General features: G+C 66.0%; 96 protein-coding genes and 1 tRNA gene (2 of these 97 cut by a window edge). 57 read left to right on the top strand and 40 right to left on the bottom strand.

Going from position 1 to position 114,240, the window contains the following annotated elements; translation table 11 throughout:
* The 8 genes from ACE191_RS08405 to ACE191_RS08370 all read left to right on the top strand — a co-directional run.
* Positions 1-825, top strand: the 3' portion of a protein-coding gene (locus ACE191_RS08405; protein WP_400191749.1) for a SusC/RagA family TonB-linked outer membrane protein. Its footprint begins 2,385 nt before the window's first position; the window shows 825 of its 3,210 coding nt (coding positions 2,386-3,210); the start codon falls outside the window, past its left edge; the stop codon is at positions 823-825.
* A gap of 119 nt (positions 826-944) precedes the next feature.
* The gene (locus tag ACE191_RS08400; protein ID WP_400191748.1) at positions 945-2,447 is read left to right on the top strand and encodes a RagB/SusD family nutrient uptake outer membrane protein; all 1,503 of its coding nucleotides are present in this window, start codon (positions 945-947) and stop codon (positions 2,445-2,447) included.
* 88 nt (positions 2,448-2,535) lie between these two features.
* On the top strand, positions 2,536-6,258 hold the full coding sequence (locus ACE191_RS08395) for a DUF4450 domain-containing protein (protein ID WP_400191747.1): 3,723 nt from the start codon (positions 2,536-2,538) through the stop codon (positions 6,256-6,258).
* 54 nt (positions 6,259-6,312) lie between these two features.
* Positions 6,313-8,463, top strand: coding sequence for a hypothetical protein (locus ACE191_RS08390; protein WP_400191746.1), 2,151 nt, complete (start codon positions 6,313-6,315; stop codon positions 8,461-8,463).
* 81 nt (positions 8,464-8,544) lie between these two features.
* The gene (locus tag ACE191_RS08385) at positions 8,545-10,203 is read left to right on the top strand and encodes a glycoside hydrolase family 28 protein (RefSeq protein WP_400191745.1); all 1,659 of its coding nucleotides are present in this window, start codon (positions 8,545-8,547) and stop codon (positions 10,201-10,203) included.
* 54 nt (positions 10,204-10,257) lie between these two features.
* Positions 10,258-11,475 (top strand): glycoside hydrolase family 105 protein, encoded by a 1,218-nt coding sequence (locus tag ACE191_RS08380; protein WP_400191744.1) that lies wholly within the window; start codon positions 10,258-10,260, stop codon positions 11,473-11,475.
* A gap of 160 nt (positions 11,476-11,635) precedes the next feature.
* Positions 11,636-12,142, top strand: a complete 507-nt coding sequence (locus ACE191_RS08375; protein WP_400191743.1) for a hypothetical protein — start codon at positions 11,636-11,638, stop codon at positions 12,140-12,142.
* Between the two features lie 196 nt (positions 12,143-12,338).
* A complete protein-coding gene (locus ACE191_RS08370) occupies positions 12,339-12,647 on the top strand; it encodes a hypothetical protein (RefSeq protein WP_400191742.1) in 309 nt (102 codons plus the stop codon).
* Positions 12,648-12,722: 75 nt separating this feature from the next.
* On the opposite strand, the gene lpdA is transcribed toward ACE191_RS08370, so the two are convergent.
* Positions 12,723-14,117: a dihydrolipoyl dehydrogenase gene (gene lpdA, locus ACE191_RS08365; protein WP_400191741.1), complete on the bottom strand. Its 1,395-nt coding sequence runs from the start codon at positions 14,115-14,117 to the stop codon at positions 12,723-12,725.
* Positions 14,118-14,307: 190 nt separating this feature from the next.
* Between lpdA and ACE191_RS08360 the strand changes: the two genes are divergently transcribed.
* Positions 14,308-15,102, top strand: coding sequence for a tetratricopeptide repeat protein (locus tag ACE191_RS08360; RefSeq protein ID WP_400191740.1), 795 nt, complete (start codon positions 14,308-14,310; stop codon positions 15,100-15,102).
* 220 nt (positions 15,103-15,322) lie between these two features.
* On the opposite strand, the gene trxA is transcribed toward ACE191_RS08360, so the two are convergent.
* The gene (gene trxA / locus ACE191_RS08355; protein ID WP_400191739.1) at positions 15,323-15,634 is read right to left on the bottom strand and encodes a thioredoxin; all 312 of its coding nucleotides are present in this window, start codon (positions 15,632-15,634) and stop codon (positions 15,323-15,325) included.
* Positions 15,635-15,774: 140 nt separating this feature from the next.
* Positions 15,775-16,215, bottom strand: a complete 441-nt coding sequence (locus ACE191_RS08350) for a hypothetical protein (protein WP_400191738.1) — start codon at positions 16,213-16,215, stop codon at positions 15,775-15,777.
* 266 nt (positions 16,216-16,481) lie between these two features.
* Here ACE191_RS08350 and ACE191_RS08345 point away from each other — a divergent pair, with 266 nt between their 5' ends.
* Both ACE191_RS08345 and ACE191_RS08340 read left to right on the top strand, forming a co-directional pair.
* On the top strand, positions 16,482-16,793 hold the full coding sequence (locus tag ACE191_RS08345; RefSeq protein WP_400191737.1) for an HNH endonuclease: 312 nt from the start codon (positions 16,482-16,484) through the stop codon (positions 16,791-16,793).
* A 31-nt stretch (positions 16,794-16,824) separates the two neighbouring features.
* Positions 16,825-17,913 (top strand): DUF6687 family protein, encoded by a 1,089-nt coding sequence (locus tag ACE191_RS08340; RefSeq protein ID WP_400191736.1) that lies wholly within the window; start codon positions 16,825-16,827, stop codon positions 17,911-17,913.
* A 46-nt stretch (positions 17,914-17,959) separates the two neighbouring features.
* On the opposite strand, the gene ACE191_RS08335 is transcribed toward ACE191_RS08340, so the two are convergent.
* Together ACE191_RS08335 and sbcD are read right to left on the bottom strand one after the other, a co-directional pair.
* The gene (locus tag ACE191_RS08335) at positions 17,960-21,382 is read right to left on the bottom strand and encodes an AAA family ATPase (protein ID WP_400191735.1); all 3,423 of its coding nucleotides are present in this window, start codon (positions 21,380-21,382) and stop codon (positions 17,960-17,962) included.
* A gap of 28 nt (positions 21,383-21,410) precedes the next feature.
* Positions 21,411-22,643 carry an exonuclease subunit SbcD gene (gene sbcD, locus ACE191_RS08330; protein ID WP_400191734.1) on the bottom strand — a complete coding sequence of 411 codons (1,233 nt, stop codon included), beginning with the start codon at positions 22,641-22,643 and terminating at the stop codon, positions 21,411-21,413.
* Between the two features lie 223 nt (positions 22,644-22,866).
* On the opposite strand from sbcD, the gene ACE191_RS08325 reads away from it, so the two are divergent.
* Positions 22,867-23,601 carry an MOSC domain-containing protein gene (locus tag ACE191_RS08325; protein ID WP_400191733.1) on the top strand — a complete coding sequence of 245 codons (735 nt, stop codon included), beginning with the start codon at positions 22,867-22,869 and terminating at the stop codon, positions 23,599-23,601.
* A 92-nt stretch (positions 23,602-23,693) separates the two neighbouring features.
* Here the strand turns inward: ACE191_RS08325 and ACE191_RS08320 are convergent, their stop codons facing one another.
* Both ACE191_RS08320 and ACE191_RS08315 read right to left on the bottom strand, forming a co-directional pair.
* Positions 23,694-25,070 carry a rhodanese-like domain-containing protein gene (locus tag ACE191_RS08320; protein WP_400191732.1) on the bottom strand — a complete coding sequence of 459 codons (1,377 nt, stop codon included), beginning with the start codon at positions 25,068-25,070 and terminating at the stop codon, positions 23,694-23,696.
* Positions 25,071-25,417: 347 nt separating this feature from the next.
* Positions 25,418-25,882 carry a hypothetical protein gene (locus tag ACE191_RS08315; RefSeq protein ID WP_400191731.1) on the bottom strand — a complete coding sequence of 155 codons (465 nt, stop codon included), beginning with the start codon at positions 25,880-25,882 and terminating at the stop codon, positions 25,418-25,420.
* A gap of 201 nt (positions 25,883-26,083) precedes the next feature.
* On the opposite strand from ACE191_RS08315, the gene ACE191_RS08310 reads away from it, so the two are divergent.
* Positions 26,084-27,631 carry an amino acid permease gene (locus ACE191_RS08310; RefSeq protein ID WP_400191730.1) on the top strand — a complete coding sequence of 516 codons (1,548 nt, stop codon included), beginning with the start codon at positions 26,084-26,086 and terminating at the stop codon, positions 27,629-27,631.
* A 328-nt stretch (positions 27,632-27,959) separates the two neighbouring features.
* Here ACE191_RS08310 and ACE191_RS08305 read toward each other — a convergent pair whose 3' ends face one another.
* Entirely contained in the window at positions 27,960-28,175 is a 216-nt protein-coding gene (locus ACE191_RS08305; RefSeq protein ID WP_400191729.1) for a DUF2945 domain-containing protein, read from the bottom strand.
* A gap of 159 nt (positions 28,176-28,334) precedes the next feature.
* Here ACE191_RS08305 and ACE191_RS08300 point away from each other — a divergent pair, with 159 nt between their 5' ends.
* The 6 genes from ACE191_RS08300 (at position 28,335) to ACE191_RS08275 (ending at position 37,390) form a co-directional block, all read left to right on the top strand.
* Positions 28,335-31,382, top strand: coding sequence for an amidohydrolase family protein (locus ACE191_RS08300; RefSeq protein WP_400191728.1), 3,048 nt, complete (start codon positions 28,335-28,337; stop codon positions 31,380-31,382).
* Between the two features lie 37 nt (positions 31,383-31,419).
* On the top strand, positions 31,420-32,727 hold the full coding sequence (locus ACE191_RS08295; RefSeq protein WP_400191727.1) for an amidohydrolase family protein: 1,308 nt from the start codon (positions 31,420-31,422) through the stop codon (positions 32,725-32,727).
* Positions 32,728-33,013: 286 nt separating this feature from the next.
* The gene (locus ACE191_RS08290; RefSeq protein ID WP_400191726.1) at positions 33,014-33,688 is read left to right on the top strand and encodes a response regulator; all 675 of its coding nucleotides are present in this window, start codon (positions 33,014-33,016) and stop codon (positions 33,686-33,688) included.
* 330 nt (positions 33,689-34,018) lie between these two features.
* On the top strand, positions 34,019-34,225 hold the full coding sequence (locus ACE191_RS08285) for a hypothetical protein (RefSeq protein WP_400191725.1): 207 nt from the start codon (positions 34,019-34,021) through the stop codon (positions 34,223-34,225).
* Positions 34,226-34,376: 151 nt separating this feature from the next.
* Positions 34,377-36,410: an RICIN domain-containing protein gene (locus ACE191_RS08280; RefSeq protein WP_400191724.1), complete on the top strand. Its 2,034-nt coding sequence runs from the start codon at positions 34,377-34,379 to the stop codon at positions 36,408-36,410.
* A 65-nt stretch (positions 36,411-36,475) separates the two neighbouring features.
* Entirely contained in the window at positions 36,476-37,390 is a 915-nt protein-coding gene (locus ACE191_RS08275) for a DUF6929 family protein (RefSeq protein WP_400191723.1), read from the top strand.
* A gap of 47 nt (positions 37,391-37,437) precedes the next feature.
* On the opposite strand, the gene ACE191_RS08270 is transcribed toward ACE191_RS08275, so the two are convergent.
* From ACE191_RS08270 to ACE191_RS08250, 5 genes are all read right to left on the bottom strand, one after another.
* Complete coding sequence (locus tag ACE191_RS08270; RefSeq protein WP_400191722.1) at positions 37,438-37,572, bottom strand: hypothetical protein; 135 nt, start codon at positions 37,570-37,572, stop codon at positions 37,438-37,440.
* Positions 37,573-37,775: 203 nt separating this feature from the next.
* A tRNA-Leu gene (locus ACE191_RS08265) sits at positions 37,776-37,857 on the bottom strand.
* Between the two features lie 24 nt (positions 37,858-37,881).
* On the bottom strand, positions 37,882-38,421 hold the full coding sequence (gene hscB / locus ACE191_RS08260; RefSeq protein WP_400191721.1) for a Fe-S protein assembly co-chaperone HscB: 540 nt from the start codon (positions 38,419-38,421) through the stop codon (positions 37,882-37,884).
* 104 nt (positions 38,422-38,525) lie between these two features.
* Positions 38,526-38,837, bottom strand: coding sequence for a putative quinol monooxygenase (locus tag ACE191_RS08255; protein ID WP_400191720.1), 312 nt, complete (start codon positions 38,835-38,837; stop codon positions 38,526-38,528).
* A 116-nt stretch (positions 38,838-38,953) separates the two neighbouring features.
* On the bottom strand, positions 38,954-39,730 hold the full coding sequence (locus tag ACE191_RS08250; RefSeq protein ID WP_400191719.1) for an S-adenosyl-l-methionine hydroxide adenosyltransferase family protein: 777 nt from the start codon (positions 39,728-39,730) through the stop codon (positions 38,954-38,956).
* A 146-nt stretch (positions 39,731-39,876) separates the two neighbouring features.
* Between ACE191_RS08250 and ACE191_RS08245 the strand changes: the two genes are divergently transcribed.
* The 13 genes from ACE191_RS08245 (at position 39,877) to ACE191_RS08185 (ending at position 54,731) form a co-directional block, all read left to right on the top strand.
* A complete protein-coding gene (locus tag ACE191_RS08245; protein ID WP_400191718.1) occupies positions 39,877-40,944 on the top strand; it encodes a PhoH family protein in 1,068 nt (355 codons plus the stop codon).
* 167 nt (positions 40,945-41,111) lie between these two features.
* A complete protein-coding gene (locus ACE191_RS08240) occupies positions 41,112-41,573 on the top strand; it encodes a GNAT family N-acetyltransferase (RefSeq protein WP_400191717.1) in 462 nt (153 codons plus the stop codon).
* 103 nt (positions 41,574-41,676) lie between these two features.
* Positions 41,677-43,953 (top strand): ComEC/Rec2 family competence protein, encoded by a 2,277-nt coding sequence (locus ACE191_RS08235; protein ID WP_400191716.1) that lies wholly within the window; start codon positions 41,677-41,679, stop codon positions 43,951-43,953.
* 210 nt (positions 43,954-44,163) lie between these two features.
* On the top strand, positions 44,164-44,973 hold the full coding sequence (locus tag ACE191_RS08230; protein WP_400191715.1) for an enoyl-CoA hydratase/isomerase family protein: 810 nt from the start codon (positions 44,164-44,166) through the stop codon (positions 44,971-44,973).
* A 182-nt stretch (positions 44,974-45,155) separates the two neighbouring features.
* Positions 45,156-45,641, top strand: a complete 486-nt coding sequence (locus ACE191_RS08225) for a fatty acid hydroxylase (RefSeq protein WP_400191714.1) — start codon at positions 45,156-45,158, stop codon at positions 45,639-45,641.
* Between the two features lie 81 nt (positions 45,642-45,722).
* Positions 45,723-46,634, top strand: a complete 912-nt coding sequence (locus ACE191_RS08220; protein ID WP_400191713.1) for a MerR family transcriptional regulator — start codon at positions 45,723-45,725, stop codon at positions 46,632-46,634.
* A gap of 242 nt (positions 46,635-46,876) precedes the next feature.
* Entirely contained in the window at positions 46,877-47,392 is a 516-nt protein-coding gene (locus tag ACE191_RS08215) for an RNA polymerase sigma factor (RefSeq protein WP_400191712.1), read from the top strand.
* A gap of 171 nt (positions 47,393-47,563) precedes the next feature.
* Entirely contained in the window at positions 47,564-49,072 is a 1,509-nt protein-coding gene (locus tag ACE191_RS08210; RefSeq protein ID WP_400191711.1) for a phytoene desaturase family protein, read from the top strand.
* A 54-nt stretch (positions 49,073-49,126) separates the two neighbouring features.
* Positions 49,127-50,011 carry a phytoene/squalene synthase family protein gene (locus tag ACE191_RS08205; protein WP_400191710.1) on the top strand — a complete coding sequence of 295 codons (885 nt, stop codon included), beginning with the start codon at positions 49,127-49,129 and terminating at the stop codon, positions 50,009-50,011.
* A 148-nt stretch (positions 50,012-50,159) separates the two neighbouring features.
* Entirely contained in the window at positions 50,160-50,648 is a 489-nt protein-coding gene (locus ACE191_RS08200; RefSeq protein ID WP_400191709.1) for a hypothetical protein, read from the top strand.
* 96 nt (positions 50,649-50,744) lie between these two features.
* The gene (locus tag ACE191_RS08195) at positions 50,745-51,593 is read left to right on the top strand and encodes a 4-hydroxy-3-methylbut-2-enyl diphosphate reductase (protein ID WP_400191708.1); all 849 of its coding nucleotides are present in this window, start codon (positions 50,745-50,747) and stop codon (positions 51,591-51,593) included.
* 23 nt (positions 51,594-51,616) lie between these two features.
* Positions 51,617-52,414 (top strand): fatty acid desaturase, encoded by a 798-nt coding sequence (locus tag ACE191_RS08190; RefSeq protein WP_400191707.1) that lies wholly within the window; start codon positions 51,617-51,619, stop codon positions 52,412-52,414.
* 262 nt (positions 52,415-52,676) lie between these two features.
* Positions 52,677-54,731: an ATP-binding protein gene (locus tag ACE191_RS08185; RefSeq protein WP_400191706.1), complete on the top strand. Its 2,055-nt coding sequence runs from the start codon at positions 52,677-52,679 to the stop codon at positions 54,729-54,731.
* On the opposite strand, the gene ACE191_RS08180 is transcribed toward ACE191_RS08185, so the two are convergent.
* Positions 54,700-55,422: a LytR/AlgR family response regulator transcription factor gene (locus ACE191_RS08180; RefSeq protein WP_400191705.1), complete on the bottom strand. Its 723-nt coding sequence runs from the start codon at positions 55,420-55,422 to the stop codon at positions 54,700-54,702. The two genes, ACE191_RS08185 and ACE191_RS08180, sit on opposite strands and share 32 nt — an antisense overlap.
* 227 nt (positions 55,423-55,649) lie before the next feature.
* Here ACE191_RS08180 and ACE191_RS08175 point away from each other — a divergent pair, with 227 nt between their 5' ends.
* Entirely contained in the window at positions 55,650-56,213 is a 564-nt protein-coding gene (locus ACE191_RS08175) for a hypothetical protein (protein WP_400191704.1), read from the top strand.
* 68 nt (positions 56,214-56,281) lie between these two features.
* Here ACE191_RS08175 and ACE191_RS08170 read toward each other — a convergent pair whose 3' ends face one another.
* From ACE191_RS08170 to ACE191_RS08160, 3 genes are all read right to left on the bottom strand, one after another.
* Positions 56,282-56,671 (bottom strand): heavy-metal-associated domain-containing protein, encoded by a 390-nt coding sequence (locus ACE191_RS08170; RefSeq protein ID WP_400191703.1) that lies wholly within the window; start codon positions 56,669-56,671, stop codon positions 56,282-56,284.
* A 54-nt stretch (positions 56,672-56,725) separates the two neighbouring features.
* Positions 56,726-59,020, bottom strand: coding sequence for a TonB-dependent receptor domain-containing protein (locus ACE191_RS08165; RefSeq protein WP_400191702.1), 2,295 nt, complete (start codon positions 59,018-59,020; stop codon positions 56,726-56,728).
* A gap of 93 nt (positions 59,021-59,113) precedes the next feature.
* Positions 59,114-59,578 (bottom strand): hypothetical protein, encoded by a 465-nt coding sequence (locus ACE191_RS08160; RefSeq protein WP_400191701.1) that lies wholly within the window; start codon positions 59,576-59,578, stop codon positions 59,114-59,116.
* A 286-nt stretch (positions 59,579-59,864) separates the two neighbouring features.
* Between ACE191_RS08160 and mraZ the strand changes: the two genes are divergently transcribed.
* The 13 genes from mraZ to ftsZ all read left to right on the top strand — a co-directional run bounded on the left by mraZ (position 59,865) and on the right by ftsZ (position 76,634).
* Positions 59,865-60,338 (top strand): division/cell wall cluster transcriptional repressor MraZ, encoded by a 474-nt coding sequence (mraZ, locus tag ACE191_RS08155; protein ID WP_400191700.1) that lies wholly within the window; start codon positions 59,865-59,867, stop codon positions 60,336-60,338.
* A complete protein-coding gene (gene rsmH / locus ACE191_RS08150) occupies positions 60,335-61,285 on the top strand; it encodes a 16S rRNA (cytosine(1402)-N(4))-methyltransferase RsmH (protein WP_400191699.1) in 951 nt (316 codons plus the stop codon). Before mraZ ends, rsmH begins: the two co-directional genes overlap by 4 nt.
* A 148-nt stretch (positions 61,286-61,433) precedes the next feature.
* Positions 61,434-62,204, top strand: a complete 771-nt coding sequence (locus ACE191_RS08145) for an FtsL-like putative cell division protein (protein ID WP_400191698.1) — start codon at positions 61,434-61,436, stop codon at positions 62,202-62,204.
* A gap of 9 nt (positions 62,205-62,213) precedes the next feature.
* Positions 62,214-64,544, top strand: coding sequence for a penicillin-binding transpeptidase domain-containing protein (locus ACE191_RS08140; protein WP_400191697.1), 2,331 nt, complete (start codon positions 62,214-62,216; stop codon positions 64,542-64,544).
* A gap of 37 nt (positions 64,545-64,581) precedes the next feature.
* Positions 64,582-66,072: a UDP-N-acetylmuramoyl-L-alanyl-D-glutamate--2,6-diaminopimelate ligase gene (locus tag ACE191_RS08135; protein ID WP_400191696.1), complete on the top strand. Its 1,491-nt coding sequence runs from the start codon at positions 64,582-64,584 to the stop codon at positions 66,070-66,072.
* 97 nt (positions 66,073-66,169) lie between these two features.
* A complete protein-coding gene (gene mraY / locus ACE191_RS08130) occupies positions 66,170-67,390 on the top strand; it encodes a phospho-N-acetylmuramoyl-pentapeptide-transferase (protein WP_400191695.1) in 1,221 nt (406 codons plus the stop codon).
* A gap of 5 nt (positions 67,391-67,395) precedes the next feature.
* Positions 67,396-68,775, top strand: coding sequence for a UDP-N-acetylmuramoyl-L-alanine--D-glutamate ligase (gene murD, locus ACE191_RS08125; RefSeq protein WP_400191694.1), 1,380 nt, complete (start codon positions 67,396-67,398; stop codon positions 68,773-68,775).
* 72 nt (positions 68,776-68,847) lie between these two features.
* Positions 68,848-70,029 carry an FtsW/RodA/SpoVE family cell cycle protein gene (locus ACE191_RS08120; protein ID WP_400191693.1) on the top strand — a complete coding sequence of 394 codons (1,182 nt, stop codon included), beginning with the start codon at positions 68,848-68,850 and terminating at the stop codon, positions 70,027-70,029.
* 129 nt (positions 70,030-70,158) lie between these two features.
* On the top strand, positions 70,159-71,313 hold the full coding sequence (gene murG, locus ACE191_RS08115) for an undecaprenyldiphospho-muramoylpentapeptide beta-N-acetylglucosaminyltransferase (protein ID WP_400191692.1): 1,155 nt from the start codon (positions 70,159-70,161) through the stop codon (positions 71,311-71,313).
* The gene (murC, locus tag ACE191_RS08110; protein WP_400191691.1) at positions 71,310-72,770 is read left to right on the top strand and encodes a UDP-N-acetylmuramate--L-alanine ligase; all 1,461 of its coding nucleotides are present in this window, start codon (positions 71,310-71,312) and stop codon (positions 72,768-72,770) included. Before murG ends, murC begins: the two co-directional genes overlap by 4 nt.
* 31 nt (positions 72,771-72,801) lie before the next feature.
* Complete coding sequence (locus tag ACE191_RS08105) at positions 72,802-73,518, top strand: cell division protein FtsQ/DivIB (protein ID WP_400191690.1); 717 nt, start codon at positions 72,802-72,804, stop codon at positions 73,516-73,518.
* Positions 73,519-73,602: 84 nt separating this feature from the next.
* Positions 73,603-74,961, top strand: a complete 1,359-nt coding sequence (gene ftsA, locus ACE191_RS08100; RefSeq protein WP_400191689.1) for a cell division protein FtsA — start codon at positions 73,603-73,605, stop codon at positions 74,959-74,961.
* 113 nt (positions 74,962-75,074) lie between these two features.
* The gene (ftsZ, locus tag ACE191_RS08095) at positions 75,075-76,634 is read left to right on the top strand and encodes a cell division protein FtsZ (protein ID WP_400191688.1); all 1,560 of its coding nucleotides are present in this window, start codon (positions 75,075-75,077) and stop codon (positions 76,632-76,634) included.
* Between the two features lie 72 nt (positions 76,635-76,706).
* On the opposite strand, the gene ACE191_RS08090 is transcribed toward ftsZ, so the two are convergent.
* The 9 genes from ACE191_RS08090 to ACE191_RS08050 form a co-directional block, all read right to left on the bottom strand.
* On the bottom strand, positions 76,707-77,843 hold the full coding sequence (locus ACE191_RS08090) for an acyltransferase family protein (RefSeq protein WP_400191687.1): 1,137 nt from the start codon (positions 77,841-77,843) through the stop codon (positions 76,707-76,709).
* Between the two features lie 22 nt (positions 77,844-77,865).
* Positions 77,866-78,966 carry a cytochrome-c peroxidase gene (locus tag ACE191_RS08085; RefSeq protein ID WP_400191686.1) on the bottom strand — a complete coding sequence of 367 codons (1,101 nt, stop codon included), beginning with the start codon at positions 78,964-78,966 and terminating at the stop codon, positions 77,866-77,868.
* 129 nt (positions 78,967-79,095) lie between these two features.
* A complete protein-coding gene (locus ACE191_RS08080) occupies positions 79,096-80,142 on the bottom strand; it encodes a cytochrome-c peroxidase (protein ID WP_400191685.1) in 1,047 nt (348 codons plus the stop codon).
* Between the two features lie 11 nt (positions 80,143-80,153).
* Positions 80,154-80,918: an MbnP family protein gene (locus ACE191_RS08075; RefSeq protein WP_400191684.1), complete on the bottom strand. Its 765-nt coding sequence runs from the start codon at positions 80,916-80,918 to the stop codon at positions 80,154-80,156.
* Positions 80,919-81,024: 106 nt separating this feature from the next.
* On the bottom strand, positions 81,025-81,402 hold the full coding sequence (locus ACE191_RS08070; protein ID WP_400191683.1) for a hypothetical protein: 378 nt from the start codon (positions 81,400-81,402) through the stop codon (positions 81,025-81,027).
* Between the two features lie 58 nt (positions 81,403-81,460).
* Positions 81,461-81,988, bottom strand: a complete 528-nt coding sequence (locus ACE191_RS08065) for an NADPH-dependent FMN reductase (RefSeq protein WP_400191682.1) — start codon at positions 81,986-81,988, stop codon at positions 81,461-81,463.
* Positions 81,989-82,134: 146 nt separating this feature from the next.
* Positions 82,135-82,890 carry a succinate dehydrogenase/fumarate reductase iron-sulfur subunit gene (locus tag ACE191_RS08060; RefSeq protein WP_400191681.1) on the bottom strand — a complete coding sequence of 252 codons (756 nt, stop codon included), beginning with the start codon at positions 82,888-82,890 and terminating at the stop codon, positions 82,135-82,137.
* Between the two features lie 134 nt (positions 82,891-83,024).
* Positions 83,025-84,959 (bottom strand): fumarate reductase/succinate dehydrogenase flavoprotein subunit, encoded by a 1,935-nt coding sequence (locus tag ACE191_RS08055; protein ID WP_400191680.1) that lies wholly within the window; start codon positions 84,957-84,959, stop codon positions 83,025-83,027.
* Between the two features lie 19 nt (positions 84,960-84,978).
* Positions 84,979-85,653 (bottom strand): succinate dehydrogenase cytochrome b subunit, encoded by a 675-nt coding sequence (locus tag ACE191_RS08050; RefSeq protein ID WP_400191679.1) that lies wholly within the window; start codon positions 85,651-85,653, stop codon positions 84,979-84,981.
* Between the two features lie 234 nt (positions 85,654-85,887).
* Between ACE191_RS08050 and ACE191_RS08045 the strand changes: the two genes are divergently transcribed.
* Positions 85,888-88,779 (top strand): gliding motility-associated C-terminal domain-containing protein, encoded by a 2,892-nt coding sequence (locus ACE191_RS08045; protein WP_400191678.1) that lies wholly within the window; start codon positions 85,888-85,890, stop codon positions 88,777-88,779.
* A 236-nt stretch (positions 88,780-89,015) separates the two neighbouring features.
* Entirely contained in the window at positions 89,016-89,900 is an 885-nt protein-coding gene (gene fabD / locus ACE191_RS08040) for an ACP S-malonyltransferase (protein WP_400191677.1), read from the top strand.
* Between the two features lie 342 nt (positions 89,901-90,242).
* On the opposite strand, the gene folK is transcribed toward fabD, so the two are convergent.
* The 3 genes from folK to ACE191_RS08025 are packed head-to-tail and all read right to left on the bottom strand — an operon-like array spanning position 90,243 to position 92,519.
* Positions 90,243-90,743: a 2-amino-4-hydroxy-6-hydroxymethyldihydropteridine diphosphokinase gene (folK, locus tag ACE191_RS08035; RefSeq protein ID WP_400191676.1), complete on the bottom strand. Its 501-nt coding sequence runs from the start codon at positions 90,741-90,743 to the stop codon at positions 90,243-90,245.
* A gap of 2 nt (positions 90,744-90,745) precedes the next feature.
* Positions 90,746-91,618 carry an alpha/beta hydrolase family protein gene (locus ACE191_RS08030; RefSeq protein WP_400191675.1) on the bottom strand — a complete coding sequence of 291 codons (873 nt, stop codon included), beginning with the start codon at positions 91,616-91,618 and terminating at the stop codon, positions 90,746-90,748.
* A 28-nt stretch (positions 91,619-91,646) separates the two neighbouring features.
* Entirely contained in the window at positions 91,647-92,519 is an 873-nt protein-coding gene (locus tag ACE191_RS08025) for a DUF3667 domain-containing protein (RefSeq protein WP_400191674.1), read from the bottom strand.
* A gap of 114 nt (positions 92,520-92,633) precedes the next feature.
* Here ACE191_RS08025 and ACE191_RS08020 point away from each other — a divergent pair, with 114 nt between their 5' ends.
* On the top strand, positions 92,634-93,623 hold the full coding sequence (locus ACE191_RS08020) for a polyprenyl synthetase family protein (RefSeq protein ID WP_400191673.1): 990 nt from the start codon (positions 92,634-92,636) through the stop codon (positions 93,621-93,623).
* 176 nt (positions 93,624-93,799) lie between these two features.
* Here the strand turns inward: ACE191_RS08020 and ACE191_RS08015 are convergent, their stop codons facing one another.
* Both ACE191_RS08015 and ACE191_RS08010 read right to left on the bottom strand, forming a co-directional pair.
* Positions 93,800-94,120 (bottom strand): hypothetical protein, encoded by a 321-nt coding sequence (locus ACE191_RS08015; RefSeq protein ID WP_400191672.1) that lies wholly within the window; start codon positions 94,118-94,120, stop codon positions 93,800-93,802.
* Positions 94,121-94,235: 115 nt separating this feature from the next.
* Complete coding sequence (locus ACE191_RS08010; RefSeq protein WP_400191671.1) at positions 94,236-95,516, bottom strand: T9SS type A sorting domain-containing protein; 1,281 nt, start codon at positions 95,514-95,516, stop codon at positions 94,236-94,238.
* Between the two features lie 177 nt (positions 95,517-95,693).
* Here ACE191_RS08010 and ACE191_RS08005 point away from each other — a divergent pair, with 177 nt between their 5' ends.
* Positions 95,694-97,094, top strand: coding sequence for a cytochrome P450 (locus ACE191_RS08005; RefSeq protein WP_400191670.1), 1,401 nt, complete (start codon positions 95,694-95,696; stop codon positions 97,092-97,094).
* Positions 97,095-97,111: 17 nt separating this feature from the next.
* Here the strand turns inward: ACE191_RS08005 and ACE191_RS08000 are convergent, their stop codons facing one another.
* Positions 97,112-98,236: an MBL fold metallo-hydrolase gene (locus ACE191_RS08000; RefSeq protein WP_400191669.1), complete on the bottom strand. Its 1,125-nt coding sequence runs from the start codon at positions 98,234-98,236 to the stop codon at positions 97,112-97,114.
* A 114-nt stretch (positions 98,237-98,350) separates the two neighbouring features.
* On the opposite strand from ACE191_RS08000, the gene ACE191_RS07995 reads away from it, so the two are divergent.
* Positions 98,351-98,917: a GNAT family N-acetyltransferase gene (locus ACE191_RS07995; RefSeq protein WP_400191668.1), complete on the top strand. Its 567-nt coding sequence runs from the start codon at positions 98,351-98,353 to the stop codon at positions 98,915-98,917.
* Positions 98,918-99,110: 193 nt separating this feature from the next.
* Here the strand turns inward: ACE191_RS07995 and ACE191_RS07990 are convergent, their stop codons facing one another.
* Positions 99,111-100,412 carry a peroxiredoxin family protein gene (locus tag ACE191_RS07990; RefSeq protein ID WP_400191667.1) on the bottom strand — a complete coding sequence of 434 codons (1,302 nt, stop codon included), beginning with the start codon at positions 100,410-100,412 and terminating at the stop codon, positions 99,111-99,113.
* A gap of 194 nt (positions 100,413-100,606) precedes the next feature.
* Here ACE191_RS07990 and ACE191_RS07985 point away from each other — a divergent pair, with 194 nt between their 5' ends.
* Positions 100,607-102,904 carry an aconitate hydratase gene (locus ACE191_RS07985; RefSeq protein ID WP_400191666.1) on the top strand — a complete coding sequence of 766 codons (2,298 nt, stop codon included), beginning with the start codon at positions 100,607-100,609 and terminating at the stop codon, positions 102,902-102,904.
* Between the two features lie 140 nt (positions 102,905-103,044).
* Here the strand turns inward: ACE191_RS07985 and ACE191_RS07980 are convergent, their stop codons facing one another.
* A complete protein-coding gene (locus tag ACE191_RS07980) occupies positions 103,045-103,683 on the bottom strand; it encodes a helix-turn-helix domain-containing protein (protein WP_400191665.1) in 639 nt (212 codons plus the stop codon).
* 431 nt (positions 103,684-104,114) lie between these two features.
* Here ACE191_RS07980 and ACE191_RS07975 point away from each other — a divergent pair, with 431 nt between their 5' ends.
* The gene (locus tag ACE191_RS07975) at positions 104,115-104,342 is read left to right on the top strand and encodes a hypothetical protein (protein ID WP_400191664.1); all 228 of its coding nucleotides are present in this window, start codon (positions 104,115-104,117) and stop codon (positions 104,340-104,342) included.
* 71 nt (positions 104,343-104,413) lie between these two features.
* Here ACE191_RS07975 and ACE191_RS07970 read toward each other — a convergent pair whose 3' ends face one another.
* Positions 104,414-104,827: a hypothetical protein gene (locus tag ACE191_RS07970; protein ID WP_400191663.1), complete on the bottom strand. Its 414-nt coding sequence runs from the start codon at positions 104,825-104,827 to the stop codon at positions 104,414-104,416.
* A 58-nt stretch (positions 104,828-104,885) separates the two neighbouring features.
* Between ACE191_RS07970 and ACE191_RS07965 the strand changes: the two genes are divergently transcribed.
* Complete coding sequence (locus ACE191_RS07965) at positions 104,886-105,422, top strand: metal-dependent hydrolase (protein WP_400191662.1); 537 nt, start codon at positions 104,886-104,888, stop codon at positions 105,420-105,422.
* Between the two features lie 132 nt (positions 105,423-105,554).
* Here the strand turns inward: ACE191_RS07965 and ACE191_RS07960 are convergent, their stop codons facing one another.
* Positions 105,555-105,782: a hypothetical protein gene (locus ACE191_RS07960; RefSeq protein ID WP_400191661.1), complete on the bottom strand. Its 228-nt coding sequence runs from the start codon at positions 105,780-105,782 to the stop codon at positions 105,555-105,557.
* A 259-nt stretch (positions 105,783-106,041) separates the two neighbouring features.
* On the opposite strand from ACE191_RS07960, the gene ACE191_RS07955 reads away from it, so the two are divergent.
* A complete protein-coding gene (locus ACE191_RS07955; RefSeq protein ID WP_400191660.1) occupies positions 106,042-106,524 on the top strand; it encodes a LexA family protein in 483 nt (160 codons plus the stop codon).
* The gene (locus ACE191_RS07950) at positions 106,521-107,819 is read left to right on the top strand and encodes a Y-family DNA polymerase (RefSeq protein WP_400191659.1); all 1,299 of its coding nucleotides are present in this window, start codon (positions 106,521-106,523) and stop codon (positions 107,817-107,819) included. Before ACE191_RS07955 ends, ACE191_RS07950 begins: the two co-directional genes overlap by 4 nt.
* Here ACE191_RS07950 and ACE191_RS07945 read toward each other — a convergent pair.
* Positions 107,816-110,620, bottom strand: a complete 2,805-nt coding sequence (locus ACE191_RS07945) for a S8 family peptidase (RefSeq protein WP_400191658.1) — start codon at positions 110,618-110,620, stop codon at positions 107,816-107,818. The genes ACE191_RS07950 and ACE191_RS07945 overlap by 4 nt on opposite strands.
* A 125-nt stretch (positions 110,621-110,745) precedes the next feature.
* Here ACE191_RS07945 and paaN point away from each other — a divergent pair, with 125 nt between their 5' ends.
* Entirely contained in the window at positions 110,746-112,416 is a 1,671-nt protein-coding gene (paaN, locus tag ACE191_RS07940) for a phenylacetic acid degradation protein PaaN (RefSeq protein WP_400191657.1), read from the top strand.
* A gap of 97 nt (positions 112,417-112,513) precedes the next feature.
* Here the strand turns inward: paaN and ACE191_RS07935 are convergent, their stop codons facing one another.
* The 3 genes from ACE191_RS07935 to ACE191_RS07925 all read right to left on the bottom strand — a co-directional run.
* Positions 112,514-112,777 (bottom strand): hypothetical protein, encoded by a 264-nt coding sequence (locus ACE191_RS07935; RefSeq protein ID WP_400191656.1) that lies wholly within the window; start codon positions 112,775-112,777, stop codon positions 112,514-112,516.
* Between the two features lie 155 nt (positions 112,778-112,932).
* Entirely contained in the window at positions 112,933-113,856 is a 924-nt protein-coding gene (locus ACE191_RS07930; RefSeq protein WP_400191655.1) for a hypothetical protein, read from the bottom strand.
* Positions 113,857-114,049: 193 nt separating this feature from the next.
* Positions 114,050-114,240, bottom strand: the final stretch of a protein-coding gene (locus tag ACE191_RS07925; RefSeq protein ID WP_400191654.1) for a LytR/AlgR family response regulator transcription factor. 541 nt of this gene lie beyond the right edge of the window; only the last 191 of its 732 coding nucleotides appear in the window; its start codon lies off the right edge, out of view; its stop codon occupies positions 114,050-114,052.

The following is a 114,240-nucleotide window of genomic DNA, read 5'->3' as shown; positions in this document are numbered from 1 at the left end:
CTCACCGGCGGCTTCCAGTGGAACACGGCCATCAACTTCAGCCACAACCGCAACGAGGTGAAGCACCTGGCCGACGGCGACGCCACCATTGAAATCGGCTCGTCGAGCTACGGCGCGCCCACGGCCCTGCTGATGGTGGGCCAGCCCATGTACTCGATCTACGTGGTGAAGCAAACCGGCATCCTCACCCAGGGCGACCTGGACAGCGGCGCGCCCATTATCCAGGGCCAGACCGCCGGCGACCCGAAGTACTACGACGCCAACGGCGACGGCCGCATCAGCGCCGAAGACCGCGTCATCGTGGGCCAGCCCAACCCCAAGTACACCTGGGGCGTGACCAACACCTTCAACTACAAGGGCTTCGATTTGAGCGTGCTGGTGCAGGGCCAGCTTGGCGGCAGCATCTACTCGCTTATCGGCCGCGCCATCGACAACACCAGCATGGGCTACAACTCCAACGTGCTGGGTTTGCAGCGTGACCGGTGGCGCTCGGCCGACAACCCCGGCGCCGGCGAGCGGGGCCAGGCCCGGGCCAACTTCACGCCCCTGCTGAGCTCGTCCTGGCTGTACTCGTCCGACTACTACCGCGTGCGCAACATCACCCTGGGCTACAACCTGGGCAACATCCTGAGCAAGCGCGTGGCCCAGGGCGCCCGCATCTACGTCTCGGCCGAAAACTTCTTTGGCCACGACACCTACCGCGGCGGCTACAACGTGGAGGCGGTGAACTCGGCCAACAGCAGCGACGGATTCTCGCAGGCCACCGACTACGGCGGACTGCCGCTGACCAAGTCGCTGATTGTAGGCCTCAACGTGACGTTCTAAATCAGGTAACAAGTGACCGGTAACCGGTAAAAAATAACGAGTGCTAGGTGACAGGCAGTCTGTCTTCCAACCTGTCACGTGTCACCTCATTACCTGTCACCCCTCCTCCCGACATTCCCATGAAAAAGATATCCTACCTGCTGCTCGCCGCCGCGCTGCTCACCTTCAGCAGCTGCGAAAAGGAGCTCGACCAGTCGCCCATTTCGGCCGGCTCGGTGCCCACCTTCTACCGCACCGCCGAGGACTTCACCCAGGCCCTAAACGCCACCTACGCCCAGCTGCGCAACTACCCCGACCGCGAGCTGACCCTGTCGGAAACGCGCTCCGACAACATCTACGGCGTGAGCACCCAGGGTTTGCGCCCCTGGGAGTCCATCAACAACTTCTCCACCAGCATCGTGGCCAACGACTACGTGGGCGAGGCCTGGAGCGCCAACTACACCGGTATCTTCCGCGCCAACGTTCTGCTCGAGCAGCTGGAGAAAAACGGCGCGGTGCTGCCCGAGGCCGAGCGCGCCCGCATCGGGGCCGAGGCCCGCTTCCTGCGCGCGTTCTACTACTTCAACTTGGTGCGCTACTTCGGCCGCGTGCCGCTGGTCGACAAACCCCTCAGCCCGCAGGACGTCAGCGCCATCGGCCGCAGCTCGGTGGATGAGGTGTACGGCCTGATCGTGGCCGACCTGCAGGCCGCCGGCCAGCAGCTGCCCGAGGTGTACACCGGCACCAACGTGGGCCGGGCCACCAAGTGGGCCGCCAAGGGCTTGCTGGCCCGCGTGTACGTGACCCGCTCGGGCCCCACCTACGGCATCGACGGCCCCGGCCGCGGCAGCAACGATTACGCCGCCGCCTTCGCCCTGTGCGAGGAAATCATCGGCAGCAACCGCTTCCAGTTTCTGCCCAACTACGCCGACATCTTCTCCTACACCAACGAGGGCAACAAGGAGGTGGTGTTCGACATTCAGTACATCAGCGGCGGCGTGGGCCTGGGCGCCAGCTACCCGTCCATCTTGGTCACCAACAACTACTTCAACTCGGTGGTGCCCAACACCTCGGGCTTCGGTACCGGCGACGAGCTGCGCGCGGCCTCCGACAACCTGCTGAACACCTACCCGGCCGGCGACCTGCGCAAAACCCAGGCTCTGCAGGTGGGCTTCACCACCGGCACGGCGGTGGAAACCCGCGCCGCGTTCAAGAAGTACCTCGACGTGGCCAAGCGCGGTACCACCCGCACCGACTGGTCCATCAACTTCATCGTGCTGCGCTACACCGACATCCTGCTGATGAAGGCCGAGTGCATCCTGAAGGGCGGCGGCTCGGGCGACGTGGACGCCATCGTGACCCAGGTGCGCCGGCGCGGCGTGCCCACGGCCCCGGCCGCGGCGGGTATCACCTACGAAGAGCTGATGGAGGAGCGCCGCCGCGAGTTCGTGGGTGAGGGCCTGCGCTGGCACGATCTGGTGCGCTCGGGCAACGCCGTGACCATCATGAACGCCTGGATCAACGCCGACGACACCCGCGGCCGCATCCGCAAGCCCATCACCGCCAACGACCTGCTGTACCCCGTGCCGCAGTCGGAGCTGAGCGCCTCGGCCTACAGCTACCCACAGAACCCGGGCTACTAACCCCCAGCTTTCCATTGCCTGCGCCCGGGGCCGGCTGCTTCCTGCTGAGCAGGAGGGCCGGTCGCCCGGGCGCAGTAGTTTCCCCCGCATGAGTAAACGCGCCGTCTGCCCTGCCCGTCCTGGTTTTTCCCCCGCTTTCGCCCCGCTGCGCCGGCTGAGCGTCGCCGCCACGCTGGCCATCGGTTTACTGGGGCTGCTGCCGCTGCGCGCCGCGGCGCAAGCTCCGGCTCAGGTGCCGGCGCTCTGGCACGAGCAGCCCCGCACCCTGCGCTACCGCCCCGAGGGCGAGGACTTCGTGATTCGCAACGGGCAGAAGCGCTTTACCAGGGCCCTGTACGGTACCAACACGGCGTTTCGGGTGGAAGCCGGCGACCTGCCCGAGTTTGCCCTCTACCTGCCCGGCATGGGCGGCAACCTCTCGTTTGGGCTGCTGGCCGGCGGGCAAAGCAAGTGGCTCGTCAAGGCCGAAAGCATCGTGGCGCGCTACCGGCCCGGGGCCATGCACTACGAAATTCAGGACCCGCTGCTGGGCGCCCAGGGCAAGCTGCTGCTCAGCGTACTGGCCCGCGCCGACGCCGAGGGCGTACTGGTGCAGGCCGAGTTTGAGCAGGTAGCGCCCGGACAGGTGAGCCTGGTGTGGGCGTTCGGCGGCGCTACGGGCAAGAAGTTCAGTCGCGACGGCGACATCGGCGCCGACCCCGAATCCAACTTCTACCTCAAGCCCGAGAACTGCCGGGGCAACGAGCTGCAGCTGCGCGGCAACACCTTTACCCTGACCTACGGCGCCCCGCCGAAAAACGAGCCGACGGCTCCGCGCCCGCGCCTGCTGGGCGTGCTGCCGACCACGGCCAAGCTGCAAATAGCCGACGCCGCGCAGCTGGCCGCGCCGCCCCAGCTGCTGGCTTCCGCGCCTGCGGCCGAGGCGCCGGTGCTGGCCGGTCAGGTTGGCGCCAAAGCGGGGGAGAAGCTTTACTTCAGCATTCAGAAAGAAGGTGCCCCGGCGCCGCGCTACGCAGACTTGCCCCGGCTTTTTGCGCAGGCCGAAGCCGCCCGGCAGCAGCTGGCCGGCCGGGTGCGGGTGCACACGCCCGACGCCTACCTGAACACCCTGGGCGGGGCGCTGAGCGTGGCCGCCGATGCCATCTGGGAAGCTCCTTCTTATATGCACGGCGCGGTGGCCTGGCGCATGCGCCTCAACGGCTGGCGCGGCCCCTACGCCGCCGACCCGCTGGGCTGGCACGAGCGCGCCCAGCAGCACTTCCGCGCCTACGCCCAGTCGCAGCTCACGCAGCCCGAAATCGGGGTGCTGGTGATGGATACGGCTCTGAACTTGGCCCGCTCGCAGGAGAAGCTGGGCACCAGCGTGTACTCCGCGGGCTACATCAGCCGCAACCCCGGCGGCGACTTCCGGCCCCACCACTACGACATGAACCTGGGCTTTATCGACCAGCTGCTGCGCCACCTGCGCTGGACCGGCGACCTGGCCTTTGCCCGCGAGATGTGGCCGGTGCTGCAGCGCCACCTGGCCTGGGAAAAGCGCAACTTCGACCGCGACAACGACGGCCTCTACGACGCCTACGCCGCCATCTGGGCCTCCGACGCGCTGCAGTACAGCGGCGGGGCCGTGACGCACTCCTCGGCCTATAACTACCTGGCGAACAAGCTGGCCGCCGAGCTGGCCGCCCAAATCGGGCAGAACCCCGCGCCTTACCAGCAGGAAGCCACCCGCATCAAAAAAGCCCTGCACGAGCGGCTGTGGCTGCCGGCCCAGGGCTGGTACGCCGAGTACCAGGATGCGCTGGGTCGCCAGAGCCGGCACGCCTCGGCCGGCCTCTGGACCGTGTACCACGCCCTCGACTCGGAAGTGCCCGACGCGTTTCAGGCCTACCAGGCCCTGCGCTACGTGGATGCCGAAATTCCGCGCATTCCGGTGCGAGCCGAGGGGCTGCCCGACGAGGGCTACTACCTGCACTCGACCACCAGCTGGCAGCCCTACGACTGGTCCATCAACAATGTGGCCCTGGCCGAGGTGCTGCACACCACGCTGGCCAACTGGCAGGCCGGCCGCGCGGAAGAAGCGTTTAAGCTCTGGAAAAGCGCCCTGCTCGAAAGCATGTACCTGGGCTCCAGCCCCGGCAACTTCCAGCAGGTGTCGTTTTACGACGCGCACCGCGGCGAGCTGTACCGCGACTTTGCCGACCCCATCGGCGTGGCGGCCCGTACCCTGGTAGAGGGGTTGTTCGGCATCCGGCCCGATGCGCTTGGCGGGGAGCTGCTGATCCGCCCCGGCCTGCCCGCGGCCTGGAACCACGCCGCCCTCACCGTGCCCGACATCGAATTTGACTTCCGGCGCCAGGGCCCGCGCGACACCTATACCATTACGCCGCGCCTGGCCCGGGCGCTGCCGCTGCGCCTGCAGCTGCCGGCCCGCGCCGCCGGGCTGGCGGTAACCGTCAACGGCCAGCCCGCCGGGTGGCAGAACGTGGCCGAAGCCGTGGGCCGGCCAGTCGTGGAAATCAACGCGGCGCCGGCCGCCCGGTACGTTATCGAAATCAGCTGGCAGGGGGCACCGCCGGATGTGGCCGCGCTGGCCCACACCTACGCCCGCGGCGCCACGCTCACCGCCCGCTTTCCGCAGGCCACCGTCGGCCAGGTGTTCGACCCGCAGCAGGCGCTGGGGCAGGTGCAGGCCACTGGGGCGGACCTGACGGCGCGCGTGAGCGGCCAGACGGGCAGCCGCACGGCCTTCGTGCAGTTGCAGCAGGGCGGGCTGAGCTGGTGGGAGCCGCTGCGGCTGGATGTGCGCGAGGCCGTGAGCATTCGGCCCGGCGCCGGCTCGGCCGCGGAGCAGCACTTTCAGGTGCAGAACCACGGCGCGGCGTACGCACCCACCATCACGGTGGGCCGGGGCCGGAAGGCGCCGAAGCACTACTACAAGCGCGCCGACTACCCTAGCCTGGACGTGACCGTGCCCGCCGCCGAGCTGGTACCGGGCCGCAACCCGGTAACGGTGCAGGTCGACGCCCAGCAGCGCGTCACGGGTCAGCTCATCAACTGGGACGTGGCCAGCCCGGCCACCGCCCGCTACGAAACTCTGGATTTGACCCGCGCCTTCAACGACCAGGTCACCAACATCTTTCAGCAGAGCAAGTATCTCTCGCCGCGACCCGCGGGCCCCACGCTGCAGCTGCCCACCCAGGGCATCGGCAACTGGTGCTATCCGCTGATCATGGCCAACATCGACGACGCGGGTCTGCGCCGGCTGGCGGGGCCGAAAAACGAAATCCGGCTGCCGGTGGGCGTGCCGCTGCGCACGCCCGGCGCGGCCGGCGAAAAGAACGTGCTGTTCGTGTCGCAGTGGGACAATTACCCCGCCGAGGCCAGCCTGCCGCTGCGGGGCCGCGCCGCCCACGCCTACCTGCTGATGGCCGGCTCGACCAATCCCATGCAAAGCCAGTTCGACAACGGCGAGGTGGTGGTGCAGTACACCGATGGCTCGACGGACCGCCTGCCGCTGCGCAATCCCGACTCGTGGTGGCCCATCGAGCAGGACTACCTCGACGACGGCTTTGCCTTTCAGACCGGCGCGCCCACGCCCTTCCGCGTGCACCTGAAAACCGGCCTCATCACCCGCCGCTTCGACCAGTACACCAGCCTGAAAGGCTACAGCACCCGCGTGATTGACGGCGGCGCGGCCACCGTGCTCGATTTGCCGCTCGACCCCCAAAAGAAACTCCGCAGCCTCACCGTGCGCGCCCTGGCCAACGACGTGGTCATCGGGCTGATGAGCGTGACGCTGACCCGAAAATAACCGGCCAAGCCCGGCACCGCGCCGGCCGGCCAGCACCCCGAAACCACCTTTTGCATGCCTACTACCCGCTTCCTGTTTCTTTCCCTGCTCGGCCTGGGCGCCGCCGCGCTAATCCCGACCGCCACGCTGGCTCAGGCCATCAACCGCCAGGCCGTGGTGGAGCGCCACAAGGTGGTGAACACCACTACCGACTCGCTGGCCTCGCTCAACGTGGGCAACGGCGCCTTTGCCGTGACCGTCGACGTGACCGGCCTGCAGAGCTTTCCCGAGTACTACGCCAAGGGCGTGCCGCTGGGCACGCAGTCGGAGTGGGGCTGGCACAGCTTCCCCAACAAGGAAAACTATAAGGTAGAAGAAGCCCAGCGCCAGTACGAGCTGAACGGGCGCAAGATTAGCTACACCGTGCAGGTGAAAGGGCCCGAGCGCAACAAGCAGGCGGTAGACTTTCTGCGCGCCAACCCCCACCGCCTGCAGCTGGGCAGCCTGGGCTTCGTACTGCTCAAGAAAGACGGTTCGCGCGCCATCATCAAGGATTTGCGCGACCTGCGCCAGGAGCTGAACCCCTGGACCGGCGAAATCCGCAGCCACTTCTCGCTGGAAGGCGTGCCGGTGGACGTGGTGACGGTGGGCCACCAGCAGCAGGATGCGGTGGCCGCGCAGGTGAAGTCGCCGCTGGTGAAGCAAGGTCGGCTGCGGGTGTTTCTGCGCTTTCCTTACCCCACGGCGCAGTGGGACGACGTGGGCGTGAACTACCAGAGCGCCGACCAGCACCAGTCGAAGATTGAGGCGCAGCAGGGCAAGTCGGCGCTGGTGTTGCACCGGCTCGACCAGGACCAGTACTTCGTGAGTCTGGGCTGGAACGGCGGGGCCAAGCTCAGTGCCGGCCCGCAGGCCCACGAGTTCGTGCTCACGCCGGGCAAGGGCCAGGACGTGCTGGAAGTCAGCGCCCGGTTTTCGGGCCAGAAGACCAGCGGCAGCCCGGCGTCGTTCGGCGAGGCGCAGAAAAGCAGCGTGGTCGGCTGGAAAAGCTTCTGGCTCAGCGGCGGCGCCATCGACTTCGGCGCCACCGCTGACCCGCGCGCCCGGGAGCTGGAGCGGCGCACCATTTTGTCGCAGTACCTGATCCGCAGCCAGGAAACGGGCGAGTTTCCGCCCCAGGAAACCGGGCTGGTGTACAACAGCTGGTTTGGCAAGCCCCACCTGGAAATGCACTACTGGCACGCCATGCACTACGGCCTGTGGGGCCGCACCGCGCTGCTGGAAAAAAGCCTCGACTGGTACCTGCGCCCGGAAATCGTGGCCGGGGCGCGGGCCCTGGCCCAGCGCCAGGGCTACGAGGGCCTCCGCTGGCAGAAGATGACCGATAACCAGGGCCGCGAGGCGCCTTCGTCGGTGGGCGCGTTTCTGATCTGGCAGCAGCCGCACTTCATTTACCTGGCCGAGCTGGTGCGCCGCCACGGCAACGCCGCCGCCCAAAAGAAGTACCAGGAGCTGGTGTTTGCCACCGCCGACTTCATGGCCTCGTTTCCGCACTACGAGAAAGACAAGGACCGCTACATTCTGGGCAAGGGCGTGATTCCGGCGCAGGAGCGGTTTAAGGCCGAGGAAACCTTCAACCCCACCTACGAGCTGGTGTACTGGCACTGGGCCCTGACCACGGCCCAGGAGTGGCGCCAGCGCGCCGGCCTGGAGCGCCACGCCAAGTGGGACCAGGTGCTGCAAAAGCTTTCCAAGCTGCCCGTGGCCGGTGGCGTGTACCTGGCCACGGAAAGCGCCACCGACTCGTACACCAACCCCGAGTTCAAAACCGACCACCCCTCGGTGCTGGGCGCCCTGGGCATGATGCCGGCCACCGGCCAGCAGGACGCAGCCACCATGCGCCGCACCTTCGATCTGGTGTGGAAAGACTGGACCTGGGACAAAACCTGGGGCTGGGATTTTCCGATGACTTCCATGAGCGCCACCCGCCTGGGCTTGCCCGAAAAGTCGGTGGATGCGCTGCTGATGCCCATTCGCACCAACACCTACCTGCCCAACGGCCACAACTTCCAGGACGACCGGCTGCGCGTGTACCTGCCCGGCAACGGCGGCCTGCTGGCGGCCGTGGCCCTGATGTGCGCCGGCTACGAAGGCGGCAAGGAAGCCAACCCCGGCATTCCGAAAGCCTGGAAAGTGCAGTGGGAGGGCCTCAAGCCCATGCCATAGGCGGCCAGTTGGCCGTCCCGGCCGCCGGCCGGGAAATGCCTGCTCGCAGGTGCTGATAGTTCGCTCGTAACGTCTTTGCTCATGAAATACCTGATTTTGCCGGCGCTGCTGGCGGCCGGCGGCCTGCCCGCGGCGGCTCAGTCGTTTGCTCCCAACCTGCCCAAGGTCAACCTCACCTCCTTCCGCGCCGACACGGTGCGCATCACCCAGTACGGCGCCGTGCCCGACGGGCTGACGGCCAGCACCCGGGCCATTCAGCAGGCCATCGACGCGGTGAGCCAGCGGGGCGGGGGCGTGGTGCTGGTGCCGCGCGGCCACTGGCGCACGGCCGGGCTGGAAATGCGCTCCAACGTGAACCTGCACCTGGCGCCCGGCGCCTTCGTGCAGTTCAGCAACCGCCGCGACGACTACCAGCTCATCAAAACCAACTGGGAGGGCCACGCCTCGGTGCGCAACCAGGCGCTGATTTATGGCCAGAACCTGCAGAACGTGGCCATCACCGGCCAGGGCATTCTGGACGGGGCCGGCGAGGCCTGGTGGATGGTGCAGAAGGGCCGCACCACCGAGGGCGAGTGGAAAAAGCTGCTGGCCTCGGGCGGGGTCGTCAACGAGAAGGGCGACCGGTGGTACCCCTCGGCCCAGGGTCTGAAGGGCGCTACCACCAAAGAAGCCGGCGTGCTCACGGCCGAGAAGTCGGAAATCAAGGATTTCGTGGACCTGAAAGACCACCTGCGCCCCGACTTCCTGGTGCTCGACCGCTGCCAGCGCATCCTGCTGGAGGGCGTCACCTTCCAGAACTCCCCGGCCTGGACGCTGCACCCCATGATGAGCCAGGACGTGGTGGTGCGCAACGTGCGCGTGCAGAACGGCCCCTACACGCCCAATACCGACGCGCTGGATTTGGAATCGGTAAACCGGGCGCTGGTGGAGGGCTGCACCTTCGACGTGGGCGACGACGCCATCTGCATCAAGAGCGGGCGCAACGAGCAGGGCCGCGAGCGGGCCATGCCCACCGAAAACGTGCTGGTGCGCAACTGCACCGTGTACCGCGCCCACGGCGGCTTCGTGGTGGGAAGCGAGATGTCGGGCGGGGCACGCAACATCTACGCCCACAACCTCACCTTCATCGGTACCGACATCGGCATCCGCTTCAAAACCACCCGCGGCCGCGGCGGCTTGGTGGAAAACATCTTCATCGAGGACGTGGACATGAAGGACATCGGCGGCGAGGCCCTGCTGTTCGACATGTACTACATGATCAAGGACCCCTCGCCGCAGGTGGCCGGCTCCAAGGAGCGGCCGGTGTCGCCGGCCCAGCCGGTGGGCGCGGGCACGCCGCAGTTCCGGGGCATCAGCATCCGCAACGTGACCTGCAACGGCGCCCGCACCGGCATTCTGGTGCGCGGCCTGCCCGAAATGTCCATCAAGGACATTAGCATCGAGAACGCCGTGTTGCAGAGCCAGAAGGGCCTGGTGTGCATCGAGGCCGAGGGCATCAAACTCAAAAACGTGACTTTGCTCACCGCCGACACTGACCCGGTGATGGAGGTGCACAACAGCCGCAACATCGCGCTCGACGGCATCCGCTACGCCCCGCAGGCCGCCGTGCTGCTGCGCGTATCGGGCGCCGAGAAGGCCCAGGACGTGAAGCTCACCAACACCGACACCCGGCAGGCCAAGCTGGCGGTGGAGTACGGCGCCGGGGTGAAAAAGAAGGCCGTGAACGTGGCCCAACGCTAGGTCGATTGTCCCGCCGCGACCCGCCGCAACCTTACCGCAAGCCCTGAAGTGCCCATGAAAACCCGCTATTCCTTTCTGCTGCTGCTCGCCGGCCTGCTGCTGGCCGCGCCGCTGCGGGCCCAGCCTAGGCCCGCCGCCGCGCGGCCCTGGTCGCAGCGCATGGCCGACTCGTTTATGCGCTGGTACCCCGACTCGGTGCCGGCCGAGCGCAACAAGGCCGCCCGCTGGGGCTACGAGCACGGGCTGATGCTTAAGGCCCTGGAGCGGGTGTGGCAGCGCACCGGCGACGAGGCCTACCTGGGCTACATCGTGCGCACCATGGACCAGTCCATAGCTGACGACGGCACGATCCGCCGCTTCAAGCTGGAAGACTACAACCTCGACAACATCAACGCCGGCCGCACGCTGCTGACTTTGTACCAGCGCCCCGAACTGCCGCGCCGCGAAGTGTACCGGCGGGCCGCCGAAACCCTGCACCGCCAGCTGGAGGGTCAGCCGCGCACCAAGGAGGGCGGCTACTGGCACAAAAAGCGCTACACCCACGAGATGTGGCTCGACGGCCTGTACATGGCCGAGCCGTTTTCGGCCGAGTACGCCCGGCTGTTCCAGCGCCCCCAGGACTTCGACCACGTGGCCCGGCAATTCGCACTGGTTGAGAAGCATATGGTCGACGCCAAAACCGGGCTGCTCTACCACGGCTGGGACGAGGCCCGCGACGAGCAGTGGGCCCACCCGCAAACCGGCCTGTCGCCCAACTTCTGGAGCCGGGGCATCGGCTGGTACGCCATGGCCCTGGTCGACGTGCTCGACTACTTTCCCCCGGACCACCCCGGGCGCCGCAACCTGGTGAAGTACCTGCAGCGGCTGGCCCCGGTGCTGGCCCGCTACCAGGATGCCCGGTCGGGCGGCTGGTGGCAGGTAACCGACCAAGGCGGGCGCAAGGGCAACTACATCGAAACCTCGGGCACCTGCATGTTCGTGTACGCCCTGCAGAAGGGCGTGCGCCTGGGCTACCTCGACAAGAAGTACGCTGCCGTGGCCCGCAAGGGGTATGAGGGCGTGCTGCGGCAGTTTGTGGTGGAGCAGCCCGACGGCACCCTGGTGCTGAACGGCACGGTGAGCGTGGGCGGCCTGGGCGGCAAGCCCTACCGCGACGGCAGCTACGCCTACTACCTTTCCGAGCCGCTGAAGCAGAACGACTTCAAGGGCGTCGGGCCGTTTATCATGGCCAGCGTCGAAATGGAACTGGCCGGGGGCAAAGTCAGTCAGTAAGCCGCGCCGGTTTGCTGCAGGGGTGAATTGAAGCGGCCCGCTGGAACCCGGTTCCGGCGGGCCGCTGTGTTTATTGCCCGGGGTATGCGTTGGTGAATTTCGTGGGAAGCGGCAGAAGTAAAGAGGCTGCGTTATTTGCCGAATAGTGAATTCGCCAATTATGAGTGACTCAACGACCTACGCTGAAACGGACGATATCGACCTGTTTCTGACCATGCACCCGAATGGCTGGAGCACCTGCGGAATTTGCGTGCACCGCAAGCTCTACATCATCCGCATTACCTACGTACTGGGCGACCCATATTACGACTTCATGCACGCGCTGATGCGCCTGATAAATGGGCAGCAAGACACCTCGTTTATCTGGTACGACGAGCCGGGTGGCGAAAAAATCACGCTGACGAAACGGAAGACCGATCCGGAAATGGTGTGGGTAGACGTGCAGCGGTTTAATGAGGGCGAGGAAAAAGAAATTACCGACTTCAAGCCAACGGTCAGCTTTGAAATCAAGCTCCGGGCCTTAATAATTGTGGCCTATCTGCAGCTAAAGAAAACGGCCTTGTTGCTCGCCGACCGCAATTTTGCTCGGGTGCGGGGAAGTGGGTTTCCTTTTCAGAAATTCAATGAATTCGAAAAATCAGTTGGCGCCTTTACTGAGCTGCGCTAACACCCACCAACGGGTTGGGAGTTGGGGCGAAAAGGCTGCTGACTGGTTTGAATACGCACGGGCAGCCGCGCCACTATGAACCTGCGGCCCCGGGGCGGGAAACGCCTGGGGCAGCCCCTGTTGGGCTTGAGCCGTACACTGGTTACAGCCGCTGCTGCGAGGGCATGGCGGCAAAGCAACCGCAACCCACACCGCCATGGAACCCAAATCCCAACCCAAACCCGCTCAGCCCAACCCGGCCGACAACTCGCTGCCCACCAAAGGCACTCCCGATACCCAAAGCGCCGACGCGGTCAATCCTACCAACGTGCCGCGCCCCGACAGCGCCGCCGGTGCGCCGCCCGCCCCGGCGGCTACGCCCGAAGCCGACGCCGAAACGCCCGAAAGCCAGGCCGCCCGGCAAGCCGCTCCCGCCGCCGACCCCTCGGCCGCCGACGTTCAGCCCGACACCAGCGGCGACGCCGACCCCGGCGCCAGCAACACCAGCGACGTGCGGCCTTTGTAGCAGAGGTATGCTAAACCAAACGCCCCACCGGAACCAGGTTCCGGTGGGGCGTTTGGTTTAAAACTCGTCCGTCGCTTAGATGTGAATCACCTCGCCGTAAGCGGCGGCGGCGGCTTCCATCACGGCTTCCGACATGGTGGGGTGGGGGTGAATGGCCTTGATGATTTCGTGGCCGGTGGTTTCGAGCTTGCGCGCCACCACGGCTTCGGCAATCATGTCGGTCACGCCCGCGCCAATCATGTGGGCGCCCAGCCACTCGCCGTACTTCTTGTCGAAGATGACTTTCACGAAGCCGTCCTTGGCCCCCGAGGCCGAAGCCTTGCCCGAAGCCGAGAAGGGGAATTTGCCCACCAGCACGTCGTAGCCCTGCTTGCGGGCTTCTTCTTCGGTGAGGCCCACCGAGGCAATTTCGGGCTGGCAGTAGGTGCAGCCGGGAATGTTGCCGTAGTTGATGGGCTCGGGGTGATGACCAGCAATGGCTTCCACGCAGGTAATGCCCTCGGCCGAGGCCACGTGGGCCAGCGCCGGGCCGGGCACGATGTCGCCGATGGCGTAGATGCCGGGCACCGAGGTCTGGTAGTACTCGTCGACCTTGATGCGGCCCTTCTCCACCGTGATGCCCAGCTCTTCGAGGCCCAGGTTTTCCAGGTTCGGCTGAATGCCCACGGCGCTCAGCACCACGTCGGCGTCCATCTGCTGCTCGCCCTTGGCGGTTTTGATGGTCACCTTGCAGCCCGCGCCGCTGGTGTCCACCTTTTCCACCGAGGCGTTGGTCATAATGTCGATGCCGTGCTTCTTGAAGGAGCGCTCCAGCTGCTTCGATACCTCTTCGTCTTCCACCGGCACGATGCGCGGCATGAATTCCACGATGGTCACCTTGGTGCCCATGGTGGCGTAGAAGTAGGCAAACTCGACGCCGATGGCGCCCGAACCTACCACCACCATGGTTTTGGGCTGCTCGGGCAGCACCATGGCCTGGCGGTAACCAATGATTTTCTTGCCGTCGATGGGCAGGTTCGGCAGCTCACGGGCGCGGGCGCCGGTAGCCAGAATGATGTGCTTGGCCTGCACGGTGTCCTTGCCGCCGTCGGCCTTGGTCACGTCCACCTCGCCGGCTTTCAGCACCTTGGCCGTGCCCATGATGACGTCAACCTTGTTTTTCTTGAGCAGGAAAGTCACGCCCTTGCTCATGCCATCGGCCACGCCGCGGCTGCGCTTCACCACGGCCCCGAAGTCGTAGCCCACGTTGTCGGCCGAGAGGCCGTAGTCCTGCGGGTGCTGGAGGTAGTCGAACACCTGGGCCGACTTGAGCAGCGCCTTGGTGGGAATGCAGCCCCAGTTGAGGCAGATACCGCCCAGCGCCTCGCGCTCAACCACGGCTACTTTCAGGCCGAGCTGGGAGGCACGGATGGCGGCTACGTAGCCCCCGGGGCCCGAGCCAATGACGACCACGTCGTATTGCAATGCCATAGGAAATTGTCTTGGGAAAAAAGATGTCGATGAGGGGCCGAAACCGGGGCGCGGGGCCGCGGGCGGGCGGGCAAAGATAGCCAGCCCGGCGAACCGGCCCAACCGTTGTCACTTCTGCCGCCCGAACCCGTATACTGCCGCGGGCCGCTCTGCGACTCGTGCCGCCACTTTTTGTTTTTCATCGACTTCCATGAACCCTTCCATACGCTTGTTCTTTCCGGCCGCCAGCCTGCTTTTTGTGCTGCTGACGACCCAGTGCTCGACCACCCGCGAAAACGAGTCGCCCAGCATGGCGGGCCGTGCCCGCCTCAGCGAAAACCAGGCGGCCGCCGCGGCCGAGCGCTCCGGCTCCCTGGTAGAAACCGCCCAGGCCACGGCGCCGTCCGTGAACCCGGCGCCCGACAGCCCCGCCATGGTGGTAGCCAAGGCCAGCCCGGCGGCGAAACCCGCCGCCAAGCCCGCCGCGCCCCTGCGCCGCAGCAACGCCGACTACAAGGCCGACATCCGCACCGCCGACGCCGCCCTGAAGGCCAACCCGCGCAATGCCGAGGCTTACGTGAACCGCGGCCGGGCCAAGGCCCAGCTCAAGGATTACCGCAACGCCATTACCGACTTCAGCGCCGCCCTGCGCCTGCAGCCCAGCAGCGCCGACGCCTACTACAACCGCGGCTTGTCGCGCATCCGCACCAAGGAGTTCAACGCGGCCATCAGCGACTTTGGCAAGTCACTGCGCTACCGGCCCGAGGACAAGGAGGCTTTCTTCGGCCGCGGCGTGGCCCGCATGGAGCTGGGCAACTTCAAGGCGGCCCTGCCCGATTTCTCCAAGGCCATTTCCCTGGATGAAAACTACGCCGACGCCTACGAGTACCGCGGCATCTGCTACTCGTCGCTGAACAAGCCCGAGCTGGCCCGCCAGGATCTGGAAAAAGCCGCCAGCATCAACCCCGAAGCCTCCAAGAGCCTGCGCCGCTACGCCGGGCGCTAGCTTTTTAGGGCTTAGGGTCTTGGGTATTAGCGCTTAGGTTTCTGCAACTGATTGCACGCGCCGGGGGCTGATGGTTTCGCCATCAGCCCCCGTTTTTGTTCCAGGCTTCAGGTGGCAACGGCAACCTGCAATCAGTGGGTGAGTACCGCCCTAATCCCTAATCCCTAATCCCTAATCCCTAATCCCTAATCCCTAATCCCTAATCCCTAATCCCTAATCCCTAACTCCCCACGTAGCCGGCCAGCACCTGGTTGAGCTGGGGGCCGGGCACCACGCCCGACTGCCGCCACACGGGCTGCCCTTTGTGAAATAGAATGAGGGTGGGAATGCCCTGCACGTGGTATTGCTGGGCGGCGGCGGGGTTGCGGTCCACGTCGATCTTGATGACTTTGAGCTTGCCCTGGTGCTGGGCCGCCATCTGTTCGAGAATGGGGGCCATGGTGCGACAGGGGCCGCACCAGTCGGCGTAGAAGTCAACCAGCACGGGCATGCCGGGGCTGTTGATGAGCTCGGTGAAGGATTTCTTGGCCATGGCTGCGTGATGAATGGCGAAAACTACGAATCGGAATTATACGGGCCCGGACCGGACAGGGGCCAACGAAAAAACCGTTTGACGCTGGGGCATCAAACGGTCTGCTCGAATTGCGGTCGGCCGCAGCCTGGGAGAGCCGGCTAGCGGCCTTTCTCCACCACGGTCACGTCGTTGGCCACGTTCGGAATATCGAACTTGCCGCCCACGACTTTCTTGCCACCCACCATGCACTGCCACACGTAGCGGCCGGGCTGCGACTTGGCGGCCTCGCCGGCGTCGGTCTTGAAGTAGTCGGCATCGGTAGCGGGGGAGGGAAATACCACGTCCACGCCGTTCTGGCCCTTCTCTACTTCCTTCACCAGCGTGTATTCCTTGCCGGAAGTCTGGTTGGTGACGACGAATTTGGCCGTGTACGTGCCCAGTTGGCCGAATTTATCCATCACGCCCAGCTTCACGTAGGGGTCGGTGGATACCAGCCAGGTTTGGGCGCGCGACTCGGTGGGCGACAGCACGAAGATCATGAGCAGAAAGCCCACTACGCTCAGCAAGCGCTTCAGGGGAGCAAGAGTAGAGGTTTGCATAACAGGCAAAGTGAAAGGAGTTGTTTGACGAAGGAAGGGAGTGTGGGGCAGGAAGAAGCGGGCAGGAGGCACCCGCCGGAAGGGCCACGAAACGTGGTCAATTGAGATAAAAAAACGGAAAACTACCAGTGCTGCAACCCTGGCCAATCAAATATAGCATTTAGACAGGCGCTTAGGAAAGTGCCACAAAGTTTTTTTTACGCAAGCGGCCTCATAGCCAAGTCCGTGCCAACACCCTGAGTGCGAGCTTTACGTAGCAAAATATCGTGGCCCGTCGTTTCCCTGCTTCCGTTCCGGCTTCGGCCGCCGAGCGCCGCTGCCAGCTGTGCGAGCGGGCGGTGCAGCACACTTCCCGGCACCACCTGGTGCCGCGCGAGGAAGGCGGCCGCTACGGCCCCACGGTGGATTTGTGCCAGCCCTGCCACAGCTCGGTGCACCTGCTGCTAAGCAACCGGGAGCTGGCCCGCCGCTACCACACGGTGGAGGAACTGCGCCGGGCCGAGGAACTGCAGAAGTTTCTGCACTGGATCCGGCGCAGCCGGGTCGAGCGCATCAGCAACCGGCGCCGGCGCCGCTGATTCGGCCGCGGGCCGCTTTCTTTGCCCTGCCATGCCCACGCCGCTCACCTTCCTGCCCTTTGCCGAAGCCCGCCGCCGCGCCGCCGAAACCGTGGTGGTCGACAGCCTGCTGCCCCGCGCGGCCCTGACGCTGGCCCACTGGCGCGGGGCGCCCACGCCGGCGACTTTCCAGGACGATACCAGCGCCGGCTCGGTGCTGCGGGCCCTGGCTGCACCACCGGCCGCACTGGGCGCCGCCCGCTTCGTGACGGCCAACCACTTCGACGTGGATGGCTTCGTGGGCGTGTGGGCGCTGCTGAACCCCGGGCTGGCGCTAAAGCACGCTCCGCTGCTGGCCATGGTGGCCACGCTCGGCGACTTCCGCGAAATCGACTGGCAGCACCCGCTGGCCGACCGGGCCCTGCAGCTGGTTTGCTGGCTGAATGCGGAGGAAAAAGCCCGCTTCTACGAGCCCTTCGGCGCCCCGGCCCGGCGCCGGCGCGAAGACGAGGCCTCGGCCGAGAAGTTCAGCTGGTTTTTGCCCCGCTTCGCCACCATCCTGGAAGCGCCCGAGCTGGGCCGCGCGGCCTGGGCGCCGGAGTATGAGCGCGTGCAGGCGGCGGCCGCCACCATGCGCAGCGCGGCAACCGAGCTGCGCCGCTACCCCGACATCGGCCTGCTGGTGGTGGGCACCCCGGAGCCGTTGCCCTACTACGCCCTGTTCGGCCCCAGCGCCGGCGCCGACTTGGTGCTGAGCCTCTACGACGGACAGCGCTACGAATTCGAGTACAAGTACACCACCTGGATCGACCTGGCAAGCCGGCCCACGCAACCGCGCCTGCCGCTGAACGCCTTGGTTGCGCAGCTGAACGCGCTGGAAACCAGCGGCCAGCTCTGGACCGCCGACGGCATTACCGACACCGGGCCGCTGCTGCGCCTGGGCGGCCGCGGCCTGAGCAAAGTCCAGCGCTACGCCGACCCCGACCAGCGGCCCATCCACGCCTCGTCCATAGCCCCCGCGGCAATGGAGCAGCTGGTGGTGGGCTTTTTCCGGCAGCACTACGCCCACATCGAGCCGCGGCGCTACTGGACCTGGGAAGAGGTGCGGGCCGCCGGGGCCGCAGTAGCGGAGCTGGATTAGGGTTGCGTCCACCGCTGATGTTGCCCCCGATCCGGCTCCTGCGAAACTAGATTTCGGTGCCGAAGCCCATCACCCGTATCGAGCTGACCCCACCCGCGCCTTTTCGCACGTGAATCTGGGTGCTCACGCGCTCTTTTAGGGCCTCGACGTGGGAGATGATGCCCACCATCTTGCCCGAGCCCTGCAGGGTTTCCAGCGCCGAGAGGGCCACGTCGAGGGTTTCGGGGTCGAGCGTGCCGAAGCCTTCGTCGATGAAGAGTGTGTCGATCTGGGTTTTGCGGCCGGCCAGCTCCGACAGGCCCAGCGCCAGGGCCAGGCTTACCAGGAAGCTTTCCCCACCCGAGAGCGAGTTCATGGAGCGGGTGCTGCCGGCCTGGTACTCGTCGGCTATGAGCAGGTCCAGGTGCTCGTGCGGGTTGCGCGTGATACGGTACCGGTCGTTGAGGCGGGTGAGGTGGCGGTTGGCCAGCTCCACCAGGCGCGTGAGCGTGAGGCCCTGGGCAAACTCGCTGAACTTCTTGCCGTCAGCCGAGCCGATGAGCTCGGCCAGGCGGCGCCAGCGGCGGGCTTCCTGCTGCTGCTGTTCCAGCCCGGCCGCGAGCTGGGCGTGGCGCTCCTGCCCGTTGCGGTGGTCGAGCAGGCGCTGCTGCCGCTGGCCCAGCTGCTGGTGGAACTGAGCCAGCTGCTGCTCCGCTTCACGCAGGGCCTGCTGCACGGCTTCGGCGGGCTCGGCGGTGAGGGCGCGTGCCTGCTCGGTCTGGTGCTGCTGGGTGAGTTCGGTGAGGGCGTTCTGGGCGGTGGCCACGGCTTGTTCGTGGGTTTGCAGCTGCTCGGCCAGGCGGTGTACTTCGTGGTCGGGCATCAGGTGCTGGGCCAGGGCCGAGGCATCGGCGGGCAGGCCAGCCGCCTGCAGACTTGCCAGCAGGGCCGCGTGCTGCAGGTCGCGCTGGTTTTGCTGCCGCGCTATTTCCTCGGCCAGCTGCTGGGCGCGCTCGTCGTGGCGGCCCAGCAAGGCTTCCTGCTCACCAAAGGCTTTGTCGTACTGCTCGTAGCTGCTGGCGCTGCGCTGCAGGGCTTCCTGCAGCTGAGTGCGGGCCGCCGCCACACTTTCGCCGGTGAAATACTGCTGCCGCTGCGCCCGGCGCTGCTCAATGGCGCTGAACTGCGTCAGGAGCACGGTCTTGCGGTCCGACAGCCACTGCTGGCCCTCGGCGCGCACTTTTTCCAGCTCGTCGGCGCGGGCCTGGGCGGCGCCCAGTTGCTTTTCAGCGTTGGCGCGGGCCTGCTTTTTTTCCTCGTAGCCGCTGCCCAGCTGCTTAAGCTGCTCCACCAGCGTCAGGCCATTCTGCCCCGTGAAGGCCAGGCCAAAGGCGCTGAGCAGGCTGCTGATGGTACCCTGCACCACGGGGCGGCGTTCGTCGGCGTCGAGCAGGCGGACCTGCACGGCGTGCAGGTCTTGCTGCAACTGCTGCTGGCGGGCGGCGGCCTGCTGCTGCTGGCCCTGGGCTTTGGTAAGGACCATTTCCAGCTCGTGGCGCTGCTGCTCCAGCTCGCGCAACTGCTGGCCCAGGGCACGCACGGCTTTCGGGGCGGCTTCTTCCTCGGCTGCGGTCAGCAGCGCCAGCACCACCGCGGGAGCGGCCACGGCGTTGCCGCCGGCGTGCTCGAGCAGGCCCGTGAGGCTTTCCATGCGGTTGCGGCGGGTGTCGAGGGCGCGTACCTGCTGGCTGAGGGTTTCTTCGCGTTCCTGATCCTGCCGCAATGAATCGTGGCTGATGCCCAGCACGCCGGCCGCGTAGGGGTGTTCGGTGGCCCCGCACAGCGGGCACGGTTCGCCGGCCATCAGCAGCTGGCGGGCTTCTTCGTGGGTGAGAATAAGCTGGTGGGCCTGGGTAAGGCGGCGCAAATCGGTCAGGGCCTGTTCCTGCTCCTGGTGCGTGCGGCGAAGGTGGGCCACCTGGTGCAGCAGGCGGTGCAGCCACTGGTCACGCTCGGCGGCCGCGCTTTGCTGCTGGCCGCGCAGGGTATCCAGGCGCTGCTGCGTGGTGGTGGTTTGCTGCTGGCCCAGCTCCAGGTCGGCCCCGGCCTGGGTTAGGCGGGCTTTTAGGTCGGCTTCGGCAGTGCGCAGCTCGCCCAGCTCGTTTTGCAGGCCGTTCCATACCTGCAGCTCGCCCACCAGATCGGGCAGGGCTTCGGGCAGGGCGGCGAGGCGCTGGTTGGGCAGCAGCCAGGCGTCCAGTTCCTGCAGCTGCTGGCCGTGCGTGCGTACCTGGGTGCTGGCCTGCTCCCAGTCGGCGGTGGTTTGCTTGTGCTGGGCGAGGCGCTGGTCGTAGGCCAGGCGGTCCTTGCGCAGCTGCTCCTCGTCCTGGCCAATGAGCGCATCCAGCTTTTCGGCTTCGATGAGGCGGGGCTCCTGGGCCTGCAGGGTTTGCTGGGCTTGTTCGTGCTGCTGCCGGGCCGCGGCGCGGGCCAGCCGGGCGGCCTCGGTGGCGGCCAGCAGCTGCGGCCGGCGCTGCTGCAGCTGGGCCGCTTCCTGCCGGCGGCGCTGCAGCTCCTCGTCGGTTTGCTGCACCAGGGCCCAGGGCGTGCGGAAGGGCAGAGCCTGGGCATGGGCTTCCAGTCGCTGCCTCGTGGGCGTGAGGGCGCTGGCGCGGGCCGTGAGCTGTTCCAGCGTAGCCACGGCTCGCTGGCGGCGCACGGTCAGGTCGGCCAGCTGCCGCTGCCAGTTCTGCACTTCCGTCAGGCGCTGCCGGGTGGCGGTGGCCGCAGCGGTTTGCTGCTCCAGGGCCTTGATTTCGGCAGCCAGCCCGGCCAGCTCGTCTTCCGACAGCAGCGTCACCCCAGCCAGCCCAGCCCGTAGCGTTTCTGATTTCTTGTCTTCCTCCTTGGCTTTCTCGAAGGCGAAGCGCGAAATGTCGGAGTACTTGCGCGTGTCGGTAATCTTTTCCAGCAGCTGGGCCCGCTCACCGGGGTTCGACTTCAGAAACCGGGTAAACTCACCCTGGGCCAGCAGCACCGAGCGCAGAAACTGCCGGTACTCCAGGCCGCTCAGCTCGGCCACTCGCGCCGGCACCCGCGACTTGTAGCTTTCTAGAATCACGCCCTCCGCCGAGTCTTCTTTCAGCTCGCTCAGGCTCATGGAGGCATCCTGCAGCTGGCCTTCGGCCCGTTTGCGGGCCCGGTGCTGGCCCCAGCGCGAGCGGTACTGCCGGCCGTTCACGCTGAATTCCACCTCGGCCCAACTCTCGCCGGTGCCCTGGCTCATCACCTGGGCCACCTCGCCGTCGTGGCGGGGCACCTGGCCGTAGAGGGCCAGCGTGATGGCGTCGAGAATGGTGGTTTTGCCCGCGCCGGTGGGGCCGGTAATGGCAAACAGCCCCGCCTCCGCCAGCGGCGCGAGGCTAAAGTCAACCTCGTGCTGCCCGCGCAGCGAGTTGAGGTTGCAGAACCGGACGCGAAGAATTTTCATGAATACCTAGGTAGAAAGCAATAGAAGCCTATTTCTGCTGCATCAGCTCCGTCAACTCATCAAAGGTGCGAAGCAGCTCTCCGCGGCCTTCCTCGGGCTCATTCTCCAGCCGCCGCTCAAATACTTCGCGCTCCGTGAAATCGTGCAGGCTGCGGGTGAGCGGCTCGGTCTCGGCTTCGCCCAGGGGGCGCAAGGTTACCAGGCGGAAGTGGCGGCGGGCCAGCACCTCAATCTGCTTCCGGTCGAGCTGCTCAATGCACTTGAGCAGCTGCTCGGCCACTTCCAGCTGCCCCAGCTCGGAGCGAATTTCCACGTCGGCCCAGGCGGGTAGGGGCAGGGCGGCGTTGTCGTAGGCGGTGAGCTGCTCGATGACCTCCGGCAAGTCGCCGTGGAAGCGCACCAGCCGGCGCGCCGTGGGCACTTCCAGAGTTTCAATGGCGGGACAGCCGGTGCCCTTGAAGTTCAGCAGCAGCACTTGCTTGGTGTCCTGCACTTCTGAAAACGAGAGCGGAATGGGCGAGCCGCTGTAGCGGATATACTCGCGGCCGCCCACGCGCTGCGGGCGGTGCAGGTGGCCCAGGGCCACGTAATCGAAGCAGGCGGGGAAGTGGTCGGCGGTGACCTGGCCCAGGTTGCCCACGTGAATGGTGCGCTCGGAATCCGAAGCGGAGCCGCCGGCGGCGTAGAGGTGACCGGTGGCCAGCACCGGCAGGCCGGCGGCTTTGTATTGCCACACCGGCTCGCACTCGGCCACGCGGGCGTAGTGGTCGGCTATGCCCCGCTTGATGCGGGCTTCGCGCTCCTCGGCCGTTTCGCCGGGCAGGGAGAGGCGCACGTCCCGGTCGCGCAGGAAGGGCACGGCGCACACCACCAGGGCCGGGTCGCCGTCGGCATCGTTCAGCACCAGCACCTGGTCGTCGAAGCACTCGGGCACGCAGCCCACCACGTGCACGCGCAGGTGGCGCAGCAGCCGGGCCGGGGCGTTGAGGGTGGCGGGCGAGTCGTGGTTGCCGCCCACGATGACTACCTCGCGGCAGCTGGTTTGGCGCAGCTGCACCAGAAACGAGTAGTACAGCTCCAGGGCCGCGCTGCTGGGTGAGCCGGTGTCGAACACGTCGCCGGCCACTACCAGCACTTCCACCCCGCGCGCCTGCACCGTGGCCCCCAGCCAGTCCAGAAACCGGCGGTGCTCCTCGGTGCGCTCGTGGCCGCTGATGAAGCGCTGGCCCAGGTGCCAGTCGGCGGTGTGCAGGACTTTCATGAGGGAACTGGTGCTGATGCAACTTCAAAATTAACGTTTCCCGCATCGATTTTCTGCCCAAATTGGCGCCGACATTTACTGCCTGTTACTAAGTAAGAATGTTTACCAATCTGATTTAGTAAATAGTCTTACTTAGTGGGATGGGCTGATTCGATAGGCCAAGCTGGTTTCAGCTGCCCTGGCTGAGCGGCAATAGCCGGCCCCGTTGTTGCGTTTACCGGCCATGCTACCAGACTTTCCCGCACTTTCTCTGCCGCTGACCTCCCTGCGCGTGGGCCGGCCCCGAGCCCTGGGCACCGCCGGAGCCGCCGAGCCGCTGGCCCGGGAGTGGACCTCGGCCATTCACAAAGACCCGGTGTCGGCGCCGGTGTGGCTGGCCCCGCTCAACCTCGACGGCGACGAGCAGGCCGACCTGCGCAACCACGGCGGCCCCGATCAGGCGCTGTGCGCCTACCCCGGCACGCACTATGCATACTGGAGCGCGCAGCTGGGGCGGGAGCTGGGGCCCGGCAGCTTCGGCGAGAACCTGACCATCGGCGGCGCCATCACCGAGGCCGAAGTGTGCCTGGGCGACGTGTTCAGCTTCGGGGAGGCCCGGGTGCAGATTTCGCAGCCCCGCTCGCCCTGCTGGAAAATTGCCCGCCGCTGGCAGCAGCCCCTGTTTTCGCGCTGGCTGCAGGAAACCGGCTTCACCGGCTGGTACCTGCGGGTGCTGCAGCCCGGCCACGTGGCCCCTACCGACCGCCTGGTGCTGCAAAGCCGGCCGCACCCCGAGTGGCCGCTAACCCGCGTCAACGCCGCCAAGTACGAGCAGCGCCACGACCTGGACCTGGTAGCCGAACTGGCCGCCTGCCCGGCGCTGGGGGAGCAGTGGCGCCGCAAGATGCAGGGCCGCCTGAGCGGTGCGCTGCCCCTCAACGACGACGCCAACCGCCTGGTGGGGCCGAACGCCGGGTAGTCGCTCTGCCGGCCCCGTCCCGGGTTCTGGCGCCGAAAAAGGCCCGCCTGCGCAGCAGACGGGCCTTTAACTTTACTTAGCAAGGCAACGGGCTAGTGCACGGCCTGCTTCTGAAACTCGTTGACGGCCTCGCCCAGATCGTAGACCGGGGTGCCGGCGGGCAGCGCGGCCTGCACAATGCTGGCCCCGGCGGCCGAGCGGTAGCCGCCGGCGCAGTGAATCAGCACGGGCTTGTCGTGGGGAATTTCCTGCACCCGCTCGCGCAGCTCGGGCAAAGGAATCAGCAGGGCGCCCTCAAACAGCGGCTGCCGGGCCTCGGCGCGGTTGCGGATGTCGACGATGGTGAACTGTTCGGGGTGCTGGCGCACCTGCTCCACCGCCACGCTGGGCGCAGTGGCGGGCAGCTCGCGCGGGGTGAGCAGGGCCCCCTTGATGTTGGTTTCGTAGCCGATTTTGGCGGCCTTGCGAATGACGGTGTCGAGGCCGATCTGCGAGTCGGCGACCAGGTAGAACGGCTCCCGCGGCCCCACGATGGAGCCCAGCCAGGTTTCAAACTTGCCGCCGTCCATCAGGTTGACGGCCCCGGGCAGATGGCCCTGGCGGAACTGCGCGGCCGGACGGGTGTCGATGACGAGCACGCCCGGGGTCAGCTCGGTGCCGGGCAGCAGGCGCGGCACGGCCCGCACCGAGTCCTCGAAGGCCGGGGCGCCCTGCTTGTTGAGCTGCACGTCGCGGCCGAAGTACTTGGGCACGAAGGGCTGGTCTTCGAGCAGCACGCGCACGAACTCCTCGCGCGACATGGGCTGCAGGGCGTAGTTGGTTTTCAGCTCCTTGCCAATGGTCGAGTCGAGGTCGGGGCTGGTGGTCTTGCCGCACAACGAGCCGGGGCCGTGGGCAGGGTACACCTTGGTGGCGCCCGGCAGGGTCATGAGCTTCTCGCGGGTGCTGTCGAACATGAGGCCGGCCAGCTCCTCGCGTTTGTGGCCGCCCACGGCTTCGTCCTCGCGCAGGTCGGGGCGGCCCACGTCGCCCACAAACAGGGTGTCGCCGGTGAAGATGGCCCGGGTGTTGGCAAATTCATCGATCAGCAGCACGCAGATGGAGTCGGGCGAGTGCCCGGGGGTGTTGATGGCGTGCAGCTCGATCTGGCCCAGGCTGATGCGGCTGCCCTCGTCGAAGGCCTGGTGGGGGTAGGCGGCCCGCACCAGCTCGCTCACGTAAATGGTGGCGCCGGTTTCGCGGGCAATTTCCAGGTGCGACGAGACGAAGTCGGCGTGGGGGTGGGTTTCGATGACGGCCACGATGCGCGCGTCGTGCTCGTCGGCAAAGTCGTAGTAGGGCTGCGGGTCGCGGCCCGGGTCGATGACGGCCATCTGCCGGTCGCTGAGCACGGCGTAGCTCGCGTGGGCCAGGCCCTTGTCGTAGAACTGGTGTATTCGGTAAGGTTGCGAGGAGGGCAGGGGACTCATGAGAATGAGGTAAGGTGACAAATACCGGCGGGAGCGGCCAGGCAGCAGCAAACCACCTGCACAAGCACCGCGCCGTTTGACCACAAACTGACAGCATGGCCGGCGGACCCGGCGGGCTGGTACTTTCAAATATAGCAATCCGACTCAGCCGCCGGGCAATTTTCGTCGGGGCAAGCCAAAAGCCGGCGCCGTTCCGGGGCGGCCGTTTCACCCGGTAGCCGGCGGGCGCAGGCTCCGGTACAACTATCCAAAACGCCGCTGGCCGCGCAAATCCGGTTTGTCAGTTTCGGCCCCAAACAAAAAAGCCGCCCCGGCGGGAGCGGCTTTTTTTTACGGGTAGCGGATCCTTAGGCCCTGGTCTTCATTTTGACTTTGCCGGTCCGGGCATCCTGCCGCTTGTCGTGGCGGCGGTCCAGCTGCTGGCGGTACTGGGTGTACTGCCCGGCGCTGAGCACGCTTTTCAGCTGCTCGTCGGTGCGGGTTTGAATGGCCTTCATTTTCTGGCCCAGAGCCTGCCGGTCGCCTGGGGCGCTGGGGCGCTGGCCGCGCAGGGCTTCCATTTCGGTGGCCTGCGCCAGGAAGATGGGGCGCACCCGGGCCTGCTGATCGGGGGAAAGCGCGAGCTGCTTGCTCAGGCGCTGGGTTTGCAGATCGGCGCGCTGCTCCGGGCTGCGCTCGGCGCGGCCCGAACCTTTGGCCGGGCGGCCCGACGCTTTGGCAGCAGCTGGGGCAGGAGTGGGGCTGGCCGTCTGGGCCTGGGCGGTGGCGAAGCTGAGGGTAGCGGCCGTCAGCAGCAGAAGCATCTTTTTCATGGCGGTGGGGGCAGTGGCAGGATTCACGGGCTTGGACGGCGGTCGGAGCCCCGGGTTTAACGGCCCGGGAAAGTCGGCCGCGGTTTTCCGGCGGGCCGCTGCCCGCCGCGCCAAGCCGGATTCTGCCTATATTCGGCCCCGGGCCTGTCGGCTCCCCGCGGCAGCCCGCCACGACCAACTTCTCTCCAACTTACCCTTTCGATGGCAAACATTTTCGCCAAGAAACCACTCGCCCAGCTGCTGGGCGAGGCCAACTCCTCCGGCCACGGCACGCTGAAACGCACGCTGGGCGCGGCCAACCTCGTCGCGCTGGGCGTCGGGGCCATCATCGGCGCCGGCCTGTTCGTGCGCACTGCCGCCGCCGCCGCGCAGGCTTCGGGCCCGGGCGTGACGCTGGCCTTCATCGTGGCCGCCATCGGCTGCGCCTTCGCCGGCCTGTGCTACGCCGAGTTTGCCGCCATGATTCCCATTGCCGGCTCGGCCTACACCTACGCCTACACCACCATGGGCGAGTTTGTGGCCTGGGTTATTGGCTGGGCGCTGATTATGGAATACGCCCTGGGCGCCGCAACCGTGAGCATTGCCTGGAGTGAATACCTCAACAAGCTTTTGCAGGTCTTTGGCACCAGTATACCCTATAGCCTGAGCCACTCGCCCTGGGACGAGGGCGGCGGCGGCATCATCAACCTGCCGGCTTTGTTTATCGTCATCATGCTCAGCCTGCTGCTGATTAAGGGCACGCAGGAGTCGGCCATGTTCAACTCCATTATCGTGGTGGTGAAAGTGGCCATCGTGCTGGTGTTCATCGCCGTAGGCTGGCAGTTCATCGACCCCGCCAACCACACGCCTTACCTGATTCCCGAAAACGCCGAGCCGGTGAAAAACGCGGCCGGTAAAGTAGTGCGCGAATACACGGCCTGGAACAAGCACGGCTGGGGCGGTATTCTCGGCGGGGCCGCCATCGTGTTCTTCGCCTTCATCGGCTTCGATGCCGTATCCACCGCCGCTCAGGAAGCCAAGAACCCCAAGCGCGACATGCCCATCGGCATCCTTGGCTCGCTGGCCGTGTGCACCGTGCTCTACATCCTGTTCGGCCACGTGCTGACGGGCGTGGCCAACTGGCGCGAGTTTGCCGACCCGGCCAAGGGCGGCGAAGCCTCGGTAGCCTACGCCATCAAGGAGCACATGCCCGGCTTTGAGTGGCTGAGCACGGCCGTGACGGTGGCCATCCTGGCTGGTTTCTCGTCGGTTATTCTGGTAATGCTCATGGGCCAGAGCCGCGTGTTCTTCTCCATGGCCAACGACGGCCTGATGCCCAAGGCTTTCTCGGAGCTGCACCCCAAGTACCAGACGCCCTACAAGTCGAACCTGGCGCTGCTGGTGTTCGTGGGCTTGTTTGCGGGCTTCGTGCCCGGCTCCCTGGCCGGCGACCTTACCTCGTTTGGCACGCTGCTGGCCTTCGTGCTGGTGTCCATCGGGGTGTGGCTGATGCGCCGCTCCAACCCCGAGCAGCCGCGGCCGTTCCGCTCGCCGCTCTCGTCGGCGCGCTTCCCGCTGGTGCCGTTCCTGGGCGCGGCCATCTGCCTGCTGATGATTATGGCCCTGGACGCCAACACGCTGAAGCTGGCCGTGGGCTGGATGCTGCTGGGCTTCCTGGTGTACTTCATCTACGGCAAGCGCAACTCCAAGCTGCAGCAGGGCATCGTGGTGATGCCCTCGGAAATGGACAAAGTCGTGGTGCACGAATAAGCCGGCTCAGTCGCTTATCAGCACCTGCAAAGCCCCGCCGGACGCACTCCGGCGGGGCTTTTGGCGTGTATGGGCCCGCCGCAGCGCGGAGCGGTCCGGCGCGCGGAGCCCGGCCGGGCACCAACGCCGAAAAAGAACATTGGGGGTGCCAGCCTTGGCGCAAACCATAGAAAATAAAATCGTTTGCGCCAAGGCTGGCACAAACGCCGGAAAAAAGAATCGTTTGTGTCAGCTCTGGCACAAACCCCAAAAAATAAAATCGTTTGTGCCAGAGCTGGCCCAGGCCCGCGGCACGAGCGTCGTGCGGGGCCGGCGGGCGGCGCCGGGCTCAGCGGGCCACCGGCTGCACCTCGCTGCGGAGCTTGAGCACCCGGTGGCCGTTGTCCTGCACGATGAGGAAGGCGGGGTTGTCGGCCGAGCCGTGGCGGGTGATGGTGGTGCCCTGCAGCGGGCGCGACACGGTTTCCTTGTGTACTTCGGCAATCTTGCCGGTGGCCGTGCCGGTGCCGTATTTCCAGCTGACGAGGGTGCCCTTGCGCATCATGGCAGAAAGCGGGGAGAGGAGAAGAATGAAACCTAAGCGCTTCAGTTTACGGCCGATGCCCCCGGAAGGTGGCCGCCCGCGCCCCGGGCGTAGCGGCGGGGGCCGCGCCGGGTGCTACTTTAGGGCATTCAGCTCTTTCACTCCCCACCGAATTTTTCCATGTCCCACTCTCTCCGGCTGCTGGGCCTGGCGGCGCTGCTGGCCGCGGGCAGCCCGGCCCGGGCCCAGGTTACGTACCCGCGCAACGGCGTGTACGACGAGCGGCCCGGCCTCTACGCCTTCACCCACGCCACCATTCACCCCGACTACCAAACCACGCTCACCGACGCCACGCTGGTCATTCGCGACGGGCGCATCGAGGCCGTGGGCCGGGGAGTGAAAGTGCCCGCCGGCGCCGTGGTCCAGGATATGCGCGGCCAGCACATCTACCCCGGCTTCGTCGACGTGTCCACCAGCTACGGGCTGCCCGCGCCGGCCGTGGCCAACCGCGCCGGGCGCCGCGCCGGGCCGCAGTTCGAGAGCCAGAAAACCGGGGCCTACGACTGGAACCAGGCCGTGCACCCCGAAACCCACGCCGCCGAGCAGTTCAAGGTCAGCGACGAGCAGGCCGACGCCTACCGCAAGCTAGGCTTCGGGGCCGTGCTCACCCAGCAGCCCGATGGCCTGGCCCGCGGCACGGCCGCGCTGGTGAGTTTGCGCACCGACCGCCGCGAAACCGACGTGCTGCTGCTCGACCGCGCCGCCGCCGGCTTTTCCTTCGACAAGGGCAGCAGCACCCAGGACTACCCCTCGTCATTGATGGGCTCCATCGCGCTGCTGCGCCAGACCTACCTCGACGCCGACTGGAACCAGCGCAACCCGCAGAAAGAGCAGAACCTCTCGCTGCGGGCCTTCAACGAGCAGCGCCGCCTGCCCGCCATCTTCGAGGTGCGCGACAAGCAAAGCCTGCTGCGGGCCGATAAGCTGGGCGACGAGTTCGGCGTGCAGTACATCATCAAGGGCCGCGGCGACGAGTACCAGCGCCTGCCCGAGGTGAAGGCCAGCGGCGCCCCGCTCATTCTCACCCTCAACTTTCCCGATGCCTACCAGGTCGACGACGTGTACGACGCCACGCGCATCGCCCTTGCCGACCTCAAGCACTGGGAAATGGCCCCGGCCAACGCGGCGCTGCTGAGCCAGGCCGGAGTGCGCTTTGCCCTCTCGGCCGCCGACCTCAAAGACAAAAAGAAGTTTCTGCCCAACCTGCGCGTGGCCATCCGCCACGGCCTCTCGGAGCAGGAAGCTTTGCGCGCCCTCACCGCCACGCCCGCCGAGCTGCTGCGCGCCCAGGACCAGGTGGGTGCCCTGCGGCCCGGGCTGCTGGCCAACTTTTTAGTGTGCTCGGGCCGCCTGTTTGCCGACGACAACGTGCTGCTCGACAACTGGGTGCAGGGCCAGCGCTACCAGCTGAGCGAGCTGCCGGCCGACTACCGCGGCGTGTACACCCTGCAGGTGAGCGGCCAGCCCGAGCGCCGGCTGCTGGTGGCCGGCAAGCCCGAGGCGCCCGAGCTGAAAGTGGTGCTCAGCCCCCGCGACACGGTGCGCGGCACGCTGAGCGTGAGCGGCGACCTGGCCACGCTGGTGTTTGCCCAGCAGTCCAAGGCCAAAAACGCCGCCGTGCGCCTGAGCGGCTACTACACCGCCGACAGCCGCAGCTTCCAGGGCGACGGGCAGCTGCCCGACGCGACGCCGGTGAAGTGGACGGCCCGCCGCCTGGAGGAAGCTACCCGCTCGGCCCGCCGCGACTCGGCCAAGACCCCCGAGCCGGTGCAGCTGGGTACCCTGCTGTTTCCCTTTGGCGGCTACGGCCGTCCCACGCTGCCCGCCCAGGAAACGGTGCTCATCAAGAACGCCACGGTGTGGACTAATGAAAAAGACGGCAGGCTGGAGGGCGCCGACGTGCTCATCAGCGGCGGCAAAATCCGCCAGGTGGGCAAAAACCTGAGCGCCCCCAAGGAGGCCCGCACCATCGACGGCACCGGCAAGCACCTCACGGCCGGCATCATCGACGAACACTCGCACCTGGCCATCAGCGAGGGCGTGAACGAAGGTACCCAGGCCGTGACTTCCGAAGTCAGCATCGGCGACGTGGTTGACGCCGAGGACATCGACATCTACCGCGACCTGGCCGGCGGCGTGGTGGCCGCCCAACTGCTGCACGGCTCGGCCAACCCCATCGGCGGGCAATCGGCCCTGATTAAAATGCGCTGGGGCATGGCCGCCGAGCAACTGAAAATCGAGGGCGCGCCGGGCTTCATCAAGTTTGCCCTGGGCGAAAACGTGAAGCAGTCGAACTGGGGCGAGCTGAACGTGCTGCGCTTCCCGCAGACGCGCATGGGCACCGAGCAGGTGTTCGTGGATGCCTTCACCCGGGCCAAAGAGTACCAGCAGGAGTGGGCCGCCTACCGCAAGCTGGGCCGCGGCAGGCAAAAGAAAACCCCCGCCCCGCGCCGCGACCTGGAGCTGGAAGCCCTGGTGGAAATTCTGGAAGGCAAGCGCCACATCACCTGCCACAGCTACGTGCAGAGCGAGATTAACATGCTGCTGAGCGTGGCCGAGCGCCTGGGCTTCAAGGTCAACACCTTCACCCACATCCTGGAGGGCTACAAAGTAGCCGACAAAATGAAGGCCCACGGGGCCAACGCCAGCACGTTTTCCGACTGGTGGGCCTACAAGAACGAGGTGCGCGACGCCATTCCCCACAACGCGGCCATCATGCACCGCGCCGGCCTGAACGTGGCCATCAACTCCGACGACGCCGAAATGAGCCGCCGCCTCAACCAGGAAGCCGCCAAAACGGTGAAGTACGGCGGCCTCTCGGAAGAAGAAGCCCTGAAGCTGGTGACCCTGAACCCGGCCCGCATGCTGCACCTCGACGAGCGCATGGGCAGCATCCGCGCGGGCAAGGACGCCGACCTGGTGCTTTGGACCGACCACCCGCTGAGCATCTACGCCCGCGCCGAGCGCACCTTCGTCGACGGCCGCCAGCTGTTCAGCCTCGACACCGACCAGCAGCTGCGCCGCGAGCTGCAGCAGGAGCGCCAGCGCCTGGTGCAGAAAATGCTCGACGCCAAAAAAGCCGGCGCCCCCACCCAAAGCGCCGTGCAGCGCGCCCCCGGCCACTTCCACTGCGACACCGTGGGCGAGGAAAAGGAACTCGACCAGTAAGGCCGGCGGCCCGCTTTCTATTCTCAAGTAAGACTCCATGCGACTCTCCCTGAAACTTCTTTCCCTGGCCCTGCTGCTGGCCGGCGCCGCGCGGGCGCAGGTGCCCGCCCCGGCCGGCCCGCAGGCCAAGCCGGTGCTGCTGCTGGGCGCTACCCTGCACGTGGGCAACGGCACCGTGGTGCCCGATGCGGCCGTGGCCTTTGATAAGGGCCGGCTGACCTACGCCGGCGCCCAGCCGGGCTTCACGCTCGACCGCACGGCCTACGAGGTGGTGGACGTGCGCGGCCAGCACATCTACCCCGGCCTGATTCTGCCCAACAGCACCATTGGCCTGACCGAAATCGATGCCGTGCGCGCCACCGTCGACGAGCGGGAGGTGGGCACGCTCAACCCCAACGTGCGCGCCCTCATTGCCTACAACACCGACTCGGAAATCATCCCCACCGTGCGCACCAACGGCGTGTTGCTGGCACAGGTGACGCCCCGCGGCGGCCTGCTGTCGGGCCAAAGCTCGGTGGTGCAGCTCGACGCCTGGAACTGGCAGGACGCGGCCGTGAAAGCCGACGAGGGCCTGCACCTGAACTGGCCGGCCATGGTGCTGCGCCTGAACCCGGCCGAGGACGCGGCCGCCCTCGCCAAGCGCCAGGACGCCCGCGCCGCCCAGCTGCGCGAGCTGGAAAGCCTGCTCACCGAGGCCGCCGCCTACCGGCAGCTGCCCGCCGGCCGCCGTGAAAACCTGCGTCTCGCAGCCCTGGGTGGCCTGTTCGACGGCAGCAAGGCCCTGTACCTGCACGTGGACTACGGCAAGGAAATCGTGGAGGCGGTGCGCTTTGCCCGGCGCCTGGGCGTGCAGAAGCTGACCGTAGTGGGCGCCCGCGACGCCTGGATGGCCCTGGACTTTCTCAAGCAGAACAACGTGGCGGTGGTGCTGTCGCGCGTGCACGCCCTGCCCCGCCGCCCCGACGACGACTACGACCTGCCCTACAAGCTGCCCGCGCTGCTGCAGCAGGCCGGCATTCCGTTCTGCCTCGACTACCAGGGCGACATGGAAGTGGCCGGCTCGCGCAACCTGGCCTTCATTGCCGGCACCGCCGCCAACTTCGGCCTCTCCAAGGAACAGGCCCTGACGGCGGTGACGCTGAGTCCGGCCCGCATCCTGGGCCTCGACCAGAACTACGGCAGCCTGGAAACCGGCAAAAGCGCCACGCTGGTCATCAGCACCGGCGACCTGCTCGACATGCGCACCAACAACGTGACCCGCGCCTACATCGACGGCCGCGCCTTCAGCCTCGACAACAAGCAGACCTACCTAAACAAGAAGTTCAGCGGCAAGTACGGCCGGTAAGATTTCCGCTCCGTTGCCCCCGACGCCGTCCGGTTTTGCGCCGGGCGGCGTTTTGCGTGGTTATGAATTGATTATGAGTACTTAGAATTTTTTATGCGTATGAATCAAAATTTTCTTGTTTAAAATAAATAATGCCGACAGAAGGCAAGACGTTGAATATTCTATGGGCAACGCTTACCTTTCTCTTCGGCGGTGGCCCGGGGCGGCGTGGTCGGGCGTTCCACCGGCATCGGCCGGCCGCTGACGATGCCCAGAACCGCCTTATCGGGGCAGAAGCGCAGACTCCATGAGCAAACTTCTACCGGAACCCATCGATGTGCTGCTGGTCGACGACCACCCCATGGTGGTTGAAGGCATCAAGACGCTGCTGCGCCACGAGCCCGGCATCCGGGTGGTGGCCCAGGCCAGCAGCGGCGCCGAGGCCTTGCGCTGCCTGCAGCAACTGCCCGCCGTGCAGGTCGCCATTGTCGATTTGAACATGGCTGGTGGCTTGGCCGGGCCCGAGCTGACGCGCGCCCTGCGCGCTCAGGCCCCGTTGGTGCGCGTGCTGGCGTTGTCGATGAACCACGACCCGACCTCGGTGGCCGAGGTGCTAGCCGCCGGCGGCGCGGGCTACCTGCTCAAGAGCAGCAGCCGCGAGGAGCTCATCGAGGCCATCAAGCAGGTCGGGATGGGGCACACCTACTTCAGCCGCGAGGTGGGCGACGCCCTGCTGCAGAACCTGCGCCTGCCCGGCCTTGGAGCCACCGAGCGCGAGGAGCCGCCCGTGGAGCTGACGGCCCGGGAGCGAGAAATCCTGCAGCTCATTGCCTTCGAGTACTCCAACTCCCACATTGCCCAGAAGCTGTTCATCAGTGAGCGGACGGTGGAAAGCCACCGCAAAAACATCCTGACCAAAACCAAGTCCAAGTCCATTGTGGGCCTGATTCAGTACGCCCTGCGTCACAAGCTCATCAGCTGAACCGACTTGTACGCAAGCTGCCCCCGACTTGGCCACCCCGACGGTGGCTTTTTTATGCGCGTGGCCGCCCGCGACCTAACGGGGCGGCGCCGGAATAAAAAGCCTATTGGAGCAAATGGACGCGGGTACGGTCAGCTTTATCCGTGCTAGCACGGATAAAAAAATTGCGGGATACCACGGATAGCCTTGCCGTTAATTATTCTGCTATCTTAGCATCATTCAAGAAAATGATGTTTAAACAACATGATCTTGATAAGTCGGCCGACTTACTTACTAGTGCTAGTACCCCGCTCCAGCCTCTTTTCCACCACCACTTCACCAAAAACGACTATGGCCTCCAAAATTCTATCCTTCATCTGCCACGTACCGGGCGTAATTCCCGGTGCCTACCCGGCCGTGCCCACCGCCAACTCTGCAAGCCAGGCCCGCCACAGTACCGACCGCGCCGTCGATAAAGGCAGCAGCGGTCATTTCACGGCCATTTACGAAAACGAAAAGTTTGTCCGCTTCAAGTACATCGCCAACGCCGTCAGCTAAGTGCCGGCTGGCCGCCGAACCCGCTGGGTTCTGAACCGTTCTTCCGTGAACCGCGCCGCTCTCCTCCGGCCAGGAGCAGCGGCGCGGTTGCGTTTAAGCCGGGCCCCGCAGTTTCGGCTAACTTGCGAGCCGGACCAGTTGTGCCGCGTGCATGAAAATTCGTTTTGACCGGCTTTGGGCCGGTTTGTGGTTGTACTGGCTGCTGATGGCCCCGCAGGCGTCGGCGCAGGCTCTGCCCGCGGTGCAGGAGGGTATTTGGCACGGCGTAGTGGCCCGCAGCAGCGGCCGCGCCCTCGACGTACTGGGCGCCTCCAACGAGGCCGGCGCCGCCGTGGTGCAGTGGGAGTTTACCCAGGCCCACAGCCAACAGTGGCGCTTCGTGCGGGTGAGTGCGGGCAGCGAGTGGTTTCGCATCGAGGCCCGCCACAGCGGCAAGTGCCTGACCGTGGAAAAGCCCACCGACAACGCCCCCGTGGTGCAACGGCCCTACTCGGGCGGCGTGTACCAGCAGTGGAAAGCCGTGGCGGCCGGCCCGGCCGGCAGTATGCAGCTGCTGAACCGGGGCAACGAGTTCTGCCTGGCCGTGGCGGCCTCCGATAAAACCAACGGCGTGGCCGTGGTGGCCCAGCGCTACCAGGGCCGGGCCACGCAGCAGTGGCGGGTGTTTGCCCTGCAGCTGCGGCTGGCCGACAACGCCAACGCCTACGGCCGGGCCACACCCCTGAGCGCCGCTATCAACACCGCCGCCAACGAGCTGCACCCGGTGCTCACGCCCGACGGCAAAACCCTGTACTTCGCCCGCACCCGCTTTGCCGGCAACACCGAAGGCAACACCGAATCGGGCGACATCTGGACGAGCCAGACCACCGATCAGGGCCAGACCTGGAGCCCGGCCACCCGCCTCGATGCGCTCAACACGCCCCAGCACAACGGCGTGCAGGCGGTGCTCGGTGGCGGCGAGGCATTGCTCGTGCGCGGCCAGTACGCCCCCCGCGACGGCACTTCGCGCGACGAGGGCGTGTCGCGCACCGCGCAAACGGCCAAGGGCTGGAGCCGGCCCGAGCCCCTGAACATCCGTAACTACTACTCCACCGGCACTTCCACCACCTTCTACGCTACTCCCGACGGGCAGCTGCTGCTCCTGAGCCTGGAGCGCGCCGACGGGCAGGGCGGCAACGACCTGTACCTGAGCCGGCCCGATGGCAGTGGCAACTGGAGCGAGCCGCAGAGCCTGGGGGCCAGCGTCAACTCGCCCGGCTTCGAGTTTGCGCCCTGGCTCACGCCCGACGGCAAGACTTTGTATTTCGCCTCCTACGGCCACGCCGGCTACGGCGGCGCCGACATCTTCGTGAGCCGGCGCCTTGACGAATCGTGGACCCGGTGGAGCGAGCCGCGCAACCTGGGGCCCCAGGTCAACGGTCCCGGCTTCGACGCCTACTTCCAGCTCAGCGCCGACGGCAAGCAGGCCTACTTCGCCAGCGCCCGCACCGTAAACGGCCCCGCCGACCTCGTGCGCGCCGCCACCGACGCTGCCCCGCCCGATTCGGTGCCGGCCGCGCCGCCGGTAGCCGCCACACCGGCCCGGGGCGTGGTACAGGGCCGTGTGCTCGACGCCGCTACCCGCAAGCCCGTGGCCGCCGAGGTGAAAGCCCAGCGTCTGGGCGGCGAAGTGGCCTTCAGTGCTACCGGCCGCAGCGAGGCCGCGGGCGGCACCTTTCAGTTTACGCTGCTGCCCGGGCGCTACCGCGTGGTAGCTACGGCCGGCGGCTTTCTCACGGCCACCGACACCGTCAACGTAACCGGCCCCACGCGCTTGGAACTGCTGGTGGTGCCCGCGGCCGTAGGCGCCCGGCTGGAACTGCCCACGCTGATCTTCGCCCAGGGCAAGTCGGGCCTGCTGCCCGCTTCCTACGCCGAGCTCAACCGCCTGGCCCGCACCCTGAGCGACAACCCCACCGTGCGCATCCGCCTGGAGGGCCACACCGACAACGTAGGACCCGCCGACAAAAATCAGCAGCTCTCGGAGGAGCGCGTGGCCGAGGTGAAGCGCTACCTGGTGAGCCGCGGCATTGGGGCCGAGCGCATTGCCACGGTGGGCTTTGGCGGCTCGAAGCCCCGGGCCAGCAACGAGCGGGAGGAAACGCGTAAGCTCAACCGCCGCGTCGAGTTCACCATCGTCAAGTAAAGGCCTGCTTGGCGGCCGATGCGGGCCTTGCGTATGTTGCGGCCTCCACTCTTTGGTATTTGCTCATGAACGCTGCCATTGTGCGCCAACTGCCCCTGCCGGGGCTGCCGTCGGCTTCGGGTATCGAGGCCATCGGCGAGGTAGCCTACGTCATCGGCGACGATTCGCCCTTGCTGTACTGCCTCAACGCCGCCACCTTTCAGCCCGGGCAGCCCGTTACGCTGTTTGAAACCGCGCATTTCAGCTCCGGCCGCATTCCCAAGGACCTGAAGCCCGACCTGGAATGCCTCACGGCCGTGACCACCGCCGACGGCGAGTATGGCCTGCTGGCGCTGGGCTCGGGAGCCACGCCGGCCCGCGAAACCGGGTTCTGGGTGAACCTGGCGCGGGCGCAGCCCGGGGCCGCGGGCGTGTTTCCGCTGTCGTTGTCGGCGCTCTACCAAAGCATGCGGCGCCAGTTGCCCGCCGGGCTGGTGCTGAACCTGGAGGCCGCCGCTACCACGGCCGATGAGCTGTTTCTGCTGCAGCGTAGCGTGGGCACCGATTTGGGCAACCTGCTCTACCGCTGTCCGCTGGAGCCAGCCCTGGCGCTGCTGCGCCACCGCAGCAACCAGGTGCCCGCTTTTCAGGTCCAGCGCTACCAGCTGCCTGCCATCAACGGCAAACCCGCGGGTTTTTCGGGCGCTTCCGGCTTTCAGAACAAGCTGTTCGTTACGGCTTCGGTCGAAGACACGGTCGACGCCGTAGCCGATGGCGCCGTGCTGGGCAGCTTCGTGGGCTGGCTTGACCCGCAGGACCGCCGCGACCTGACCACCGCTCATCTGACGCGCCTGGAGCTGCCGGGCGGACAGCCGTATCTGGGTAAGGTCGAGAGCGTAACCGTGCGCCGCCAGCTGGGGCCCGGTCGCTACGAACTGTTGCTGGTCACCGACGACGATGCGGGTGGCTCCACGGCGCTGGTGGTTGAGCTGAGCCTTTAGAGCCTTGACGGCCTTATAAGGCGTCTAAGCAGCAGAGCTAGCTGCCATCATTCGGAGGTACCGGATTCAGCCGAGGCCACTTTGCGCAACTGCTGGGCCAGCACCAGGGTCGGACCCGAATCAAACATCACCAGCATGGCGCCATTGCGCCCGCGGATGCACTGGCCGCGCTCAGCGCGCACGGCCCGGCAGAGCTGGCCAACCAGGGGCGAGCCGCTGAGCCGGGCTAGTTGGTCGCTCAGGTAGCGGTAAACGGGGAGCTGATCGGGAGCGGACGCCCTCTACAATACGCTAGCGGTGCTGCCCAAGAGGCAAAAAATCAAGCGAGCCTGGCCGAGCGTCTAATTAGAGCGCCTGGCCAGGCTCGCCTGGTTCTGCTAAAAAGTACCCAGAGCCGGGGTCGAACCGGCACACCTTGCGGTATTGGTGTTTGAGACCAACGCGTCTACCGATTCCGCCATCTGGGCAAGACGAACAACCCGGCAGGTTGTTCAGGAACGGGAGGCAAACTTAGCCAGACTTTCGCGGATGCGCAACAGGTAGCGGCGTTTCAGGTAATAGGTGCGCACGCGCTGCAAGGCACCGAGGCGCTGGTCAGCGGGCTGTTCGGCATAGGATTCGAGCACGGGGCGGGCGGCGGCTTCCAGCTCAGCGTCAAGGCGGTTGACCTCGGCCGTGACGCGCGCGGCTACCGCCGGATCGGGCTCAAACTCCAGCTCCATGAGCTGCTCGTTGAGGTCCATAACTTCCATCAGAAAGTCCGCCGGCAGCTCCTGCTTGCCTTCCTCCAGCAGGCCGTGGCGCTGCAGAATGTACTGCAGGCGTTGGTCGAAATCGGAAAGCGTGCGGTAGGCGTTGGTGTTCAGCGTCGACAGCTCCAGCATGCGCTGCTGCTGCTCGGGCGCGGCCGTGGCGTGAAAATCGGGGTGGTACTGGCGGCTGAGCGCGTAGTACTTGGATTTGAGGGCTTTTTCGTCGGGCAAAAAGCTCTCGGGCAGCTCGTAGAAGGCGAAATAGTCGGGTTGGGACATGGGCAGAACGTCGGGGGGCGGCCCGGCAGGGGTAGAACCGCCTCAACGCGAAAAGCTCCCGCCAGGCTGAAACATAACGGCGGAAGCACGGTGAGAAATCAGGGTTACGGCTGCGAATCGGGCGGGGGCAGCTGGGCGGTGGCGGCCGTCACGGGGTGGACCGAAAAGGCCAGGGGCGGAGCGGCAAACAGCTTTTTGGTGGCCGGCCACACTTCCCCGAACAGCGTCGAGCGGCGGTAGGCTTCGAGGTCGGCGGCCGAGTTCCAGTGGCTGTGGGTGCAGAACACGTGGGGCTGGTCGGCATCCTGCCAGAGCTCCATGCGGCGGCAGCCCGGCTGCTGGCGGATGCGGTCCTCGGAGTTGCGGAACACGCGCAGAAACTCGGGCACGGCCTCGGGCCGAAACGTCAGGCGCACGATTCTTATCAGTGGGGAATGAGCGGATGAGTGATTGAGTGAATCAGCAGCAGGCGCCATACAAAAGTTTTCGGGGGGAAGAACAGAATGAACGGGCACTTCACTCATTCGCGTAATCACTCATTCACCGCAAACCGCACGTCCACCTGCGAGTCGAAGTGCAGGCCCAGCAGCTCGGAGGCGTGGCCCTGGTTGACGCCGATGCAGAGCGCGCCCTGACCGTTGTACACGCAGGCTACGTCCCCGGGGTCCACGGCTTGGAAGTGAGGCGCAAAGCCGCGCACCGACTCGCGGGCAAAGTGCACGGTGCAGGCCCGGCCGTGGCCCACGGCTTCGATGGCCGTGCGGGTGATGTTGGTAACCAGGTTGCCGTAGTGGTCGACGTGCACCACGTGGCCGGTGATGCGGTGGTCCTGCAAGCGCAGCTGGCGGTTTACGAGCGGGTTGAGCTCGGTGCCCAGCGGGCCCAGGTCGGTAAGCGAGTGGCCCTGGGCCAGGTGCGCGGCGGCGGGCGCCAGCACGTCGCGGGTGGGGGAGGCGGGCCACTCGGCGGGCGTGGGCAGGCGCACCACGTCGTCGGGACGGGCGTCGGTGAGCAGCGTCAGAATGCCGTTGTCGGCGGCCACGAAGTAGTGGCCCCGCCAGCTGGCCGCTACCCAGCCGCGGCGCGCGCCGCCGTGGTCATCGACGCCAATCAGGTGCACCGTGCCGGCGGGAAAGTCGGCGAAGACGGCCCCGAGCACGTGCACGGCGTGGGGCACGTTGTAGGGCTCGATGGCGTGGGTGAGGTCGAGCACCGGCACGGCGGGCACCAGGCCCAGCAGCCGGGCCTTCACCGCCGCCACGTAATGGTCGCGGTAGCCAAAGTCCGAAAGGAACGTAATCAGGCCCATTGACCGTTTTAGAGAAGAATGCGTACTATTGTTTGAGCCCACTGCAGAGGCGGCAAAAGTAGGCAATCGGCCCGGACTGACCGCTCAGCACCTGGGCCGTATTTGTTCTCCCACGGCGCTTTGGGCGCTTTTTTCTCCCCTGTAGCTTGGTCGAAAAAGTCATTACGCTCGAGAATGTGTCGCTCATCGACTTCTTAGGGCCCGACAACCAGAATATCCGCCAGCTGGCGGCCGCCTTCCCCGGCAGCAAAATCATTTCGCGCGGCAACGAGATTAAAATCCAGGGCCAGACGGCCGTTATCCAGCGCATCAACGACATCCTGTCCTCGCTCATCGAGCACTATCACCAGTACGGGCAGGTGACCGACAAAACCGTGTCGCAGTTTCTGGGCTCCTCCGACGACGAGCTGGAGGACGCGCGCATGGCGGCCTCGCCCGACGTAATTCTGTTCGGGGCCAAGGGCGGCATCATCAAGGCCAAGACGGCCAACCAGCAGCGCCTGGTCGATGCCGTGCTCAAAAACGATTTGGTGTTTGCCCTCGGGCCGGCCGGTACCGGCAAAACCTACATATCGGTGGCCCTGGCCGTGCGGGCGCTCAAGAATAAGGAGGTCAAGAAAATCATCATCTCGCGCCCCGTGGTGGAAGCCGGCGAAAGTCTGGGCTTTCTGCCCGGCGACATGAAGGAGAAGGTCGACCCCTACCTGCGCCCGATCTACGACGCGCTGGAGGATATGCTGCCGCCCGAGAAGTTCAAGTTCTACCTCGAGAACAAGACCATCGAAATTGCCCCGCTGGCGTACATGCGCGGCCGCACGCTCAACCACGCCTTCGTGCTGCTCGACGAGGCGCAGAACACCACGCCCTCGCAGCTGAAGATGTTTCTGACCCGCATGGGCCCGAACGCCAAGGTGATGGTGAACGGCGACCGAAGCCAGGTGGATTTGCCCACCAAGCAGAAGTCGGGGCTGATTCAGGCCCTGGACATTCTGCAGGAGGTGCCCGGCATCGGCTTCGTGGAAATGACCGCCGAGGACGTGGTGCGCCACCGCCTGGTGAAGCAGATCGTGCTGGCCTACGACAAGCACGACGCCGACCAGCAGCGCGCCCAGGCCGAGCGCCCGGTGCGCCCCGCCCGCTACTACCAGCCCGGCCAGCGCCCCAACGAGGATCTGCCCAGTGAGGAGCTGCCCGTCAACCACGAGCAGGCTTAACACCCCGGGTTCATCGGAGCAGGCCAGTGCATAGGTGGTGCCACGACTCTAAAAGTTGTGGCACCACTACTTTTAGTGCGCCTGCGTTTCGGCGCGGGTCAGCTGAGCATTCCCCAGTTGGCCCGCTGCTGGCGCAAGGCCCTGCTAGTTAATCGACCATCCCAGCCGTGAACTCCGAACCATTCTCCGTATCCGCGCAGCGCGTCAGCTCGCCTGAAGACCTCGCCGCCGCTTTTGCCATTCGCCACCGGGTATTCGTGGAAGGCCAGGGCGTACCCGCCAGCAAAGAGCACGACCAGCACGATCAAGCCAACGCGGTGCATTATTTGGCCCGCGCCGCCGACGGCACCCCGTGCGGGGCGGCCCGCTGGCGACGCACCGACCAGGGGGTGAAACTGGAGCGCTTTGCCGTGCTGGCCGCGTACCGCAATCAGCAGGTGGGCGCGGCGCTGCTGCGGGCGGTGCTGCGCGACGTGCAGGCCGCCCACCCCGACGCCGTGGTGTATCTGCACGCCCAACTGGCTGCCGTGCGCTTTTACCGGCGGCATGGCTTCGTCACGGTGGGAGAGCAGTTTACCGAAGCCGGCATCGAGCACTACCGGATGCAGTGGCGACCCGCTGAGCAGTAACCGGGGCGGAGCCTTGCCCGGCTGAAATTATTTCCCTAAATCGTACAGCGCCGCTGCGGTGGCGCTGTACGATTTAGGGAATTATTATTTTGCCGATTCAGCCATGAGTATCCGGGCTACCACTATTCCGTGGGCCACCCATCCGGCGGTGCGCCTCGTGCTGGCTTTGCTGGCGGGCATTGTTTTCTGGTTTCACTGGGGCGCGACGCTGCCGGAGCTGCTGCCCTGGCTGCTGGCGGCCGTGCCCCTGTACCTGGCGCTGCACCTCTGGGCCGGGCAGCGCGCCGGCGCGGGCGCTACCGATGCGCTGGGGCTGCTGGCACTGCTGGTTACGGCCTTGGCCGGCACCGTGGCCGCACAGCAAGCCACCGAAAGCCGCTACGCCGACCACCTCTACCGCTGGCCGAACATTGAGTTCTACCGCGCCGTGGTTGACGACACCCCGGTCATCCGGCCCAAAACCTACGCCACTACCCTGCGCGTGTCGGCCGTACGGGTAGCCGGGCAGTGGCATTCGGCCCGGGGCGGGGTGCGCATTTCCGTGCCGCGCTACGAAGCCGGGGCGCAGGAACCCCGCTACGGCCAGGTGTGGCTGGTGCGCGGCAGCCCGGCGCCGGCCAAGGCCCCGCTTAACCCCGGCGAGTTTGATTACCGCCGCTACCTGAGCTACCACCAGATCTTCCACCAGCAGTTCGTGCACCCCGATCAGTACCGGGTGCTGGCCTTCGCGCCGCCCAACTGGCTGCGGCACTACAGCATCGGCGCCGCCCGGCAGCTCGATAGCGTATTCCGGCGCTACGTGCGGGCGCCGCGCGAGTTTGCCATTGCCGATGCCCTGGTGCTGGGCCTGAAGGACGACGTGGACGCCGAAACCAAGCAGGCCTACGCTAACACCGGCACCACCCACATCATGGCCGTATCGGGGCTGCAGGTGGGGCTGCTGTTTACCGTGCTGCAACTCATCCTGAGCCGCTTTTTCGGCCACCTGCGCGGCTTCCGCTACTGGTCGGCGGCGCTGGGGCTGCTGGTTATCTGGGCCTACGCCTTTCTCACCGGGCTGTCGGCCTCGGTGCTGCGGGCGGCGGTCATGTTCACCTTCGTGGCCTCGGCCAAAGCCTGGGAGCGGCAAAGCAACATGTACAACACCCTGGCCGTGGCCGCCTTCTGCCTGCTGCTCTACGACCCCTACCTGGTGGTAGACGTGGGCTTTCAGCTCTCGTTTCTGGCCGTGCTCAGCATTGTGTACCTGCAGCCGCGCATTGCCCGCTGGTTCGACGCCCAGGAGTGGGCCGCCCGGCAGCGCCGGCCCTGGCAGCCGCGCTGGCGCCAACAGTTGCTGGGCCGCACGGCCTGGGCGTTTGATGCGGTGTGGCAGGCGGTGGCATTGTCGCTGGCCGCGCAGGTCGCCACGTTTCCGCTGGGCTTGTTTTACTTTCACCAATTTCCGCTAAACTTCCTGCTCTCCAATCTGATAGCCGTGCCTATCTCATCGGTGGCGCTCTACGTGGGCTTGCTGCTGCAGGCCGTGGCCCTGCCCCTGGAGTGGCTGGCGGCGCAGCTGGAGTGGCCGGGGTTGCTGGTGGTGCCGCGGGCCGTGGGCTGGGTGTTCGAAAAGCTGATCTGGTGCTTCAACGAGTACATCCTGCTGGTGGGCAACTCCCTGCCCGGGGCGCTGCTGCAGGGCATTTACCTCTCGCCCGCGCAGGCCTGGCTGCTGTACTTGCTCATTGCCCTGGGGCTGGCCTTTCTGGCCTGGCGCCGGCTGGCCTGGCTCGGGGCCGTGGCGGCCGTGGGGCTGGTATTTGTGGGCAGCCGGGTGGTGGCCGCCCGCGAAATAGCCGCCGACCGCCGGCTCATCATCTACAGCATTCCGCGGCGCTCGGCGCTAGGTCTGCACGACGGCGCGGCGGCCCTGGTGCTCACGCCTGACTCGCTGCCGCTCAACCACACCGAGCAAACTTACCGCGTGCTGCCGGGCCTGACCGCGCGCGGCAACCGCCGGGTGCGCTACGTGGCGGGCTGGCCCGCCCGGGAGCTGGCCGTGCGCCGCCTGGGTGCCGAAGGGCCGGTGCTGCTGAGCTGGCACGGCTGCCGGGTGGCCTGGGTGAGCAACCGGCTGTGGGCGGGGCAGCGGCCGGTGCCGGTCGACATAGTGGTACTGCGCCGCAACGCCTGGGTGAAGCCCGAGCACCTGCGCGCCACCTTCGGCCCGCGCGTGCAGGTGGTGTTCGACTCGTCGTGCCGCAGCTGGTACGTGGAGAAGCTCGGCCCGCCGCTGCGGGCCGCCGGCCTGCGCGTGCACGACGTGACCATGCAGGGCGCCTGGGTGCAGCCCCTGACCGGCGAGCAGGCAACCCGCGGGAGCCGGGCGGCCGAGTAGAATTGCAACGAGGCCGACCGAAACGCGAAGTATTTCGTAAATAGGGCTCATCCCGACGCCGCGCGCGTGCCGCGTATTTTGTCGCATCATTTTTGTTAGGTTTGACCTGCGCCCTTGGGGCAGCTGTCGCACGCCGGGCCGTTGCTGCCCGTTTCCTTCCCGGAAATACGTGCCCCGGCGCCCCTCACACCCCGTTCACGCAAGCAACTCATGGAAGATATGGCTACCCAGGAGCTGGAAGCGCTGCAGTACATCCGCTACGAAGCGCACGAAGCCGTCGGCTACATCACGCTCAACCGCCCCGAAAAACGCAACGCCCTGAGCTCCGAGCTGGTTTCGGAACTCAAGCTGGCTTTTGAATACGCGGAAAACGACCCGGCCTGCAAGGTGGTAGTGCTGCGCGCCGAGGGCCCGGCCTTCTGCGCCGGCGCCGACCTGGCTTACATTCAGGAGCTGCAGGGCTTCGGCTACACCGATAACCTGGCCGACTCGACCCACCTGATGCAGTTGTTTCACCAGATCTACACGCTCAAGAAGGTCGTCATTGCCCAGGTACAGGGCCACGCCCTGGCCGGCGGCTGCGGCTTGGCCACGCTCTGCGACTTTGCTTTTGCCGTGCCCGAGGCCAAATTCGGCTATACCGAGGTGAAAATTGGCTTTCTGCCCGCCATCGTGAGCGTGTTCCTGCTGCGCAAGATCGGCGAGGCGCGCACCAAGCAGCTGCTGCTCACCGGCGACGTGGTATCGGCCGAGAAGGCCGCGGCTTTCAACCTCATCAACGAAGTGGTGCCCGCCCACGAGCTGGCCGAGCACGTGTACCGCTTTGCCCGCCGCCTGTGCGTCGAAAACTCGGCCCAGAGCATGGAAGTGACCAAGGAAATGATCGGCCGCATTCCCGAGCTGCCCCTAGAGGAAAGCCTGCGCTACGCTGCCCGGCTCAACGCCGAGGCCCGCGGCTCGGAGGATTGCCGCCGCGGCATTGCGGCCTTCCTGAGCAAGGAAAAGATCCAGTGGAACTAGCCCGAAAGTGCGCCCGGCCGCGCTGGCGGCCCGCTGCAAATGGTGCCACGGCCCAAAGCCGTGGCACTTCTGCGTTTGAGCCACTGCGAACCGGAGCCCGCAACGCATCCACCCGGCTTTGGAAAGCAGTATGCGGCTGGTTCAATTTGCAAACAACAAGTCCGGCAGCCGGTTAGCACACCATGACTCTCTTGGCTGGCGCGGCCCTGGCGGCCGTTACGTTTCTGGGTATGGAGTTCGTGGCGTGGTTCATGCACAAATTCGTGCTGCATGGGCCCCTGTGGTTTCTGCACCGCTCGCACCACGTGCGGCACCCCCACCGCTTCGAGCGCAACGACTTCTTTTTCCTGTTCTACGGGGGCCTCTCCATGCTTTTTATGGTGTACGGCGGGCCCGAGAAGGACTGGCGCTACTGGGTGGGTGTGGGCATTGCCAGCTACGGTACGCTATATTTCCTGGTGCACGACGTGCTGATTCATCGCCGCTTGCCCTTCTGGAAGCACACCCACAACGCCTACCTGCGGGCCCTGAACATGGCGCATAAGATGCACCACAAAACCACCGGGCGCGACGGCAGCCAGGAGTTCGGCCTGCTGTGGGTGTCGCCCAAATATTTTGCGCTGGCCCGCCGCAAACCCAGGGCCGAGCCGGTTAGATCAGCAAACTGAAGCTCATCCATTGCCCAGCAAAGTCATTCAATACGCTCATTCCGGGGTCTAACCGTCTAAGCTCTAACTTCTCAAAAATTCGTGGGGCATTTTTCGATCAAAGACCTGGAAAGCCTGTCCGGCATCAAGGCCCACACCATTCGGATGTGGGAGCAGCGCTACGGCGTGTTGCGGCCGGTGCGCACGGCCACCAACATCCGCACCTACTGCGACGCCGACCTGCGCCGCCTACTCAACGTAGCTACCCTCTGCGAGCGGGGACAGCGCATCTCGCAGGTAGCCAGCCTTTCGGAGCAGGAGCTGTGCCAGGCCGTGGCCGCCTGCTGCGACGAGCCGCACCTCTACAACCCGCAAATCACGGCTCTGCTCACGGCGACCCTCGACCTCGACGAGGCGCGCTTCAACGGCGGGCTCACGCAGGCAATCGGGGAGTTGGGGTTTGAGGAAACGATGCTGCGTATCGTGTACCCTTTTCTGCAGAGGGTGGGCGTGCTCTGGCAAACCGGCAGCCTGAACCCGGCGCAGGAACACATGGCCTCGCACCTGCTGCGCCAGAAGCTGCTGGCCGCCGCCGATGCCCTGCCGCCGGTAGCCGCGGCCGACGCGCCGCGCTGGCTGCTCTTCCTGCCCGAGGGTGAGCTGCACGAGCTGGCCCTGCTGTTTATGAACTACCTGCTGCGCGCCCGGGGCTGCCGGGTGTTGTACCTGGGCCCCAACCTGCCCCTGGCCGATCTGGCCAGCACCTGCCGCTGTTACCAGCCCGAATACGCAGCTACGGTGCTGACCACCGTGCCCGAGCGCGAGCGGGTGCCGGCATTGGTGCAGGAGCTGGCCGCCAGCTGCCCCGGGGTACGCTTTGTGCTCTACGGCCCGCTGGTGCATCAGCCCGAGCTGGTACTGCCGCCCGGCTTCAGCCGATTGCAGCGCATTACCGACTTTATCCAGTGGACTGAGCAGCAACGCGAAGCAAGCCTGGCTGGGCGGCAGAGTTAGAATGATCTGTCTCCATAAGTGGTTTGTTATCAGATTATTAAAAATAGATTAAAATCCATTCCTCCGCCCTTGGGGTAGTTTGGTCGCACCAGCCTAAGCCTTCATCGGCTAGATGCAGAAGTTCGCCGCCCGTTTTGGGGTGTTTGCCGAAAGAGGGCAAAAAAAACGGCGTGACTGCGTATGCTTAGGCAGCGGTTGCGTATGTTTGTTTAACTTTTGGTCACGAAAAGCTAAACAAGCGTATGACTTCCTTGGAGTTTACCGACCAAGTCCAGAAAATTTCCTACTCGCTGCGGCCGGTAGCGATGAACCTCACCCGCGACGCGGATGATGCCAAAGATTTGGTGCAAGAAACCCTGCTCAAGGCCCTGCTGAACAAAGACAAGTTCAAGGCGGGAACCAACCTGAAGGCCTGGCTCTACACCATCATGCGCAACACGTTTATCAACAACTACAACAAGATAACGAAGCGCAACTCCAACATTGATACCACCGAGTACTTCCAGTACTTCAACACCGACGAGAACTACATCACCCACAACGGGGCGCAGTCGGACTTCGTGGTGACGGACATCAACGAGGCCATTGCCCACCTGGGCCACGAGTACCGCACGCCGTTTATGATGTACTACATCGGCTATAAGTACCAGGAAATTGCGGAGAAGCTGCAGATTCCCATTGGTACCGTCAAGAACCGCATCCACATTGCCCGCAAGGAGCTCAAGGGTGCGCTGAAGGTTTACGCTCCCGGCGCGTAGGGGGAAGGAGTATTCGCGTCGGAAGCGTGCCGGGCCGCAAGCTGCAACCACTTTGGGTGGGCGTGGCTTGCGGCCTTTTTTTCCCGTTCAGCGTTGGGTTGCCCGGTGCGGCCGAAAGCCGGCGCCGGTGCTTCGTAGTAGCTTGCCCCCGTCATTTCACTTTTCAGTTCGTTGAGCGCACCTCTTACTTCTCCCCAGGTTCTCGTTATCGGCGCCGGTTTCGCGGGCATTTCGGCGGCCACAGCCCTGGCTCAGCGCGGCTACCGTGTGCGCGTGCTCGAAAAGCACGATGGGCCCGGCGGCCGCGGCCGGGTGTTTCGGGCCGAGGGCTTCACCTTCGACATGGGCCCGAGCTGGTACTGGATGCCCGACGTGTTTGAGGACTACTTTGCCCGCTACGGCCGCCGCCCCGCCGACTTCTACGACCTGGTGCGCCTCGACCCCTCGTACCGGGTGGTGTTTGGCGAGCAGGACTTCCTCGACGTGCCTGCCACCATGGGCGAGCTGCGTGCCCTGTTTGAGCAGCTGGAGCCCGGCGCTGCCGCCCGCCTCGACGAGTTTCTGCGCCAGGCCGAGTACAAGTACCGCGTGGGCATGGGCAAGTTTGTGCGCAAGCCCGGCCGCTCCCTGCTAGAGTTTGCCGACCCGCGCCTGCTGGTCGACGCCCTGCGGCTGGATCTGCTGCAGAGCATGCACGCGCACGTGCGCAGGTTCTTCAAGCACCCCAAACTCATCGAGCTGATGGAGTTTCCGGTGCTCTTCCTCGGGGCCACGCCCCAGAACACGCCCGCGCTGTACTCCCTCATGAACTACGCCGACCTGGCGCTGGGCACCTGGTACCCGCGCGGGGGCATGCACGAGATTGTGCGCGGCATGGTGCAGGTGGCCCAGGAGCAGGGCGTGGAGTTCGTGTACAACCAGGAAGTACGGGAAATCCGCGTGGAGCAGGGCCGGGCTAGTGGCGTGGTTACGGCCGAGGGATTTGAGCCCGCCGACATCGTTGTGGCCGGCGCCGACTACCACCACGTGGAGCAGCAGCTGCTGGCCCCGGCGCACCGGCACTACTCGCCCCGGTACTGGGAAACCCGCACCATGGCGCCCTCGTCGCTGCTGTTTTACGTGGGGCTGAACAAGCGCCTACGCAACCTGCGCCACCACAACCTGTTCTTCGACGAGGACTTCGGCCGGCACGCCCACGAGATTTACGAGGCACCCCAGTGGCCCAGCCGGCCGCTGTTCTACGCCTCGGTGCCCAGCCTCACCGACCCCACGGTGGCGCCCGCGGGCGGCGAAAACCTGTTCCTGCTCATTCCCACCGCCCCGGGCCTGGGCGGCGACGACGAAGCCACCCGCCAGCACTACTACGACCTGATTATGGAGCGGCTGGAGCGCCACACCGGCCAGTCGGTGCGCGACGCGGTGGTGTACCGGCGCAGCTACGCCCACGCCGATTTCGTGGCCGACTACCACGCCTTCAAGGGCAACGCCTACGGGCTGGCCAACACCCTGCGCCAGACCGCCAACCTCAAGCCCACGCTCAAGAGCCCGAAGGTCAGTAACCTGTATTTTACCGGTCAGCTCACCGTGCCCGGCCCCGGCATGCCGCCCTCGCTCATCTCGGGGCAGGTGGTGGCCGTCGAGGTCGAAAAGGAGTTTCCGCCCGCGGGCCGAAACTCGTAGTCCAGCCGCCCCGCGTACTTGCCCGTAGAACCCCTTGCCGCAACCTTAACTCCCATGTCCGCGTCCCCGCCCGCCGTTTCGCGCCCGCCGTCCGTGGTCGACCACGTGGCCTTGTTTAACCAGACCAGTCTGGCGTGCAGCACGCTCATCACCCAGCGCTACAGCACCTCGTTTACCCTGGGCATCCGCACCCTCGACGCCCGCTTTCACCCGGCCATCTACGCCGTGTATGGCTTCGTGCGCTGGGCCGACGAAATCGTAGATACCTTTCACGACCGCGACCGGGCGGCGCTGCTGCGCGAGTTCAGCGACGAAACCTACCGCGCCCTCGACGCGCAGTTCAGCATGAACCCCGTGCTGCACGCCTTTCAGCTGGCCGTGCACCGCTACGGCATCGACCGGGAGTTTATCGAGGCCTTTCTGCACAGCATGGCCATGGACCTGGAGGACATCTGCTACGACCAGCAGCTCTACGACGAGTACATCTACGGCTCGGCCGAGGTGGTGGGGCTGATGTGCCTGCGCGTGTTCTGCGAGGGCAACGAGCAGCAGTTCGAGCAGCTGCGCGAGCCGGCGCGGCGCCTGGGGGCCGCCTTCCAGAAAATCAACTTCCTGCGCGATTTGCGCGCCGACTACGAGGAGCGCGGCCGCGTGTACTTTCCCGGCTTGCGCTACGAGGCGTTTGATGACGAGGCCAAGCGTGCCATCGAAGCCGACATCCGCCGGGACTTCGAGGCCGGCTACGCGGGTATCTGCCAGCTGCCGCGCACGGCCCGCCTGGGCGTGTACCTGGCCTATATCTATTACCTGAAACTGTTCGATAAAATCCGCCAGCTGCCGGCCGAGCGCGTGCTGGCCGGGCGCGTGCGCGTGCCCGACAACACCAAGCTGCTGCTGCTGCTAAGTTCCTACCTCCGCTACCGCCTGCGGGTCGTTTGAGTTCGTTTTTCGTTGCCCGTTTTTCGCTTTTCGCCGTCCGCGGTTCGTTATGGGTACCAGCTCAGGCAGAGTCCTGATTCAACAGCCCGCACCGCACAACGAAAAGCCAACAACCATGCTCCAGGTCCTCACCGTTTTTGCCGCCGCCTTGACCGCTCCTTCTGACGCCACCTCCTCGCCCTACGCGCTGCCCGCGCTGCGCCGCCACTACCAGCAGGCCGCCGCCGACGAGGCCGCCAGCCGCCACTTTCACGCGCTGATGAGCCGCGCCTCGGAGCGCGACGCGGTGCAGCTGGCCTACAAAGCCGCCGCCGAGGCCTTGTTGGCCAAGCACACCGGTGGGGTGTTCGACAAGCTCGAGCGGGTGAAAGCCGCCAGCCGCCAGTTCGATGCCGCCGTGGCCCTGAGCCCGCAGCACCCCGAGGTGCGCTTTCTGCGCTTTTCGGTGGAAAGCAACCTGCCGCGTTTTCTGGGCGCCAGCAAGCACGTCGACGACGACCGCGCGTTTCTGGTGCAGGCCGCCCTGCAGCACCCCCGCTCCGGCCTCGACGCCGAAGCCTTCGAGCTGGTGCGCCGCTTCCTGCTCGATCATCAGCACCTGACGCCCGCCCAGGCCCGGCAGCTGGGGGAGAAATAAACCCCAACGCCGACCAACGGGCCGTAGCGTCACCACACCGGCGTAACGGCCTTTCGCCTAAACCTTTCGCCTGATTCGGTAGTTTTTCCACTAGCTATGCCGCTCAACCTCAGTGTCCGCATCGACCCGCACTCCGGTTTCTGCTTCGGGGTCATCTACGCCATTCAGATGGCGGAAGACATCCTTGACGAGCAGGGCTACCTGTATTGCCTGGGCGACATCGTGCACAACGACGAGGAAGTGGAGCGCCTGGAAAAAAAAGGCCTGCGCATCATCTGCCACCAGACCCTGAGCGAGTTGCGCGGCGAGAAGGTGCTCATTCGGGCCCACGGCGAGCCGCCCAGCACCTACCAGCTGGCTTTGCAGAACGAGTTGACTCTCATCGACGCCTCGTGCCCGGTAGTGCTCAAGCTGCAGAACCGCATCAAAACCAGCTACGACAAGCAGGAGCGCATCTTCATCTACGGCAAGCACGGCCACGCCGAGGTGCAGGGTTTGCTGGGCCAGACCCGCGGCGACGCGGTGGTATTTGAGAGCCTCGATGAGCTGCTGCGCCACGAGCTGCCGGCCAACATTACCCTCTACAGCCAGACTACCAAGAGCACGGCCAGCTTCTACCGCATCAAGGGCGAGCTGGAAGGGCGCGGCTACCAGGTTTCGGCCAACGATACCATCTGCCGGCAGGTATCGAACCGCGACCAGGAGCTGCGTGGCTTCGCGGCCGAGTACGACCAGATTGTGTTCGTGTCGGGCACCAAAAGCTCCAACGGCAAGGTGCTCTACCAGGTCTGCAAGGAAACCAACCCGCGCACGCACTTCATTTCCAAGGTGGAAGAAATCGAGGCTGCCTGGTTTGCGCCGGGCGAATCGGTGGGCATCTGCGGAGCCACCAGCACGCCCATGTGGCTGATGGAAGACGTGCGCGACGCGCTGCTGCGGCTGTAAGGTGGTAAAGGAGTGATTGGCGAATGAGTAAAGTCAACAACATCCGCGCTGGAGCCAACGGGAACGAGGGTTCACTTATTCACTCATTCCCTCATTCGCGGGCGAAGCGCCGCATTGCGCCCGCGGCGCTGGGCTACCGCGGCGTAGCCGTGGCGCTGCTGATTGTGTTGAGCTGGGCCGGGCTGCTGACCTGGCTGCTGGGCTACTACCGGCCCGACTGGCGCACGCCCTGGCCTTACCTGCTGGCTTTGGTGCAGACGCACCTCTACACCGGCCTGTTCATCACCGCCCACGACGCCATGCACGGCGTGGTCAGCCCGAACCGGCGCCTGAACAACGCCCTGGGCACGCTCGCGGCGGGCCTGTTTGCCTACAACTGGTTTCCGCGGCTGCTGCCGCGCCACCACGCCCACCACCGCCACGTAGCCACCCCCGACGACCCCGATTTCCACGACGGGCAGCACCCGCACTTTTTGCTCTGGCTGCTGCGCTTTGCCCGCAACTACATCACGCTCACGCAGGTGCTGCTCATGGCCCTGACCTTCAACGTACTCAAGTACTTCCTGCCTACGGCCAACGTCATTGCGTTCTGGATGCTGCCCGCGGTGCTGGCCACTGTGCAGCTGTTCTACTTTGGTACCTACCTGCCCCACCGCGGCGAGCATGACCCCGACAACGCCCACAAGTCGGGTAGTCAGGGGCGTAACCACCTGTGGGCCTTCGTGAGCTGCTACTTTTTTGGCTACCACTACGAGCACCACGACCAGCCTTACCTGCCCTGGTGGCGCCTATGGCGGGCCAAGCAGCCCAAAGCTGCCTAAGGCTCGCGGCAGTTCCGGGCTCCTGTCCTGCCAGGCTATATCAGGGTAGACGAACGTGGTGTCCGGGTAAGTGCCTAAAGGACCACTTGGCTGGTTTGGCGGGGAAACCGGGCGACCAGACCTTGATTTCGGCCCGGGTTGCGGCGCTGCCGCACCAACCAAATTTTGGCGGCCCGCGCAATTGCCTATTTTGTTGGGCGTTGCCGAACCTTGAGTCCCCTGGGGGCCGAAGGCGGTACCTATATTTCCGCTGCACCCCGCCATGAACCGATTTTCGCCCTTGTTGACTCAGACAATCGGCCTGCTGCTCGGGCTGCTGCTGGGGTTTGGAGCCGTTGGGCGGCGGCCGGTGAGGGCGGGAAGTTTGCCAGCCGGCAACCTGTCCCTGCTTACTTCGCCCAATCCGGCGGAATCACTGCGGGTAGCTGAAGCAGACTTGGGCCGCCTGAACGCGGGTTCACCGGCCCGGGCCGCGGTGCACGTACGGTTGGGTACGGCCCTGCTCGAGCTGCGGCGCTACGGCCCTGCCCTGCAGCATGCTCGCGCGGCACTGGGGCAGCACCAGCTAGCCAGCATTGGCGACCGGGCAGAAGGGCTGCGGCTGCTGGGGCGGGTGCAGCTGGCCCAGGGCGACACGGGACAGGCCCGGCAAACCTTCATGCGTGCCCTGCAGCTGGCAGCGCGCGTAGGCAATCCGGCCGCGCAGGCCAGTCTGCACGAGCACCTGGGGGACCTGTCGGCCAGTCAGCAGGCATGGCCCCAGGCGCAGCGTCGCTACGAGCTGGCCTATGGGTTGTGGCAGCGCTCGGGCAATGCCGCCAGCGCCGCCGTGGCCCTGCACGCGGTTGGGCGCATGCACCTGGCCCGGCGGCAATTCAGTCGGGCGCTTTACTACCTGGGGCAGAGTACCCGACTGGCCCGGCAGCTGGGCGACAGCACCGGCACCGGCCACGTGCTGCTGACTACCGGGCAGGTGTACGCCGCTGTGGGCAACCACGTGCTGGCCCAGGGGTTCTACACCCAGGCGCTGGCGCAGCTGCCCCCGCGCGGCTTCCCGGCCCTGCGCGGCCGCATGTACCAGGCCCTGGCCGCGGCCCACGACTCGCTGGGGCATCGGAACGTAGCCGGGGAGCTTTTGCAGCGGGCCATTGTGCTGGCCCGCGTGAGCGGCGACCTGGACTGGAAAAGCGAGCTGTACCTGACCCTGGCGCGGCTGCAGCGGCGCCAGGGCAACGTAACCGGGGCCCTCGGCTCGCTGACCCGCTACGTGAGCCTGCGCGACAGCGCGGCCGGGGAACGGCACCTGACCCAGGTAGAAGAGCTGCGCGCCCGCTACGAAGCCGACAAGAAAGAGCGGGAAATTGAGCTGCTGACCAAGAACCGGCTGATTCAGGAAGCCAACCTGCGCCGCCAGAAGCTGGCGCGCAACGTGCTGGCGGTGGGCACGGCGCTGCTGCTGCTGCTGGTGGCGGGCCTGGTGCGGGGGCGGCGCGAGCAGCGGCGCGTCAACCGCCTGTTGCAGCGCAAGAACACCGCCATCAGCCGGCAGAAGGAAGAGCTGGACCGGCTCAACCGCACCAAGGACACCCTGTTTTCGGTCATTTCCCACGACCTGCGCAGCCCGCTCAGCTCGCTGTACTCGTTGCTGGCCCTGCTGAACCTGGGCGCGCTGCCCCCCGAGCGGCTGGCCACCCATACGCAGCGCCTCACCCGCACCCTCGACACCACCTTGGGCCTGCTCGACAACCTGTTGAACTGGGCCGCTTCGCAGATGCAGGGAACCTCCCTGCGCCCCGAGCGGGTGCGCCTCGACGACATGGCCGAAGAGTGCCTGGCCTTGCTGCTGGGCGACGCCGAACGTAAGCAGATTCTGCTGCTCAACCAGCTGCCCAAACCCTGCCAGGCCCAGGCCGACGCCAATATGGCCCGGCTGGTGCTGCGGAATCTGCTCGGCAACGCCATCAAGTTTACGCCCACCGGGGGAACGGTGGCCCTGACGGCCCGGCTGGTGGGCGAGCAGTGGGAAATTCGGGTGAGCGATACGGGCGTGGGTATTTCGGTGGCCGATCAGGCCAAGATTCTGGCCGAGGCCGAGCCCCACACCACCCTGGGTACGGCGCGGGAAAAAGGCATTGGGCTGGGGCTGCGCCTGTGCAAGGACTTCGTGGAGCGCCACGGCGGCCGCCTCAGCTTCGAAAGCCGGTTGGGCGAGGGCAGCACGTTCTGCTTTACCCTGCCGGCCCTGGCCCCGCAAGGCGGCGAGCAGCCCGCCACGGTACCGGCGGCTATACCTGCGGCCGAATCAGCAGGCGGTTGACTACGCGCTCGGTTACCCGCTCGCGGTAGCTTTGGCTCAGGGGCAGTGCGCGGCCGGCCACCCGTACTTCCTGGTTGCTCACCGACTCGATCTGGGTGGCGTTGACCAGGTAGGAGCCGTGGGTGCGCACAAACAGCGTGGGGGGGAGCTGGGCTTCGAGCTGGGGCAGGTCAACCAGCGTGAGGTGCGTGCGCCCGTCCACGGTATTGATTTGGGTGAGGTTGTGTACGGCCTCGATGTAAAGCACTTCGCGGTAGTGCAGACGCAGAAACTGGGCGTCGGTACGGATAAAGAAGGAGCCCACGGGGCCGGTGTGGTCCACGGCCGGGGCTGGCCGCAGCAGCTCGGCCACTTTGTGCACCGCTTTCAGAAACCGGTCGAGGGAAATCGGCTTGAGCAGGAAGTCGATGACGTCCAGGTTGAAGCCCTCCATGGCGTACTGCGGGTGAGCCGTCATGAGCACCACCAGTGGTGGTTGCCGCAAGGAGCGCACCAGGTCCAGACCCGAGAGGTGGGGCATCGTAACGTCGGAAAACAAGACCTGCACCTCGTTTTCCAGTAAATAGCTGTGTGCTTCCAGGGGGTCGGTAAAAGACGCCTTCACGTCCAGTACATCCGTCATGGCCACGTAGGCTTGTAGCAGATCCAGCACCAGCGGATCGTCATCAAGAAGCAAACAAGTAATCTTCATAGAGGGGTGCTTGCGACAGAAGCGGTGTGAATATAAGCTTAATATAGAAGCTCACCGCTATGACCGGGCCGGGAAAATGCCCGGGGCGGGTTGGCTGAACTCGGCAGGCAGAAAGTTGCTGGTGAAATACATAGTAAATGCTATATTGTTTAGTGATATTGAGGAGCCCCGCCGGAACCCCGGATCTGGCGCGCCGCGACCCAACTCACCCACTCACCTTCGATGCCATGTCCAGCTTAGCTATTTCTGCGGCGGCAGCTCCGCTCGTGCTGGGAGTCGCGTTTACCCTGGCCCGCTACGAAGGGCGCCGCCAGCGCCGGCGGGCGGCCGCCAGCAATACCCGCAGCCTGGATTTGCGCCTCGACCCCAGCCTTGATCTGCTGTTTCTGGCCGAGGCCACTTTACCCAATTCCCTGGCCTGCCTGACGGCCCTTACCCGACCCGGGGTACAGGGCGTCACGCTGCGGGCGGCCCGTCTCGAACTGCTGCCCGAGGCTCCTTGTACCGCCCCGCAGCCCCACAGTCCCACGCTCACCGCCCTGGAAAGCGGCAGCTGTTTTGTGTCGGCGCTCCACGGCAAAATTGAGGTGGCCGCTTTCACCGCCGCCGACGTGCACCCGGGCTACATCGACCTGCGGGTGTTGGGTCGCCCCAACCTGCTGGACTACCTGCGCGCCGACTGGTTTACCGTGGAGCTGTCGGGCACGCACCGCCGCCGCCTGACGCGGCCCCTGCCGCTGCGCATGCAGCTGGAGCTCGAAGTGCAGGAGCAGGTGGGGGCGCTGGCGTAGCCCGCAACGCAACGGGGCACCCGGCAGCAATGCCGGGCGCCCCGTTGCGTTGCGGGTCAGGAAGTACTCTAGTCGCCGTGAATGGCGTTGGTTTTCTTGCAGCACTCCGGCAGACGGTTGTACGCCTTGTCGTTGGCCGTCTGGCCATCGGCGTCGTAGCCGGTGGCTACCACGGCGGCGCGCAGGGCCTCGGGCGTGGTTTTGCCGGCGCGGTACTGCACCGTGAGCACCTGGCTGGGTACGTCGAGCAGGGCCGCTTGCACGCCTTTCTCATAGGCCAAGGCTTTTTCCAGCCGGGCCTTGCACATGCCGCACACGGCCGAGGTCTTGATTTTAACTTCTTCGTTGCCCGACTTGGCCGGGGCGGGAGTTTGCTGGGCCTGGCTGAGCTGGGCCGAGAATACAACGGCGGTGAGGCTGAGCAACGCGGACTTGAGGAAAGAGCGGAAAGCTTGCATGGAAAAAGAAATCAGTAGAAAGACGGAAAAGCAAAGAGCAGGCCGAAAACCCGCTTACTGCAGCTTGTAGCGCAGGCCCAGGTAAGTCAAACGACCGTAGATGGGCCCCCAGTTCATGGCGGCGTCGAAATTATGGCCGAACGGCTGGTCGGCGCCTTCGATGGGGTTGCGCTGGCGGTAGTTGGTCAGGTTCTCCACCCCGGCGTACACGTCGAAGCGCTTGAAGGCCCGGGCCAGCTGGGCGTTGAGCAGGGCATAGCGCGGGGCGAAGCGCAGCACGCTGGCCTCGTGCCCGTTGTCGTGGCCGGGGGCATGGGCCAGGGGCCGGCGACCGAAACCCTGCACGGTGAAGTCGGCGCGCCACTTGTCGTAGGCCGTGGCGTAGCTCAGGTTGCCAAACAGCCGGTGGCGGGGCACCAAGGGCTTGGGCAGCAGGCCGGCGGCGTAGCTGGTGCGCACGTCCAGCCACTTGTAGGCGGCTTTGGCCTGCAGACGCTTAATAGGCTCTACCTGCACCTCGGCCTGGAAGCTGCGCGACAACGAGCGGCCCCCGTAGGTGCTCAGGTTGCTGAACAGCAGCCCGGTCATGTTGTAGGCGTCGGCCACAATCTGGTTCTGGAACTCGGTGTGGTAGTAGTCGGCCACAAAGGTGGCCTGGCGGCCGGCCAGCGTGAAGTACTGGGTAAGGCTGCCGCCCAGGTTCCAGGCCCGCTCGGGCTGCAGGTTGGCGTCAAACAGAAACTGCCGGCTGCTGACCAGCATGCCCGCGTTTTCGGCAATGGGGTTGGCCACCCGGAAGCCGCGGCCGGCGGCCACGCGCAGGATGGTGGTGGGCGTGGCGTCGTACTTCACGTTCAGGCGTGGCGTGAACACCCAGCCGTAGAGGTTGTGGCGGTCGAGGCGCAGGCCGCCCACCAAGGTGAAGTTGCGCGAGTTCTGGTAGGTGTACTCGGCGAAGGCCCCGGGCACCTGCTCGGTGCGGGCGCGGCGGCCCCGCTCGCGCTCGGCCGCGGTGTTGCCCGTGCGCAGGTGCTCCGGGTAATCGTCGTAGAGGTAGCTCAGCCCGAGGCGATATACGTGGGCCGTGTTGCCGATGGCGCTCTGAAACAGCAGCGTGGCCAGGCCCGTGCGCTGGGTACCGTTGTACTCGCGGCGCAGGCGCTGGGCGTCGCCGAACTCAGCTGCTCCGTAGGCCGAGGTAAATGCGTGGCTGGTGCCCGAGACCAGCAAGCCCAGGCTCTGGTAGGGGCGGGTGGGCCAGGTGTAGGAGGTTTTGTTGTAGGCCGTGTAGCGGTCGGTCTGCTGGGTGATGCCGTAGTGCCGGTTCCCGGCCTCGGGGCGGAAGTCCAGCTGCCCGCCCTGGCGAGTTTCGCGCAGGGCCCCCACGCCCAGCTCGCTTACCACGGCCCGGCCCGATTTGTACTTCCACTTGTTCATCAGGTTGTACTGCGTGGCCAGCGGCAAATCCAGGAAGCCATCACGGTTACGGTCGACGCGGGTGCCCAGGTGGTCGGCGTGCAGCATCAGCGCGGTGCTGAGCTGGGGACTGAGCCGGGCCGAGGTGTTCACGTTCACGTCGAATTTGCCGAAGTCGTTCACGTAGGCGTTCAGCAGCAAGCGGTCGGTCTGGTCGGGCTCCAGCAGACGCACGTTCACCTGGCCCGAAATCGACTCGTAGCCGTTGACTACCGAGCCCATGCCCTTGATGATGTCGATGCTCTCGATCCAGGGACCGGCCAGGTAGTTGAGGCGGTAGGGCGTGGAAAGGCCGCGCAGCGCCGGCAGGTTGTCCACCGTCAGCAGCGAGTAGGCGCCGTCGAGGCCCAGCAGCTGAATCTGCTTGGCGCCCGAGGCCGCGTCGGAGGTCGATACCTCCACCGAGGCGTTGGTTTCGAAGCTTTCGGCCAGGTTGCAGCAGGCCGACTTGGTCAGGTCGCGGCTGCTGATGACCTGGGTGTGGGTGGGCGTCAGGGCCGAGTAGCTCAGGGCTTCGGCCTCCACTTTCACTTCCTGCAGCTCATTGCTGCCGCGCAGCGCCACCCGCACGTAGGCGCCTGGCGCAATGGTATCGGCCCCGTAGCCCAGGGCGTTGACGATGAGGCGGCCGTCGGTGGCCTGCACGGGGCGGGGCAGCACAAACTGGCCCTGGGCGTCGGTGGTGGCGGCGTGGCTGGTGCCCAGCCAGCGGACGACGGCCCCGGGCAGCGGGGCGCGGGAGGCCGCGTCGGTGATTTCGCCGCGCACGGCCTGGGTGGAATTGGTTTGCGCCCGGGCCGCGGTGCTGCCCAGCAGGCCCAAAGCCAGCAGGGGCAAGCGGAGCCCGATGTGGCTCAATAGGAATGGTTTCATGAAGTCAGGGAGTTGGCATTCTTCCGAGGAGGCGCGGGCGGCAGGCCCGGCGCAAAGCCAACCGGAAACCTCCGGTGGCAGGAAGAAGCCGCCCTAGACGACGAGAGTGCACACGAAAGTCAGCAGCGTGCGGCCGGCCCGGGGTGGGGGCGAAGCGTCGGCGCCATAGAGCACTTCGGCGGCGGAAACCGTAGCCAGAGCGGGCGCCAGGGCGGGCCAGCCCAGGGAGGGCAGCGTGGCCACCCACACCGGCACCGGCGCCTGGGCCAATTTCAGCTGGGCCGAGGGCGCGTCCACGTGGTGGTGGTCGACGCTGAAGGCGCAGCAGCCGTCCTGCACGGTGGCGCCTTTGAACTGGGGCGCGGCCGGGGAATTGCAGTCGGCCGGCTGGCGGGGCTGGGGGGCGCAGGTGTGACGGGGAGTGAGCACCACGGCCCGCTGCGTTTGCCCACTGGCCCGGCAGGTGTGCTGCTGCACCGCCAGGCCCACCGAGGAGGTGAGCACCAGCAGGGCCAGCCACAAGCTGAACAGGCGCAGAATCAGCGGACGCTTTTTCACAGCCCAAAGATACGAAGCCCGGCGCGGGCAGCGCAGTGTAGAATCCGGGACCTCAGCGTGCAGGATTGCGCCGGCCGCCGCCGACTGCCATTTTGACAAACCTCTTCCACTCATTACCACTTTGCAGGCATATTCCGACTGCCGGTCAGGAAAAACGGCTTTCGGAGCCTGAAAACGGGCTTTTGCCAGGTGGTAGAAAATGGTAAAAGGTGGTTACCTTTTGCCGGGGGTTGCGTACTTTTGCTTACCCACCCTCTGCTCCGTCCCCGCGGCTCCTCCTTTGTCCATGCACCTGCTCTCCGGCGAATACGACTGCAAGCTCGACCCCAAGGGGCGGCTGGTGCTCCCGGCCAAGGTCAAAGGTAACCTGCCGGAGGGCTCGGGCAATCAGTTGGTGCTGGTGCGCGGCTTCGAGCCTTGCCTGGTGCTGTACCCGCTGGCCGCCTGGCGCGTGATTCACGACAAAGTCATGGCCCTGGACGAGTTCAACGAGGAGTACCGGCAGTTTCAGCGCAACTTCTTCCGCGGCATGACGGAGGTGGAGTTTGATTCCATTGGCCGCTTCGGGCTGCCGGGTTCCATGCGGCGCTACGCCGGCATCGAGAAGGAGGCCATCATCGTGGGGCTGGGCAACCGCTGCGAAATCTGGGACCCCGCCCGCTACGACGAGTACCTGATCAAGGACCAGCAGAGCTTCTCGAAGCTGGCCCAGAAATTCCTCACCGAAACGCCGCCCGCCGGGGCGAGCCAGGCCGCATGAGCACGACCCCGGACCCCACCTACCACCGGCCCGTGATGCTGGCCGAATGCCTGGCGGCGCTGCAGCTGCGCCCCGACGGCCGCTACGTCGACGTGACCTTCGGCGGCGGGGGCCACTCGGCAGCCATTCTCGAGCAGCTCGGGCCCGACGGCCACCTCTACGCCTTCGACCAGGACGCCGACGCCGAGCAGCAGGCCCAGCAGCTGATTCGCGGCCCCCGCGGCGACCGGTTCACCTTCATTCGCGCCAACTTCAGCCAGCTGCATGACGAGCTGGGCCGCCGCGGCGCGCTGGGCCTCGACGGCCTGCTGGCCGATCTGGGCGTGTCGTCGCACCAGTTCGATACGCCCGAGCGGGGCTTTTCCACGCGCTTCGACGGCCCGCTGGACATGCGCATGAACTCCGAGCACGGTCCCTCGGCCGCCGACGTGGTGGCCCAGTACAGCGAGGCCGAGCTGCACCGCATCTTTGGCATGTACGGGGAGGTGACCAACGCCCGCACCCTGGCCCGCACCCTGGCGCAGGCCCGCAACGCCCGCACCATCCATACCATTGCCGACCTCAAGCAGGCCATTCAGAGCTGCGTACCGCGGGGCAAGGAAAACAAGTACCTGGCCCAGGTCTTTCAGGCGCTGCGCCTGGAGGTAAACGAGGAAATGGAGGTGCTGCAGGCCCTGCTCACGCAGTCGGCCCAGGTGCTGCGGCCCGGCGGGCGGCTGGTGGTCATGTCCTACCACTCGCTCGAAGACCGGCTGGTGAAAAACTACATCGGGCAGGGCAAGTTCTTCGGCGAGGCCGAGAAGGATTTGTTTGGCAACGTGCAGCGGCCCTTCGAGTCGGTAACGCGCAAGCCCGTGACGGCCACCGAGGCCGAGCTGGCGCAAAACAACCGCGCCCGCTCGGCCAAGCTGCGGGTGGCCGAGCGCAGTTCGTTGATGTTGAGTTAGTAACGCGGTATGCTGAACAGCCTTCTCACTTCCGCTGCTGTTAGCTGCTGGGCCTGCCTCCCCGGCGGCGCGGCCCCGTGGGCCGTCGGGCTGACCCTACCCGGCCCGCCCGCTGCCCGTCGTCTTTCGCCCTTCGTCTTTTCTGAGCATGGCCATTAATACCCTGCGTCCGCCCGCGGGGGCACCGCGCCAGAACACGCCCCGCCCGGTAGCTCCGCCGCCTGCCCCCGAGCCGCAGCCGCGCGCTCCGGAGCCGACTTCCGCGCCCGAAAAGCCCCGCAAGCCGCGCAAGCAGTCGTCGTGGAGCTTGTTTTCGCTGCTGGAAAGCCTGATGCGCGTGGACGGGCTGTTCCGCGACGGGGTACCGGTGCGGTTTCTGCCGCACACGCTGTTTGTGATGCTGCTGATTCTGCTTTACATCGGCAACACGCACTACGCCACGCGCATGAACCGCAGCATTCAGAAGCTGAAAACCGAAACCGAGGACTTGCGCGCCGACTACACCACCCTGAAGTCGGACTACATGGAAGCCAGCAAGCAAAGCGAGGTGGCCCGCAAAGTGGCCGCCTACGGGCTGGTGGAAAGCTCGTCGCCGCCCTTCCGCATCACCATTCCGGCCGGCGAACTGAACGAGGACGAGCTGGCGCGCATGCCCCTGCAGTCGGGCGACTCGCTGGCTTTGGCCCGGGTAGCCGCCGCCGACTCGGCCACCGCCGCCTTCGAGCGTACCGACTCGCTGGCCGACGTAGCCGAGCACCGCGCCGCCAACGCCGCGCTGGCGGCGGCGCGGAGCAGCAGCAAGAGCAAGACCGCAAAGCCAGCGGCGGCCAAAGCCGCGGGCAAGCCGAAAACCACTCCCAAGAAAGCCACCAAACCGGGCGCCAAAGCCGAATCCCCCACCACGAAGCGCAGCAAGTAGTCGACGGCCATGATGAAGCAGGGCAGCGTTAAGAAATCCATTGTCACGCGGGTGCGCCTCGCCTTCCTGGGCGTGCTGCTGTTTTCGGCCGCCATCGTGTGGAAGATTCAGCGCATTCAGTACGTGGAAGGGGAGAAGTGGCGGGCCCTGGAGCAGGAGCGGCGCATCGTGTACCAGCCGGTGCGCGCCACCCGCGGCAACATCTTCTCCGACAACGAAAGCATCATGGCCACCTCGCTGCCCTTTTTCCGGGTGGCCTGGGACCCTTCGGTGGTCGACGACAACCTGTTCCAGAAGGACGTGGACTCGCTGGCTTTGCAGCTCTCGCGCTTTTTTGGCGACCGGAGCGTGCAGGAGTACCGCCGCAAGCTGGTGAATGCCCACAGCGCCAAGCCCGCCGTGCGCTACCTGCGCCTGAACTCGCGGCAGATCAACTTCCAGGAGAAAAAGCTGCTGGCCACCTGGCCCATCTTCCGGGCCGGCAAAAACAAGGGCGGCGTCATCTTCGAGCAGGTGGATAAGCGTTTCCGCCCCTTCGGCGGGCTGGCCCAGCGCACCATCGGCTTCATCAACGAGGAGGCCCACGGCGCGGGGCTGGAGTACACCTTCAACAAGGAGCTGGCCGGCAAGGACGGCGAGGCCCTGTTCGAGCGCCTGCCCGGCGGCCTCAAGCCCGTGTACGATGGCAGCGAGGTGAAACCCCAAGCCGGCTTCGACATCAAGACCACCCTGGACATCAACCTGCAGGACGTGGCCGAAAACGCCCTGCTGCGCAGCTTGGTCGACAACAACGCCCAGTACGGCACCGTCATCCTGATGGAAGTGCAGACCGGTGAAATCAAGGCCGTGGCCAACCTGGGCAAGGTGTCGGAGGGTGAGTACCGCGAAGACTACAACTACGCCATTGCCGACCAGGGCCGCACCGAACCGGGCTCGACCTTCAAACTGGCCTCGATGATGGCCCTGTTTGAGGACAATCCCGACCTGGACCTGAACGACACGGTGAACACCGGCCGCTCGGGGCAGATGAAGATTGCCGGGGCCGTGAAAACCGACTCGCACCCCTACGGCCGCATCTCGGTGCAGCAGGTGTTCGAGAAGTCGTCCAACATCGGCGTGGCCAAGCTGGTCAACGACCACTTCAACGCCGAGCCTGCCAAGTACACCGACTACCTCAAGAAGTTCGGCCTGCACCAGCCCCTGGGCTTTCAGATGACCGGCGAGGCCAAGCCCTACGTGAAGGACCCCGCCGACCGCTCCTGGAGCCGCACCTCGCTCTCGACCATGAGCATTGGCTACGAACTGAAGCTGGCCCCGCTGCAAACCCTGGCCTTCTACAACGCCGTGGCCAACAACGGGGTGAAGATCCAGCCCCTCATCGTGAAGGAAATCAAGCAGGCCGACAAGGTGCTGGAGCGCTTCGAGCCCCGGGTGCTGAACCCCAAAATCTGCTCCGACGCCACCCTGGCCAAGCTGCGGGCCATGATGGAAGGCGTGGTGGAGCACGGCACGGCCCGCGGCATTCGCACCCCCGACTACAAGATTGCCGGCAAGACCGGCACGGCCTGGAAGTTCAAGAACGGCCGCTACACCAAAACCTACTCCACCAGCTTCTGCGGCTATTTCCCGGCCGACAAGCCCAAGTACTCCTGCATCGTGGTAGTCGACTCGCCCAAGCGCGGGCGCATCTACGGCGCCGACGTGGCTGCCCCGGTGTTCCGCGAGGTGGCCGACAAAGCAATGGCCCGCGACCAGGCCAGCCAGCGGCCGCTGCTGGCCCGCGCGCCCAAGCGCAAGGCCCTGGTGCCGGCGGCCTACGCCGGTATGCAGGACGAGCTGCAGCTGGTGCTGGGCCGCCTGGGCGTGAGCAACCAGGGGGGCGGGGCCGACGACTGGGTGCGCGCCGACACCGCGCCGCAGGGCGTGCAGTGGCAGCCGCTGGCCGTGCGCCGCGGCCGCATGCCCAACGTTTCGGGCCTGACCCGCCGCGACGCGCTGTTCCTGCTCGAAAACCGTGGCCTGCGCGTGCGCACCATCGGTACCGGCCGGGTGAAGCGCCAGTCGGTGGTGCCGGGCATGCCGCTCACCCGCGGCGCCGTGGTGCTACTGGAGCTGCACGACCCCACTGTGGTAGCCAAAGCCGCCGTGCCGGTGCTGCCCTACGCCCCGCCCAAACCCACCGTAGCGCCCGAGCCCACCGTGATTCCCGAGCCGGTGTCGCCCACGGGGCAGCCCACGGCGCGGCCCGAAACCCCGCTTTACCCGGGCCAGAAGCCGGCCAAGCCCCGCTCAGCCGCCGCCCGGCCGGCACCCCAATCCAGGGCCGGACGCCGCGCCTAGCTTTCTTCCTCTGACTATCCGTTTGCTTTTCCAGCCCTTGACTCCGCAGCAACCCGCCTTTTCGCACCGCCTTTCCGATCTGCTGGCCGCCGTAACGGTGCTGGGCCAGCACGGCCCCGCCGACGCCCGCGTCAGCGGCCTGACGCTGGACTCGCGGCAGGCCGCGCCCGGCACGGCGTTCTTCGCCCTGCGCGGCGTGCAGGCCAACGGCCACCAGTTCATTGCCACGGCCGTGGCCCAGGGCGCGGCCGTGGTGGTGTGCGAGCAACTGCCCGCCGAGCTGGCCGGCGACGTGGTGTACGTGCAGGTGGCCGACAGCGCCGAGGCCCTGGGCCACGTGGCGGCGGCCTTCTACGGCCACCCCAGCCGGCAGCTCACGCTGGTGGGCGTGACGGGCACCAACGGCAAAACCACCGTGGCCACGCTGCTGCACAAGCTGTTTTCGGAGCGCGGCTACCACTGCGGCCTGCTCTCGACGGTGCAGAACCAGATCGGCCGCGAGGTGGTGCCCGCCACCCACACCACGCCCGACGCCATTCGGCTCAACGAGCTGCTGGCGCGCATGGTAACCCTGCGCTGCACCCACGCCTTCATGGAAGTCAGCTCGCACGCCGTGAGCCAGCACCGGGTGACGGGGCTGCACTTCGCGGGCGGCATCTTCACCAACCTCTCGCACGACCACCTCGACTACCACGGCACCTTCGATGCCTACCTGAAAGCCAAGAAGGGCTTTTTTGACCTGCTGCCGAAATCGGCCTTCGCCCTGACCAACGCCGACGACAAGCGCGGTATGGTGATGCTGCAGAACACCGCCGCCCAGAAAGCCAGCTACTCCATGCGCGGGCAGGCTACGGTGCGCGGGCGGCTGGTGGAAAACGGCGTGGAGGGTTTGCAGCTGGAAGTGGACGGCCGCGAGGTGCAGTTTCGCCTCATTGGGGTGTTCAACGCTTACAACCTGCTGGCCGTGTACGGCGCGGCTACCCTGCTGGGCGAAGACCCCGAGGAAACTCTCACTGTGCTGTCGGGGCTGACCTCGGCGCCGGGCCGCTTCGAGCCCATCGTGTCGCCGCGCAAGCGCGTGACCGGCATCGTGGACTACGCCCACACGCCCGACGCGCTGGAAAACGTGCTGCAAACCATTGCCGACATCCGCCGCCCCGAGCAGCAGGTGATTACGGTGGTCGGCTGCGGCGGCAACCGCGACGCGGCCAAGCGCCCCGTCATGGCCGAGCTGGCCTGCCGCCTCTCCGACAAGGCCGTGCTGACCTCCGACAACCCCCGCTTCGAGGACCCCAACGAGATTCTGCGCCAGATGCAGGCCGGCGTGCGCCCCACCGACGCGGGCAAGAGCCTGATGATTCCCGACCGCCGCGAGGCCATCAAGACCGCCTGCGCCCTGGCCCGCCCCGGCGACATCGTGCTGGTGGCCGGCAAGGGCCACGAAACCTACCAGGAAATTGAGGGGCAGCGCACGCCCTTCGACGACAAGCAGGTGCTGAGTGAGGCCTTTGAGCTGCTGAGCCTGTAGGCCGACTACGCTAAAATCCCCGAAAACACAACGTTTGACCGAACCCCAAAAAGCCGAAACTTTGCTGCTTGCAAGGCCCTGATGGGCCGCCCGACCGATGCTGTATTACTTCTTTGATTTCTTGCACCGTCAGTACAATGTGCCCGGCACCGGGGTGTTTCAGTACACCTCGTTCCGCGCCGCGCTGGCCGTGGTCACCTCCCTCATCATTGCCCAGCTGTTTGGCAAGCGCTTGATTGCCGTGCTGCAGCGCAAGCAGATCGGGGAGGGCATCCGCGACCTGGGTTTGCAGGGGCAGATGGAAAAGAAGGGCACCCCCACCATGGGCGGGCTCATCATCCTGCTGGCCATTCTGGTGCCCACGCTGCTGTTTGCCAAGCTCGACAACACCTACATCATCCTGATGATCCTCTCCACGGTGTGGCTGGGGCTGGTGGGCTTCGTCGACGACTACATCAAGGTGGTCAAGAAAGACAAGGAGGGGTTGCCGGGCCGCCTGAAGATGCTGGGCCAGTTGGGTTTGGGCATCACGGTGGGCTGGGTGCTGTTTTTCAGCCACGACGTGACGGTGCGCCAGTATTTGCTGCCCAACGGCCAGTTTTCGGCCGTCGACGCCAGCAAGGCCTACCAGGACGTGAAGCTGATGATTACCACCATTCCCTTCGCCAAGAACAACGAGCTGAACTACGGCGACCTGTTTGCCACGGCCGGGGACTTCTTCAACGAGTACTACGCCTTCTTCTACATTCCCATCGTGATTTTCATCATCACGGCGGTATCGAACGGGGCCAACATCACCGACGGCCTCGACGGGCTGGCGGCGGGCACCTCGGCCATCATCGGCATCACGCTGGCCATTTTCGCCTTCGTGAGCGGCAACGCTGTGCTGGCCGACTACCTCGACATCATGTTCATTCCGAACGTGGGCGAGCTGGTGATTTTCTGCACCGCCTTCGTGGGGGCCTGCGTGGGCTTTCTGTGGTACAATAGCTACCCGGCGCAGGTGTTCATGGGCGACACCGGCTCGCTGGCCATCGGCGGCATCATCGCGGTGCTGGCCCTCATCGTGCGCAAGGAGCTGCTGATTCCGGTGCTCTGCGGCGTGTTTCTGATCGAAAACCTCTCGGTCATCGTGCAGGTGAGCTACTTCAAGTACACCAAGAAGAAGTACGGCGAAGGCCGCCGCCTGCTGCGCATGTCGCCCCTGCACCACCACTACCAGAAGCTGGGCTACCACGAGTCCAAAATCGTGTCGCGCTTCTGGATTGTGGGCATTATGCTGGCCGTGCTGACCCTGGTAACCCTCAAACTGCGCTAAGAATTATGGCCAAGATTGTCATCCTGGGTTCGGGCGAGAGTGGGGTAGGGGCGGCGCTGCTGGCCCAGGCCAAGGGCCACGCCGTGTTCGTGTCAGACGGCGGCGCGCTCAAGTCCCCGTACCGCGAAAAGCTCACCCGCGCCGGCATCCGCTTTGAGGAAGGCACGCACACGCTCGAAGAAATCCTCGCGGCTGACGAAATCGTGAAAAGCCCCGGCATTCCCGAAAAAGCCCCGGTGATGCAGGCCATCCGCGCCCAGGGCATTCCGGTAATTTCGGAAATCGACCTGGCCAGCCGCTACACCCGGGCCCAGAGCATTGCCATTACCGGCACCAACGGCAAAACCACCACCACGCTGCTCACCTATCACCTGCTGAAGGAAGCCGGCTTCAAGGTGGGCCTGGCCGGCAACGTGGGCTACTCGTTTGCCGAGCAGGTCATCGAGGATGCCTTCGACTGGTACGTGCTGGAGCTGAGCTCCTTTCAGCTCGACGACACCCACGACTACGTGCCCACGGTGGCCGTGCTGCTCAACATCACGCCCGACCACCTCGACCGCTACCACTACTCCCTGGAGGAATACGCCCAGGCCAAGCTGCGCATCACCCGCAACCTCGACAGCAGCTCGTATTTCATTTACAACGCCGACGACGAGGTTATTCAGCGCGAGTACCAGTCGGTGTTCGTCGATACCAACGATTTGCCCTTCAGTTTGCAGGCCGAGCCGCGGGTGCGCTGCGCCGCCCGCTACCGCGCCGATGCCGAGCTGCGCCTGGACGTGCCCGAGCTGCAGGACGAGCCCGAGGTGGTGAACGTGAGCGGCTCGCCGCTTATTGGCCTGCACAACCGCCAGAACCTGGCCGCGGCCGTGCTGGCCGCCCGCGTGGCCGGCGTGTCGGTGGGGCAGATCGAAGCCGCCCTGCCCACCTTCCGGAACGCCGAGCACCGCCTGCAGCCCGTGGGCGAAATCGGCGGCGTGCGCTTCATCAACGACTCGAAGGCCACCAACGTGGAAGCCGCCTGGTACGCCCTCGACGGGGTGAAGGCGCCCATCGTGTGGATTGCCGGCGGCACCGACAAGGGCAACGACTATGCTACGCTGCAGCCGCTGGCCGAGCACAAGGTGAAAGCCCTGATCTGCCTGGGCGTCGACAACGCCAAGCTGCGCGCAGCCTTCGGCAGCCGGGTGCCGCACCTGGAAGAGACGCAATCGGTGACCGAGGCCGTGCGCCGCGCCCACGCCCTGGCCGCGCCCGGCGACGTGGTGCTGCTCTCGCCGGCCTGCGCCAGCTTCGACCTGTTCAAGAACTACGAGGACCGCGGCCGGCAATTCGCCCAGGCGGTAGCGGAACTGAGAACTGAGAGTGTAGAGCCAGGAACCTAGATCGTTCTGGCAGCGCAACGTTTACCCGCCTCTTTCTCAGTTCTCAGCTCTCAAGTCTAAGCTCTACATCCGATGGAACCCGTTAAAACCTGGCTGGAGAAGAACCTGAAGGGTGACCCGGTGCTCTGGGCCATCGTGCTGGTGTTTTCGTTTATCTCCATTGCGGTGGTGTACTCGGCCACGGGCACGCTGGCCTACAAGAAGATGGGCGGCAACACCGAGTACTTCCTCATCAAGCACACCGGCCTGATTGGGGTGGGACTGTTCTTTGCCTGGCTGGCCCACCGCATCGACTACCGTCACTACTCGCGCCTGTCGCTCTACGCCCTGCTGCTGTCGTTGCCGCTGCTGATCTTCACCTACTTCGTGGGCGGCACCACCGTCAACGACGCCTCGCGCTGGCTTACCATCCCGGTCATCAACCAAACCTTCCAGCCTTCCGACCTGGCCAAGCTGGCGTTGATTTCGCACCTGGCTTCGATGCTCAGCCGCCGCCAGCAGTACATCGACAACTTCACCACCACGCTGCTGCCCGTGATTTTGTGGATCGGCGCCATCTGCGGCATCATCGTGCTGTCGAACGCCTCCACGGCTCTGCTGCTGTTTTTCACCTGCCTGCTGCTGATGTTCATTGGCCGGGTGCCCCTCAAGCACATCCTGCTCACCATCCTCATCGGCGTGACGGTGGGCGGGGGGGCCCTCACTCTGGGCCAGCGCTGGGGCACGGTGCAAAAGCGCATCGAGTCGTTTACTGACAAGTCGAAGCCGCTGCCCTTCCAGCTCGAGCACTCCATGATTGCCATTGCCGGCGGCGGCCCCATCGGCAAGGGCCCCGGCAACAGCACCGAGCGCAACATCCTGCCCCACCCGTACTCCGACTTCATTTACGCCATCATCATCGAGGAATACGGCATGGTGGGCGGCGTTTTCGTGCTCTTCCTCTACCTGGCCTTTCTCTACCGGGGGCTGCTCACCGTGATGCGCAGCTACGGCGCCTTCGGGGGGCTGCTCTCGGCGGGGCTGTGCTTTAGCCTGGTGCTGCAGGCCATGGTAAACATGGGCGTGGCCGTGGGCCTGGGCCCCATTACCGGCCTGCCGCTGCCCATGTTGAGCATGGGCGGCACCTCGCTCATCTTTACCGGCATCAGCATCGGCATCATTCTGAGCGTGAGCCGCGGCGACCGGGAAATCCGCCCCATGGCCGGCGAGGCCGACGACACGCCCCGCATTCCCAAGCAAACGGCGCTGGCCTGAATCAATGACTAAATGAAAGAATGATTGAATGACTGAATAGCCGGACGGCGCGCTCCTGATGCCGCGCAATAATTCAGTCACCCAACCGCTCAATCATTCGCTCATTCAATCACTCAACCATTGCAACTAATGCCCGACCAGGCCCACCATATCGAGCCCGACCTCACTGCCAGCTGCCGCGTCATCATCAGCGGCGGGGGCACGGGTGGCCATATTTTCCCGGCCGTGGCCATTGCCAACGAGCTGCGCCGCCGCCGCCCCGACGCCGATATCCTGTTCGTGGGGGCCCTGGGCCGCATGGAAATGACGCGCGTGCCCGAGGCCGGCTACCGCATCGTGGGCCTGAACATCTCGGGGCTGCAGCGCCGGCTCACGCCCGAAAACCTGCTGTTCCCGCTCAAGGTGTTCCGCTCGGTGCGCAAGGCCGGTGAGCTGCTCGAAACCTTCCGGCCCGACGCCGTGGTGGGCGTGGGCGGCTACGCCTCGGCCCCGGTGCTGCTGGCGGCCACCTCGCGCGCCATTCCAGCCCTGATTCAGGAGCAGAATTCCTACGCGGGCCTGGTCAACAAGCTGCTGGCCCGCCGCGTGGATAAGGTCTGCGTGGCCTACGAGGGCATGGAGAAGTTTTTCCCCGCCGACAAGCTCGTGCTGACCGGCAACCCCGTGCGTGCCGAAATTGCCGGCGGCGACCGAGCCGCGGCCCTGCGCTTCTTCGGCCTCGACCCCAGCCGCCCGGTGCTGCTGGTGGTGGGCGGTAGCCTGGGGGCACGCACGCTGAACGAGGCCACGGCCGCCGCGCTGCCGCGCCTGCGCGAGGCGGGCGTGCAGCTGCTCTGGCAAACCGGCAAGCTGTACTTTCCCAGCGCCCAGGAGCAGGCCGCGCCCTTCGCCGCCGACCACCTCTACGCCCACGAGTTTATTCAGCGCATGGACCTGGCCTACGCCGCCGCCGACGTGGTTGTGAGCCGCGCCGGGGCCTTGTCGGTGTCGGAGCTGTGCCTCACGGGCAAGCCCTGTGTGCTGGTACCCTCGCCCAACGTGGCCGAAGACCACCAGACCAAGAACGCGCTGGCCCTCTCGACCCGCGGCGCCGCCCTGCAGGTGTCGGACGCCGACGCGCCCCGGCAGCTCTACGACGTGGCCCTGGCCCTGCTGGCCGACCCGGCCCGGCAGCAGGAGCTGCGGCGCCGCATCGAGCCGCTGGCCCGCCCCGCGGCCACCCGCGCCATTGTGGATGAGCTGGAAACCCTCATTGAACGCCGCCAAGCGGCCTCGGTCCGATGAACCCGGTAGCGCAGTTTCCCTACGTGTACTTTCTCGGCATCGGCGGCATTGGTATGTCGGCGCTGGCGCGCTGGTTCCGGGCCAATGGCCACCAGGTGTGGGGCTACGACAAAACCCGCACCCCGCTGACCGAGGCGCTGGCAGCCGAAGGCATCGAGGTGCACTACGACGACGAGCCGGCGCACATTGCCGCCGAAGTGCGCGCCAACCGCGACCAGACGCTGGTGGTGCTCACGCCCGCCATTCCGAAGGACCACCGGGAGTGGGCCTGGCTGCGGGAGCAGGGCTACGACATCCGCAAGCGTAGCCAGGTGCTGGGTTTGCTCACGGCCGGCCGCCGCACCGTGGCCGTGGCCGGCACCCACGGCAAAACCACCACCAGCAGCATGGTGGCCCACCTGCTGCACCACGCGGGCGTGCCCGCCGGCGCGTTCCTGGGCGGCATTTCGGTGAACCTGGGCTCGAACATGCTTTTGCCGCCGACGCAGGAAGAACTGACAACTGCCAACTCGCCGCTGACAACTGACCAGGTACCCATCGTGGTGGAGGCCGACGAGTATGACCGCTCGTTTCTGACCCTACACCCCGACGTGGCCATCGTCACCAGTACCGACGCCGACCACCTCGACATCTACGGCGAGCAGTCGGCGCTGGTAGAGTCGTTCCGGCAGTTCGTGGGGCAGATCCGCTCCGGCGGCACGCTGCTGCTCAACCACACCGCCGACCCGAGCCTGGCCGGGGCAGTGGCACCCGGCGTGCGGGTGCTGCACTACGGCCTCACACCCGAACAGGGGCCCGAGCTGCACGCCGCCGACCTGCGCCCCGCCGGCTACCAGTTTCACTTCACCCTGCACGGGCCGCAGGGCACGGTGCCGAATCTGGAGCTAGCCGTGCCGGGCTTTCACAACGTGGAAAACATGCTGGCGGCGGCCGGCGCGGCCCAGCTGGTGGGCTTGCCCACCGACAAGCTGGCGGCGGCCGTGGCGGCCTACCGCGGCGTGAAGCGGCGCTTTGAGTTCGTGCTGACCAAGGGGCAGGAGCGCGCCTACCTCGACGACTACGCCCACCACCCCCGCGAAATCGAGGCGTTCCTGCGCTCGGTGCGGGCCCTGTACCCTGGCAAGCGGCTGCGCGTGATTTTTCAGCCCCACCTCTACACCCGCACCCGGGACTTCGTGGCCGGCTTTGCCCAGAGCCTGAGTTTGGCCGACGAAGTTTTTTTACTGGACATCTACCCGGCCCGCGAACTGCCCCTCGAAGGCGTGTCGTCGGAACTCATTCTGCATCAGCTCACGGCCCCGCGCACGGCTTTGCTCAGCAAACCCCAGGTGCTGGAAGCCGCGGCCCGCGACGACAACTTCGATGTGCTGGCGACCGTAGGCGCGGGAGACATCGACCAGCTCGTCCCGGAATTGAAAAAAATCCTGCACCGGAAGTGGTATGGCGCTGAAGCGTAAGGCAAAAAATGTACTTTTCATTGTCGGTAGCTTGCTGCTGGTATCCGGCCTGTCGGTGTTTGCCGCCGTGCGCCAGGCCCAGCGCCCCGTGGGCCGCGTCATTGTGACCATCGGCAACGAGTTCAACAACTTCTTTATCAGCGAACAGCAAGTGACCAGTCTGCTCACCCGCAACGGCCACCAGCGCCTAGTAGGCGCCGACCCCGCGGGCCTGGATTTGAAAACGCTGGAGCAGCGCCTTAAAACCCACCCCTTCGTGCGCGACGCGCAGGTGTACCGCGATTTGGCCGGCAACCTGCACGCCGACGTGCGCCAGAACCGCCCCATTGCGCGCCTGACCCACGCCGACGCCCGCCAAGACGAATACCTCGACGCCAGCGGGCAGGCCCTGCCGCTGTCGGCGCTGTACTCGGCCCGGGTGGTACCCATTGCCAAGCTCAACGGTCAGCCGCTCGACGCCGCCTTTTTTCAGGCGCCCGAGGGCCGGCGCTACCTGGAGTTTCTGCGCTACATCGACGAGCGGCCGTTCTGGCGGGCGCAGGTGGCGGAAGTATTTATTTCGCCCAACGGAAAACTCATTTTCACCCAGCAAGTCGGTGACCAGCGCGTTGAATTTGGATTTCCGGAGAATATTCCGGAAAAATTTGCGAAACTCATGGTATTTTACCGCCAAATTCCGCCCGCCCTCGGATGGGACACTTACCACCGCGTAAATGTGGAATTCCAGAACCAAATAATTTGCGAATAACGGCGCCGTTAAATCCCCTGATTTACCGGCCTTTCGGCCTGCAAACACCACTACACCGCATTACCCCGCCAGCCTCAACTCAACATGCAGCAAGATAAGATTGTAGTCGGCCTCGACATTGGCACCACCAAAATCTGCGCCCTGGTGGGCCGTAAAAATGAGTTTGGCAAACTCGAAATTCTGGGCATGGGCAAAGCCGTGTCCGAGGGCGTGGTGCGCGGAATCGTGTCGAATATCGACAAGACGGTGGACGCCATTAAACGCGCCATTCGCCAGGCCGAAGAACAGTCGGGAATTAATATCGGCATCGTCAACGTGGGCATTGCCGGCCAGCACATCAAGTCGTTGCAGCACAACGGCTCGATTACCCGTGCCTCGGCCGACAGCGAAATCACCCACGACGACGTGAGCCGCCTCACCAACGATATGTACCGGCTGGTGACCCCGCCCGGCTCGGAAATCATCCACGTAATGCCCCAGGACTACAAGGTGGATTACGAGGAAAACATCATGGACCCGGTGGGCATGTCGGGCGTGCGCCTGGAGGGCAACTTCCACATCATCACCGCCCAGAGCACGGCCATCAACAACATCCATAAGTGCGTCACCAAGGCTGGGCTGGAAATCGACAACCTGATTCTGGAGCCGCTGGCCTCCTCGATGTCGGTGCTGTCGGACGAGGAAAAGGAAGCCGGCGTGGCCCTGATTGACATCGGCGGCGGCACGACGGACCTGGCCATTTTCAAGGACGGCATCATCCGCCACGCGGCGGTGCTGCCCTTCGGCGGCAACATCATCACCAGCGACATCAAGCAGGGCTGCCTGGTGATGCAGAACCAGGCCGAGCAGCTCAAGACCAAGTTCGGCAAGGCCATTGCCGAGGAAGCCTCGGAGTACGAAATCGTGAGCATTCCGGGCCTGCGCGACCGGGCGCCCAAGGAAATCAGCCTGAAAAACCTGGCCTACATCATCGAGGCCCGCATGGAGGAAATCCTGGAGCTGGTGTACGCCGAGATTCAGCGCACGGGCTACGACAAGAGCCTGGCGGCGGGCATCGTGCTCACCGGTGGCGGCGCGCAGCTGCAGAACCTGGTGCAGCTCACCGAGTACATCATGGGCATGGACACGCGCATCGGCTACCCCAACGAGCATTTGGGCAAGTCGCGCATTGAGGCCGTGAAGTCGCCCATGTACGCCACCACGGTGGGCCTGGTGCTGGCCGGCTACCGCTCGCTCGACGAGCGCGGCATGCGCCAGCACTACGACGAGCAGCCCGCCACGCGCCAGAACGAGGCACCGGTGCGGCCGGCCGCGGCCGCCAGCCCGACCCAGCCGCAGCCCGCGCCGGCCAAGAAGCCCTCGGCCGCCGGCAACTTCTTCCGCGACATTCTCACGCGCACGAAGGGCCTGCTCATCGACGACTTCGACGACAAACAGTACTAGGCATTTAACATTGATCATTTATCATTTAGCACTTGGCAGTAGGGGAGAAACTGGTAGCAGGAACTTCCAAGCGGCTGATAAATGATAAATGTTAACTGGAAACTGAATTCGCCATGGATTTCAAATTTGATATTGCGCCCCAGGGCAAGTCCATCATCAAGGTGATTGGCGTGGGCGGCGGCGGCTCCAACGCCGTGAACCACATGTTCGCCCAGGGCATCAAGGACGTCGAGTTCATCATCTGCAATACCGACAAGCAGGCGCTGCAAAGCAGCACCGTGCCCAACCGGCTGCAGATTGGGGTTGACCTCACCGAGGGCCTCGGCGCGGGCGCCAACCCCGAGCGCGGCAAGCAGGCGGCCATCGAGAGCCGCGAGCAGATCCGCGAGCTGCTCAGCAACGGCACCAAGATGGTGTTCATCACCGCCGGCATGGGCGGGGGCACCGGTACCGGGGCCGCCCCGGTTATTGCCAAGGTGGCCAAGGAGTTGGGCATTCTCACGGTGGGCATCGTTACGGCCCCGTTCATGTTTGAGGGCCGCCGCAAGCGCCAGCAGGCCGAGCAGGGCATTCGCGACCTGAGCGAGAACTGCGACACGGTGCTGGTCATCCTCAACGACAAGCTGCGCGAGATGTACGGCAACCTGCCCATCCGCTCGGCTTTCGCCAAGGCCGACAACGTGCTGAGCACCGCCGCCAAGTCCATTGCCGAAATCATTACGGTGACGGCCGACGTGAACGTGGACTTTGAAGACGTGAAAACCGTCATGAAGGACTCGGGGGCGGCCGTGATGGGCTCGGCCATTACCGAAGGCGAAAGCCGCGCCCGCCGCGCCGCCGAAGAGTCGCTGGCCTCGCCGCTGCTCAACAACACCGACATCCACGGCGCGCAGAAAATCCTGCTCTCCATCATGTCGGGCGACCAGGCCGAGCTGGAAATGGACGAGCTCACGGAAATCACGGAGTACATCCAGGACAAAGCCGGCCAGGACGCCGAGGTGATTTTCGGCCACGGCATCGACCCGTCACTGGGCCAGAGCATCCGCGTCACGGTTATTGCCACTGGCTTTGCCCACGAAGGCCACAGCATCACCCAGCCCTTCGTGCTAAAGGACCAGGAGCCGGCCGCCGCCCCGGCGGTCAGCGCCGACCCGCAGATCAACTTGTTCGACAAGGACCGCCACGAGCCCGTGGCCGTGCGCCCGGTGGTGAGCGGGCCGGTAGCCAGCGCCCCGGTGGCACCCTCGGATTTTGCCCCCGTGGTGGTGCCGGCCCCGGTAGCGCCGCCCGCACCCGAAGCGCCTAAGGTTACCTACGAGCTGGAGCAGTCGGCCTCGCCCTTCGTGCCGCCGGTGGTGTTCCCGGTTTCGCCGGCCCCCGAGCCCCAGGTGGTGCAGCAAGCCCAGCCCGCGCCGGTAGCGGCCCCTGCTCCGGCTACCCGCCAGGCCCTCGACGCCCGCGCCGAGGAGCGCCGCCGCCGCCTGATGGAGCTCAGCAACGGCCTCTCGACCGACGCGGTGAAGGAGCAGCTGGAAGTGCCCGCCTACCTGCGGCGTCAGGTAAAGCTGGAGAACGTGCAGCCCTCCTCGGAGCGCAACATCTCGCGCTTCAACCTCTCGGACGACAACGAGCTGCTGGGCGACAACCGCTTCCTGCACGACAACGTGGACTAAGCCGCCGCGCTGATTCAGCCACCAAAAAGCCCCGTCGAAGAGAATCGGCGGGGCTTTTCGTTTTCAGATAACTCAGCGGTAGGCGTAGCCAAGGCGCCGAATCAGGGGTTTTTCGAGCGCGAAGTGGATGCCGATGGCCAGCAGCTGCAGTAGCAAAAAGCATAGCAGCAGGTTGGTGGTTACGTGCAGGCGCAGCCACTGGTGCACCGGGCCCATGTGCACGAGCAAAAAGGCAAAGGCCGTGCGGCCCAGTAGCTGCATGGGGCGGGTAGCCAGCAGCCACTGCAGGGGCGAGGCCTCGGTGAGCAAACCCCAGATGAGCAGGGCAGCGGCTACGGGGCGCAGGCCGTTGTGCAGCAGCTTGCCCAGCGGCGCCTGCAGGCCGGCCTCGTGGCTGCCGCGCACCGCCGCCAGCAGGGCCAGTACCCCCAGCAGCCCCAGCAGCCCCAGCAGCGTAGCCGGAGCCCAGCGGCGGGCCGAAGCGGCCCCACGTCGCTGCCGAAACCAGGCGGCCAGCTGCAAACCCAGTAGCAGCTCGAAGCAGCGCCCGAAAATGGTGGCCTGCAGCATAAAACCCAGGTCGCCCAGCACCAGACCGGGCTCCAGGGGTAGCTGCCGGGCCAGCCAGACCAGCGTCACCCCCGCGGCCAGCAGCGCCGGCAGCCACTGCCAGCGCGGGCCGAATGAGCCGCGGCGCAGCAGCAACCAGGGCATCAGCAGGTAAAAACAGGCTTCCACGGTAAGGGCCCAGCCCTGCGAGAGGCCGCTGAGCAGGTATTGGTCGGAAAAGCCCCGCAGCAGACTGATGTTGAGCAGGTATTCCGTCCAGCTGAACGAGCCGCCGTCGTGGGCTTTCAACAGCAGGGCAGCGGTGGTGAGCAGGAAGTACAGCGGGTAGATGCGCACGAGGCGCTTGCGCAGAAACCCCATGGGCCAGCCCGGCCGGGGCAGCGCGGCTACCGCCGGGGCGTACTGCAGCCCGATGAGCAGGCCGCTGAGCACGAAAAAGATGGTCTGCCCGGTGTAGTTTTCGTTGGCCAGGGCCGGAATCAGCGTGCCGAAGCGCGGGCCGCTGAAGGGCTGGAAATGGTAGCTGAAAATCAGCCAGGCCGCCACGGCCCGCAGGCCGGTCAGGGCGGGGTGGTAGCCGGCGGCGGCAGACGACGAGAACGGAGAAGCCGGGGCAGGTGCGGGAGCAGCGGAAAGCACGCGCCGAAGATACGCGCCGGGCCTAGTTCGGTGCGGCGAAGCGCGGGTCGGCGATGAACGTGGAATCGGTCAGCGCGTGCAGAAACGCAATGATCTGCCGCTTTTCGGTGGCACTCAGGCTCATGCGGCCGCTGGGGTGGTTGGTGCTCACGGCCAGGTTGCCGTCGGTGGTGGGCGTCACCTGCACATGGTCGCTGTAGTGGTCGAGCACCTGCTCCAGGGTCTGAAAGCGGCCGTCGTGCATGTAGGGCGCGGTCAGGGCAATATTGCGCAGGGTAGGAGCCTTGAACTTGCCCAGGTCGGCAGGCAGCCCGGTAACGCCGTTGCGGCCGGGGTCAGGGAAGGTCAGGTCCAGGCCGTTGTTGAAGAACTCCCCGCGCGGCGCGCTGAAGGTAGGCGGCACGTGGCAGTGGAAGCACTCGGCCCCGCGGCGCCCCGGCACGGCGTGGGTGTTGAACAGCGCAAAGCCGCTGATGGCCTCCTGGCTGAGCGCCGTCCGGTCGCCGGCCACGAACCGGTCGTAGCGCGAGTTGGTCGATACCAGGGTGCGTTCGAACTGGGCCAGGGCCTTGAGCACATTTTCCTCGCTGATGCGTGCCGAGCCGAAGGCCCGGCGGAACAGGGGTGGATACTGCTCGTTCTGCTGCAGCTTGCGCACGCCCTCGGCCAGCGACTGGTGCATTTCCAGCGGGTTTTCGATGGGCACCCGGGCCTGCTGCTCCAGCAGGGTGTTGGCCCCGTCCCAGGTCAGGTGCTGGTCCCACACGATGTTGGTCAGCGACATGGAGTTGCGCGGGTGCGGGCGCCCGTCGACGCCCACCGAGCGGGCCAGCCCGTCGGTGAAGGCCTTGCGTTGCTGGTGGCAGGAGCCGCACGACTGCGTGCCGGTGGCCGAGAGCTGCTTGTCGTAGAACAGGCGGCGGCCCAGTGCCACGCCTTCCACGGTAGTCGGGTTATCGGCCGGGGCTGCCAAGGCCGGGAAGCCGCGCGGAATTGGGTCATAGGCGTATGGTGTGGTAATGGCGGGGCCTTCCACATCCAAGTCGGGCTTGCAGGCGACCACCAGCAGCAGCCCCGCGGCGAGGCCGGCCAGTATTCCACGATACGAAACGAGGCGAAGCAAGGGGCGGGTAAAGCTAGGCGTGAGGATGAGGCAGGAAGGTAAGCACTTTCGCTCCCTAACACCACCGCCCACCCCAGCGGTTCGGAGCGAGGTTGAATTGGCCGGAATTGCCCGCCGGCCCGGGCCAGGCTACTTCGGGGCGGCCAAGCGCGGGTCGTTGAGGAAGGCCTCGTCGGTGAGGGTGAGCAGAAAGGCTTCGATTTCGGCCTGTTGCTGGGCCGTGAGCGGAATGCCCAGGCGACCGGTGGGCTGGCGCAGCAGTGGGTCGAGCGTGGGTGAGTCCTGCACGCCGTGGTCGTAGTGGGCCAGCACCTGGGCCAGGGTCTGAAAGCGCCCGTCGTGCATGTAGGGGGCGCTGCGGGCCACGTTGCGCAAGCCGGGTACCTTGAATCGGCCCCGGTCGCGGGCCAGGCGGGTGATACCCGCCCGACCCGAATCGGCAGGAAAGCGCGCGTCGAGGCCGTTGTTGCGAAACGACTCGTCGGTAAACAAATCGGTGGCGTGGCAGCCGGCGCAGTGCTGGGCAAACAGCGCCCGGCCCCGCAGCTCGGGCGCGGTGAGCGTGCCGCCGGCCTCAGCCCGCACGTGCCGGTCGTAGCGCGAGCTGGCCGAGGTGAGGGCCGCAGTGAACTGGGCCAGGGCGCGCAAAAACTGCTGCGAGTTGATGGGGCCGGGACCGTACACGGCAGCAAACTGCTGGCGGTACTGCGGGTCGGCGTTGAGGCGCTCCAGGATGCCGGCCAGGGTCGCGTCCATTTCCACTACGTTGTGGATGGGGGCCAGCGGCTGCACTTCCAGGTGCGAGGCACCGCCGTCCCACATAAAGCTGCGGCCCCAGCGCAGGTTTTGCAGGGCCGATGAGTTGCGCAGGCCCAGGCGCCCGCCCACGCCGCGGCTGAGCCGCTGGCCGGCATCGGCAAACGCGGCGGCCTGCTGGTGGCAGGAGCCGCAGGAGATGGTGCCGTCGCCCGACAGGCTGGGGTCGTAGAACAACTGCCGGCCCAGGGCGAAGGCGGCGGCGCTGGGCGGGTTGGCGGCGGGGGCATACACCGGCGCGGGGAAGTTGCCCGGCACCGTGGCGCCGGGCACTTCCGCGGCCGGCCGCAGGTCGCGGTCGGGGTGGCAGCCGCCCAGCAGGAGCAGGGCGGCCAGCAGCAACCAGAGCCGGTGCGTCATGGCCCGCGGGCTTAGTTCTGCACGTCGGCGACGCGCAGCATGGTTTGGTAGTTGTCGGCCAGCTTCATGGCGTCGGCGCCGCTGTGCACGTTGCGGTACTGACTGATGGGGAACGGAGCTTTACCGGAAAACACCTGCTGCACGTCGGCCTGCAGCAGGACGGTGGAGGCTTTGCCGGCCCCCACCACGAGGCGGCGGGCCCCCAGCGCGGGCGACACTACCCGGGCCGTATTGAAGGGGTGACGGGCCCCGCCGGCGTGGTACTCAAAGGGCGTGTTGCCGGGCACCGACTGGCCTTCCAGCTTAAAGAACACGTAGCCCGTTTCCCAGGTCCAGTACATGCCGTTGAGCACGTCGAGCGCGCCGGTTTGGGCGCCGGCGTAGTTGCGCACGCTGTCGACGCCCAGGGTAAAGGTGAGCTTGGTGTACTCGCCGGGCGGAATGCCCGCGACGGTGAAACTTTTGGAACCTGGGTCCGACTCCTTCACGATGCGGTAGCTTTCGGGCTCCCGCCACTCCGTGCCATCGGCCTGGGTGAGGCGGAGGTTGGAAATGAAGTAGTTGAAGCGGCTCACGCGGAAGGCTTCGCCGTGGGCATTGGTATAAGTGCCGGTGGTCAGCGCCAGCGGCTGGGTACCCACCAGGTGCTCTACCTTGACGTCGAGGCGGCCGTCGGCGGGCTTGGGGTCGTCGGGTTTCTTTTTCTTGTCGCAGGCCGACAGCAGCAGGGTGGGCAGCAGCAGGGCCAGCCAGGTTACGCGGGTAAGCAGGTTCATCAGGCAGATGCAGTTTGGGGTGGAAAGGCGGCCGGGCGCCGCGCCGGGGCGCAGCCCTTACCCGGCCAACAGCCGCAACCCTGTTGGAAGTTGCGGCCCGTGGCAATCAGCCCCGAACCAGCGGGGGATGAAACACGCCCGGCGCCGGCCGCGAGGGGCAGGGCTGGGCCGCTGCCGGGGCAAATGCCCGCCGCTCCGCCTGCTCGGGCAGTACAGCGGGCAGCGGCTGGTAGCCGGCAGGCAGGGCATCGTACTTGATTTTCGCCAGCTCCGGGGCGGGTGCCGGTCCGTCGGCGGCGGCGCGGCGCAGCTGCTGGCGCAGGTGGCAGCGGCCCTGGCAGCGCAGCTCGGGCCGGCTCTTGTTCACACAAAACAGCTGGGTGATGCGGGCTTTGTTGGCCTGGTAGTCGAGCACCAGCAGCTCGCGGCCGAAGGTTTGCAGCAGCAGGAGCACGACCAGGAAGCAGGCCAGAAAGCGGGGCACGGCAGAACGTTGCGAGGCGGGTAGCGCTAAAGATACGCGGCCCGCGAGACAATCGGGCCTAAAACCGCAGCAGCAGCTCGGCCTGCTCGCGCAGCAGCTGGTGGTAGAGCGGGTAGCTGAGCTGGCCGTCGTCGCTTAGGTGCTGATCGATGAAGGGCAGGCGCACGCGCTGGGGCAGCACGGCCGTGCCCAAGTACATCAGCACGTCGCTCAGGTGGCTCAGGGCCAGCAGCCCGCCCTGGCCGCCCGAGGATAAACCCACCAGTGCGGCCTTTTTGCCGCGGATGCCGCCGGGGTAGGGTAGCCCGTCGATAAAGGCCTTGAGGGCGCCGGGGTACGAGCAGTTGTACTCGGGCACCACAAACACCAGCTTGTCGGCCTCGCTGGCCTGCCGGGCCAGGTGGTTGAAGCCGGAATGCCGACCGGCGTTGTGGTACAGGGCTTCGGTCAGAAAGTTGGCGGGCAGCTCTACCAGATCCAGAATCTGGTGCGGGGCCGCGTGTTCACGCAGCAGTTCGGCGTAGAGGTTGGCCACCCGGCGCGCCCGGGAGCCGGGGCGGTTGGTGGCAGCAACGATGGTTATCATGCAAGAAGCAATTATCAATGGGTCAGGGCGCCGGGCTCAGGAGTCTATACCTTATTGACTGCTCATTGTTCACTGAGGCGGCGGCACCCACAAAAAAAAGCGAACCAGCCGGGCCGGTTCGCTTTTCTGGGGACTGCCAATTCGGCTTACGCCAGGTTGTTGGACGTAACCTTGGCCGCCAGGAATTCGCGGTTCAGGATGGCGATGTTGTCGAGCGAAATGCCCACCGGGCACTCGGCGGCGCAGGAGCCGATGTTGGTGCAGGCGCCGAAGCCTTCCTTATCCATCTGGGCTACCATGTTTTCCACGCGCTGCTTGCGCTCCACCTGGCCCTGGGGCAGCAAGGCCAGCTGGCTGACCTTGGCCGAAACGAACAGCATGGCCGAGGCGTTTTTGCAGGCCGCCACGCAGGCGCCGCAGCCAATGCAGGTGGCCGCGTCGAAGGCCTGGTCGGCAATGTGCTTGGGAATCGGAATTTCGTTGGCGTCGGGTACGCCGCCGGTGTTCACGCTCACGTAGCCGCCGGCCTGAATGATGCGGTCGAAGGCCGAGCGGTCCACGCTCAGGTCTTTGTTGACCGGGAAGGCCTCGGCGCGCCAGGGCTCGATGGTAATGGTATCACCGTCGGAGAACTTGCGCATGTGCAGCTGGCAGGTGGTGGTGCCGGGCTCGGGGCCGTGGGCGCGGCCGTTGATGAACAGGTTGCACGAGCCGCAGATGCCTTCGCGGCAGTCGTGGTCGAAGGCTACGGGCTCTTCGCCCTTGCGCAGCAAATCCTCGTTGAGCACGTCGAGCATTTCCAGGAACGACATCTCGGGCGAAATGTCGCGCACCTGGTAATCCACGATGCGGCCGTCGGCGTTGCGGTTGCGCTGCCGCCACACCTTCAGCGTGAGGTTCATGGGTTTGGCGTTGGGGTTATTTCCAGCCATTGTATTCTTGGTATTAAGTCGTTGGTATCTGGTATTAGGACTAAGGTGTGAGACAGGGGAGCGGCTAGTCAGCCGTCTGAATACTCACTACCTAATACCCAATACTACTTGTAGCTGCGCTGGGTGAGCTTCACGTTTTCGAACTGCAGCTCTTCCTTGTGCAGCGTTTCCGGCACGTTGTCGCCCTGGTACTGCCAGGCGGCCACGTAGGCGTAGTTGTCGTCGTCGCGCTTGGCTTCGCCTTCTTCGGTGGCAAATTCCTCGCGGAAGTGGCCGCCGCAGCTTTCGTTGCGGTTCAGCGCGTCGTCCACCATCAGCTCGCCCAGCTCCAGGAAGTCGGCCACGCGGCCGGCTTTTTCCAGGGTCTGGTTCATTTCCTCGTTCAGGCCCACCACTTTCAGATCGGTCCAGAACTCGCGGCGCAGCTGCTGAATGGCCTGCTTGGCAAACTTGAGCCCCTCGGCGTTGCGGGCCATGCCGCAGTACTCCCACATGAGGTGGCCCAGGGCCTTGTGGAAGTCGTCGGGGGTGCGCGTGCCGTTGATGCTCATCAGCTTGCCGAGCCGCTCGCGCACGCCGGCCTCCGCTTCCTGGAAGGCGGGGTGGTCGGTGGTCACGGGCTTGGGCGGCGTCTGGGCCAGGTAGTCGCCAATGGTGTAGGGAATCACGAAGTAGCCGTCGGCCAGGCCCTGCATCAGGGCCGAGGCGCCGAGGCGGTTGGCCCCGTGGTCGGAGAAGTTGCACTCGCCCGTGGCGTAGAGGCCCGGCACGGTGGTTTGCAGGTTGTAGTCGACCCACAGGCCGCCCATGGTGTAGTGCACCGCCGGGTAGATGCGCATGGGCACCTCGTAGGGGTTTTCGCCGGTGATTTTCTCGTACATGGCAAACAGGTTGCCGTACTTCGAGCTCACCCAGTCGGCGCCGTTGCGCTTGATAGCGTCGGCGAAATCCAGGAACACGGCCAGGCCGGTCGAGCCCACGCCGCGGCCCTCGTCGCACATCATCTTGGCGTTGCGCGAGGCCACGTCGCGCGGCACCAGGTTGCCGAAAGCGGGGTACTTACGCTCCAGGAAGTAGTCGCGGTCGTCCTCGGCAATGTCCTGCACGCGGATCTGACCGGCGCGCAGGCGCTCGGCCATTTCCACCGTCTTGGGCACCCACACGCGGCCGTCGTTGCGCAGCGACTCCGACATGAGCGTGAGCTTGGACTGGTAGTCGCCCGACACCGGAATGCAGGTGGGGTGAATCTGGGTAAAGCAGGGGTTGGCAAACAGGGCGCCCTTCTTGTGGGCGCGCCAGGCGGCCGTGGCGTTGCTGTACTTGGCGTTGGTGCTCAGGTAGAACACGTTGCCGTAGCCGCCGGTGGCCAGCACTACGGCGTGGGCCGCGTGCTGCTGAATTTCGCCGGTGATGAGGTTACGGGTGACAATGCCCCGGGCCTGCCCGTCGACAATGACCAGGTCCAGCATCTCGGTGCGGTTGTACATCTTCACCTTGCCGTAGGCAATCTGGCGCGAGAGGGCCGAGTAGGCGCCCAGCAGCAGCTGCTGGCCGGTCTGGCCGCGGGCGTAGAAGGTGCGCGACACCTGCGCGCCGCCGAACGAGCGGTTGTCGAGCAGGCCGCCGTACTCGCGGGCGAAGGGCACGCCCTGGGCCACGCACTGGTCGATGATGTTCACCGACACCTGCGCGAGGCGGTACACGTTGGCTTCGCGGGCGCGGTAGTCGCCGCCCTTCACCGTGTCGTAGAACAGGCGAAACACCGAGTCGCCGTCGTTCTGGTAGTTTTTGGCGGCGTTGATGCCGCCCTGGGCCGCGATGGAGTGGGCGCGGCGGGGCGAGTCGTGGAAGGAGAAGGCCTTCACGTTGTAGCCCAGCTCGGCCAGCGAGGCGGCGGCCGAAGCGCCGGCCAAGCCGGTACCCACCACGATGATGTCGTACTTGCGCTTGTTGGCGGGGTTGACGAGCTTGACGTTGAACTTATGCTTTTCCCACTTCTCGCTGATGGGTCCTTCGGGAATCTTTGCTTCCAGCTTCATAAGGTGCAAACTGGTGAGGTTACTTAGTGAAGAAGAAGTACAGCGGCATGGCGGCGAAACCGGCGCACACGATGATGGCGAATGCGTAGCCGAAATACGTGAGGAAGGGCGTGTACTTGCGGTGGGTCAGGCCCAGGGTCTGGAACGCGCTCTTGAAGCCGTGGATGAGGTGGTAGCACAAAGCCGCCTGCGCCAGCACGTACAGCAGCACGTACCACCACTGGTGGAAGGAAGTAACGACCAGCGTGTAGAGGTCGTCGTTGCTGTTGATGTCCTTGTCCAGGTCGCCGAAACGGGCGCGCCAGAAAAAGTTGTAGAGGTGAATGATGAGGAACACCAGAATCACCGTGCCCAGCAGGCCCATGTTGCGCGAGGCCCAGGGGCTGTTCTGCTCGATGTGGTCGACGGCGTAGCGCTGCTTGCCCCGGGCCGCGCGGTTCTTGCCGCTGAGCACGATGGCCTCGTAGATGTGAAACACAAATCCCGCCACGAGCACGAGTTCCAGCGTGCGGATGACGGGATTGGTACCCATGAAGTGAGAGTAGATATTAAAAGCGACCCCGCCATCGTTCTTGAACAATTGGAGGTTGCCGATCAGGTGAATCACCAGGAACGAACACAAAAACAAGCCCGTGATGGACATGACGATTTTGCGGCCGATGCTGCTGGAAAGCGCGTTGCTAAGCCAACTCATAGGGGAACGAAAGAGTGAAAGAAAGGGCGGTTGTATCGGCCAAAGGTACGGGCCGACCCGCTACGAAACAATTAAGCGTTTTGGGCCTTTCTGAGGCTGAACCAGCCTGCTTCGCTTGTCGTTACAGGTGACACGTCGCCCAAGCAACCCCGCTCCCCGGGATTTTGTTAGGTTGCCGTCTGCTTTTTCCTGACCTTCTGGGTATCTCCCCGCAGTTTCCAACGGCTCACTTCTATGCTGTATCTGCTACTTCGCCGCCTGGGCCGCCCTGGGCACCTGTTGTGCTTACTCCTGCTGGCGCTGCTGGCGGCTCCCGAGCAGGCGCTGGCCTCGCACATTCGCGCCGGCGACATCCAGGCCCGCAGCGACACCACCCTGCCCGTGTCGGCGCGCAACCCGCGGCGGGTGTTCTTCAAGATGATTCTGTACATGGACCCCACCTCGCCCGCCATCGGGCAGCGGGAGGAAACCATTTACTTCGGCGACGGCACCCGCTCGGTACCGCAGGTGCCGGTGGCCTCCGAGCTGATGCTGAGCAACAACGTGCTGCGCCGCACCTACCTGTTCGAGCACACCTACAACGCCCCGGGCAGCTACGTGGTCAGCCTCATCGGCGAAAACCGGGTGGGCACGGTGCGCAACATGCTCGACCCCATCAACCAGACCTTCTACATCTACACCCGCGTCACCATCGACCCGGTGCTGGGCGTGAACAGCTCGCCGGTACTCAACGCGCCGGCCGTTGACCTGGCCGCCGTGCGCCAGGTGTATTTGCACAACCCCGCCGCCTCCGATGCCGACGGCGACTCGCTGGTCTTCAAGCTGCAAATCTGCAAGCAGGAACCCCGGGGCGTGCTGGGCACCAACGTGGGTCCGCCGCCCAACAGGCCCAGCCCCCAGAACTGCACGGGCTACAAGTTTCCCAACAGCCAGGACCCCGACGTGTCGCCCGGTGGCGTGCAGGTGGCTTTCGATGGCCCACCCGCGCCGGTGCTCAACGCCCCAGCCATCTTTGAAATCGACGTGAACACCGGCCAGCTGGTGTGGAACTCGCCCAGCACCGTGGGCGAATACAACGCCGCCTTTCTGGTGGAGGAGTGGCGCCGCGTGCCCGGTGCCCAGCCCCGCCTGATTGGCGAGGTATTGCGCGACATGCAGATTTCGGTGCGCCCCACCAACAACCTGCGCCCCGTGCTGCGCATTCCCAAAGACACCTGTGTGGTGGCCGGCACCACGGTAATTGGCCGCGTAACGGCCACCGATGCCAACAACAACCTGCTGCGCCTGCAGGCCTTCGGCGGCATGCTGCCCCCGGCTACCTTCAGCCAGACCGTCAGCCAGCCCGGCAACGCCCAGGGGCTGTTTCGCTGGACCACCACCTGCGACGACGTAGCCAGTGACCCGCATCAGGTGCTGTTCAAGGTCGAAGACGTGATTAACGCCCCCGGCGTACCGCTCACCGACCAGAAAGCCTGGCGCATTAAGGTGGTAGGCCCGCCGCCCACCGGGGTGCTGGCCCAGCGCATGGGCGCCAACGTCATCGTGACCTGGAACCTGTACGGCTGCAACCGGCCGGGCGTGAAGCTGCACCTCTACCGCAAGGAAGGCCCGTCGAACTTCAGCCCCGACGCCTGCCAGACCGGCATTCCGGCCTCCACGGGCTTTGTGCGCATTGCCACCCTGGGGGGCGACGCGCAGTCGTACCTCGACACCCGCGGCGGCCAGGGCATGGAGCGCGGCAAAACCTACTGCTACCGCATCTACGCCGAGTTTCCGCGGCCGGCGGGCGGCGAGAGCCTGGCCTCGGCCGAAACCTGCGTGGAGTTCGATGGCCGTCCGGCCGTGCTCACCCACGTGACGGTGGACCGCACCGACGCCACCAACGGTCAGATTACCGTGCGCTGGACCCAGCCCAAGCCCGGCACCAACCCGCCCTTCAACGCCCCGCTGGGCTACCGCCTGGCCCGGGCGCCGCAGAGCAGCCCCACCGCGTTCCAAACCATTGCCACGTTTAACCGCCTCAGCGATACGGTGCTGGTGGATACCGGCCTGAACACCCTGGGCAGCGGCTACACCTACCGGCTGACCTTCTTCAGCAAGGCCACCGCGCAGGCCGCCGACACGACGTACATCCGGGAAATTGCCGACCCGGCTTCGAGTGTGCGCCTGAGCGGCCGCGCCGATACCGTGAACACCGGCATCGTGCTCACCTGGGCCCACGCCGTGCCCTGGAACAACTCGCTGAAGCCGGCCACCATCTTCCGGCGCGATGCCAGCGGCAACTTCGTGCAGCTGGCCACCGCCGCCAACACCCAGACCGGCGGCAGCTACACCGACCGCAACGTGCAGGTGGGCCGCACCTACTGCTACTACGTGCGCACCGAGGGCTCCTACGACGACCCGCTCAACATTGGGCTGCCGCAGAACCTGGTGAATTTGAGCCAGGAGCTGTGCGTGCAGCCCACGCCCTGCCGCCCCATTCTCACGGTGCGCGCCACCAACTGCGACTCGCTCAACGCCAACCTGTTCAACCTGGGCAAGGTGCCGGCCGGTACGCTCTACACCAACCGCCTCAGCTGGGTGCTCGACAGCAACTCGCCCGCGGGCTGCAGCCAGGCCATTGCCTACTACCGCCTGTTCGTGCAGAACGAGCCCGGCGCGGCGTTTGTCCTGCTCGACTCGACCCGGCAGACCAGCTACGTGCACGACAACCTGCCCTCGGCGGCGCTGTGCTACCGCGTGCAGGCCGTCGATTCGCTGGGGCAGCGCAGCGCTCTGAGCAACGTGGCCTGCAACGATAACTGCCCGCTGTTCCTGCTGCCCAACATCTTCACTCCCAACGGCGACGGACTCAACGAGACGTTTACGCCCAAGGTGGCCAGCCCCGTAACCCGGGCCCGGGTGCAGATTTTCAACCGCTGGGGCGTGCAGGTATATAAAGGCGACGCCAACCCCGCGACGCTGGTGCTCTGGGACGGCGGCGGCGCCCGGGGCGGCGAAGGCGGCGGGCGCGACAGCGGCGCCCGCGTCTCCGACGGCATCTACTACTACCTGGTGGAAGTGGAGTTTGCCGACCGCAACAAAACCCAGAAAACCTTCAAGGGCTGGGTAGACGTCAAGCGCTAAGCACGCCGGCCCACCGACCGATTCAGGCAAGCAAAGGCCACCCCGCGGGGTGGCCTTTGTTGTTGAGCCAGGGCGGCCCCAGCACCATTGCCGGCAATGCCCATAGGGGGCGTGCCGGCGGCTGACGGCGGCCGGAGCTTTGCGCGGGCCGGCCGATTTGCGCACCTTGCGCCCGGTTTGGCGGCGGCGCCGAATCAGCCATTTCCCGCAATCCGACACTCCCGACCTTTCTTCTGATGAAAGCAGTAGTATTCCCCGGCCAGGGCAGCCAGTTCAGCGGCATGGGCCGCGAGCTGTACCAGCAGCACCCCGAGGCCCAGCGCCTGATGAACCAGGCCAACGACATTCTGGGCTTCGCGCTGACCGACGTGATGTTCACGGGCTCCGACGAGGACCTGCGCCGCACCGACGTGACCCAGCCGGCCATCTTCCTGCACTCCGTGGCCTTGTTCAGCACCCTGCCCGAGCTGCGCCCCGACATGGTGGCCGGCCACTCCCTGGGCGAGTTTTCAGCCCTGGTGGCCGCCGGCGTACTCCAGTTTGAGGACGCGCTGCAGCTGGTAGCCCAGCGCGCCCAGGCCATGCAGGCGGCCTGCGAGGAGCAGCCCGGCACCATGGCCGCCATCCTGGGCCTCGACGACGCCGTGGTGGAGCGCATCTGCCAGGAAATCAGCCAGCAGGGCCACGCGGTGGTAGCCGCCAACTACAACTGCCCCGGCCAGCTGGTCATCAGCGGCTCGCGCCCGGGCATCGAGCAGGCCTGCGAAGCCCTGAAGGCCGCCGGGGCCAAGCGCGCCCTGCCCCTGCCGGTGGGCGGCGCCTTCCACTCGCCGCTGATGCAGTCGGCCGAGGCGGCGCTGGCCCGGGCCATTGAGCGCACCAGCTTCAGCGCCGGCCGCTGCCCGGTATACCAGAACGTGGACGCGGCTCCCCACACCGACCCCGACGAAATCCGCCAGAACCTGGTGCGCCAGCTCACGGCCCCGGTGCGCTGGACCCAGAGCGTGCAGCGCATGGCCCAGGATGGCGCCACCGAGTTTGTGGAGTGCGGCCCCGGCAAGGTGCTGCAGGGCCTGGTCAAGAAGATTGCCCCGCAGGCCGCCGCCGCCTCGGCCGTCTAAGTATTCGTTCCGCAGGTCGCGTGTAGAAAAGGCCGCCCTGCTGAGCCAGGCCGAAGCATGACCCGCGCAAGACTACCCGGTACGGCTGGTTGACCACTGAGGCGCCTGGCTTCCAAGCCAGCCATTGGCTGCCTCACGGTTGGGAAAGGGCTTCCCGTTGGTGAGCAAGCCAATGACCGTTGGCGTGTCAACGGCTTACTCGCTCCGAGTGAACCGTTCACTCACGCCGAGTGAGCCGTTGACCTGGGGCGCCAGCGGGTTTACCTACTATCGATTGCCATTAAAAAGTCCGGCGGCTCCCTCGTGACAGTACAAGGGGCTGCCGGACTTTTTTATGGCGTTTTACAAGTCGCCCATCCAGGTTTCCACCGGCAGCGCGTCGGGGCAATCGGCCAGCAGCTCGCTGATGGGCTGGCCCAGCCCGGGGTGCACCAAAGTAGGGGCCAGGTCGGCCAGGGGCACCAGGGCAAAGCGGCGCTGGTGCAGGCGGGGGTGAGGCAGCTTCAGCCGGGGCGAGTCGAGCACCAGGTCGTCGTAGAGCAGCACGTCCACGTCGAGGGTGCGCGGGCCCCACATTTCCTCCCGCTCGCGCCCGGCCTGCTGCTCTACCTGCTGGCAGGCGTCGAGCAGGGCTTCGGGGGCGAGGTGGGTGCGCAGGCACACGGCCTGATTGAGGAAGGCGGGCTGGGCTTCGAGGCCCCAGGCGGCGGTTTCGTACACGGGCGACACGGCCTGCACGGGGCCGGCCAGCTCGGCCAGGGCCACCAGGGCGCGGTGCAGCGTGGTTACCCGCTCGCCCAGGTTCGAGCCCAGCAGCAGGTAGGCGGTGTGGGGAGGCTTCATGGCTAGGCTATACGCTGAAAAAAGGCGTGGGTAAGCTCGGCCAGGGCCAGGGCCGGGGCCGGCAGCGCGGGTTCGGGCCAGGGGTGGGCGCCGCCAAACATGTGGCCCGTGGCCGGCAGAATGTGCAGGTCGGCGTCGGGCTTGAGCTGCTTGAGGGTGTGGGCCTGGGCCACCGGCAGGGTTTCGTCGTCGGCGCCGTGCACCACCAGCAGCGGCTGGCGCAGCTTGCGGCGCACGTTGTGGGCAATGTCGAGGCGGCGGCGGTTGGCGTGGAAGTCCTCCACAATCTGGTAGTAGAGCGGCAGCTGCTGCTTGGTGCGCGCGTTTTCCACGTGCAGCACCCCGCTCTGCTGCCACTGGCGCATCATGTCCTCGGGCCAGCCCGGGTTGACGCTGGTGATGGGTGCCCAGGCCGCCACGGCTTTCACGCGGGCATCCTCGGCGGCCTTGAGCATGGCCAGGCCCCCGCCCCGGCTGTGGCCCACGAGCAGCAGGCAGCGCAAATCCATCTCGCCTGCCGGCACGGGCGTGGCGCCGGGCTGGTGCAGCGCGTCGAGCAGGCAGCCGATGTCGTCGAGCTCCAGGCTGAAGTTGTTGCGGCCGAAGGCATCGAGGTCTTCCAGGTCGCCGCTGCCGCCGGGCACCACGCCGTTGTGGGAGAGGTCCAGCTTCACGAACACATAGCCCCGCTGGGCAAACCAGTCGGCCAGCACGTTGAAGTGGCCCCAGTCCTTGAAACCCTTGAAGCCGTGCACGAACACCACCACCGGCTTGGGCCGGCCATCGGCCAGCAGGCGGGCATCGGCGGCGAAGGGGCGGCTGTGGTGCGGCGCGCGCAGCAGAAAATCGAGGCGGGTGGGCAGGGAGTCGGGCATGGGAGCGAAGGTAGCGGGCAACGAAAGCTTACAGCAGCCAGGAGGCCACCACGAACAGCACGAAGCGGTAAACGTGCATCAGCAGCAGAAAGAACAGCAGGGCCACGGCCAGCCCGGCCGCCAGCCCCGGGCCGCGGCGCAGGGCGTAGGTGCGGATGAGCAGGGGGGCAAACGCGGCCGTGAGCCCCAGCAGCATCAGTGCCACCGAGGCCAGATCGGCCTGGCGGTAGCTCAGCGGGCTGCCCAGCTGCTGCGCCAGGATTTGCCCCAGCGCCAGGGGCCCGATCATGAGCAGCTGCACCAGTAGGATCTGGCTGGTCAGGTGGGTGGCCGTGACCACGTGCTCGAGAAAGTAGCGCCGCTTGGCCCACAGCAGCCCGGTGAGCCCGGCGGCCAGCAGCGGAATAAACACGAAGACCAGCGACTTGGCCAGGGTATTGGCCAGGGCATCGAAGCGGGCGGCCAGCAGCTCGGGCGAGAGGTGCTGTTCGGCGGCCAGAGCCGTCATGCGGGCCTCGGCCCAGTCGCCGTACCAGAAGCCGTAGTGGTACTTGAGCGGGGTGTTGAGCACCTGCATACCCAGCTGGTGGGCCACGAAGGCGTACACCAGGTTCACAATCAGAAACAATTGCAGGGGCTTGGGCCAGGTCACGCGCCGGCCGGCCAGCACGTCGCGGGTCATCAGGCCGGGCCGGGCAATCAGGCTCCAGGCGCCCTTCAGCACCTTGAAGTCGAAGTGGGTGAGCGTGTCTACCGCGTGCTCCAGGAAGTGGGGCAGGGCGTAGTCGTGGTGGTCGAGGCGCTTTTCGCCGCAGGCGTGGCAGTAGGCACCGTGCAGGGCGGTGCCGCAGCTGGCGCACTGGGTGGCGGTGGGGGCGGGGACGGTAGCGGGGGCTGGCACGGCGGGAAGCAGACGAGTGGGCTGCGTAAAGCTAAAAGAATGTCGTAGCCGCCGGGCCGGCCGCGCGCAAAACCGCCGCCGCGTGCGTATCATTGCGCCGCCCTTCCCCACTGCATGAAGTTTACGCTGGACGACATACAGGCCCCTATTGCGGCCGAAATGCAGGAATTCGAGAAGAAATTCCGCCAGTCCATGCAAACGCGGGTGCTGCTGCTCGATAAAATCATGGGCTACATCGTGCGGCGCAAGGGCAAGCAGCTGCGGCCCATGTTCGTGTTTCTGACGGCCCACACCGCCGCGCCCGACCCCACCGCCGCCCTGCCCGAGCCCACCTTCCGCGGGGCGGCCCTCATCGAGCTGCTGCACACGGCCACGCTGGTGCACGACGACGTGGTGGACGACGCCAACTACCGCCGCGGGTTTTTCTCGGTCAACGCGCTCTGGAAAAACAAAATTGCCGTGCTGGTGGGCGACTACCTGCTCAGCCGCGGCCTGCTGCTGGCCCTCCACAACGACGACTTCGAACTGCTCAAAATCGTGAGCAACGCCGTGCGCGAGATGAGCGAGGGCGAGCTGCTGCAAATCGAGAAGGCCCGCCGCCTCGACATCACCGAGGACGTGTACTTCGACATCATCCGCCAGAAAACGGCCTCGCTCATTGCCTCCTGCTGCGCGGTGGGCGCCGCCTCGGTGGGCTCCGACAAGGAAACCATCGAGCGGGCCCGGCTTTTCGGCGAGAAGGTGGGCATGGCGTTCCAGATCAAGGACGACCTGTTCGACTTCGGCACGGCCGAAATCGGCAAGCCCGTGGGCATCGACATCAAGGAAAAGAAGATGACGCTGCCTCTGATTCACGCCCTGCGGCAGGCGCCGTGGCTGAAAAAGCGCCAGGTCATCTACAACGTGCAGAACAACGACGGCCGCTCTGACCGCGTGCAGGCCGTCATCGGGTTCGTGAAGCAGTCGGGCGGGCTGGAGTACGCCATCCAGCGCATGCAACAGTTTCGCGACGAGGCCCTGGCCATTCTGCACACCTTCCCCGCCTCGCCGGCCCGCACTTCGCTCGAGCAGCTCATCGAGTACACCATCGAGCGGGAAAAGTAAGATCAGTTGGCAGTTGTGGGTCGGTGGTTGTCAGAGGCTAACGGCCTGCCAACCCGCCCCGGTTGCTTCACCCTCACGCAACAAAGCGGCCGCCTCTCTGCTGAGGCGGCCGCTTCGTGGTAGAATGCCGGCTGGGCCGGCCCCGCAATTCGCGGATTCCGGTGAATCCGCGGCAATTATTGCTGCTGCTGCTCGGCCGGAGGAATCTGGTAGCTGACTTTATCGGGAGCTACGTCCGACACGTCGAAGGTCACGCCGTCGAAGGTGCTCTTGACGGTGATTTCGTGGGTCATGTCGCAGCCCGGGCACTTGATTTCTTCGGTTTCGAATTGCCCGTCGTCTTCCATGGAGTTGGCCAGGTGGTCGGCCGGGGGAATGCCAATCAGGTCGGTGAAGACCTCGGTCTGGCACTCGTTGCACTCAAACTTGAGGCCGACGGTATGGCCTTGCAGCTCGGTGAGGGGCACGGGCGCGTTCGATTTCTGCTGAATCCACATACGGGAAGGGCGGTTTGGTTGGGAGATAGAGACAGGCCGGCGGCACCCGGCGTGGGCGCCGCCGCTAGTACCTTACGAGCGGCGCGCCGAAAAGTGCGGAGCTGCCGGCCGCGTCCTAGCTCTTGCTGAAGCGGGCGTAGCCGCTGCCCTGCTCCGAGCGCAGGCGCACGTGGTAGAGGCCACGGGCCCAGCCCAGCACCGGCAGGCGCAGGGGCTGGCTGCCGCGCACCTGCTGGCGGTGGCGCAGGCGGCCGGCATTGTCGTACACGCTCAGCTCGTACTGGCTCAGGTCGGTGCGCACTTCCACGGCGTCGGTGGCGGGGTTGGGCAGCAGCTGCAGGGCCACCGCGGCGCGGGCGGGGCGGGGCGCCGTCACCACGGTTTCGTACACGGCCAGGCCGCGGTCGGTGGTGCCCACCCACACCTTCAGGGCGCTGCCCACGGGCTGCACGGCCACCGACGTTACCCAGGGGCTGGGCAGGGCGGAGTTGCCCACGTTGAACTCGCGGGTGACGCTGCCACCGCTTTGGGCGCTGTAGGCCAGCAGGCCCCGCGGCGAAGTGGCCGGCCCCATGGGCTCGGCCACCACCCAGGCCCGCGTGGGGTCGGTGGGGTCGGCGGCCACGCCGTCGAGGGCCACGCAGCCGCTCACCGATACGCTGCCCACGGTGCCGGTGCCCGCGTCGATGGTGGTCAGGCCGCTGGCGTTGCAGGTGCCCACGAACACGGTGCCGGTGTTGCCCACGGCCAGGCCGTGCACGCAGTTGCCGCCCGGCAGCGAGTAGTAGCGCCAGGCCAGGTTGAGCGTGTTCAGCGAGTACACCCCGCTTTGCAGGCTAAGGCAGTTGGTGCCGATCCAGAGCGTGTTCAGGGCCTCGTCGAGGGCCAGCGCCGTTACGGCTTCTTCGTTCAGGCCCGAGTTGGCGCGGTTGAACTTGGTCCAGCTCGTACCGTTGTAGCGCCCGAGGCCGCGGCTGCCGGCCAGCCAGATGGTGCCGTTGGCCTGGATGACCACGTCGTTGATGGTGCGGTCGTTGCCGCCGAACAAGCCCACGGGCAAATCGGCGGCGTTGGTGAAGTTAATCCAGCTCGTGCCGTCGAAGCGGCTCAGGCCGCGGTCGTGGCCCACCCACACGGTGGTGCCGCGCACGGCCACGCACTTGATGGCGGTGTAGTCGAGGCCATCGGCCTGGGTGTAGGTGGTCCAGCTCGTGCCATCATACTTCTGCACGGCGGTTTGGGTGGCCACCCACAGGGTGCCGTTGTCGGCCACGGCCACCTCGCGCACCACGTCGCTGTGCAGGCCCGAGTTGGCGGTGTTCAGTGTCAGCCACTGGGCCTGGCTGGCTATTGAGGCCAGCAGCAGGGCGGCCAGCAGGCAAAACGTTTTTTTCATAGCGGTAGGGTGAGGGCGGCGGAAACGGGGGCAAGTTCGCCCCGTGGGGCCGCCGGCCGCAATAGCATGTACATGTAGCCCCGCAGCTGCCACCTGCGGGCCCGAAAAGTGCTCTGGGCCCTGCCGGCCGGGTTGCGCCCGCGGCCCGTACCTTGGCGCCCGTAACTGCTTCCGCCGATGGCTGACTTGCCTCTACCTGTTTCCCGCCCGATTGCGCTGCCGCAGGTGCCGCGCTGGGTGTCGTTCCGCCACTCGGTGGCCCTGGCCGCTAACCCCATTCCGGTGCTCGACGGCTACCTCAGCACCTACGGCGACACGGTGGCTACCTACCTGGGCGGCATTCAGCCCACGCTGCTCACCCGCGACCCGGGCCTGATTCAGCACGTGCTGCAGAAAAACCACCGCAACTACCCCAAGTCGGCGCTGTCGCGCGGGCTGGGGCGCTTTCTGGGCCAGGGCCTGCTCACCTCCGAGGGCAGCTACTGGCTGCAGCAGCGTCGCCTGATTCAGCCCGGCTTTCACCGCCAGCGCATTGCGGGCCTCACCGAGCTGATGCTGGGCGTCATCGACGAAAGCCTGGCGCCGCTGCAGGCGCAGGCAGCCCGGCAGGGCGGGGCCGTGGAAGCCGACGTGCCCGAGCTGATGACCGCGCTGACGTTTCGCATCATGGCCCGCTCGGTGTTCAGCACGAGCATGAGCGAGGCGGAGCTGCAGCGCCTGGCCGCCCTGCTCACGGCCCTGCAGGCGTTTTACGTGCGCACCGTGCGCCAGCCCTACCTCAAGCTCTGGCTGAACGCCAGCGGGCAGTACCGCCGCCACGACGCCCTCAGCGCCGAAATGCGCGAGCTGCTGCGCGGCTACGTGCGCCAGCGCCGGCAAGCTGCCCGCCGGCCCGGCTACGCGCCCCCCAACGACCTGCTGCAGATGCTGCTCGACGCCCGCTACGAGGACACCGGGGAGCCCATGAGCGAGGAGCAGGTGCTCGACGAAGCCGCTATTCTGCTGGTGGCCGGCCACGAAACCTCCGCCAACGCCCTGTCGTGGCTGTGGCTGCTGCTGGCCCGGCACCCCCAGGAGGTTGCCCGCCTGCGCGCCGACATGCAGGCCGTGCTCGGCGGCCGGGCCCCGCAGTTGGCCGACCTGGCCCAGCTGCCCTACGCGCTGCAGCTCATTCAGGAAACCATGCGCCTGTACCCGCCGGCCTGGATTATGGACCGCGTGGCGCTGGCCAACGACGAATACCAGGGCGTGCCGCTGCCCAAGGGCACGCTCGTTTCGGCCTACATCTACGGTCTGCACCACTCGCCCCGGCTGTGGTCCGAGCCGGAAGCCTTCCGGCCCGAACGCTTCGGCAAAGACCAGCTGCGCGAGCAGGCGGCCCCCGCCTACCTGCCCTTTGGGGCGGGCCCGCGCCTGTGCATTGGCAACCAGTTTGCTCTCACCGAAATGCAGCTGGTGCTGCTGGAAGTGCTGCGCCGCTTCGAGGTGGAACCAGTCGACACCGGGCACCCGGGCCTGCAGCCGCTCATTACCCTGCGCCCGCGCACCTCCTTCCGCCTGCGCTTGCGGCTGCGGTAGGCGGCGCAGCCACTACTTCACTGCCACCAGGGAGTATGGGGCAGCGCGCCCTGGTCGAGGCTAACGGTTTGGCCGAGCTGGGGCGTGGTGATGGGCAGCTGCCGCCGGGCGGCTTCGGCCACGGCGCGCTGCACGGGCTCGTTCCAGGCGTGGTTGGCTTCGGTGAAGGCGCCCCAGTGCACCGGTAGCAGCACCCGGCCCTGCACGTCGAGGGTAGCCTGCACGGTTTGCTCGGGCATCATGTGAATCTGGGCCCAGTCGACGTCGTATTGCCCGCACTCCATCAGCGCCAGATCGAAAGGGCCGTGCTGCTGGCCGATGCGGCTAAAGTGCGCGCCGTAGCCCCCGTCGCCGCTGTAGAACACGCGCCGGCTGGCCGATTTAACCACCCAGGAGCTCCAGGAAGTGGAATTGCGGTTGGTGAGGCCGCGGCCCGAGAAGTGCCGGGCGGGCGTGCTCACGATGGTGAGGCCCGGCACCTGCACCGAGTCGTTCCAGTCCAGCTCCCGAATGCGGGCCGGCGCCACGCCCCAGGCCCGCAGGTGGGCGCCCACGCCCAGCGGCACCAGAAACAGCGCGGTCTTGTCCTTCAGCTGCCGAATGGTCTGGTAGTCGAGGTGGTCGTAGTGGTCGTGGCTGATGAGCACCGCGTCGATGGGCGGCAGCTGCGCGGCCGTGAGGGCCAGCCGCGGGTTGTAGCGCCGGGGCGTCACCCAGCTGAGCGGGCCCATTTCCACGCTCAGCATCGGGTCGAGCAGCACGTTGCGGCCGGCCAGCTGCACCCAGCTGGCTGAGTGGCCCAGCCAGGTTACGCGCAGCGCGTCGGCGGGCGGGTGGGCCAGGCTGCGCGCATCGGGCACCTGCAGGGGCAGCGGCTGGGCCGGGTCGCGGTTGGGTGTGCGGCCGAAGAGAAACTTGCCCAGCACCGCGAGGGTGCCGCTGCCGGTCATCACCTCGGTGGGCTCCAGGTTCAGGAACTCGCCGGCGCGGTAGTGGCCTGAGGCGGCGTAGGCTTGCTGCTCGGCGGCGGTGGGGGAGGCGCCAAGCTGCGGGCTGAGGTTGAGAAAGGCCACGCCGGCCAGCAACAGCAGCAGCCCGGCGCTCAGCAGCAGGCGCCCGATTCGGAGGGGAGAAGAAGCCATAAGCAGGAAAAAAACGACCGGGCGGGCAACGCTGCTCCCCGGGCCGCTGGCGGGGCTGACGGATTGGGGGCCCAAATACTTTTCCGACTACGGCCGGGCCGCTTAATTTGCCGCATGTCCCAGCCCCTTTCCCTGCTCGCCGCGCCCGCCCTGGCGGTGCCCCTGCTCGAAACCCCCGACCTGCTGCTGCGCGCGCCCCGGCCCACGGATTTGCCCGAAGCCGCCGCCATGCACCAGGACCCGGCTTTTTACCGTTTTCTGGGCGGGCACGCGCACCCCGAGGAAGACGTCTGGCGCCGCATGCTGTCCCAGGTGGGGCACTGGGCCCTGTTTGGCTACGGCATCTGGGCGATGGAGGAAAAAGCCACCGGCCGCTTCGTGGGCACCGTGGGCTTCTTCGACGTGCAGCGCGACCTGACGCCCTCCCTCAAGGGCGTGCCCGAGGCCGGCTGGGTGCTGGCGCCCCGGCTGCACGGCCGCGGCTACGCCAGTCAGGGCCTCACGGCCGCCCTGGCCTGGGCCGACGCCCACTTTCCCGGTCCCCGCACCGTGTGCATCATCGACCCCGACAACGAAGCCTCGCTGCGCCTGGCCCACAAGTTTGGCTACCGGGAGTTTGCCCGCTCGCCCTACCACGGCCAGGAAATCGTGCTGCTGGAGCGGTTCCGCCCGGCCGGGTAGTAGGGGCCAGGGCCGAAAGCGCCGGTCATTGCGAGGCGCAGCCGAAGCAATCTTTCCCCTCGTGGCACAACCGAAAGAGCCCGACCAACCAAAATTCGTTTTCGGTTCGTCAGGCTCTTTCGGTCTCTACTACTAGAAGAAGGATTGCTTCGGCTAACGCCTCGCAATGACAATCGGCCACCAGCCGAGCTGGCTACTTCTCGGCCAGCAGCTGGTTCACGGTTTTCTCGAATTCGGCTTTTTCCTGCTCGTAGTACTGCCCGGTGCCGGGGCCCGAGAAGCCGGTGTGCACCTTGCGCACCATCCCCTTTTTGTCGAGGAAGATGGTGGTGGGGAAGGCTTTGAAGGCAGTGAGCTGCGGCAGCGAGGCGGCCACCGAGTCTTTGTTCGCCACGCCGGCCACGGCTAGGTCGTAGCCCACGTTCAGCCGCTCGCGCATCTTGCGCAGCTTGGCGGCGGCCACTTCGTAGTCGGAACTGCGCTCGTAGCCCAGGCCAATGATTTCCACCCCGCGCTGCTTGTTCTGCTCGTACCAGGGCGCCAGGAAGTTCGTCTCGTCCATGCAGTTGGGGCACCACGAGCCCAGAATCTGCACCACTACTACCTTACCCTTGTATTTGGGGTCGGTGGGGGAGATGCTGCCGCCCTTGAACACGTTGGGAAACTTGAAGTCGAGCCGCTGTTGGCCCGCTTTGATGCCGGCCAGCGAGTTGGCGTCGGCCAGCTTGGCGTTGGCGTCGAGGCGGCCCGTCCAGGTTTCGTGGCCCGATTTGCCGCTGTAGAAGTGGCCGTTGATAAGGGTGTTGGTGTCGCTGTTCCGGGTGGCCGTGAACAGGAAACCATGGCTGCCATCGAAGGTGGAAAGCTTCATGGTGTTGCCATCAACCTGGCCGGCCAGGTAGCGGTAGTCGCCGGTGGTAGTGAGGAACGTACCGCTTACGTCTTGGCCGCTTTGCTTGAACACGCCCACTGCCGGGTACGTCTCGCCGTCGTCGCCTTTGAACGTGACGCTCCAGGTGCCGTCGAACGAATAAGGTTTCGCAGTAGAAACCAAAAACAGCTTTTGCTCCCCCTTGGTAGCCGTGAACGGCACCCGGTACGGCTCCTTGGCGTCGTACTTCACCCAGGTGCCTTTGAGTTTGTCGGCGCCATCGGTCCGCACCACCAGGGCCGCGTCGAACACGCCCAGGCGGATGGTGGTAGAGTCGCCGGCGGTGGTAATTTCGTCCAGCTTCAGCCGCTCCTCGCCGTTGCGCAGCGTCACCGTGGGCTTGCCGCCTTCCTCGGCCACGTCGAACAGAAACGGAATTTCCTGGCCCTGGGCCGCTAGCACGCCGCGCCAGGTGCCGGCCGTCAGGGCCGGGGCGCCAGCCGCCGCGGTGCCTTCCGCGGTGGTAGTGGTCTTGTCTGCGCCGGAGTTGCAGCCGGTGAGTACCGCAGCCAGCAGGGCGGCGCCGGCCAGCAGGCGGCGCGTCGAAACGAAATCAGCTTTCATTGGTTTATCCTAAATCAAGGGGCGCATCGGCCCGGGAAACTACGCTCCGCCAGCCAACACGGCCTCGAAACCCGCGTAGAACCGGGCGGCGAATATAAAGTTTGTCCACGCTGCGGGGCGGGCTATATTTGCGCGCTGCCTTGGAAAGGCCTTTCCGGGGCTTGTTTCTGTCACCTCATTCCCGCTGATATCCTATGGCGTTCGACCTGGACATGATCCGGACCGTGTACAACGGTCTGGGCGAGCGAGTAGAGGCTGCCCGCCGCGCGGTGGGCCGTCCGCTCACGCTCACCGAAAAAATCCTCTACGCCCACCTCTACAACGGCGCGCCGACCCAGAGCTTCGAGCGCGGCGTGTCCTACGTTGACTTCGCCCCCGACCGCGTGGCCATGCAGGACGCCACCGCCCAGATGGCGCTGCTGCAGTTCATGCAGGCCGGCAAAGTAAAGGTGTCGGTGCCCTCCACGGTGCACTGCGACCACCTCATTCAAGCCAAGGAAGGCGCCGAAGAGGATTTGGCCATTGCCAACACCGAGAACAAGGAAGTGTACGACTTCCTGGCCTCCGTTTCCAATAAGTACGGCATCGGCTTCTGGAAGCCCGGCGCCGGCATCATTCACCAGGTGGTGCTCGAAAACTACGCCTTCCCCGGCGGCATGATGATCGGCACCGACTCGCACACGCCCAACGCCGGCGGCCTCGGCATGCTGGCCATTGGCGTGGGCGGCGCCGACGCAGTGGACGTGATGGCCGGCATGGCCTGGGAGCTGAAATTCCCCAAGCTCATCGGTGTGAAGCTCACCGGCAAGCTCTCGGGCTGGGCCTCGCCCAAAGACGTAATCCTGAAAGTCGCCGGCATCCTGACGGTGAAGGGCGGCACCGGCGCCATCGTCGAGTACTTCGGCGAGGGCTCCGAGAACATGTCGTGCACCGGCAAGGCCACCATCTGCAACATGGGCGCCGAAATCGGGGCTACCACCTCGGTATTCGCCTTCGACCAGTCGATGGTAACCTACCTGGCCGGCACCGGCCGCCAGGACATTGCCGAGCTGGCCGCCGGCGTGGCCCAGCACCTGCGCCCCGACGACGAGGTGTTTGCCGACCCGGCCAAGTTCTACGACCAGCTCATCGAAATCAACCTCTCCGAGTTGGAGCCCCACGTGAACGGTCCGTTCACGCCCGACGCGGCCTGGCCGATTTCGCAGTTTGCCGCCGCCGTGAAAGAGCACGGCTGGCCCGAGAAGCTGGAAGTGGGCCTGATTGGCTCGTGCACCAACTCCTCGTACGAGGACATCACCCGCGCCGCCTCCATTGCCAAGCAGGCCGTGGACAAGGGCCTGAGCGTAAATGCCGAGTTCACCGTGACGCCCGGCTCGGAGCTGGTGCGCTACACCGTGCAGCGCGACGGACTGCTGGACACCTTCGCCGAAATGGGCGGCGTGGTGCTGGCCAACGCCTGCGGGCCGTGCATCGGCCAGTGGGCCCGCCACACCGACGACCCCAAGCGCCGCAACTCCATCATCACCTCGTTCAACCGCAACTTCGCCAAGCGCAACGACGGCAACCCCAACACCCACGCCTTCGTAGCCTCGCCCGAAATCGTGACGGCCTTCGCCATTGCCGGTGACTTGACCTTCAACCCCCTCAAGGACACGCTCACCAACAAAAACGGCGAAGCCGTGATGCTCGACGAGCCCCGCGGCCTGGAAATGCCCCCGCAGGGCTACGCCGTGGAAGACGCCGGCTACCAGGCCCCCGCCGAAGACAGCTCGGCCGTGCAGGTAATCGTGGACCCGAACTCCGACCGCCTCGAGCTGCTGGAGCCCTTCAAGGCCTGGGAAGGCACCGACCTGATGGGTCTGCGCCTGCTCATCAAAGCCCAGGGCAAGTGCACCACCGACCACATCTCGATGGCTGGCCCCTGGCTGAAGTACCGCGGCCACCTGGACAACATCTCCAACAACATGCTCATCGGCGCCATCAACTGCTTCAACGGCGAGGCCAACCGGGTGCGTGATTTTGTAGCCCAGGGTGAGTCCTACAACTCGGTGCCGCAGGTAGCGCGCAACTACAAGTCCATGGGCATCGGCACCGTGGTAGTAGGCGACGAAAACTACGGCGAAGGCTCCTCGCGGGAGCACGCCGCCATGGAGCCGCGCCACCTGGGCGTGCGCGCCATCATCGTCAAGTCGTTTGCCCGCATCCACGAAACCAACCTCAAGAAGCAGGGCATGCTGGCGCTGACCTTCGCCAACAAGGCCGACTACGACCTGATTGAGGAGGGCGACACCATCGACATCCTCGGCCTGACGGAGTTTACCCCCGGCAAGCCCCTGCAGGCCCGCCTGCACCACGCCGACGGCGACACCGACCTGATTACCCTCAACCACACCTACAACCAGGGCCAGATTGAGTGGTTCAAGGCCGGCTCGGCCCTGAACCTGATCCGCCTGCAGCAGCAGACGGACGCCAGCATGCTGTCGCAGAAGTAACAGCTGCAACGTCGGCCTTACGGCGCTTATGCGGCCGCCCCGGAAACCTCCGGGGCGGCCGTTTTGGTTTGCTGCGAGGGGCGGATGCCGCAGCCTGGGTTCGACAGCCCATTGCCCCGCCGTACCAGGAAGCGGAGGAGTTATTCCGGCGGGTTATGGGCGGTCAGCAGCGGACCGAGCGCGGCGGCTTCGTACTCCAGCGCCTGGATGCGCAGCACCAGCAGGGCCTGGGCAGCGCGGCTGGCCGGGGTGGGCGCGGCGGCTTCGATGTCGGCGGCCAGCACCGTGAGCCAGCGGTGCAGGTGGGCCAGCTCGGCGGCGTCGGCGAGGTCGGCCGGGGGCAGGGCGGCCCGCAGCTGGGCCAGGGCCCAGGCGCGACGCTGCTGGAGCTTGGCGCCCTTGCTGGCCTGGTGCAGCTCCCAGCGCAGCCGGGCCGCCTGGGCCTGCACCTGCAGCAGGCGGCGTTGCAACGGGCGCGCGGCCCACTCGCCGTCGAAAGCAGGGAGTGGGGGCGGGGCCGGGAGGGTGGGCGTTGCCAGGGCGGGCCAATGCGGCGCGACCGGGCCGTGGCCGGTGGGCGGGGGCAGCAGCGCCGCCAGGCGAGCCAGGCGCTGGTCGGCCAGGCGGGATGGGCGGCGGCGGCCGGCTTCAAAGTGGGCCACCAGGGCGCGGCTCACGCCCAGGTAGCGGCCCAGCTCGTCCTGGCTTAAGCCGAAATGCTCCCGCACGCCTGCTTCGGGAGTAGTGGAAGGCAGCGAATGCGTGAGCGGGCGAGCCATGCAGCGGGGGTGTAGCGAATCGAGAAAAAACTACGCGGTTCGCTACACAACCTGTAACGAACCGCAAGAAAAATGCACAATTCGTTACAAAATCTGTAACGGACCGTGGTTTTTTTCCGCGGCTTGCTACAACTCAGGCAGTGCCTCGGCTTGGGAGGGGCAAAACGGTCAAGTAAACCAAGGCTCCCGGACCGACTCGCCGGAGTGGCGGAGCGTGGCGCCGGGATGCGCCCCCGACGTCTTGCCCGGTAAGCCGGCCCTGTTGCCGCCCTGGTTAACCGGCAACAGGGGCTGCGGGGGCAAAATGTAGTCCCGGCAGTTGCACCGCGAGGCATTGCGCCCGGGCGCCGAACTCCGGGGGTTGGCCGGCGTACTACCCGTAGCCGGTGTCCGCGTTGGGTGCCGGCGCTTTCCACCAACAATCGATTCCCATGACGCCCGACCAACCCACCAGCGCCCCCAACGAAGCCGAATCGGCCAATCAGCAGCCCACCGCGCCCGCCAATCCGAAAACAGCACCCGGCACTCCGCCCATCAGTACCCAGGGCCACATGGGCGACGGGGCCGGGCAGCGCGGCGGCTACGGCGACAGTGACCAGACCAACGGCATGGAAGGCGGCGACCAGTCCGCCGCTGGCTCGGCCGACTCCAAAGGCTAAGCCCGCAGCCCCGCGCCCCGGCTTTGGCCGCACTACCAGTAGTAGCGCGGCCGAAGCCGGGGCGCGGGCTTTTACAGCGTAGCCACCTGCCCGGCGGCGGTTTCGCGGGGCTTCTGCACCAGGTAGTAGTAGGCCAGCACCACCAGCCCGGCCACGAATGGCAGCAGCGACAAATGCTTGCCGGTGATGCCGTGACCAAACTGCACCGTGTCGAAGCCAAAAAACTCGCTGGTCATCCAGTAGGAGTTGGCCGTAATCCAGAGCACGATAGCCAGGTTGTGGGCCAGCTCGGAGGCCAGGTGCCGGGTGCGCCAGGCAATGACGAGGGCAATGCAGAGCGTGGGCACCACCATGGCCATGCCCAGGGGCTTCCACACCATGCACCAGCTCACGTCCTTGAGCAGCCAGAACACGATGTGCAGGTTTTCCATGCGCCGGTACGAAGCCGGAATGGTGTAAGTAGGCTCGGGCGCGGGGGCTGACATGGAGCGGGCGGTTGAAGGGCTGGCAAATGTACGCGGCCGGGGCGTACTTGCCGAGCCTATGCCTACCGTCTTCACCCACGCTGCCGTTGCCGTCGGGCTGGCCCGGCTGCTGCCGCTCGACCGGGTTCCGGCCCGCTTCTGGTGGCTCACCGTCCTCTGCGCCGTGCTGCCCGATTTCGATGCCATTACCTTCCGCCTGGGTATTCCCTACGCCAGTTTGTGGGGGCACCGGGGCATCACGCATTCCCTGGCGTTTGCCGCCGTGGTGGGCCTGGTGGTGGCCGGGCTGGCCCAGCCGCTGCCGGGGCGCCCGCGCTGGCAGCCGGCCGCCTGGCTGGCCTTCGCCACGGCCACGCACCCGCTGCTGGATATGCTCACCAACGGCGGGCTGGGGGTAGCGCTGCTGGCGCCGCTGAGCAATGAGCGGTATTTTCTGCCCTGGCGGCCGGTGCGGGTGTCGCCCGTGGGGGCCGGCTTTTTCTCCCTGCGCGGGCTGGCGACGCTGCTCAGCGAGCTGCAATGGCTGATTTTACCCCTGGTGCTGATGCTGGGCACCAGCCGGCTCCGGCGGCGGCCCCAGCCCCCGAAACCCTAAGCCGGGGCAAGGGCGCCCGAGCCGGGGCATGGCCTGAGCGAGCCGGAAACCCGGCCGAAAGCCGGCAGAACCGGGGCGGGCAAAAAAAACGGCCGCCCTGGGGCGGCCGAGAGTCGAACAAGAAGGTGCTAACTAATTGAGCCACACCTCGGCCACCGGCTCGAAGCGCCGGGTGGCGAAGGCGCCGTAGGGGCGCTCGGCGTAAAAGCCGAGTACGTGTACCTGCGGTTCGCCCGTGCGGGCGTTGCGCTTGTACTCGATGGGGTACACCTGGCCGCGCTCGGGCCAGTCGCCGATGTGGTCGGCGGGGCGGCGGGCGGCGTCCACGCACCGCGCGTATTGCTGAACGGGAAGGGACACGGGAAGCTTGGTCTTTGAAGTTCTGCGCATATCCAAAAATACGGATATTCCGGATAAACTAAAAAAGTTGGTTAGGAAAAAACGCAGAAAAATTTCCGATAGCTGCGCTTTAAATTGGATGTATTTAATAAACATTCGACTTATCAATAAGTTTCGTGCCAGCGACTCCGCTAAGTACCAGGGCCCGGCAGCAACGATATGCTAAATTAATTAGTAAATAGCAGCGCCTTCCGGCTGTTAGCCGCCGGGGGCCGACTGTATGACTTCCCTGACGCCGTTTTCCGTAGCAACCGATTGGGCGGGCTACACGCTGCCCTTGTTTGCCTGCCCCATTCCGGCCGGGTTTCCTTCGCCGGCCGACGACTACCTCGACGAGCCGCTGAATCTGTATGAGCTGCTCTTTGCCCACCCAGCGGCCACTTTCCTGGCCCGCGTCAGCGGCGACTCCATGGTGGGCGTGGGCATCCGCTCGGGCGACATCGTGGCCGTCGACCGCTCTCTGCGCGCCACCGAGGGCAGCATTGTGGTGGCTTTGGTAGAGGGCGAGCAAACCATCAAGTGCCTGCGCTACCGCAACGGCCGCCCCTGGCTCGACGCGGCCAACGAGCGGTACGCGCCCATAGCCGTAAACGAGGGCGGCCTGCAGGTCTGGGGCGTAGTCACCCACGTCATTCACGCCTTCCAGCCCAGCAAGTCCGCTTCCACGGGGGCCGCCCGGCGGCGGGCGGCTCCGCGCTCATGATTGCCCTGGTCGACTGCAACAACTTCTACGTGAGCTGCGAGCGGGTTTTTCAGCCCCGGCTCGAAGGCCAGCCGGTGGTGGTGCTCAGCAACAACGACGGCTGCCTGATTTCGCGCTCCGACGAAGCCAAAGCCCTGGGTTTTGTCATGGGCGAGGCCTATCACCTGGCGCGCCCCCGCCTGCGGGAGCACGGCGTGCAGGTGTTTTCCAGCAACTACGCGCTCTACGGCGACATGTCGCGGCGGGTCATGCGCGTGCTCGGCGACCTGGTGCCCGAGGTGGAGGTGTACTCCATTGATGAGTCGTTTCTGAACCTGGCCGGGCTACCCGAGCGGCAGCTCGCCGCATTCGGGCAGCGCATCCGGCAAACTGTGCTCGGGCATGTGGGCATTCCCACGGCCGTGGGCGTGGCCCCCACCAAAACCCTGGCCAAGCTGGCCAACCGCCTGGCGCGCCGGCAGCCGCCGGAACAGCGCGTGCGGGTGCTCGAAACGCCCGCGCAATGCCGGGTCGCCCTGGCCGAAACGCCCATTGGCGACGTGTGGGGCATTGGCCGGCGCTACGGGCGGCGGCTGCAGGAAGCCGGCTTGCACACCGCCGCCGACCTGGCCGCCCGCCCCGAAGCCTGGGTACGGCGCCACCTGGGCGGCGTGGTGGGGACCCGGCTCTGGCAGGAGCTGCACGGGCGGCCCTGCCTCGATTTCGACCCCAGCGCCCTGGCCGACGAGCCACTGCCCGCCAGTTCCCGGAGCAGCGTGGCCCACACCCGCTCGTTTGGCCAGCCCGTGCACGACGCGGTGCTGCTGGCCGAAGCCGTGGCCAGCTTTGCCGAGCGGGCCGCCGCCAAGCTCCGCCGCCACGGCCTAGCTGCCCAGGTACTTACGGTGTTGCTGGGTCAGGCTGCGTCTGGCAGCTCCAAGGCGGCGCGCACCTGGACAGCCGTGGCCGCCCTGCCCACCGCTACCGACGACACCGGGGAGCTGGTACGCCACGCGCTGGAGCGGCTGCGGGCGTTAATCCAGCCCGGTACAGCCTACCACCGGGCCGGCATCGTGCTGAGCGGGCTGGAACCTGCCGACCAGCCGCAACTGGGCCTGTTTGCGCAGTCGGCCGAGCAGTTGAGCCAAACCCGGGCGCTGATGCAAAAAATAGATGCGCTGAATGCGCGCTACGGGCGCGGCGCAGTGCGCTACGCTGCTGCGGGCACCCGCCCGGTGGCCTGGGCGGGCCGGTGCGCGCGGCGGTCGGCGGCCTACACCACCAACTGGGACGAGCTCTGGCAGCTGCATTGCTAGGGCTGCACCTGCACCTTGCGGGTGAGCTGGCCCGCGCTGTGGTGCAGGCGCAACAGGTAAAGCCCCGCGCTGCCGGCCGGCACCTGAAGCGTCGCCGTAGGCTGCCCCGCGGGCCAGGGCCACCGGGCAACGCGGCGGCCGGTCAGGTCCAGCAGTTCCACTTCCTGGGGGCGCACCCCGGCCGGCACCGCTACCTGCAGCTGGCCCGTGGTGGGGTTGGGATACACCTGCCAGTTGTTGGTGCGGGCGGCTGCGCGGGCCGGCAGCACCCACTGGCCGTAGCGAATCTGGGCGGCATCGGCGGCGGCCTGCAATTGCGCCAGCGAGGGAGCAGCCAGCACGGCAAACGCCACCGTTACCGAGTCGCCGGGGGCCAGGGCGGGCAGCACGGCGCCTACTACGTGCGATACGTCGGTGCCGGCCACTCCACCGGCACTGCGCGTGGTGGTGCCCGAACTGAGGGTGCGGAATTTTTCGGCGGTGGAAAAGCCGTCCCGCAGCGCTACCGGGGCGGTAACCGGGGCGGCGTTGTCGAGGGCATAGTAGCTGGGCGCCAGGGCCGGAGCAGTGGCCGGCTGCAGCAGCTTTACGCCGGCAAAAAGGTTGGCGCGCAGCACGTCGCGCACGTAGCCCAGCGCCCGCGCCGAGTCCCAGGCGGCCACGTTGCGGCCGGCATCGGGCACGTCCCAATCCATAAACAAGCCCGCGTGCAGCGGCCGCAGGGTGTCGGCCGCCAGGTTGAGCAGGGTGTATTCCACCACGGCATATTCACGGTCGGCGGGGGCGGCCCAGGCCAGCGCCCGCTGCCGCACGCGCGCCCCAATGCCCCGGCCGGCGCTCTGGCTGGGCAGCGAGTCCTGAAACACGCCCCGCGCCTGCTGATCGGCCCCCACCGCGGGCAGCAGGCGGATGGGCTGCTGGCGGAAAAAGTCCTGGTCGGAGCCCACGGCCGGCAGGCTGCGCAGGCGGTCGGCCACGCGGGTAGGCCCGGTGGCCACCAGCAGGCCCCCTTCGCTGAGCAGGGGCGGGGAGTTGCGGTAGGTGATGCTGGCCCCGATTTCGGAGTCGAGGCCCTCGTAGCCCAGGTTGCCGCGGCTGGTCACGGTCAGGTGCAGGTCGCTGGCGGTGAGCACCACGTAGTCGGGGTTCAGCGCCAGGGTGATGTAGTGGTCGTCCTGAAAGCCGCCGGGGGCGCTGAAGCGGCAGCGCAGCACCGCCCGGGTGTTGGGGGCGGTATTGGGCGCCAGGGACAGCGCCACCACGGCCTGCGCGGTATCGGCCAGGCCCAGGTTGCCCACCGCGGCGGGGCTGCCGCCGGTTACCAGCAGCTGGGGCGTGAGCGAGGTAACGGTGAGCGTGAGGCCCGGCAGCGGCTGCAGCAGGTTGCGTACCGACAAGGTGAGCCGGGCCGTATCGAGCAGGTAGGGCTGGCTCAGGCGGTGACTTACCTGCACGGCTTGGGCCGTAGTGGCCTCGGCCAGGGCCCGCTTGATGTTGAGCCGGCCCGTGCCAAGGCGGCCCAGGTAGGCGGCGTTGCCGGGAATGCCGTAGATGTTGTCGGTGGTGCGGCGCAGCAGAGCCGCCACCTGCGCGGCCGACAGCTGCGGGTAGCGGCTGCGCACCAGCCCGGCCGCCCCGGCCACGATGGGCGCGGCAAACGACGAGCCGCCCACGGCCACGTACGACGAGTCGTGGGTGTACACGGTGGTCAGAATCTGCTGGCCGGGAGCCGATAGGTCGACGTGGTAGCTGTAGGTGTTGGTCGAGCCTTTCACGTCGGTGCGCTCCAAGGCCGCCACCGATACCACGTGCTCGTAGGAAGCGGGGTAGAAATCCAGCTCGGCGTTGGTATTGCCGGCGGCGGCCACCACCACCGCGTCGCGGTTGATGGCCGCGTAGCTGATGGCGTCCTGCTCGAAGCGCGACTTGCCACCCACGCCGCCCCAGGCGGCCACAATCACCTTGCAACCGTGGTCGGCGCCGTACACGATGCCCTCGTAGCCGGCAAACGTGCCCGCGGGGGTGGTGGCGTAGATCTTGATGGGCAGGTAGCGGCACTTGAAGCCCACGCCGGCAATGCCGCGGCCGTTGTCGGCGCGGGCGGCGGCCACGCCGGCCACCAGCACGCCGTGGCCGTTGGCGCCGCCGGTAGCCGTGGAGGGGTCGTTGTCGTTGTCGGCCGCATCCCAGCCGCGAAAGTTGTCCACGAACCCGTCGCCGTCGTCGTCGAGGCCGTTCACGGGGTCGGCGTAGTTACGCTTGTCCTGGCCGCGCAAATCCTGGTGCGTAAAGCGCGTGCCGGTGTCGGTGATGCCGATGACCACGCTGCTGTCGCCCTGGCTTCGGTCCCAGCCGCCATAGGCGCGCACGTTTTTCAGGTAGTACTGCACGCCGGTGGCGCGGGTCGAGTCGGCGAAGGGGTCGTTGGGCTGGTAAAGCGGCGGCCGGCTGTAGAGCGGCTCCACGTATTCCACCGCGCCGGTGGCCGTCAGCAGCTGGCGCACCTTGCCAAAGGCCAGGGCGGGCGGGTACTGAAACTGGTAGATGGTGCGCAGCTCCACGCTGCCGGGTTTCTTGGGCGAAGGGGCCAGCGCCCGCGGAAATTTCTGCTGCAGCGGGCCGGCCTGCAGCTGCTGCAGCGCGGCCGCCAGCTGGCCCACCCGGGCGCCCGGGCGCAACTTGACCACGGCCCGGCCGGGCAACACCTCGGCCAGGGTCGTGGCCGGGGTTTGGGCCTGGGCCGGGGCGGCCGAATACAACCAGCCGCAGGCGGCAACTAACACGAGTAGAAGCTGTTTCATCGGGACAAACGGTGGAGTGAGGCCGGTGTGCGCTAACTACGTAAATTTAGCCGCCCGGCCGCTGCCACGCGGCATCTTTTTCGACCAACTTAGCTTCCCAAACTCCCCATTTCCCAATCCGCGGTATGACCGACACCACTCGCAAGCACCAGGCTACTCTGGAACAGGCGGTACAAGCCCTGCACGGCCGCACGTTCTTCGCCCACTACCCCGAAAACCCCCAGCCCGACGTGTACGGCGCCGATGCCGACGCCCAGGGCCGCGCCGCCTACGAAGCCCGCCGCGGCCAGCAGTTCGCGGAGCTGCAGCAGGGCGAGCCGCAGGGCTGGGCCGGCCAGGAAGACTCGCCCTACGAGCAGCAGCCGCTGGGCATCACCTACCCGTTTTACGCGCCCGAAACGCTGGTGCGCAACGCTCAGGAAGCCTTCGGCCCCTGGCGCAAGCTCAAGCCCGCCGACCGCGCTGCCATCCTCATCGAGGCGCTGGAAGGCATGAAGACGCGCTTCTTTGAAATTGCCCACGCCACCATGCACACCACCGGGCAGGCCTACCTGATGTCGTTCCAGGCCTCGGGCCCGCACGCCGCCGACCGCGCCCTGGAGGCCGTAGCCGCCGGCTACGAGGAGCAGACGCGCTTCCCCGAGGAAATCCGCTGGGACAAGCCCATGGGCAAGTACACCATCAGCCTCAACAAATCCTGGCGCGCGGTGCCCAAGGGCGTGGCCCTGGTCATCGGCTGCGCCACGTTCCCCACCTGGAACACGGTGCCCGGCATGTTTGCCTCGCTCGTGACGGGCAACCCCGTCATCGTGAAGCCTCATCCCAAGGCCATTCTGCCCATTGCCATTGTGGTGGCCGAGGTGCAAAAGGTGCTGCTGGCCCACGGCCTGCCCGCCACCATCTGCCAGCTGGGCGTCGATGCCGATGACCGCCTCATCACCAAAGAGCTGGCCGAACACTCGGCCGTGAAGCTGATCGACTACACCGGCGGCACCGAGTTCGGCAACTACATCGAGAGCCTGCAAAGCCAGGGCAAAACGGTGTTCACCGAAAAAACCGGCGTCAACTCGGTTATCCTTGACTCCTGCGACGACCTCGACAAGGTGGCCCAGAACCTCGCGTTTTCGGTGAGTCTGTACTCGGGCCAGATGTGCACCGCCCCGCAGAACTTCTTCATTCCCGCGCAGGGCGTGAAAGTGGGCGACGCGCTGGTGCCCTACGAGGAAGTGGTGCAGAAGCTGGTGGGCGCTGTGCAGGGCCTGGCCACCAACCCCAAAGCGGCCCCGCACGTGCTGGGCGCCATCCAGAACCCGGCCACCCAGCAGCGCGTGGAGCAGCTCAGCCAGCGCGGCTACCGCAATGCCCTGGCCCACGGCAAGGTCGACAACCCGCAGTACCAGAACGCGCGCACCTGCTCGCCCTCGTTCTACGAGCTCGACGCCACCGACAAGGAGCACTTCAGCCAGGAACTGTTCGGCCCCATCATGCTGGCCATCAAAACCAAGGACACTCACGAAAGCATCCGCCTGGCCGCCGAGCTGGCCCGGGAGCACGGCGCCATCAGCTGCGCGGCCTACACCACCGACGAGCAGCTCAAGGAGGAAATCAAGGACCAGATGAGCCTGGCCGGCACGGCCGTGAGCTTCAACCTGACCGGCGGCATCTACGTGAACCAGAACGCGGCCTTCTCCGACTTCCACGTCACCGGCGGCAACCCGGCCGGCAACGCCTCCTTCACCAACCCTGAGTTTGTGCTCAAGCGCTTTACTTGGGTGGGTTTCCGGGAGCCGGCTTAAGCCGATACGCGTGAAGACACCATAAACAAGCCCCGCCGGAGTAGTCCGGCGGGGCTTGTTTCGTCATTGGCGGGCTAATCCCGGGGCCGCGCAGCAGTTATTTGGCCTTGCCATACTTGTAGCGCTTGGGCGCCTTCACGGTCTGAAACTTGTAGGGGTTTTTGGCCTTGGTATCGACGCCTAAGCCTACTGGCCCGGCCGGACGGTTATCCCGGAAGCGGGACTTGTCGTTGGGCCGGTTGGTGGACTTAGTTGAGACGGTGCCATAACCGCGCGGGTTCTGGGGAGCTTGGTCGCGGGAGCAGGAAGCTCCAACCGCCAGGAGCAGGCCGAAAGCTAGTAAGCGTAGGGAAGAAGACATGGTGAAGAGCGAATCTGGTGGAGGAATTCCCGTGGGCGGGGCGGGCGCGGGGAACATCATCAGCCAACTTTCCGCGCCGCACTGGTAGTTGTAGCGCAAACGGGCAAAAAAAGATACACCTAACTTGAATTGTCCAACGGTTTCTGGTATAGCCCCTAACGATTGGATTCTGGAGCCGGGACCAACTCGGGCATGACCAGCATGGGAATGGGCGTGTGCAGCATAAAACCAGCCGTGGAACTGTGGTAAAACGCATCGCCGGGCAGCGTATGCTGGCGGGCCACAAAAATGAGCAGGTCGGCAGCGTTGGCCACGGCCGTCTGAATAACGCCCTCAACTACGGACGCGTGATAGGCGGTTTGTACGGTATGCGCCAGGCCCGCCAGTAGGCCGGTTTCGTGCACGCAATCAACAATCTCGCCCGGGGGTGGAGCTTCGGCCGAGGTATACACGTGAATGCTGAGGGCTTCGGGAATCAGCCGGGCGAGCAACTCCTCAACCGCTTCGGGCCCCTCGCCCAGGTAATGCACGCGGTTTGCAACCAATTGCATCAACAGCTCCGGAATGGCGTTGGCCGACTCCGGCAGGCGAACGGGCTGCCGGTCGGTGTCGAATACCACGCGCCGCGGTACGGTGGCGCCGGCAAAATCTTCGGGTACCAGCAGCAGAGGATGGTCGATAAGGCGAATAAGGTGCAGGCTCAGCTGCTGCGAAAGAGTTGAGCAGGCCGGCAGGTGCCGGCCAATAACCAGCATACCCAGTCGATCATGCTGTCGATCATGCTTAAGCAGGGAAGGCAGTACCTCGGCTGGCGGGGCCGTAAGCAGCTGATGTTGGCAAATGGCCCCGGCATCGGTGAAGGCTGCCAGCTGCCGCTGCCGCTCGGCGTATTGCTCGGCGCTGGCCGGGGCGGGCGTCGCGTAGAGGCTGTCGGCTACGGTAAGTGGCGTGGTAACTGATAGTATGCGTACCTGCACGGCCAGCTGGCGGGCCGTGAGGTGGGCCACCAGCAGGTGGGTGTAAGCCAAGGCCGTGGCGGTGGCGGAAGTGAAATCGGCTAAAACGGTTAATACCAGCATGTCGCGTCCCCAGGTTTAGCGTTGACTGCCGATCAGTCAAGCAATGAATATACTGGTTAATGGAAATAATGGGCGTTAAAATTGGATTAAAAAAATAATATATTCGCTCTTTAGGGCCGTTGGCTGCACGTTGTTGCCGGAATAAAGCTGGGCAGGTTTCTATTCTTGGTTGACCCGCCGTTGCTAGCAGAGGCTACAAACTCAGGGCTTCGCGGAAGCGAATGGACTGCTGCCGCGAGACTTCCACCTCCGTTCCGCCGCGCAGGGTAATTTTGAGGCTGTTGCTGAACCAGGGTTCCACCTGCTCAACCCACTTCAGGTTAATGATCTGCTGGCGATTGGCCCGGAAGAATACCTGCGGGTCGAGGCGGGCTTCGAGGTGTT

Source organism: Hymenobacter sp. B81, assembly GCF_044628455.1.
In the GTDB taxonomy this organism is placed as follows: Bacteria; Bacteroidota; Bacteroidia; order Cytophagales; family Hymenobacteraceae; genus Solirubrum.
Note: the sequence above shows the minus strand (reverse complement) of the source record. Positions and strands in the feature narration are given on the sequence as shown.

What these genes read in the sequence shown, in the direction of transcription:
- ACE191_RS08030 (WP_400191675.1), bottom strand. Translation starts at nt 91,618, where the DNA reads ATGCCCGACTCCCTGCCCACCCGCCTCGATTTTCTGCTGCGCGCGCCG.
- ACE191_RS08340 (WP_400191736.1), top strand. Translation starts at nt 16,825, where the DNA reads ATGCCCACGCCGCTCACCTTCCTGCCCTTTGCCGAAGCCCGCCGCCGC.
- ACE191_RS08195 (WP_400191708.1), top strand. Translation starts at nt 50,745, where the DNA reads ATGCCGCTCAACCTCAGTGTCCGCATCGACCCGCACTCCGGTTTCTGC.
- ACE191_RS08370 (WP_400191742.1), top strand. Translation starts at nt 12,339, where the DNA reads ATGGAACCCAAATCCCAACCCAAACCCGCTCAGCCCAACCCGGCCGAC.
- ACE191_RS08375 (WP_400191743.1), top strand. Translation starts at nt 11,636, where the DNA reads ATGAGTGACTCAACGACCTACGCTGAAACGGACGATATCGACCTGTTT.
- ACE191_RS07955 (WP_400191660.1), top strand. Translation starts at nt 106,042, where the DNA reads ATGACTTCCCTGACGCCGTTTTCCGTAGCAACCGATTGGGCGGGCTAC.
- ACE191_RS08145 (WP_400191698.1), top strand. Translation starts at nt 61,434, where the DNA reads ATGGCCATTAATACCCTGCGTCCGCCCGCGGGGGCACCGCGCCAGAAC.
- ACE191_RS08000 (WP_400191669.1), bottom strand. Translation starts at nt 98,236, where the DNA reads ATGGCTTCTTCTCCCCTCCGAATCGGGCGCCTGCTGCTGAGCGCCGGG.
- ACE191_RS08055 (WP_400191680.1), bottom strand. Translation starts at nt 84,959, where the DNA reads ATGAAGCTGGAAGCAAAGATTCCCGAAGGACCCATCAGCGAGAAGTGG.
- ACE191_RS07985 (WP_400191666.1), top strand. Translation starts at nt 100,607, where the DNA reads ATGGCGTTCGACCTGGACATGATCCGGACCGTGTACAACGGTCTGGGC.
- ACE191_RS08015 (WP_400191672.1), bottom strand. Translation starts at nt 94,120, where the DNA reads ATGTGGATTCAGCAGAAATCGAACGCGCCCGTGCCCCTCACCGAGCTG.
- ACE191_RS08315 (WP_400191731.1), bottom strand. Translation starts at nt 25,882, where the DNA reads ATGAAAAAGATGCTTCTGCTGCTGACGGCCGCTACCCTCAGCTTCGCC.
- fabD (WP_400191677.1), top strand. Translation starts at nt 89,016, where the DNA reads ATGAAAGCAGTAGTATTCCCCGGCCAGGGCAGCCAGTTCAGCGGCATG.
- ACE191_RS07930 (WP_400191655.1), bottom strand. Translation starts at nt 113,856, where the DNA reads ATGCTGGTATTAACCGTTTTAGCCGATTTCACTTCCGCCACCGCCACG.
- mraZ (WP_400191700.1), top strand. Translation starts at nt 59,865, where the DNA reads ATGCACCTGCTCTCCGGCGAATACGACTGCAAGCTCGACCCCAAGGGG.
- ACE191_RS08290 (WP_400191726.1), top strand. Translation starts at nt 33,014, where the DNA reads ATGAGCAAACTTCTACCGGAACCCATCGATGTGCTGCTGGTCGACGAC.
- ACE191_RS08140 (WP_400191697.1), top strand. Translation starts at nt 62,214, where the DNA reads ATGATGAAGCAGGGCAGCGTTAAGAAATCCATTGTCACGCGGGTGCGC.
- ACE191_RS07945 (WP_400191658.1), bottom strand. Translation starts at nt 110,620, where the DNA reads ATGAAACAGCTTCTACTCGTGTTAGTTGCCGCCTGCGGCTGGTTGTAT.
- ACE191_RS08400 (WP_400191748.1), top strand. Translation starts at nt 945, where the DNA reads ATGAAAAAGATATCCTACCTGCTGCTCGCCGCCGCGCTGCTCACCTTC.
- ACE191_RS08175 (WP_400191704.1), top strand. Translation starts at nt 55,650, where the DNA reads ATGTCCAGCTTAGCTATTTCTGCGGCGGCAGCTCCGCTCGTGCTGGGA.
- ACE191_RS08170 (WP_400191703.1), bottom strand. Translation starts at nt 56,671, where the DNA reads ATGCAAGCTTTCCGCTCTTTCCTCAAGTCCGCGTTGCTCAGCCTCACC.
- ACE191_RS07995 (WP_400191668.1), top strand. Translation starts at nt 98,351, where the DNA reads ATGTCCCAGCCCCTTTCCCTGCTCGCCGCGCCCGCCCTGGCGGTGCCC.
- ACE191_RS07980 (WP_400191665.1), bottom strand. Translation starts at nt 103,683, where the DNA reads ATGGCTCGCCCGCTCACGCATTCGCTGCCTTCCACTACTCCCGAAGCA.
- ACE191_RS08010 (WP_400191671.1), bottom strand. Translation starts at nt 95,516, where the DNA reads ATGAAAAAAACGTTTTGCCTGCTGGCCGCCCTGCTGCTGGCCTCAATA.
- ACE191_RS08065 (WP_400191682.1), bottom strand. Translation starts at nt 81,988, where the DNA reads ATGATAACCATCGTTGCTGCCACCAACCGCCCCGGCTCCCGGGCGCGC.
- ACE191_RS08225 (WP_400191714.1), top strand. Translation starts at nt 45,156, where the DNA reads ATGACTCTCTTGGCTGGCGCGGCCCTGGCGGCCGTTACGTTTCTGGGT.
- ACE191_RS08020 (WP_400191673.1), top strand. Translation starts at nt 92,634, where the DNA reads ATGAAGTTTACGCTGGACGACATACAGGCCCCTATTGCGGCCGAAATG.
- ACE191_RS08060 (WP_400191681.1), bottom strand. Translation starts at nt 82,890, where the DNA reads ATGAACCTCACGCTGAAGGTGTGGCGGCAGCGCAACCGCAACGCCGAC.
- ACE191_RS08395 (WP_400191747.1), top strand. Translation starts at nt 2,536, where the DNA reads ATGAGTAAACGCGCCGTCTGCCCTGCCCGTCCTGGTTTTTCCCCCGCT.
- ACE191_RS08350 (WP_400191738.1), bottom strand. Translation starts at nt 16,215, where the DNA reads ATGCAAACCTCTACTCTTGCTCCCCTGAAGCGCTTGCTGAGCGTAGTG.
- sbcD (WP_400191734.1), bottom strand. Translation starts at nt 22,643, where the DNA reads ATGAAAGTCCTGCACACCGCCGACTGGCACCTGGGCCAGCGCTTCATC.
- ACE191_RS07975 (WP_400191664.1), top strand. Translation starts at nt 104,115, where the DNA reads ATGACGCCCGACCAACCCACCAGCGCCCCCAACGAAGCCGAATCGGCC.
- ACE191_RS08165 (WP_400191702.1), bottom strand. Translation starts at nt 59,020, where the DNA reads ATGAAACCATTCCTATTGAGCCACATCGGGCTCCGCTTGCCCCTGCTG.
- ACE191_RS08310 (WP_400191730.1), top strand. Translation starts at nt 26,084, where the DNA reads ATGGCAAACATTTTCGCCAAGAAACCACTCGCCCAGCTGCTGGGCGAG.
- ACE191_RS07965 (WP_400191662.1), top strand. Translation starts at nt 104,886, where the DNA reads ATGCCTACCGTCTTCACCCACGCTGCCGTTGCCGTCGGGCTGGCCCGG.
- ACE191_RS08335 (WP_400191735.1), bottom strand. Translation starts at nt 21,382, where the DNA reads ATGAAAATTCTTCGCGTCCGGTTCTGCAACCTCAACTCGCTGCGCGGG.
- murG (WP_400191692.1), top strand. Translation starts at nt 70,159, where the DNA reads ATGCCCGACCAGGCCCACCATATCGAGCCCGACCTCACTGCCAGCTGC.
- mraY (WP_400191695.1), top strand. Translation starts at nt 66,170, where the DNA reads ATGCTGTATTACTTCTTTGATTTCTTGCACCGTCAGTACAATGTGCCC.
- ACE191_RS08230 (WP_400191715.1), top strand. Translation starts at nt 44,164, where the DNA reads ATGGAAGATATGGCTACCCAGGAGCTGGAAGCGCTGCAGTACATCCGC.
- ACE191_RS08275 (WP_400191723.1), top strand. Translation starts at nt 36,476, where the DNA reads ATGAACGCTGCCATTGTGCGCCAACTGCCCCTGCCGGGGCTGCCGTCG.
- ACE191_RS07935 (WP_400191656.1), bottom strand. Translation starts at nt 112,777, where the DNA reads ATGTCTTCTTCCCTACGCTTACTAGCTTTCGGCCTGCTCCTGGCGGTT.
- paaN (WP_400191657.1), top strand. Translation starts at nt 110,746, where the DNA reads ATGACCGACACCACTCGCAAGCACCAGGCTACTCTGGAACAGGCGGTA.
- ACE191_RS08185 (WP_400191706.1), top strand. Translation starts at nt 52,677, where the DNA reads ATGAACCGATTTTCGCCCTTGTTGACTCAGACAATCGGCCTGCTGCTC.
- ACE191_RS08320 (WP_400191732.1), bottom strand. Translation starts at nt 25,070, where the DNA reads ATGAGTCCCCTGCCCTCCTCGCAACCTTACCGAATACACCAGTTCTAC.
- folK (WP_400191676.1), bottom strand. Translation starts at nt 90,743, where the DNA reads ATGAAGCCTCCCCACACCGCCTACCTGCTGCTGGGCTCGAACCTGGGC.
- ACE191_RS08280 (WP_400191724.1), top strand. Translation starts at nt 34,377, where the DNA reads ATGAAAATTCGTTTTGACCGGCTTTGGGCCGGTTTGTGGTTGTACTGG.
- ACE191_RS08075 (WP_400191684.1), bottom strand. Translation starts at nt 80,918, where the DNA reads ATGAACCTGCTTACCCGCGTAACCTGGCTGGCCCTGCTGCTGCCCACC.
- ftsA (WP_400191689.1), top strand. Translation starts at nt 73,603, where the DNA reads ATGCAGCAAGATAAGATTGTAGTCGGCCTCGACATTGGCACCACCAAA.
- ftsZ (WP_400191688.1), top strand. Translation starts at nt 75,075, where the DNA reads ATGGATTTCAAATTTGATATTGCGCCCCAGGGCAAGTCCATCATCAAG.
- ACE191_RS08235 (WP_400191716.1), top strand. Translation starts at nt 41,677, where the DNA reads ATGAGTATCCGGGCTACCACTATTCCGTGGGCCACCCATCCGGCGGTG.
- ACE191_RS08180 (WP_400191705.1), bottom strand. Translation starts at nt 55,422, where the DNA reads ATGAAGATTACTTGTTTGCTTCTTGATGACGATCCGCTGGTGCTGGAT.
- ACE191_RS08045 (WP_400191678.1), top strand. Translation starts at nt 85,888, where the DNA reads ATGCTGTATCTGCTACTTCGCCGCCTGGGCCGCCCTGGGCACCTGTTG.
- ACE191_RS08305 (WP_400191729.1), bottom strand. Translation starts at nt 28,175, where the DNA reads ATGATGCGCAAGGGCACCCTCGTCAGCTGGAAATACGGCACCGGCACG.
- ACE191_RS07990 (WP_400191667.1), bottom strand. Translation starts at nt 100,412, where the DNA reads ATGAAAGCTGATTTCGTTTCGACGCGCCGCCTGCTGGCCGGCGCCGCC.
- ACE191_RS08295 (WP_400191727.1), top strand. Translation starts at nt 31,420, where the DNA reads ATGCGACTCTCCCTGAAACTTCTTTCCCTGGCCCTGCTGCTGGCCGGC.
- ACE191_RS08285 (WP_400191725.1), top strand. Translation starts at nt 34,019, where the DNA reads ATGGCCTCCAAAATTCTATCCTTCATCTGCCACGTACCGGGCGTAATT.
- ACE191_RS08250 (WP_400191719.1), bottom strand. Translation starts at nt 39,730, where the DNA reads ATGGGCCTGATTACGTTCCTTTCGGACTTTGGCTACCGCGACCATTAC.
- rsmH (WP_400191699.1), top strand. Translation starts at nt 60,335, where the DNA reads ATGAGCACGACCCCGGACCCCACCTACCACCGGCCCGTGATGCTGGCC.
- trxA (WP_400191739.1), bottom strand. Translation starts at nt 15,634, where the DNA reads ATGGCCAAGAAATCCTTCACCGAGCTCATCAACAGCCCCGGCATGCCC.
- murD (WP_400191694.1), top strand. Translation starts at nt 67,396, where the DNA reads ATGGCCAAGATTGTCATCCTGGGTTCGGGCGAGAGTGGGGTAGGGGCG.
- ACE191_RS08385 (WP_400191745.1), top strand. Translation starts at nt 8,545, where the DNA reads ATGAAATACCTGATTTTGCCGGCGCTGCTGGCGGCCGGCGGCCTGCCC.
- ACE191_RS08390 (WP_400191746.1), top strand. Translation starts at nt 6,313, where the DNA reads ATGCCTACTACCCGCTTCCTGTTTCTTTCCCTGCTCGGCCTGGGCGCC.
- ACE191_RS08215 (WP_400191712.1), top strand. Translation starts at nt 46,877, where the DNA reads ATGACTTCCTTGGAGTTTACCGACCAAGTCCAGAAAATTTCCTACTCG.
- lpdA (WP_400191741.1), bottom strand. Translation starts at nt 14,117, where the DNA reads ATGGCATTGCAATACGACGTGGTCGTCATTGGCTCGGGCCCCGGGGGC.
- murC (WP_400191691.1), top strand. Translation starts at nt 71,310, where the DNA reads ATGAACCCGGTAGCGCAGTTTCCCTACGTGTACTTTCTCGGCATCGGC.
- ACE191_RS08005 (WP_400191670.1), top strand. Translation starts at nt 95,694, where the DNA reads ATGGCTGACTTGCCTCTACCTGTTTCCCGCCCGATTGCGCTGCCGCAG.
- ACE191_RS08050 (WP_400191679.1), bottom strand. Translation starts at nt 85,653, where the DNA reads ATGAGTTGGCTTAGCAACGCGCTTTCCAGCAGCATCGGCCGCAAAATC.
- ACE191_RS08325 (WP_400191733.1), top strand. Translation starts at nt 22,867, where the DNA reads ATGCTACCAGACTTTCCCGCACTTTCTCTGCCGCTGACCTCCCTGCGC.
- ACE191_RS08080 (WP_400191685.1), bottom strand. Translation starts at nt 80,142, where the DNA reads ATGACGCACCGGCTCTGGTTGCTGCTGGCCGCCCTGCTCCTGCTGGGC.
- ACE191_RS07950 (WP_400191659.1), top strand. Translation starts at nt 106,521, where the DNA reads ATGATTGCCCTGGTCGACTGCAACAACTTCTACGTGAGCTGCGAGCGG.
- hscB (WP_400191721.1), bottom strand. Translation starts at nt 38,421, where the DNA reads ATGTCCCAACCCGACTATTTCGCCTTCTACGAGCTGCCCGAGAGCTTT.
- ACE191_RS08190 (WP_400191707.1), top strand. Translation starts at nt 51,617, where the DNA reads ATGAGTAAAGTCAACAACATCCGCGCTGGAGCCAACGGGAACGAGGGT.
- ACE191_RS08120 (WP_400191693.1), top strand. Translation starts at nt 68,848, where the DNA reads ATGGAACCCGTTAAAACCTGGCTGGAGAAGAACCTGAAGGGTGACCCG.
- ACE191_RS08300 (WP_400191728.1), top strand. Translation starts at nt 28,335, where the DNA reads ATGTCCCACTCTCTCCGGCTGCTGGGCCTGGCGGCGCTGCTGGCCGCG.
- ACE191_RS08360 (WP_400191740.1), top strand. Translation starts at nt 14,308, where the DNA reads ATGAACCCTTCCATACGCTTGTTCTTTCCGGCCGCCAGCCTGCTTTTT.
- ACE191_RS08205 (WP_400191710.1), top strand. Translation starts at nt 49,127, where the DNA reads ATGTCCGCGTCCCCGCCCGCCGTTTCGCGCCCGCCGTCCGTGGTCGAC.
- ACE191_RS07970 (WP_400191663.1), bottom strand. Translation starts at nt 104,827, where the DNA reads ATGTCAGCCCCCGCGCCCGAGCCTACTTACACCATTCCGGCTTCGTAC.
- ACE191_RS08380 (WP_400191744.1), top strand. Translation starts at nt 10,258, where the DNA reads ATGAAAACCCGCTATTCCTTTCTGCTGCTGCTCGCCGGCCTGCTGCTG.